The sequence below is a fragment of the Sphingobium sp. LSP13-1-1.1 genome (genome assembly GCF_040676415.1).
In the GTDB taxonomy this organism is placed as follows: domain Bacteria; phylum Pseudomonadota; class Alphaproteobacteria; order Sphingomonadales; family Sphingomonadaceae; genus Sphingobium.
The window spans coordinates 170647-279564 of record NZ_JBEGHU010000034.1 but is presented as its reverse complement, the minus strand read 5'-3'; the positions used below and the strand labels follow the sequence as shown (position 1 = coordinate 279564).

Below are 108918 nucleotides of genomic sequence, written 5' to 3'. Positions count from 1 at the left end.
CCGGCCAGACCGTTGCGGTCATCGGTTGTGGAGGCGTAGGATTGTCGGCAATCAATGGTGCTCTTCTGGCGGGTGCTGGCAGGATCATCGCGGTTGACCGCGCGCCCGCCAAGCTCGAACTGGCGCGGCGCTTCGGCGCTACCGATGTCATTGAGGCAGGCGAAGACTTGGCCCATCAGATATTGGAGATGACCAGAGGCGGCGTCGATCATGCCATAGAAGCGATCGGTCTCAAATCCACCGTCGAAGCGGCTTTCGCCATGCTCCGCCCTGGCGGAATCGCGACAGTCGCCGGCATGATGCCCGTGGGAGTCAAGATCGAACTTGAGGGCTTCGCCCTGCTCGGTGAACGCCGGCTTCAGGGTTCGAACATGGGCTCGAACCATTTTCCGGTCGACATACCGCGCCTGGTAGATTTCTACATGCAAGGTCGCCTGAATCTTGATGACCTCGTGGCCGCGCATATCCGCTTGGATGAGATCGGCTCGGCCTTCGACGCCCTGCGAAAGGGCGAGACAGCAAGGTCTGTCATCATGTTCTGATCATAAGAAGGCGGTCTGCGTCGTTCGCTACGTGATTCCTGCTGATCTTAAAGCGGTTCCGAGATGCTGCAGGAGCTGAAAATACATGATCGAGCGGATCGCACGCAGATGGCGCGAACAGCCCGATGTCAGCTATTCCGACTCATACGCAATCGGGTTGCAAGTGCGCAAACTGCCGGAAAATAGGCTTACCGTACTGTTGATGACGTGCAACAGTTCGACGACGACCGAGAACGCCAGCGTCTTCCAGCTTTGACAGCATATCGTCCAGCCGAAGGCCGCGCCGGATTTGGCCGGGGTCTCCAAGTCCGCCATCAGGCCGCCGGCCCCCGGCGCTCGTCGGGCTCAACGCGAGCGCGAGAACGAATCTCCATGTCGCCAGTTACACTCATGACGGCATGGAGGTTGCAATGGATCTGAGCCACGAGATGCGTATGGGATGGGGTCGGTTCGCGGCGATGATCGCGGTATCCACCATCATCATGTTTTTTCTGATGTACCAACTGGTTTACAGTTGGGACCACGTCCTGTTCAGCCTGACGCGACTTGTCTCATCGTTCGTCATGGGCTGTGTAATGATAGCGGTAATGCTCGCCTTCATGTGGAAGATGTATCAGCCGCAAGCCGCAAAACTCCTGGTGCTCGCGGCGTCGGTCTTATGCGCCATCGCGCTTTTGGCGATCAACCGAAATCAGACGTTGGTTGGCGATACCGGCTTCATGAAAGCAATGATCCCGCATCATTCCATTGCAATCAACAACGCCCGGAAGGCGGACATTCGCGATCCACGCGTGCGCTACCTTGCGGATCGGATCACGCGCGATCAGGTCAAGGAGATCGCAGAGATGAAAATGCTGATACAGGATATCGAGCGACATGGCAGGCGGGCCGATCATAGGCTGCCCGCTGGTCCGACCAGGTTGGAACCCGATGGTCTGGCCGAGGCCCGCGACTTGCTGAGCGGCAAATTGCTGTCGGACAAGCCGCTTTAAGCTTGCATGTGCCCAAGTGGTAGAAGGGAGATGGTAGACCTGACCGCCACGGCGCACCGGTCGCGGGTGCATGGGGTAGGATGATTGTAGGTGCCGGTCGGGGCCTTAAGCCTTTTCCAGCGTGCACTGGAGCGGGTGCTGGTTCTGGCGGGCGAAGTCCATGACCTGGTTCACCTTGGTCTCCGCCACTTCATAGCTGAAGATGCCGCAGATGCCGACGCCGCGCTGGTGGACGTGCAGCATCACCCGCGTCGCCTCCTCCATGTCCATGCGGAAGAATTGCTGGAGGACGTGCACGACGAATTCCATCGGCGTGTAATCGTCATTCAGCATCAGCACCTTGTAGAGGGAGGGCTTTTTCGTCCGGGCGCGGGTGCGCGTCGCGATGCCGACATTGGGACCGCCCGAGCCATCGCCCTGGTCGTCCTGATCTCTGTCCGTCATCATCACGGAATATGCCATGGTCGAGAAGCTGTTCATGATGGGCAAGGATATGGCGATTTGCGCTTGCATGGCAAGGGGGACGAGAGCGCGTAAACCATCCTTCCCGTTCGGAAGGGCCCTGGGGGAACGTGTGATGGGCGGTTTGCCGTCGGCGTGCGCCGTGGCCTGAAGGGACGGGCGCGCTCATCCTCCCATGGGTCGATTGTCGATCGGCGCCCTGGCGGAAAAGGAAAACGGCCCCGATGTCGGGGCCGTTCCTTGTTCCAGAACCCGAAGGCAAGATCAGGCGGCGAGCGCCTTCACCTTGTCGGTCACCACGGTCACGCGGGCGGTGAGCGGCGAGGTCACCTCGCTGGCCAGCTTGATCAGCGCTTCACTGCTCTTGGCCGCTTCCTTGGTGAATTCATCGAAGCTGCTGGAGAGCAGCTGGCTCTGCAGCTGGAAGAATTCGGTCGGCGTCTTCACGGTCGAGAAGCTCTTGAACGACGCGGTCGCCTTTTCGAAGCTCTTGCGGCTGTAATCCACGGCTTCCTGGCCGATGGTCTCAAAGCCCTTGGCCGCGATCTTGCCGGATTCGACCAGCGCTTCGACATTGCCCTTGGCGATGTCGCTGAACTCCTCAATCGCCTTGGTCGACTTCTCGACGCTCACCTTGGCCTTCTCGTTGAGGTCGGCGTAAACCGTCTCCAGCTTGGCCTTGGTTTCTTCAGCGAATTTCTTTCCGGTTTCGATCACATCGTTCATCATCTTCGTTCCTTCTGTGGCGGGCAGCAACATGGGCTCTAGCGGCCCGGCCTTGGACGACAGGCTCTTCGATAGGTCCGGTTGAGCCGGCTTGGGCTCCACGACCGGCTTTGACTGCGGCTTTTCCACCTCTGGCGCCGCAGCGATGGGGGCCGGTTGTGCCGCCGCTTCCTTCACCAGTTCCGGTTCGGGCGCGGCATCGACTGCCGTGGTCGCCGCGATCACCGCCACCGGATCAGCCTTCGCCACGGGCGCCGGCTTGGCGGCCGGTGCGGCAGGCTTGGGCGGTGCCGGCTTGCTGGCCGCAGGCTTTGCCGCCACCTTGGCCGGGACCTTGAGTGCCGCTTCGGCAGCCTTGAGCGCCTCGCTGGCGGACAGGGTCGACGACGCTTTTTTGGCGACGGGCTTTTTACGAACTGGCTTTGGGGTAACGGCCATGGACCAACCTCCATTTGTTGCACTGCACAATATAGGTATCGTATCGCCATTGCAAGCGTTTTTGTGCAGTGCAACAAATTTGCCATATACGGCCCGTCGCCCCGGCAAGGCGGGCTGCCGCAAAAACCGTTCAGCAGGAAGGAACTAGCGGCTTTTCACATAGCGGCCGGGCGCGTCCTCGATCGCCTTGAGTCGGCCCTTGCCGGGGCGGCGGGCACCCTTCACCGGCACCGTGGCGGGGGTCTGTCCGCGAATCCATTCGATCCAGTCGGGCCACCAACTGCCCCTGGTCTCCTTCGCCTGCGCGAGAAACGCCTCCAGGGTCGGCTGCGATTCGTCGCAGCTCCAATATTGATATTTGCCGGCCGCGGGCGGGTTCACCACGCCCGCAATATGCCCCGAACCCGCGAGGAGGAAGCGGATCGGTCCGGAGAAATGCTCGGTCAGCTTCCACACGCTTTCCAGCGGGGCGATATGGTCTTCACGTCCGGCCTGGACATAAGCGGGCGTCCTGACCTGGCGCAGGTCGATGGGCGTGCCCGCGACGCTGATCGCGCCGGGCTGCACCAGCAGATTGTCGCGGTAGAGCTGCGTCAGATAATCCTTGTGCCAGCGCGCGGGCAGGTTGGTGGTGTCGCCATTCCAGTAGAGCAGGTCGAAGGGCGGATAATCCTGCCCCAGCAGGTAGTTGTTGACCACATAGTTCCAGATGAGGTCGCGCCCACGCAGCAGGTTGAAGGTCGCGGCCATGTAGCGTCCGTCAAGGAAGCCGCCGGAGGAAAGCTGCTCCACCATCTTCATCTGTTCGTCATCGACGAACAGGGCGAGGTCGCCGGCCTTGCTGAAATCGACCTGGGCGGTGAAGAAGGTGGCGCTCGCGACCTTGTCCGCCTCCCCCCGCGCCGCCAGCAGCGCCAGCGTGGCGGCGAGCGTGGTGCCCGCGACGCAATAGCCGATGGTGTGGACGCTCGGCACGTCCAGCAGGTCACGCACCGTGTCGATCGCATCGAGCTGGCCGTTCAGGATATAATCGTCCCAGACCAGGTCCTTCATCGAGCCGTCAGCCGATTTCCACGACACCAGGAAGACGCTGAGCCCCTGATCCACGGCCCATTTGACGAAACTCTTTTCCGGCGACAGGTCGAGAATGTAGAAGCGGTTGATCCAGGGCGGGAAGATCAGCAGCGGCGTTTCCATCACCGTTCCCGTCGTCGGCGCATAATGGATAAGCTGGTAGAGCGGGGTTTCCTTGATCACCTTGCCCGGCGTGGAGGCGATGTTGCGTCCCACCTCGAACGCCGTGCCGTCGGTATGGCTGAGCTGGCCCTTTTCCAGATCGGCCAGCATGTGCTTGAGGCCCTTGACCAGATTTTCGCCGCCGCTCTGGATCGTCCTCTGCACGACCATGGGATTGGTCAGCGGGAAATTGCTGGGCGCGATCGCGTCCAGCAGGCCGGTGGTCGCGAAGCGCAGCTTGGCCTTTTGCCGGGGATCGACGCCGTCCACCGCATCGGCCATGCGCATCAGATAGTCGGAAAGCAGCAGATAGCTCTGCCGGATGAGGTCGTAAAAGGGATGCTCCGTCCAGGCCGGGTCGGCAAAACGGCGGTCGCGGGCCGCCGCGGGACTGCCCGAAGGCGGCGGCTCCGGCTGGTCACGCAGCAGCCCGCCCGACGTCAGGAAACGCTGCCACAGGGCAAGCCCCTCATCGGCGAAGCTGGTCTGGATGCGCGCCACCGCTTCCGGATCGAAGGGCAGCGTACGCCCGGCCGCGCCGGCCGCCTGCTCCAGCAGCAATTGCTGAGCGCGGCCCAGCACCTGGGTCCATTGCTGCATGTCCTGAAGCGTGGGGAGATGGGGTTCCATGACATCCTGTTCCTTCATGGCCACCTTCCTCCTCCTGGCATGGTCCGGTCTGCCGCTTTCTCTGGCGTGTCACGGGCTGGCGGGTTATAGCCGGATGGTGACGCGACGAATGCGCGTCATGCACTATTCCTCACAGCGAGCTTTCAGGAAAGCCCCAAATGTCCGAAGAATTCTACCGCATGAAGCGCCTGCCGCCCTATGTCATCGCTGAAGTGAACGCGATGCGGGCTGCCGCGCGCGCCGCGGGGGAGGACATTATCGACCTGGGCATGGGCAATCCCGACCTGCCGCCGCCCGACCATGTCATCGCCAAGCTGTGCGAGGTCGCGCAGAAACCGAGCGCGCACGGCTATTCCCAGTCGATGGGGATTCCGGGGCTGCGGAAAGCGCAGGCCAATTATTACGGCCGCCGCTTCGGCGTCGATCTGGACCCGGAGACGGAAGTCGTCGTGACCATGGGGTCGAAGGAGGGGCTGGCCAGCCTGGCCACAGCGATCACCGCGCCGGGGGACGTCGTGCTGGCGCCCAATCCCAGCTACCCGATCCACATGTTCGGCTTCATCATCGCGGGGGCGACGATCCGGTCCGTGCCGACGACGCCGGACGAGCATTATTGGCAGTCGCTGGAGCGGGCCATGGCCTTCACCGTGCCGCGCCCGTCCATCCTGGTCGTCGGCTATCCCAGCAACCCGACGGCAGAGACGGTCGATCTTGCCTTTTACGAGCGGCTGGTCGCCTGGGCGAAGGAGAACAAGGTCTGGGTGCTGTCCGACCTTGCCTATTCCGAACTTTATTATGACGGCAATCCGACGCCCTCCATCCTGCAGGTGCCGGGCGCGAAGGACGTCGCGGTCGAGTTCACCTCGCTCAGCAAGACCTATTCCATGGCGGGCTGGCGCATCGGCTTTGCCGTGGGCAACCGGCAATTGATCGCGGCGCTGAAGCGGGTGAAATCCTATCTGGATTATGGCGCGTTCACGCCGATCCAGGCGGCCGCCTGCGCGGCATTGAACGGGCCGCAGGACATCGTGCAGAAGAATCGCGAGCTCTATCACAAGCGCCGCGACGTGATGGTGGAGGCCTTTGGCCGGGCAGGATGGGACATTCCCGCGCCCCGCGCTTCGATGTTCGCCTGGGCGCCACTGCCGCCTGCATTGAAGGATATGGGCAGTCTGGAATTTTCCAAGCAGCTGCTGACCCATGCCAAGGTCGCGGTCGCGCCGGGCGTCGGCTATGGCGAGGATGGCGAGGGTTATGTGCGCATCGCCATGGTCGAGAATGAACAGCGGTTGCGCCAGGCGGCGCGCAATATCCGGCAATATCTGAAGTCGATGGGGGTCAACACCCCCGCCAAGGGCGCGGCCTGAGGGAGTATGGATGAGGCCGCACTCCTGCGAGGGCAGGAGTCCGGCTCCCTCCGTCCGGCTGCGCCTCCTGCGTTCGAACTGGATTCCTGCCGTCGCAGGCGCATGATTTCCTCATGTCTTGATGGCGTGCGCCCCATGCCATCATTTCGCCTCTTGCCATTTTCCTTGCTCTGCGCTGCTTTGACACGATGATCGCACTCCCCCAGGTTTCCCAGGTCGCCCAGACCATCCAGCTTGCGCTGGCCCCGGTCTTCCTGCTGACCGGCATTGGCGCGTTCCTGAACGTCTGCGTCGGGCGGCTTGCGCGCATCATCGACCGGGCGCGGGTGGTGGAGGAAAAGATCCTCGGCTCCCGCGGCAAGGAACATGACCGGATGGTCAGCGAAATCCGCGTGCTGGACCGGCGGATGAGCGTGGTGAACGGCGCGATCTTCCTGTCGGTGGCGTCGGCCTGCGCCGTCTGTCTGGTCGTCATCCTGCTGTTCGCCGCCAATCTGCTGGGTTCGCATCTGGGCACGCCGATCGCGATCCTGTTCAGCCTGGCGATGGTGTTGCAGGCGGCAGCGTTCGGCACTTTCATCCAGGAAATCCGGCTTGCCTCGCGGACCATCCACATCCGCAACGAAGTCCTCTATCACCAGGTCGAGGAAGAGGGCATGGAATGACGAAGTTCACCGTCAACGACCGGCCCGTCCAATATCGCATGGACCCGGCCACGCCGCTGCTCTGGGCGCTGCGCGACGCGTCCAACCTGACCGGCACGAAATATGGTTGCGGCACCGGCGATTGCGGCGCCTGCACGGTCGACATAGATGGCGAGGCGGTCCGGTCCTGCCAGGTGACGATCGCCGCGACCGAGGGGAAGTTCGTCACCACCATAGAGGGACTGTCACCTGATCGCGGCCATCCACTCCAACAGGTGTTCGCGGCGGACAATGTCTCGCAATGCGGATACTGCATTCCCGGGGTCATCATGGCAGCTTCGGTGCTGCTGCGGCGGTCGGGCGATCCGAGCGATGAGGAAATCGACGCCGCGATCACCAATATCTGCCGGTGCGGCATCTATCCCCGGTTGCGCGGCGCGATCCAGCGTGCCGGCAGGGTGATGCGCGGCGAGGAAGTGGTGGACGCCGTGCCGCCATCGGGCATCACGCCGGAGGAGGAGGCGAAAGCGGTTCCGGCGCTACAGAATCAGCCGAAGCGGTAGCCTGAAACGGCCCAGCCCAGCACGGTGCTGGCATGGTCGCGCACGGCCGCATCCCTGCCCCCCGCGCCCAGGGCGACCATCAGCGGCAGGAGATGTTCCTCACGCGGATGGGCGAAGTGGGCATGGGGCAGGTCGGTCCAGGCGGCGATGCGTCGCGCCCGGCTGGCGGGATCGGGGTTCAGGACGGCGTCGGTCAGGGCGTCGTCCCAAAGCTTCGCCGCCCCGGTCGCCTGCGCGCCGCGCACCCGCAGATTGTGGAAGCTGAGGCCCGAACCGACGATCAGGACGCCCTCGTCGCGCAGGGGTTCCAGCGCCCGGCCGGCGGCGATATGCGCTTCGGGGTCAAGGCCGTGGTGAAGCGAAAGCTGGGCGACGGGAATGTCGGCCTGCGGCAACGCCACCTTCATCGGGATGAAGACGCCATGGTCCCAGCCGCGCGCTTCCTCCGTGCCGGTCTGGAAACCCGCCTGTTCCAGCAGATCGGCTGCGCGGCGGGCCAATGCGGGCGCGCCCGGCGCATCCCAGTGGAGCGTATAGGTGTGCGGCGGGAAGCCGTAATAGTCGAACAGCAGGCCGGGCCTTTCCCCGTCATGGACCGTGAAGCGGCTTTCCTCCCAATGGCCGGAGACCAGCAGGATCGCGCGAGGACGTTCCGGCAGGTTGGCGATGATGCCCGCCAGATAATCCTGCATCGGCTGCCACATCGGGTCGCAATGCGGCGTTTCAGGGTCGGCGGGGTCCATGAAGAAGCAGGGGCCGCCGCCATGGGGAATGAACAATGTTGGTTGTCTCATCCCCGATAGATCGGATGGACGCAGCCGCGACGCAAGCGGAACCGGGGAAACGCATTGTTTCGGGCGGATGCCAGGGCAGCCTCTGTACGAAACGGTTAAAGGACGGGGGCGATGGCCTGGGCCAGGGTCGCGCCGGAATAGGGCTTTTTGAGCAGCGTCACGTCGTCGAAGCGATCGGGCAGCTCCAGCCCATCGCCATAGCCGGTGGCGAAGAGGAAGGAGATGCCCTTTTCCGCCAGCAGTTCCGCCACGGGAAGGCTGGTTTCATTGCCCAGGTTGAAGTCCAGCACGGCCAGGTCGACCTCATGGTTCGCGATCGCCTCCCGCGCGCGGCTCACGCTGGCGGCGGTGATCACCTCGGCCCCCAGGTCGCGCAACGCATCCTCGCCGTCCATGGCGATGATCATATTGTCTTCGACGAGCAGCACATTGCGGCCCTTGAGCAGGGTCGGCGCGGGCGCGTGAACAATGCCGGCGCGTTCGGCGCCGATGACGTCGGGCAGAACCGAGGCGACATGGGCGGAGGGGATGCAGAAGTGCGCCTCCAGCCCGGAAAGGCGGTAATGCACCTCCACCCGGCCATCGAGATCATAGGGGATGGACCGTTCGATCACGGTCGATCCGAAACCCCGGCGCGTGGGCGCGAGCACGGCGGGCCCGCCGCTTTCCCGCCAATCGAGCAGCAGGCTGCCATCGGCATCGACGGTCCAGTCGATGGTGACGCTGCCATTGTCGGACAGCGCGCCATATTTGGCGGCGTTGGTCAGCAATTCGTGAATCACCAGCGCCAGCACCGTGAAGGCGGCAGGCGTCAGCAGGACGTTAGGGCCGGTCAGCGTCACCCGGTCGCGCCGCGCACCCAGATAGGCTGCCGATTCCACCTCGATAAGATCGTAGAGCCGGGCGGGCGCCCAGCGGTCCGCAGTGATCTGGTCGTGCGCCCGGGCCAGGGCATGGACGCGACTTTCCAGCGTGTCGATGAACTGGTCGATCGACTGGGCGCTGTCGCGGGTCTGGGACAAGAGGCCCCGAATCAGCGAGAGGATGTTGCGCACGCGGTGGTTGAGTTCCGCGATCAGCAATTCCTGCTTTTCATGCGCCTTCCGCCGATCCTCATGCGCGGAATCGGACAGGCGCAATATGACCTCCAGCAGCGCGGTACGCAGAGCCTCCGCGACGCGCAGTTCGGCGGCGGTGAAGGGCGTCGCCGTGCCGCGCACCAGTTCCGACCACTCCTCGAAGCTCTTGCGCGGCGTCAGGCGCGGGCCGTTGGGGCCATATTCGACATGCTTTTCAGGACTGCCCGCCCAGCGTACCGAGCGAAGCTGTTCCGCCCGGAAAAGCACCACATAGTCGCGCGGGCGGCGCGAAAGCGGGATGGCGAGCAGGCCGGCCGCACGATCGGCATGGGCAGCCGCTTCAGGCAACAGGCGCGACAGATTTTCGGTGGCGAAGACCTGGCCAGCCGCCGCCCGGTTCAGCATGGCGACGATGGCGGCGAAGCTCCGCTGGTCGGGGGCAAGGCCGGAAAAGGCCATCTGGCCGTCGATATATACGCCCACGCCGTCCGCCGGGATGGTGTCGAAGATCACGTCGCCCAGCCAGCGGGCGTTGGAGAGCAGGTCATGGTCCTGCGCCACCGCCGACATCAGCCTGTCAGCGACCTGCCGCGCCTTGCCCTCATAGGCGGCGGTTTCGCTCCGTTCCCGATTTTCGAGCATCATCGAGAAAATCTGGCCGAACAGTTCGGCCGCGCTGCGCTGCGCGAAACTGGGCAGGCGGGGACCATAATGGTGGCAGGCGAAAAGGCCCCAGAGCCGCCCTTCGACGACGATCGAGATGGAGAGCGAGGCCCCCACCCCCATATTGCCGAGATATTCGATATGAATCGGCGAAACCGCCCGCGTCAGGCAGAGCGACATGTCCAGCGCCGCGCCCGACGGATCGAGCTGCGGCACGATGGGAACCGGCTTTGCCCGAACATCCGCGATTACCCGGAAGATGTTGCGCAGGTAGAGCGCCCGCGCCTGCGCTGGTATGTCGGACGCGGGATAATGCAGGCCGAAAAAGCTCTCGACGCCCGGACGCAGCGCTTCGGCGACCACTTCCCCATCGCCACCGTCCGCGAAGCGATAGACCATGACCCGGTCGAAGCCGGTCAGCGCCCGCACCTGGCGCGCGCCGTCCCGCAGGAAGGCCGCCATGCCCTGCGTCTGGCCAAGCCGCGACACCATGGAGCGGACCGTGCTGCTCGCCTCCATCTCGTCGCGGGACGCCGGTTCCGCCTCGATCACGACCAGCGAGCCGGAGAAATGGACGGCCACGTCGAAGGGCGCGATGCCGTCTATCAGCGTGAGCGAGAAGATGCGCTCGACCGCGTCGGGACCGCGCAACAGGGTGATTCGGTTGCGCAGGGAGTGGACCGCCTCCCCGCTGAAGATCGCGCTGATCGGCTGGCCCAGCATCTGCTCTGGCGAAAGGCCGATATGGTCGGCGCTGTTGGCGGATACGCGCGACACCAGCCAGTCGGCGGTCAGCGCGATCAGGAAACCGAAGGGCTGGACCGTACCGAGCACATGGATCGGTTCCCGGTCGCAATTGTCGAGGTCGACGGCGAAATCCTGAGCCAGAATATCGCCATCAGCCATGAAGCGGCACCATTTCGAGGGCGGCCGCCGCGAACAGATCGAATGCCGCACTGGCACCGCGAATCGCCTCGTCGATCCATGTCCTGCCGCCCTTGGCAGCGGCGGCGTCCAGCCGGCGCTGGAAGGCCGCCCAGCCGCCCTTTTCATGCGCCGCGCTCAGATAGGCGCGGGGCAGGCCGGAACCGACGCGGCGGGCGAGCATGGCCCCGCCTAGCCGTGATCCTTCCAGCGTATAGCGGACGCCCCAGCGATAGGCATCGGTAGGGGGTGTCGGCGCAGCAAGCGGCGCGGGCAGCGTTTCGTCCAGAGTCGCAAGATCCTGCGCCAGTTGCGGCAGGCGCGGCGCGTCCGGCCGGATCATGGCCTCCAGCGGGGCCAGCGCGCGGGCATGCGCCCTCAAAAAAGCGGCATAGCCGGGCCGGTCGTCCAGCGAAAAGCGCGAGAACAGATCATCGACTCGCTGATGGCTTTCCATCGTCGCTTGACGCAGGGCCTGTCGAGCGCTGCCGGCAGTGGGCGTTATCGTCACCCCGCATCCCTAAGGGGGTTTATCGAGCACCGCACTGATCTGGATCAGCTTTCCTTATAACATTGGTTATATTTCCCGGCAGTTCGGCGCAGAGTGCGTCCCGCCGCAGGCTGCGGATTCTTTCAGATCGCTGACAGTCAAGTTCAGCATCACGACATCGCCCCCCGTTTAAAAGCGGATTATGAGGGGCGAATGGCCCCGCAAGATGAAGGCGAACGGCATGTTGAGGAAAATGATGCTGGCGGGCTTGATGACCGCGACGGTTCTGGGCGGGATCGCCCCGGCCTATGCCCAACGGGGCGATGATGGCGGCTGGCGCGGCCGCGGCGGCGAACGGGCGGGACGCCCGGAAGGCGGCCGTGGCGGATCCGGCAATGGACAGGCGCAGCGCCAGTGGCAAGGTGGCGGCGAGATGCGGCAGCAGCGCTGGCAGCAACAGCAGGCGCCGGCCGCCCCGCCGCCGGCACCGGCCGCGCAGCCGCAATGGCGTGGCAACAATGCGCGGCCGAACGCGCAAGGGCCGGCCACGGTCACCCGCTGGAACCGCGACCAGCAGCGGTTCGAGACATCCCCGCGCGGCGACGACAGGAACGGCCGCGACTGGAACGACCGCGATCGGCGCAACGGGCAGGACGGTCGGCGGGATTGGGACCGGAATGATCGGGACCGGAATGATCGGGACCGGCGCGACGACCGGCGCTGGAACAATGGCGACCGGCGTTGGAACGGCGGCAACCCGGGCTGGAACAGCGGGGCGCGCTTTGACGACCGTACACGGTGGCAGGGGCAGAGGCGCTGGGACAATGGCTGGCGCAACAACCGCCGCTATGACTGGTACAGCTATCGCTCCCGCTATGGCGACCGTTACCGGATCGGCCGCTATTATGCGCCAAGCGGCTGGGGCTATGGCTATTCGCGCTTTTCGATCGGGATCTACCTGAACAGCCTGCTCTATTCGAACAGCTACTGGATCGACGATCCCTATTATTACCGCCTGCCGCCTGCCTACGGCTCGCTGCGCTGGGTCCGCTATTATGACGATGCGCTGCTGGTCGACATACGCGACGGCTATGTGATCGACGTGATCCACGATTTCTTCTGGTAACGCCGGAAGACAGGCGCTCCTGAACTGGCCTTCAGGAAACACTGGGTCCAGAGCCGGAAGGTTCCGGGCCCTTTTCATTTGCGCCGAACGCCCGCACGGTGGCAGGAGAGCGGCATGAGCGAGATTGTTGACGATGGCGGGGTCGCCTCCGCAGCACGGGCGCGGATCGGAGAGATGGTGCGGGCGCGGCTGGACCGTAATCCGATGGTCAGCCGGATCGATACGCCAAGACTCGAAATCTATGGACGGCAGGAATTTCTGAGCGCGGAGGAATGCGACGGCCTGCGGGAACTGATCGATGCGGGCGCGCAGCCCTCCACCCTGTTTTCAGGCAGCGCCAATGCCGATTACCGCACCAGCGCAAGCTGCCATCTCAGCCCCTGGAGCCCGCTGGTCAGCGGGATCAGCGACCGGATCTGCGCGCTGATGGGCCTGGCCGGAGAGCATGGCGAAACCCTGCAGGGGCAACGCTATCAGCCCGGGCAGGAATATAAGGCGCATTGCGACTATTTCCCGGTGACCGCCAGTTACTGGCCGGCCATGATGAAATCCGGCGGGCAGCGGAGCTGGACGGCGATGATCTACCTGTCGCCGGTGGAGGCGGGCGGGGAAACGCATTTCCCCCATTGCGAATTCATGGTCCCGCCTGTCGAGGGCATGCTGCTGATGTGGAACAATATGGAGCGGGATGGATCGCCCAACCTCCTCAGCCTGCACGCCGCGCGTCCGGTGGAGCGAGGCGTCAAATATGTCGCCACCAAATGGTTTCGCGAGCGTCCCTGGAAGCCCTGAGTGCCACGGATGCTGATACAAAGTGCGACATAAATGACTGATTCCTGACCGTTTCATTCCCGACATGTTCAGGTGACCGGGTGCATATCTGTCTTCGTGGTCGGCGGAACCGGCGGGGCGCGGGAAAGTTACCCTCTCCCCACCGGACTTCAGCCACCAGGCAATGGGAGAAGACCTATGCGTAAATTCATTATCTTGGGCCTGATGGCCGCAACAGTGATGCCGGGCGCCGCCATGGCCCAGTCTCGCGCCGAGGTGCGCGACAGCGCCCGTGATCTGCGCCACGAACAGCGCGACCTGCGCGATGCCGAGCGCTATGGCAGCCGGCACGACGTGCGGGAAGAGCGGCGCGACGTGCGCGAGGCGCGGCAGGAATTGCGGGAGGATTGGCGCGATTACCGCCGTTCGCACCGTGACGTCTATCGCGGCGGCAACTGGCGCGCTCCGTTCCGCTACAACCGCTGGGAGGTCGGCGCGCGGCTTCGGCCGACCTATTACAGCTCGCGGTACTATATCGCCGATCCCTATCGCTATCGCCTGCCGCGCCCCGGCGTGAACCTGCGGTGGGTGAGGCATTATAACGACGTGCTGCTGGTCAATGTGCGGACCGGCAGGGTGATGGAAGTGCATCGCGGCTTCTTCTGGTAAGCAGCAGAGCGGTTTCCAGGCACGCGAACTGATCGCTGATCAGGAACCGCGGAAAGCAGGGAAGCTGGAGCGGCGATCTGGATCGATCAGATCGCCGCTCCAAAGCTCAATCCGAGCCTGCCCAATCCAAGCCTGAATGACGAAACGGCCCCCGACGAATGTCGAGAGGCCGTTTCCTTTGGCGCCAAGGCGCCGATGGTCCAGCCTGCACCCCTTGGCCGCGCCGCTCGTTTCCGGGCGGGCGCGGCCGATGGCACGCGCCAGGCGCGCCATCAGTCCGAAAGGGGGTGGACCATATGCCGAAACGCCCGGCGCCCCGTTATGTTCCGCCGTCCCCCGTTCAGGCGGCCAGCGCCTCCCCGATCAGCCGGCGGCTGTTTTCCACGCCGTATAGCGCGATGAAGCTGCCCATGCGCGGCCCCTGGTCGGCACCCAGCAGTGTCTGGTATAGCGCCTTGAACCAGTCGCGCAGCTCGGCAAAGCCATAGGCTTCGTCCTTGCCGATAGCATAGACGATATTCTGGATATCCTCCGCCGTGGCGCCTTCGGGCAGGGCGGCGAGTTCCGCGTCCAGCTTGCGCAGGGCGGCGGCTTCGCTCTGGGTGGGCGCGCGGCGCTTGAGCGTCGGGGCGACGAAATCCCGGTGATAGGCCAGCGCGTGGCCGATCAGCGCGTCCAGCTCCGGATAGCTTTCGGCATTGGCATCCGCGACATAATTCTGGAGATAGCCCCAGACCTGTTCGCGGCTGGCGTCGCCCATCACGCCGACCAGGTTCAGCAGCAGGCCGAAGGTCACCGGCAGGCGTCCCTGCGGCAGCTTGCCATCATGGATATGGTGGACCGGATTGCCGAGCTGCTGCTCCACCGGCTGGCCCGGATAATTGCCGCGGAACTGCCAATATTCGTCGACCGCGCGGGGAATGACGCCCATGTGGAGCTGCTTCGCCTTCTTCGGCTCGCGATAGGCGTAGAAGGCCAGGCTCTCCTGCGGGCCATAGGTCAGCCATTGCTCGAGGCTGAGGCCGTTGCCCTTGGACTTGGAGATTTTCTCGCCCTTTTCGTCGAGGAACATCTCGTAATTGAAGCCTTCGGGCGGGCGGGCACCCAGGGCGCGGCAGATCTTCGAGCTTTGCGTGACGGAATCGATCAGATCCTTGCCCGCCATCTCATAATCGACGCCCAGTGCGACCCAACGCATCGCCCAGTCGACCTTCCATTGCAGCTTGGCGGCGCCGGACAGGATCGACTGCTCGATCACCTCGCCCCCCGGAACAGAGTTGTCCTCGAAGCGGACCAAGCCCTTGTCGGCATCGATCACCTCGACCGGCACCTGAAGCACGATGCCGCTGCTGGGCGAGATCGGCAGGACCGGCGAATAGGTCGCCTGCCGTTCCTTGCGCAGCGTCGGCAGCATGATGTCCATGATATCCTGATAATGGCGCAGGACATTCTTCAGTGCGTCGTCAAAAACCCCGGACCTGTAGCGCTCCGTCGCGGAGACGAATTCATAGTCGAAGCCGAAGCGGTCGAGAAATTCCCGCAACATCGCATTGTTGTGATGCGCGAAGCTTTCATATTTCCCGAACGGATCGGGCACCTGCGTCAGCGGCTTGCCCAGATGCTGCGCCAGCATCGCCTGGTTGGGCACATTGTCCGGAACCTTGCGCAGGCCGTCCATATCGTCGCTGAACGCAATCAGGCGGGTCGGCACGTCCGACAGCGCATGAAAGGCGTTGCGCACCATGGTGGTGCGCAGCACTTCGTTGAACGTGCCGATATGCGGCAGGCCCGAGGGGCCATACCCCGTTTCGAACAGCACATGGCCTTTTTCAGGCGCGCCGTTCTGATAGCGCTTCAGGAGCTTGCGGGCTTCCTCATAGGGCCAGGCCTTGGACGCCTGCGCGGCGGTGCGGATGTTTTCGGACACGGTCATGATGCGTCCCCCTAAGCATTTTCGCGGCCGTTGGAAACATCTGACGAATCGGAAAACAACATGATGGAAAGCAGGTCGGCAAAGCCGGCGTTAACGTCGATCAATGTCCAGACCGGATGCAAGGCAGCGGTTCCAGGTGCCGAAATGGAGATGAACGGCGCTTTTCGAGACCCGATGTTTAACTTTGATTAACCCTGATGACCTATATTTATCGGGAGCTTAGAGCTGGTGTGACCATGACGCGGTTGCGGAACGGCAAGGCTTGCCGGGTACTGGCCAGGTCGCGACAGACCGCCCGACCGATCCGCCTCATGGTCAGGCCAGCCCTTCACACAGCTCAGGAGGGACCATGCAGCCGCGCAGCCGTCAAAGAATAGCCGTCGATATACCCGTCGTCGTGACGACCGTGCTCGACAGCCTTGAAGGAACCATCGTCGACCTGAGCGAAGGCGGCGCCCAGATTGCAGGCTGCGGCTTGCCGGTGCGCAGCCAGTGCCAGATCGACTATGACGGCCATATCGTTTTCGCCACGGTGCAATGGTCCGAAGAGGATCGTATGGGCATCCGCTTTCCCTATGAGCTGACGGACGGACCGCTGTTCGACCGGCTGGAGATTGCACGGGCGGCGCGGCTTGCCCCGACGGCCTTTGCGCCGCGTTCGCCGGCACCGCGACCGGCGGGCGGTTTTGGCCGTCGCTTCAGCTGAATTCCGCGCTTTTCAGGTTTCCCTTTTGTTCCCGTTGTCCTAAGCGGGACGGGTGATCGATCCCGCCGCCCTGCCCGCCCTGCATGCCAGCCATGGCGGCATCTGGATCAGGGAGGGGGATCGGACCGCGGCCGTTCCCAAGGGCACGGCCATTGCGCGGACGGCCGAGACGCCGACGCTGCTGCTGAACGCGCCGCTGACCGGACAACGGCTGGGTTATCCCGATCTCAATGGCCTGGACCTGCTGGAACTATGGGCCTTCATCCATCCCGCGCGCTTTCTGGTGCCGACGCCCAAGGGGCTGGCGGAAGCGTTGAACCTGCCTCGTCCGGCCAGTGAATCGGATATTCCCGCATTGTTGCAGGCGGCGACCGGCGCGCTGCTGGCGATGCTGGAATCCCCTGCATGGATCGAGCGCGAGGGCGGCTGGACGGCGGCGCAATCGCTGCACCGGCTGCGCTGGCCCTGGGCGCCGCTGGTGGCGCCGCGCATTGCCCGGCCGAAGGAAGCGGAGCGCTGGCTCTTTTCCAAGTTGCCCGAATGGGAGGAAAGCCCGCCCCGCCCCGCCCCGCGCGCCATATCGCTGCAATCCGATGCAGTGGTGGCGCGGTTGCAGCAATTGACCGGCACTGGCGCCGAGGCGCGGCCGGGGCAACAGGCCTATGCCGCCGCAGCGGTGGAGGTGTTCCACCCCAGGGCGCATCGCGACCAGCCCAACATGCTGCTGGCGGAAGCCGGAACGGGGATCGGCAAGACGCTGGGCTATCTCGCCCCTGCATCGCTCTGGGCCGGGGAAGCACAGGGCACGGTATGGATTTCGACCTATACCAAGGCTTTGCAGCGGCAACTGGACCGGGAAAGCCTGCGCCTGTTCCCCGATCCCGCCGTGGCGGCGAAGCGGGTGGTGGTGCGCAAGGGGCGGGAAAATTATCTTTGCCTGCTGAACCTGGAGGATGCGCTGCAGGGCGGCTTTGCGGGGCGAGCGGCGATATTGGCGCATCTGGTCGCGCGCTGGGCGGCGTTCACCAAGGATGGCGACATGATCGGCGGCGACCTGCCGGGATGGTTGCCGACGCTGTTCCGGCGCAACGGATCGACGGCGCTGACCGACCGGCGCGGCGAGTGCATCTATGCGGGCTGCCCCCATTATCGGAAATGCTTCATCGAGCGATCGGCGCGGGCATCGGCGGATGCCGACATCGTGATCGCCAATCATGCGCTGGTGATGATCAATGCGGCGCGAGGGCGCGAGACCGGACAGGCGCCGCAGCGCATCGTGTTCGACGAGGGCCATCATCTGTTCGATGCGGCTGATTCGACCTTCTCCGTCGCGCTTTCCGGGCAGGAGGCGATCGAACTGCGCCGCTGGGTCATGGGGCCGGAGGGTAATTCGCGCGGGCGGCGGCGCGGACTGGCGGCGCGCCTGTCCGACCTTGCCAGCTATGACGAACAGGGCGGCGAGGCGATCAGGGCGGCGGCGGACGCGGCACGGGCGCTCCCGGCCGATGAATGGCTGAAACGGGTCGTCGCCGGGGAACCCTTCGGGCCGGTCGAGGCGCTGCTCGCTGCGGTGCGCGGCACTGTCTATGCGCGGGCGGCAGACGGCGGTGAGGCGGATGCCGGCTATGGGCTGGAGACGGAACTGGCCGAACCGGACGGGACGCTGGTCGAGGCAGCACAGGAGGCGGCTCGGGCGCTCGACAGTCTGCTGCGCCCCCTGACCCATCTGGGCAAGCGGATGGAGGCGGTGATCGAGGAAGCGCCCGACTGGCTGGACGGCGCGGCGCGGGCGCGGGTCGAGGGGGCGATCGCCTCGCTTGGCTGGCGGCGCGATCTGGTGACGGCCTGGCTGGCGCTGCTGGCGCGGATCGGTGGACCGGCGGACGCGGATTATGTCGACTGGCTGGCCGTGGAGCGGATCGAGGGGCGAGAATATGACATCGGCATCCATCGCCACTGGCTGGACCCGACCCGCCCGCTGGCGCAGGCGGTGCTGAAGCCGGCGCAGGGCGTGCTGATCACCTCGGCCACGCTGAAGGGCGGCGGCGACTGGGACAATGCGATGAGCCGGAGCGGCGCCAACCACCTGCCGCGAGGGGCCGGGCGGTTCGAGGCGAACAGCCCCTTCGATTATCCGGGCCGGTCGGAAGTGCTGATCGTCACCGATATCAAGCGCGGCGACATTGCGGCGCTGTCCGGCGCCTATGCCCGGCTGATCGAGGCGGCGGGCGGCGGAACGCTTGGCCTGTTCACCGCGATCCGGCGGCTGCGCGCCGTGCATGCGCGGATCGCGGACCGGCTGGCGCGGGCGGGGTTGCCGCTTTACGCGCAGCATGTGGACCCGATGGATACGGGCACGCTGATCGACATTTTCCGCGACGATCCCCGCGCCTCCCTGCTTGGTACCGACGCGCTGCGCGACGGCGTGGATGTGCCCGGCCATTCGCTGCGGCTGGTGGTGATGGAGGGGGTGCCCTGGTCCAAGCCGACCGTCCTGCATGCCGCGCGCAAGCTGGCGGCCAGCAATCAGGGCGGCGGCGGCAGCGCCTATGACGATCGGCTGATCCGGGCGCGAATGGCGCAGGCCTTCGGCCGGCTGATCCGGCGGGCGGAGGACCGGGGAAGCTTCGTCATCCTGTCCGCGGCCATGCCCAGCCGATTGTTGAGCGCCTTCCCCCCCGGCACGCCGATCCGCCGCCTGACGCTGGACGAGGCCATCATATCCGTCAGCGGCCAATCCCGCGCTGGTCTTAACGGGAATGCAACGCTAGGGCTTCAGGGACTCGACGCCGGCACCCACGACCTGGAGCAAAAATGAAGCGGTTGATCCTGTTCCGTCACGCCAAGTCCGATTGGGACGATCCGGTTGCGCGGGATTTCGACCGGCCGCTGAACAGCCGGGGGGAAAAGGCGGCCCTGGTGATGGGCCAATTCGCCAGGGCGCAGAATATCCGTTTCGACATGGTGGTCGCTTCCCCGGCGGTGCGGGTGGTGGAAACGCTCAATGTCTTCTTCACCGGCTATGGCGAGGTGATCGATCCGCATTGGGACCGGCGCATCTATCTTGCCTCCACCCCCACCCTGTTCGACGTGATCCGCGACCTGCCGGACGATGTCGACAGCGTGCTGATGTCGGGGCATAATCCGGGGCTGGAGGAACTGGTCCTCGACCTTGTCCCCGATGATGGCGCCAGCCCGCTGCGCGAGGATGTGGAGGTGAAGTTCCCGACCGCCTCCATCGCCGTCATGGACCTGCCCATCGCGCATTGGAGCGAGGCAAAGCCCAACATCGCCACCCTGGCCCGCTTCACGCGGCCGCGCGACCTGGACCCGGCACTGGGGCCGGGGTCGCGCTGAGCAGCGCCGATGACGCCGATCCACTGGCGATGGGCGGAGCCGCGCGATGCCGCGGCGCTGTCGCTGCTGGGCGGCGCAACCTTCCTCGCCAGCTTTGCCTATGATCATCCGGGCGACGCCCTGATTGCCCATGTCCGGACCGCCCATGGGGAGGATTTCTATGCCGCGGCGCTGGCCGATGCGGATCAGGCGGTGCTGATTGGGGAAACCCCGCTGGGCGCGCCGGTGGGCTATGCGCTGCTGGCGCCGCCCAGGCTGCCGATCGAAACGCGGCAGGACGATCTCGAACTCAAGCGCATCTATCTCCTCTCCGGCTGGCAGGGCGGCGGCAATGGCGATGCTCTTCTGGCACGGGTGATGGAGGAAGCGCGGCAACGCGGCGCAAGGCGCATGTTGCTCGCGGTCTATACCGACAATGCGCGGGCGCAGCGCTTCTATGCCCGGCATGGATTCGTGGAGATAGGCGAGACCGTCTTCATGGTCGGCAACGTGCCGTTTCGCGACCTGATCTACGCAGCGCCGGTGGTTTGATCACCACCGGCATAGAGCTATTCGCCTATCGCCCTGGCCAGCGTTGCGCGGATGGCCTCCAACCGGGGAAGCAGATCGGCGCCCCGGGTCGATTCGGCATGGCCTGCCCGGGGCGGCGCGGATGATGTCCGCACCGAATCGCCGCCGCCTTCGCCCAGCGCCTTTTGCGCACCCTTCACGGTGAAGCCCTCGACATTCAGCAGATGGTTGATGCGCCGCACCAAGGCCACGTCGGCGGGCCGGTAATAGCGGCGATTGCCCGATCGCTGGAGCGGGCGCAACTGGGTGAAGCGGGTTTCCCAATAGCGCAATATATGCTGCGGCAGATCAAGTTCGCTTGCCAGCTCGCTGATCGTCAGAAATGCGCCCTCTGCCTTTTCCATGGTCATGATGTTGCACCCTTAGCGGCGCAAAGGTCAACCTTCGGGAAAATAGCCGTTTTGGCGGGCCGTTTTCAGGCCGAGGCGACGCGGTCCCGCATCGTCTGGCTGGCGCGGAAGGTCAGCACCCGGCGCGGTTCGATCGGCACTTCGACACCCGTCTTCGGGTTGCGGCCCATGCGTTGCGTCTTGTCGCGCAGGACAAAGGTGCCGAAGCTGGAAATCTTCACATTTTCCCCGCGTTCCAGCGCGGCGGACATATGCTCCAAAATGGATTCGATCAGGGTTGCCGCTTCTGCCCGCGAAAGGCCAATATGACGGTTCACGCTCTCCGCGAGATCCGCGCGCGTCAGAGTTCCGTTACCGCTCATCCTATGTCCCCACCATGACACCCGTCGAGCCTAAACGCGGGTGATCACTCGATAATGTGCGCGATTCCTAATGATTCGGCAAGATGATCGATCGCCGAAATCCTTAAAAAACCGTGAAAAATCGACATGGTAACGGTCCCAAAAGGGAGCTTGGCGGAATGGGGGACGCAGATGCGGTCCATCGGGGGCGGAATCAGGCACGTGGCGGTCGTTGCGGCAGTGATCGGCAGGTGGATCGGGACAAAGGAACGAAGCTTTTCCATCCCCTTATCCGCGACATGGCAACGCGGTGCCAGGCGGCCCTTTACACCCGCAGGACGCAGGCGCCCCAGGTGAAGCCGCCGCCCATCGCCTCCAGCACCAGCAGCTGGCCGGGCTGGATGCGGCCATCGCGCATGGCAAGGTCCAGCGCCAGGGGTACCGACGCGGCGGAGGTGTTCGCATGGCGATCGACCGTCATCACCACCCTTTCCGGCGAGAGCTTCAGCTTGCGCGCGGTCGCGTCAAGGATGCGGGCATTGGCCTGATGCGGCACCAGCCAGTCGATCTCCGACGTTGCAAGGCCGGCAGCCTCCATCACTTCGGTCAGGACCGAGGCAAGATTGGTGACGGCGTGGCGGAACACCTCCTGCCCCTTCATCCGCAGCTTGCCGACGGTCTGCGTCGTCGAGGGGCCGCCATCGACATAGAGAAGCTGGTTGTGCCGGCCATCGGCATGGAGTTTCGAGGCTAGGATGCCGCGCTTGCCGTCGGCGCTTTCCTCCGCGCCCAGCACCACCGCCCCCGCTCCGTCGCCGAAGAGCACGCAGGTGGTGCGATCTTCCCAGTCCAGGATGCGACTGAAGGTTTCCGAGCCGATGACGATCGCGTTCCGGGCCGTGCCCGACCGGATCATGCTGTCCGCGACGGTGATGGCATAGAGGAAGCCGGAGCAGACCGCCGCCACGTCGAACGCGACGCAGTCATCGATGCCGAGCGCCGCCTGCACGATGGTGGCCGTGGCCGGGAAGGTCTGATCGGGCGTGGCCGTCGCCAGGACGATGAGGTCGATGTCCTGCGCCGACAGGCGGGCAGCCTCCAGCGCCGCCTTCGCCGCGTCGGTGGCAAGGCTGGCGGTGGTTTCGCCCTCTCCCGCGATGTAGCGCATGCGGATGCCGGTGCGCTCCACGATCCATTCGTCGCTCGTGTCCACGGTCCTGGCCAGTTCGGCATTGCTGACGGAGCGGACCGGCAGGGCGGAACCCGTGCCCAGGAGAACGGATCGGCGAATCACTTTGCGGGCAGCTCCATCCTGGATGCGGGGGCAGTCAACCCCTCGATCCCGTGCATGTCGGCGGCGATGCGCCGGGTGATGTCTTCCTCCAGCAGCCGGGCGGCGACATGGACGGCATTGGCGACGCCCTTGTCATTGGCGCTGCCATGGCTTTTCACGACCACGCCATTGAGGCCGAGGAAAACCGCGCCATTATGGTTGTTCGGGTCGAGATGATGGCGCAGCAGGTGCATTGCGGGCTTGGATATCAGGAAGCCGAGCTTCGAGCGAATCGAACTGGTGAAGGCCGTGCGCAGCAGGTCGGTGACGAAGCGGGCGGTGCCCTCCGCCGTCTTGAGCGCCACATTGCCGGAAAAGCCGTCCGACACGATGACGTCGACATCGCCCCGGCCGATCTTGTCGCCTTCGGTGAAGCCCTCGAATGACAGCGGCAGGCTGGTCGCGGCGCGCAGGATCGCGGCGGCGTCGCGGATCTCCTCCGTGCCCTTCATCTCTTCCGTGCCGATGTTCATCAGGCGAACGCGAGGACGCTCAAGGTCGAGGGCGATGCGGGCGTAGGCGGCGCCCATCACCGCGAACTGGACGAGATTGCGGGCGTCGCATTCGGTGTTGGCGCCCAGGTCCAGCATGACCACGTCATTGTCGCCCAGCGTCGGCAGCATGGCGGCCAGCGCAGGCCGGTCCACGCCCTTCATGGTACGGAGCGCCAGCTTCGCCATCGCCATCAGCGCGCCGGTATTGCCCGAAGAGACGGCCGCGCCGCAGGTTCCCGCCTTCACCGCCGCGATCGCCATGCTCATGGAGCTGGTCTTCTTTCGGATGGCGACGCTGGGCTTGTCCCCTGCATCCACGACATCGGGCGCGTGGACGATTTCCGACGCGGCGCGCAGATTGGGATGACTGTCGAGCGCGGACTTGATCCGCACCTCGTCTCCGAAAAGGGTGAAGCGCAGCCCTTCGTGACGGCGACGGGCGAGCGCCACGCCCGCCATCATCACGCGTACGCCTTCATCCCCGCCCATCGCGTCTATTGCGATTCGCGGTTGGCTGGACAAGTTAACGCACCCTTTTCAGGAGAAATGCTTGAGCGTCAGGCCCCGACCGCGACAACTTCACGGCCGTTATAATGGCCGCAGGCGTCGCAGAGATTGTGCGGGCGCTTGAGTTCGCCGCAGTTCGAGCATTCCTGATAGGCCTCGACGCGCAGCGAGTCATGGCTGCGGCGCATGCCGCGGCGGGACGGGGACGTTTTCCTCTTGGGGACAGCCATGTCGGCACCTTATTCCATAAATTGATCTGTTAGTGCGACTGGCCGTATCCGATGGATGTCGACGCCAACGGCGCCGCAGACCCATGCGGCCCGGATGATCGCGAAGCCCTGCGCCTATAGCGTTTTTTGGCCCATGCGCAAGTCCTTCTTGCCCCGGCGGGCCGCCGCCCTATTCTTGCGGGCGTCTCGACAAAAGGGGGGTAAATCCGATGTTGCTGCCGATAACGCTGACGCTGGCCGCGGCCTGCGCGCTGCTCAACATGTGGCTGGGCGTGCGCTGCGCGCGAATCCGGATTTCCGACCGGGTGATGCATGGCGATGGCGGCAGTGCGCTGCTGGCCAAGCGGATGCGGGCGCATGCCAATTTCATCGAATATGTGCCGGTGACGCTGATCCTCTTCGGACTGGTGGAACTGGCGGTCGGGGCGTCGATCTGGCTTTGGATCGCGGCGCTGGTGCTGGTGCTGGCGCGAATCGCCCATGGATTTGGGATGGATGCGGACAAGCCCACCGTCTGGCGTGCGGGCGGGGCGCTGCTGACCTGGGCGGTGATGGTCGGCATGGCGGTGACGGCACTCTATGTCGCCTATGGCGCGACCCGCGCAATGCCGGCGCCGCCCGCCATGGCGATGATCCGGTAGGGATCAGGCCAGCACGGCATCCCCGACAAAGGGGTTGGTGCGCCGTTCATGGGCGAAGTTGCTCATCGGCCCATGTCCGGGGACGAAAGCCGTGTCGTTGCCCAGCGGCCATAGCTTGCCCGTGATCGCGTCGATCAGATCCTGATGATTGCCCATCGGAAAGTCCGTGCGGCCGATAGAACCCTGGAACAGCACGTCGCCGACGATGGCGAGCTTGCTGGGGGCGTGGTGGAAGACGACGTGCCCCGGCGTATGGCCGGGACAGTGATAGACGTCGAGCGTGAGATTGCCGACCGTGACGCGGTCGCCATCCTTCAGCCAGCGATCAGGTTCGAAACTCTCGCCATTGATGCCATATTTGCGACCGTCCTCATCGAGCCGGTCGATCCAGAAACGGTCGGCCTCATGCGGACCTTCGATCGGCACGCCCAGGTCGCGAGCCAGCATGCCCGCCTGACCGCAATGGTCGATATGGCCATGGGTGACGAGGATCTTCTCTATGGTGACGCCTTGCTGCTCGGCCGCCCTCTTGAGCACCGGCAGGTCGCCGCCAGGATCGACGAAGGCGCCGCGATTGGTCGCCGTGCACCAAAACAGCGTGCAATTCTGCTGGAGCGGAGTGACCGGGATCAGGGTGGCTTTGAGAGGTGGAGTCGTCATGGCGTTGATGTGGCGAAGCTGCGCGTCCGGCGCAAGGCTTTGGGCAGGAGCCGGGCATTCGCATCCGGCGGGAGGAACGGAAATGGCTCGGATCGAGCCTCTTACCCCATTTCCTCCGTCGCGAAGGGTTCGGCCAGGCTGATGCTGTCCAGCACCTTGGCAGTCTCGTCGCGTACACGAAGCATCACGCGGTGCAGGCGGCATTCCGATTCGGGCAGGCAGTTGGTGCAGGTTTCATGCGCGAAGCGGCTGGCGCAGGGCGTGAGCGCGAGCGACCCGCGCGTCAGCCGGACGATGTCGCCATAGCTGATGTCGACCGGGGCCAGCGCCAGCCAGTAGCCGCCATCGCGCCCCCGCTGCGTGGCGACCAACCCTTCGCGCGACAGTTCCGACAGGATCACGGTCAGGAATTTGGAGGGGATATTCTGGCGCGTGGCAATCTCACCCAAGGGCACCGGACCCTGGCGATAGCGGTCTGCGAGATGTTGGAGAGCGCGGATAGCGTAACGGGTCTTCTGCGAAAGCATAAGGCTGTTATTCGCTTCCGCCGCAGGTTTGACAAGTCATCAGCGAGAATGAACCATCAGGGCGCGGGCTTCAGCGCCTCGCGCGCCTGCCTGGGAAAATCGCTGAACATGCCGTCGACGCCCGTGCCGGCGACTGCCCTTGCATAGCCGGCAAAATCGCCCCGGCCCTGCGGATCGTCGGGACGCTGGAAGGCCGTGGGCAGGAAGCTGTTTTCCATGCGCAGCGTCCACACATGGACCTGCAGCCCGGCCTGATGGGCGCGATCGACAAGGCCGGTCGGCCCCTCCGGCGCCAGCACCATGGCTGTCGGCGGGCCGATGCCGTCGGCATAGTCGGCGATCTGCTCCAGCCCCCTGGTCGTCATCATGTCGGCATAGGTCGTGCCCGGCGCATCGGCCGGACCGCCCTCCCCATCCACGAGCTGGATCAGGCGCAGGCGGGTCACTGCGCGCAGGGCCTTGAGGTTCCCGACCTCAAAGGACTGGATGAAGACCGGATCGGCCTCCGTCTGATAGCCATATTGGCTGAGCAGAGCGAGCAAGGGCGCCTGATGGGGCAGGCCGATGCCGGCGAAATAGCTCGGATGCTTGGTTTCGGGATAGACGCCGATGCGGCGGCCGGTCTCCGCCTCCTTGGCTCGCACCAGCTTCAATATCTCCTCGAAGGTCGGTATCGGATAGAGGTCATTGAAGCGGCTGTTGGCGGGACGGAGCGCGGCCAGGCGCTCGCGGGCGCGCAGCGTACGCAATTCCGCCAGCGTGAAATCCTCGGTGAACCAGCCGGTCACCTGTTGCCCGTCGATCGTCCTGGTGGCCTTGCGGGCGGCGAATTCCGGATGGTCCGCGACGTCGGTCGTGCCGCCTATCTCATTTTCATGCCGGGCGACGAGGACGCCATCCCGCGTCAGCACCAGGTCCGGCTCGATATAGTCGGCGCCCTGATCGATCGCGCGCTCATAGGCGGCGAGCGTATGTTCGGGCCGCTCGCCGCTGGCGCCGCGATGGGCGATGATGAGGGGTTCTGCCCCGGTCTCTGCCATCACAGGCGCCGCCATCAACAGGGTGAGGAGGAGGATGGCGGCCCGATGGACGACCGGCCGCAGCATCCTCCCCAGGATCATGCCTTCACGCCCTCCAGTGCATCCTCATAGGTGGTCGCCTTGAAGCCGACGATGGTGCGGTCGCCCAGGTCCAGGATCGGTCGCTTGATCATCGAGGGGTTGCTCATCATCAGCAGCACCGCCTTTTCCGCGTCGATATGCGCCTTGTCGCCCGCATCCAGCGCCTTGAAGGTGGTGCCGGAACGGTTGAGGATGGTTTCCCATCCATGCTCCATCACCCATTCCTCCAGCTTTGCCTTGTCGACGCCCGACACCTTGTAGTCGTGGAAACCGTAGGCCTTGCCGCTATTGTCGAGGAAATTGCGCGCCTTCTTGATCGTGTCGCAATTCTTGATGCCGTACATGGTCAGCATGGCCATTATCCCCCAAATTACCCGCGATATGCGGTGACTTCGATCTCGATTTTCATCTCCGGCTTGATGAGGCCGGTGACGATGCAGCTCGCGGCGGGGCGGAGGTCGCCGAAGACCGGCGCGGTCGCCTCCCCCAGCACGTCCCAATAGGCCGGGTCCGTGATGTAATAGGTGACGCGTACCACGTCCGCGAAGGAAAAGCCCGCCTCCTCCAGCGCCCGGCCGATGACCTTCAGCGCGTTCCGGCCCTGGTCGACGACGGATTCGGGCATGGCCCTGGTTTCGGGATCGGTGCCGGTAGTGCCGGCGACGAAGCACCAGTCGCCCTGTACGACGGCGCGCGAATAGCCGACCTGCGCCTCGAAAGGCGAGCCGGAGGAAATGAGCTGGCGGGGCATGGAAGTTCCTTGTGCAGAACGAGGCGAAAAGGATCGTGGCGGCTCTTGCCCCGTTCGCAGGATGCTGTCCAGCGCCTTTTGCCGGGCGGGAACGGGGCGGGCCGCCGGCCGTTGGAGCGGGGAAGGAGACAGAGCATGAACCGACCCGACAACAGCCCCTTCCCCGATACGGGCGAGGAGAATGGCGAACAGGACGAAGCGGGTTCGCAGGCGCAGGACGTGGCCGATGAGGCGCGGGCGCGATCGACGGATCTGGCCGAGGACAGCGAGCGCGGCGGCCGGCCCAATCCGGCCCAGATCCTGCCCGACGACACGCCCGATCTGGTCGAGAGGATGGAGGAGATGAACCGATCCGGCCGGATCGACAATGACGCCTTCGCCGGCGAACCGCAGATGGACGATGAGGAGGATATATTGGGGCCAACCGAAGACGAGGATTAGGGTTCGGTTCGGGATGCGGCATAGGCGGGGTCAGCAAGGGTCCTGCTGATCAGGCCAACGGTTTGCGCGAATGATCTTTGATCCCGGTCGGATCGGACGATTTTCGCACGAGACGGGAAGCGCGCTCCCCGTTATGGGCGCGTCATGGGTAAAAGGTCGGGGAAGGCGCGCGGGGAGCGAATCTGGCTGGCGGAGGCTGGCCGCGCTGGTCGAGGGCGCCTGCGACCCAGGAAGCGGGGATATCCGTCCATTGCCGTCCTGGTCGTCGGCGGGGTGCTGGTCGGCGCGGCGCTGGGCTGGTTCGGGCCGGATCTGCTGCAACGCGTCCAGCAGCATTGGCATGAACCCGCCTCGCCTGCCTCAAGGGACAGCCTGTCGGCGCAATTCGGTTTCTGCCATGTCGGCGGCGGCGTCAATTGCGTTGTCGATGGGGACACCTTCTGGTTCCATGGCGAAAAGGTGCGGGTCATGGACATCGATGCGCCGGAAACGCACGGGCCGCGCTGTGCCGAGGAAGCCGCGCTAGGTGTGCGGGCAACGCAGAGACTGCAACAGTTGATGAATGCCGGCCCTTTTTCTCTGGAGAGTGGAGACCGGGAGACCGACCGCTATGGGCGCGCATTGCGGGTAGTGACGCGGGGCGGTCAATCGATCGGCGAGGTGCTGGTGGCCGAAGGGCTGGCGCGCGAATGGGACGGTGCGCGGCATCCATGGTGTTGAGGGCCTGATGTTGACGGCCTGATTTCGGGCGGTTCGTTGAGGGAGGGCCTTCGCCCTCCCCCGCGGTTTAGCGGCAGTTCAGATTGCCGCGATCGACTTCCCGACCCAGTAGCGCGCCAGCGCCTGCACCGATCAGGATGCCTGCCGTGTTCGAACGGCCGCGGTCGAGCTGACCACCAAGCAGGCCGCCCAGCGCCGCGCCGACGATCAGGCCGGTGGTGCCGTCCGAACGGCGGCAATAATAGCGGTCGTCATAGCCGCGATAGATGCGGGTGGAACGGGTCACGCGGATCGGCTCATAGCCGTCGCGATAATAGCGATCGGGCCGATAATAGCGGCCATAGCGCGGGTCCGGCCGGTTCCAGTCATAGCTGTAGATCACGCCGCCAGGACGGCGCCAGCCTTCGTGCCGGCCATTGTCGTGACGCCCTCCATGCTTCCAGTCGTCGCGGCCATGACCGCGCTCCCCACCGCGACCATGCCCCGCCCATGGCGGCGGATCAGCGGCTGCCGGAGCAGCGCTCAAGGTTACCGCGCCAAGCGACAGGGCGGCGAAAGCGGCTTTCAGGTTGAATCTCATCTCTGGTTCCCACGGTCCAATTATCGATGGGAGCACAACAAACCAAGGCGGATAAATGTTTCATGAACGGAACAAAACGCAGCGTTCATATAGGGGTCAGTTTGCCGGCCGGCGGCTGTCAGGAAAGCATTCCCTTGGTCGAAGGGCGACACCGCTGTCGCGGCGCCGCCTTTCCCGTTTCGCGATTACTCCGCCGCGATTCCCGCCGCCTTGAACATGTCCGGATCGCCCGCCTCGTCGGCATTGGCGGCAGTGCCGCCCTTGAGCTTCGTGCGGCGGTCGAAGGCATCCCATACGTCGTTCCACTGGCCGCGGGTCGCCGCCTTCGAATATTCCGTCGCGCGGGTTTCGAAGAAATTGGCATGCTCCACGCCGTTGAGCAGCGGGGTCAACCAGGGGAGCGGGTGCTCGTCGATCATGTAGATGGGCTTGAGGCCCAGCTGCCCCAGCCGCCAATCCGCGATGTAGCGGACATATTTCTTGATGTCCTTGGGCGTCATGCCGGGGACCGGGCCCATTTCGAAGACCAGGTCGACGAAGGCGTCCTCGATGCGGACGGTCTTCTGGCACATGTCCATGATGTCGTCCTTGACCGACGCGGTCAGGCAGTCGCGTTCCTTCACGAAGGCATGGAAGAGGCGGACAATGCCCTCGCAATGCAGCGTCTCGTCCCGGACGGACCAGCTTACGATCTGGCCCATGCCCTTCATCTTGTTGAAGCGCGGGAAGTTCATCAGCATCGCGAAGGAGGCGAAGAGCTGGAGCCCCTCTGTAAAGCCGCCGAACATGGCCAGCGTCTTGGCGATATCCTCGTCCGTGTCGACGCCGAACTGCTGGAGATAGTCGTGTTTGTCCTTCATCTCCTTATATTGCATGAAGGCGCTATATTCGCTTTCGGGCATGCCGATGGTGTCGAGCAGGTGCGAATAGGCGGCGATGTGGACCGTTTCCATGTTGCTGAAGGCGGTCAGCATCATCTTGACTTCGGTCGGCTTGAACACGCGGCCATATTTTTCGTGGTAGCAGTCCTGCACCTCCACGTCGGCCTGGGTGAAGAAGCGGAAGATCTGCGTCAGCAGATTGCGCTCATGGTCGGAAAGCTTCTGCGCCCAATCACGGCAATCCTCGCCCAGCGGCACTTCCTCCGGCAGCCAGTGAAGCTGCTGCTGGCGCTTCCAGAACTCATAGGCCCAGGGATATTCGAAGGGCTTGTAGACCTTGCTGGCTTGAAGAAGAGGCATGGTGGTTACTCCGGGCGATCAGGTGAGCGCAGCGGCAAGGCCAATCAGCGCAATAATAAATCCAATTACGGTCAGAAGCCACGCATGAACGCGGTTCATGATCCGATCAAACGCGGTCAATGGAAGCGGCTCGGTTCCGGCCGCTTTGAGGATCGCAGATTCAGCCAATGAAATGCTTTCATCAGGCTTCCGTCGCAAACTGGAAATGCCCAGGAGAAGCATTCCCATCCCTATGGCAGCCATGACGACCAACTGCGTCACCACGATCCTCCTGCTCGGTCAAAGTACCACTTTGACCGAAAATCATCACTGGCAGGCGAGGCACTCGTCATAGTCGGTGGTCTCGCCAATTTCGAATTTCGGGGCGTCGATGGTGTTGTCGGCCTCCACGCCGCCTGCGAAGCCAGCGCGTTGGACCGACTTGGAGCGCAGATAATAAAGCGACTTGATGCCCAGTTCCCACGCCCGGTAGTGGAGCATGAGGAGGTCCCATTTTTCCACGTCCGCCGGGATGAACAGGTTCAGCGACTGGGCCTGGTCGATATAGGGCGTGCGGTCGGCGGCCAGTTCGAGCAGCCAGCGCTGGTCGATCTCGAAGCTGGTCTTGAACGTGTCCTTTTCTTCCTGGCTAAGGAAGTCGAGATGCTGGACGCTGCCGCCCTTTTCCAGGATCGAATTCCAGACGGCGGTCGAATCCTTCGCCTTTTCGACCAGCAGCTTTTCCAGATAGGGATTCTTGACCGAGAAGCTGCCGGACAGCGTCTTGTGCGTGTAGATGTTCGCCGGAATAGGCTCGATACAGGCGGACACGCCGCCGCAGATGATGCTGATCGACGCCGTGGGCGCGATCGCCATCTTGCAGCTGAACCGCTCCATCACGCCCATGTCGGCGGCGTCCGGGCACGGGCCGCGCTCGACCGCGAGCTGCATCGAGGCCTCGTTCACCTTCTCGTTGATATGCTTGAAGATGCGCAGGTTCCAGCTTTTCGCCATGGCGCCTTCAAAGGGAAGCCCCCGGGCCTGGAGGAAGGAGTGGAACCCCATCACCCCCAGGCCCACTGACCGTTCACGGCTCGCACTATATTTCGCCCGCGCCATTTCCGGCGGCGCGCGGTCAATATAGTCCTGCAGCACATTGTCGAGGAAGCGCATGACATCCTCGACAAAGCGCCCGTCGTCCTTCCACTCATCCCATGTTTCGAGATTGAGCGAGGAGAGACAGCAGACAGCCGTGCGGTCATTGCCGATATGGTCGCGACCCGTCGGCAAAGTGATTTCGGAACACAGGTTCGATGTCGACACCTTGAGGCCCAGATCGCGATGATGCTTGGGCATCGTGCGGTTCACGGTGTCGTTGAAGACGATATAGGGTTCGCCGGTGGCGAGGCGGACCTCCACCAGTTTCTGGAACAGCGCGCGGGCGTTGACGCTGCCACGCACCGACTGGTCCTTCGGGCTGCGCAGGGCGAAATCCTTGCCGTCGCGCACCGCTTCCATGAACTCGTCGGTCAGGAGGACGCCGTGGTGCAGGTTCAGCGCCTTGCGGTTGAAGTCGCCACTGGTCTTGCGGATTTCCAGGAACTCCTCGATCTCCGGATGGGAGATGTCGAGGTAGCAGGCGGCCGAACCGCGACGCAGGCTGCCCTGGCTGATCGCAAGGGTGAGCGAGTCCATCACGCGGACGAAGGGAATGATGCCGCTGGTCTTGCCGTTGAGGCCCACCGGTTCGCCAATGCCGCGCACATTGCCCCAATAGGTGCCGATCCCGCCCCCACGCGAGGCAAGCCAGACATTTTCGTTCCAGGTGTTGACGATGCCTTCCAGACTGTCGTCGACAGAGTTCAGATAGCAGCTGATGGGCAGGCCGCGGCCGGTGCCGCCGTTCGACAGGACCGGCGTCGCGGGCATGAACCAGAGGCGCGAGATATAGTCATAGACGCGCTGCGCATGGTCGGCATCGTCGGCATAGGCGGCCGCGACGCGGGCGAACAGATCCTGATAGGACTCGCCGGGCAGCAGATAGCGGTCCTGCAGCGTATCCTTGCCAAATTCGGTCAGCAGCGCGTCGCGGCCAGCATCGGTCACGACATGGAAACGCCGCTCCAGCACGGTGGACGAGCCGGGCGTGGGATCGGCCTTGGGCGCCGGCGCCTGATCCACCGGTGCCTGTTCCGAAGGAACTGGGGCCTTCTTCTTGTCCGCCACGGTTTCGACCACTTCGTCAATCACGGTTGCCACGTCGCCTGCACTCACCTGTTCGCTGTCTCGAAAATCCATGACCAACTCCCCCGAATGTTCCTGTTTCGTTCGATTCGGTCAAGCCGGTGCCGGCCGGGCCGAACGAATGTAGCATTATCGACCCGGTCAGGCACGGAGATGGGGCCAGCAGAGCGGATCGCAAGGCAAAAACAGCCTCCCTCCGGGAAGGAGCCCGGCCGGTGCAATCACAATCTGTTGGGTAACCCCCGTTAACCCGATACAAGGGATAGTGCCACAGCTTCATTTCCTTTCAAGGGGGTAAATGACAGTTCGGGGACTCAGCTCATCGACGCCGGGAGTCATCTCGTCGACGGTTCGGCACGTCGCAGCGCAGCGACGCGCCGACTTTCCTCGGCTTTGCAAAAGACAAGAGGGACAATTGGGGGACGAAAATAAATTTGGCTTGCCACGCAATTGCGCGGGCCGGCCGATTCTGCCCATGGCGCTTCATGACGGACGCATGACAGGTTATGGCGGAGGGGGCGGCAAAAGTATTGCGACATGAGAGGAGCCGACATGATTCTCTACTATCACCCCCTCTCCTCCTGCAGCTGGAAGGTGCTGATAGCGCTTTACGAAAACGGCACGGCCTTCGAACCGCGCGCACTCGACGATGCGGCGGCGGCGCAGTCCTGGCTGGCGCTGTGGCCGCTTGGCAAGTTCCCCGTGCTGCGCGACGAGGCGCGGGACAGGACGATCGCCGAAACCAGCATCATCGTCGAATATCTGGGGCAGCATCATCCAGGGCCGTTCCGCCCGATCCCGCAGGAAGGCGATGCGGCGCTGGAGGTGCGGCTGATGGACCGGCTGTTCGACATCTATGTCATGACGCCGATGCAGGCGATCGTCGCGGACAAGATCCGGCCGGAGGGCGTCGCCCATGACACCCACGGCGTCGGGGAAGCGCGGCGGATGCTGGGCAAGGCCTATGCCCTGCTGGAGGACAGGATGGCGGGGCGGCGATGGGCGGCGGGGGACGACTTCACCCTCGCCGACTGCGCGGCGGCGCCTGCGCTCTTCTATGCGGACAGGATCGAGCCCATGCGGGGCGGCTTTCCCCGACTGCGCGCCTATCTGGAACGGCTGGAGGCGCGGGAGAGCTTTGCGCGGGTGCTGCGCGAAAAGGAACCATGGTGGCACATGTTCCCCTTTGCCGATTAGGGATTGCCAGGCGACCGGAAACGATCGCTGGTCAGGAAGTCACGGAAAGCAGGGAATCCAACGCATCGGCGCCGTGAGTCTTCGCCTGCCCAGGCCTTGAGCGGCCGCTCATAGCGCCTGGCGGCCGGCAGTCAGCGCCGGATCGGTCACGACCTCCGCTGCGCCGCAGGCGAAGAGACCGGCATCGGCGCCCCACGCCTTCAGGGCGGCCGCCCGTTCCCTGCCGCTACTGGACTCGGGCGCGATTCCCTACTAGCCGCTCCCCTGCATGGACCCGCCGTGCAGGGCGGGCCTTAGACTAGGGACCAGGGTAGATGACCGTCATCAAGACCGCCGATCTGATCGAGAGCGTTGCCGACGCGCTTCAGTTCATCAGTTACTATCATCCGATGGATTATATCCGCGCGCTGGGCAAAGCCTATGAGGCGGAGGCCAATCCGGCGGCCAAGGACGCCATCGCCCAGATCCTGACCAACAGCCGCATGTGCGCCGAAGGCCATCGCCCGATCTGCCAGGACACCGGCATCGTCAATGTGTTTATCAAATGGGGCATGGACTGCCGCCTGGACGACAATAGCCGATCCATGCAGGACGTGGTCGATGAAGGCGTGCGCCGCGCCTATCTCAATCCTGAAAACCGCCTGCGCGCCTCGATCCTGAAGGATCCCGCCTTCAGCCGCGTCAACACGAAGGACAATACGCCCTGCGTGCTGAACGTCGAGATGGTGCCCGGCGACAAGGTGATCGTCGACGTCGCGGCCAAGGGCGGCGGGTCGGAGAACAAGACCAAGTTCAAGATGATGAACCCCAGCGATTCGATCGTCGACTGGGTACTGGAAATGGTGCCGCAGATGGGCGCGGGCTGGTGCCCGCCCGGCATGCTGGGCATCGGCATCGGCGGCACCGCGGAAAAGGCGGTGGCGTTGGCCAAGGAATCGCTGATGGACCCCATCGACATGGGCGAATTGAAGGCGCGCGGACCACAGAACGAGATCGAGAAGCTGCGCATCGAGATTTTCGACAAGGTCAATGCGCTGGGCATCGGCGCGCAGGGCCTGGGCGGCTTGGCGACCGTGCTGGACGTCAAGATCTACGACTATCCCTGCCATGCGGCGGGCAAGCCGGTGGCGATGATCCCGAACTGCGCGGCCACCCGGCATGCGCATTTCACGCTGGACGGTTCAGGCCCGGCCTATCTGGAAGCGCCGAAGATCAGCGAATGGCCGCAGGTCGACTGGAAACCGAGCAAAGAAGCGATCCGCGTCGATCTGGATAGGCTGACGCCGGAAGTGGTGCAGAGCTGGAAGCATGGCGACCGCCTGCTGCTCAACGGCAAGATGCTGACCGGACGCGACGCGGCGCACAAGCGCATCCAGGACATGTTGAGCCGTGGCGAGGAGCTGCCGGTCGATTTCAAGGGCCGCGTCATCTATTATGTCGGTCCGGTCGATCCGGTGCGCGACGAGGTGGTCGGCCCCGCCGGTCCCACGACCGCGACCCGCATGGACAAGTTCATGGACATGATGCTGGAACAGGGCCTCGCCGCCTGCGTCGGCAAGGCCGAGCGTGGTCCCGCCGCGACGGACTCGATCGCCAGGCACAAGAGCGCCTATCTGATGGCGGTCGGCGGCGCCGCCTATCTGGTCGCCCGCGCGATCAAGGCGGCCAAGGTGGTCGGCTTTGAGGATCTGGGCATGGAGGCGATCTACGAGTTCGAGGTGCAGGACATGCCCGTCACGGTCGCCGTCGACAGCGAAGGCCAGAATGTCCACCGCCTCGCTCCGCTGGTGTGGCAGGAGAAGATCAGGAAGGAAGGCCTTCTCGAAGGGGCATGAGCTTCGCCTTGTCCTCCCCGTCGCAGGACGGGAACGGGGGGAAGGATAGATGATCTGGCTTCCGGCGACATTGCTGGCGGGCGCGATCCAGGCGTGGCGGACCGCAGTGCAGCGTCGCGTGAGCAGGGAGATGTCCGTCAACGCGGCGGGACTGGTGCGCTATCTCTATGGCCTGCCGTTCACGATGCTGCTGCTGGCGGGTCATCGGCTGATCTTTTCCGGTCCCCTCCCCTCGCCCGACCCGTCCTTCCTGCTGTTCTGCCTGGGCGGCGGGCTGGCGCAGATCATCGCGACCAATCTGCTGATCATGGCCTTTGCCCATCGCAATTTCGTCGTCGGCACCGCTTATTCCAAAACGGAGGCGGTGCAGGGGGCCATCCTGTCCTTCCTGCTGATGGGGGAGCGCCTGCCTCCCCTGGCCTGGGTGGGGATAGGCTGCGGCGTGGCGGGCATCATGCTGTTGTCGATCGGAGGTGAAAGACCCGGCTTCATCAGCGCCCTGGGACAGCCGGCGGCCCTGTGCGGGATCGCATCCGGCTTCTTCTTCGCCCTGACCGCGATCGCCATCCGGCGGGCGACGCAGGAGGTGGGGGGCGGCGCGGACGCGGACCCGATCCTGGCCGCGCTGATCGTGCTGGTCGTCACCGTGGCGATGCAGACGATGATGCAGGGCGGCTTCCTGCTGCTGCGCGAACCTGGCGAAATGCGCAAGGTGCTGCGCGGCTGGCGCATTTCCGGACAGGTGGGGCTGTTGTCCGCGCTGGGTTCGGCCTGCTGGTTCACCGGCTTCGCCACGGCGCCGGTCGCGCTGGTGCGGATCGTCGGGCAGGTGGAGGTCGCCTTCACGCTGGGCTTCGGCCATTTCTATCTGGGCGAGCGGATGAAGCGCAGCGAGGCGATGGGACTGATCCTGGTGGCCACCGGCGTCGTGCTGGCGCTGGCGGGCGCGCTGTAACGGCCCGCCGCATCGCTAACGGATATTTTACCAACGTCCGATAGCTCGACCGGCGTGGAAAACCAGGCAAGAAACCGGAATATCGAGCAGGCGGTGATGAAGGTGGCCAGGCTGTCGGGCGACCTGGGCATCCGTACGCTCGACCTGCAGGCAGACATCAGCGAACTGGCGGAGCGCGTCACCAACCAGGCGCGCACCATAGAGGCGATCAGCGGCGCGGCGGCGCAGCTTTCCCGCGACGGCGAAAGCGTGTCGTTGGCAGGGCAGGATGCGCGCGAAAAGGCCGTGGCCGCGCGCAGCATCATCCAGGATTCCGGACGCCAATTGTCGGACGCCAACGGCAATTTCGTCGACCTGATCGAGCGGGTGAGCAGCGTTCATGCCCAGCTGGACGGTTTTCGCGAGGCGCTGAAGACCGTCGCCCATGTCACCAGCGTGATCAGCGGCATTGCCAGCCAGACCAATTTGCTGGCGCTGAACGCCACCATAGAAGCGGCGCGCGCGGGCGACGCCGGGCGCGGCTTTGCCGTGGTGGCGGCGGAGGTCAAGAAACTGGCGCAGGAAACCGCGACCGCCACCCAGACGATCGATCGGTCGATCGGCGCGTTGACCGGCGAGGCGGGCAAGATGCTGGAAGGCATCGTTCACAGCGCGGAAACGGCGCGTACCGCTCTCAACGACACCAAGAATATCGAACTGCTGGTCGAACGGCTCGGCGCGTTGATGCAGGATCTTTCCAGCAACAGCGAGACCGTGGCCGAACGCATCACCTCCATCGTCGCGTCGGCAGGCGAGATTCGCGGCGGGCTGGCGGCGCTGGCAAGCACATCGACCGACAATGCAGGCGGCCTGCAGAGGCTGTCCTCCCGTATCTCGATCGCCAGCGAGGACACCAACCAACTGCTGCAACTAATGGCGGAAAGCGGGGTCGAGATTGCCGACACGCCCTATATCGACTTCTGCCTGGGCGCGGCGCAGGCGGTAAGCGACGCGCTGGAACTGGCCATTGTGGAAGGCCACCTGACGGAAGGCGAACTGTTCAGCGAAACCTATATGCCGATCCCCGAAACGCAGCCGGTGCAATATAACCATCCGGTGCAGCCGGTGCTGATCCCTGCGGCGCGGGCGCAGCAGGAACGGGCGCGCGCCTTTCCGGGGCTGTTCGGCATGACCTTCACCGACCGCAACAGCTTCGGCGCGGTCGCCATGCCGGAACGATCGCATCCGCAGCGGTCGGGCGACGACAATTGGAATTTCGAATATTCGCGCCAGGGGCTGATCTTCGACTTTCCCGACACGCGCGAACAGTGCCGGATCACACAACCCTTCTGCATCAAGGCCTATCGGCGGCTGAACGCGGCGGGCGAGGTCATCTTGCTGAAGCAGGTCATCGCTTCCATCCACGTGCGCGGACGGCATTGGGGGATTTTGCAGATGGCCTACCAGGACCAGGACAGGTGAGATTCCCCGGCTGCGGCATGGGCATGCCCGACTGGAAAACGCTTCAGGACATCAGCCGCTGTTCCTCAGCGCCGTCGCAATCGCGTTGATCGACAATTCTATGCCCTCCTTGATGCGCGGGTCGTCCTCACCGCTGCGGTGGCGCTTCATCAGTTCGACCTGCAGCAGGTTCAGCGGCTCGATATAGGGCAGGCGCAGGCGGATCGACGTGTCCAGCTTGGCATTCTTCTCCAGCAGGCGGGTCTGGCCAGTGGCGGCGAGCAGGCCGTCATGCGCCTTGTCCCAGCCGTCGCGGATGCGGCCGAAAATCTCCACGCCTCGCACCTGATCCTCCACCAGCGGCAGATAATGGGCGGCGATGCCGAGATCGGACTTAGCAAGCACCATTTCCAGATTGGCGAGCGCCGATTGCAGGAACGACCAGTGCTGCGCCATGTCCGCCAGCAGCGCCTTGTCCTCGAAGGCGGCAAGCGCGTGGCCGACGCCGTACCAGCCCGGCAACATCACCCGTGCCTGCGCCCAGCTGAACACCCAGGGAATGGCCCTCAGATCCTCGATCCGCGTACTTTTGGTACGACTGGCGGGGCGGGAGCCGATCTTGAGGCCGGAGATTTCCTGGATAGGGGTCAACTGCCGAAAGAATTCCTTGAAGCCGTCGGTGCCGTAGACAAGGTCGCGATAGGCGGCGAAGGCGGTCTTCGACAGTTCGTCCATGGCCGCGGCAAAGCGGGCCGCGTCACGATCCGACAGGATTTCGGGTTCCAGGCTGGCGAGCAGGGTCGCGCTGGTCATCGCCTCCAAATTGGTCATGGCGACGTCGCGGGTGCCGAATTTGGCGGCGATCACCTCACCCTGTTCGGTGATGCGGATGCGGCCCTGGACCGTGCCCTTGGGCTGCGCCTGGATCGCCGCGAAGGAGGAACCGCCGCCGCGGCCGACCGCGCCGCCGCGGCCGTGGAAAAGCTGCATCGCCGTGCCCGCCTCGGCAAAGACGGGGGCCAATGCCTTGCTAGCCTGGAACAACCCCCAGGTGGAGGTGATGTAGCCGCCATCCTTGTTGCTGTCGGAATAGCCGATCATCACTTCCTGATGACCCCGCGCCCGGACCACGCCGCCTATTTCGGGCAGGCCGAAATAGGCGCCCATGATCTTGGGCGCGGCCTCCAGGTCAGCGATGGTTTCGAACAGGGGAACGGCCATGATCGCCGCCTGCGGCGGGGCACCATCGGTCCCCGCGCGCCAGAGGCCCGCTTCCTTGAGGATGATGTTGACTTCGAGCAGGTCGGAAACGCTCTCCGCCTTGGAGATGATATAGTGGGTGATGCATTGCGGGCCGTAGATGCGGTGCGCCTCCGCCGCGGCCTGCACGATGGCGAGTTCGGACGCGGTCCTTTCCGAATATTCGAAAAAAGGCGTGCCGAGCGGCCGGTTGTTCGCCAGTTCCCGCCGGAGCAGCGCGATGCGGGCATATTCGTCGAGGCTGGCATAATCCGCCTCGACGCCCGCGACCTTCAGCAGTTCGGCCACCACGCCTTCATGAACATCGCTGTTCTGCCGCATGTCGAGCGTGGCAAGGTGGAAGCCGAAGGTTTCCAGTGCCCGGATCAGGCGACCGAGCGCGCCGCCGGTCGCCAGCGCGCCATTGCCCTCGCTCGCCAGGCCCTGCGCCACCGTCACCAGATCGCGGCGCAGGTCCGAAGGGCTGGCATAGGGTTCGCCCTTGAGTGCCGAGGGGCGCGCTGGCGCCTTGCCCACCAGCGACCGGTGCGTTGCGGCCAGGCGGGCATAGATGCCGGAAAGCGCCCGGCGATAGGGTTCGTCCTGACGGCTGGGGGACATGTCGCCGCTGGCGTCGGCCAGGTCGAGCACCGCCTGAGACACATGGGCCAGTTCGGTGGACAGCGACAGTTCCGCGCCCAGCGCGTGGAGCGCGTCCATATAGAAGCCCAGCGCAGCCTCACAGCCCTTGACCAGCGCCAGTCGGAGCTGGGGCGCCTGGACGAACGGATTGCCGTCGCGATCACCGCCGATCCAGTTGCCCACGCGCAGGAAACTCTGGGGACGCGCGCCCAGCACCCGTTCCCACCGGGCATAGAGCGCGGGCAAGACAGGGAGGAACACGTCGCGGAAATAAGCGAGGACATTTTCGATCTCGTCCGCGACGAACAGCTTTTCGCGGCGCAGCGGCCGCGTCTGCCACAATAGCGCGATCTGGCGGAAGATCGCCTCGTCCAGATTCTCGCCCTCATCGGTTTCCGTCCGCCCCGCATCCTTGAGCGCCATCAGGTCGGCGATGCGGTTCTTGTGGTCGATCATGCTCTTGCGCCGCACCTCGGTCGGGTGGGCAGTCAGCACCGGCACGATCAGGGCGTGGGACAGAAGGTCGAGCACGGCTTCGCGTTCTATGCCGTGCGACTCCAGCTTCGCGACCACCGACGCGACGTCGGCCCCCGGTTCGGCGGCAACGCCCTGGCGATCTTCGGCGAGGTTGGCGAGCATCGAGAACAGCATGAAGCCACGCACGAAGCTGAGCGTATCGTCGAGGCTCAGCGCGTCGAGGCCGGTATCGACCACGTCGGCGCCATGCAGGCCGCGCGCCCGGTCGACCGAGGCAGAGCGGATATATTCGGTCTGTTTGTAGATCTTCTCCCCGCCATAGGCGCGGATCACATCGCCCAGCAGACGGCCGAGATAGCGGATGTCGGGATTCTGCGTGATCGCAGGAGCGGAGGAGGATGCAGGAGTCGCCATGGAGGAACGATGCTGCATCGCAACAATGCAATGGTCAAGCGCTTCCCCCGATCCGCAGTGCCCGATCGCGCAACCAGAGCATGCCGGAGGTCGTCGTGCGGGGTTGCGCAAGGGCCACCGGCTGGGCCAAAGGACATGCGTGACCGCCAGCATCAGCATAGGAACCGACAGCAACGGCAACGCCGTTCTGGTCGATGTCGAGGAATTGCTTGCCACCCGGCTGCTCGTCCAGGGCAATTCGGGATCGGGCAAGTCGCATCTGCTGCGCCGGTTGCTGGAGGAAAGCGCCGCGTTGGTTCAGCAGGTGGTGATCGATCCGGAAGGCGATTTCGTCACGCTGGCGGATGAATATGGCCATGTGGTGATCGACGCGGGCGACTATAATGAGCGCGAGATCGTCAAGATGGCGATGCGCATCCGCGAACACCGCGCATCCGTGGTGCTGAGCCTCGAATCGCTGGAACTGGAGGCGCAGATGAAATGCGCCGCATCCTTCCTGTCGACGCTGTTCGATGCGCCCCGCGACCATTGGTATCCGGCGCTGGTCGTGGTGGACGAGGCGCAGATGTTCGCGCCCGTCGCGGCAGGGGACGTGTCGGATGAGGCGCGCCGCCTCAGCCTGGCGGCGATGACGAACCTGATGTGCCGGGGACGCAAGCGCGGCCTTGCCGGGGTGATCGCGACGCAGCGGCTGGCGAAGCTCGCAAAGAATGTCGCGGCCGAGGCGTCGAATTTCCTGATGGGGCGCACATTCCTGGACATCGATATGGCGCGGGCGGCGGACCTGTTGGGCATGGAGCGGCGGCAGGCGGAGCAGATCCGCGATCTGGAGCGCGGGCGCTTCCTGGCTTTGGGGCCGGCCATCTGCCGGCGGCCGGTGGCGGTGAAGATCGGATCGGTCAAGACCAGCACCCGTGGCGGCACGCACAAGCTGATGCCGCCGCCGGTCGCGGCGACGGAGGATTTGCAGGAATTGCTGTTCGCGGGCGCGGGCGAGGAAGAGGTCATGCCCCCGCCGCCGCCGCGTGCCGAACCACCGCCCCTGCCCGCCGAGGAACTGATGCGCGCCCTCGCCGCCGCGCCGTCGGCCAAGCCGGCCGCGCCCGAGCTGGATTTCGGACAGAATGAGCCGATCGTGATCGCCGTGCTGGAGGAGATCGTCGCCGATCTGGGGGAAGCGCAGCCGAGCGTATCGACGCTCTACCAGGATTTCGGCGTCCGGTGCCGGATGAAGGGATTGCGCCAGCCGCCGCTCGACCTGCCGGCCTTTCGCAAACGCTTCGCCATGGCGCAGGCCGGGATGTTCGACGCCGGTGATCCGCGCTGGACCGATGCGATGAAGGCGGCGGAAGCCTTGCCGGAGGACATGCTCGCGCCCTTCCTCCTCATCGCGCGCGCGGCGATGCAGGGACTGCCCTGCCCCGACGATGTGGCGTTGGCGCGCGCCTATGGCACCAGTTCGCCGGGGCGCGTGCGGCGGCTGATCGACTATATGGAGAAGCTGGGCGTGATCGTGGCGCGCACCGATTTCGGCGGACGGCGGTCGATCGGCGTGCCACATCTCGGGCTCAGCACGGCAGCGGCGGAAGGATGAGCGCTTCGGTCCTGTTCGTGTGCCTGGGGAATATCTGCCGCTCGCCGCTGGCGGAGGCGGCGCTTCGGGCGGAGGCGCAGCGGGCCGGCCTTCCGCTGACGGTGGATTCGGCCGGGACCGGCGACTGGCATGTCGGATCGCCGCCCGACCGGCGGGCGCAGGCCGTGGCGCTGCAACATGGGATCGACATTTCCGGCTATCGCGGGCGGCAGGTGACGGCGGCGGATTTCCGGCGGTTCGATCATGTCTTCGCGCTGGACGCGGAGAACCTTCGCAACCTCAGGCGGATTCGGCCGTCAGACGGGACGGCGGAACTGCGGCTGCTGATGGACATGGTGCCAGGACGCGAGGGGAGCGGCGTGACCGATCCCTATTTCGGCGACGATGCGGGCTTCGACGTGACCTGGGATGATGTCACGCGGGCCGCGCGGGCGATTGTGGAGCGGTTGCGACCCTGAACTGTTGCACCTCAGCTTGCGAAGCGGAACCCGATCCACAGGGTCCGCGGCGTGCCGAGGTCGATGGATCCCGCAGCATTGCGGGTGACCACCTCCTCATCGAAGAGATTCTCGCCGCGCGCGACCAGGGTCACGCCATGGCCCAGCGGGAGGCGCGCCACCGCGTCGACGGTCAGCGCATGGGGCAACACGTCCTTCTGGAGGTCATCCTCATATTGCTTGCTGACATAACGGAGCGTGGCGGAGAGCGCAGGTCCCTCCTTCGGCTCCCACGCCAGCGTGGCGCTCGCCGCATGGCGGGGGCTTTGCGCCGGTGTCAGGCCGTCAAAGCCCATGCCCGGCGCATGCACCATGCTGTGGCTGTAGGCGTAGGATGCCGAAAGCAGGAAATCGCTCACGCGGCCGATGGCGGTCAGTTCGACGCCCTTGGCGGTGATATGGTCGACATTCTGCCGCTCCCGCGTGTTGGCGACATTGATGAGGGTGACATTGGCGATGGCGTCGTCCAGCCGGTTGATGAATCCGGTGACGGAAAGGGTGAGGCCCTGAACGGGGGTGACGTCGACACCCGCCTCTGCGCCCTTCAGCTTTTCAGGCGTCAGCGCGGCATTGGCACGGGTCGTGATCGGGAAGACCACGAACGGCCGGTAGAGTTCGTTGAGTGTCGGCAGGCGGAAACCGCTATAGGCCGCGCCACGCAGGGCGACCGCATCGCTGATCCGGTAGAGCGCGCCAGCCCTTCCGGAAAACTGCCAATCGGAGCGGTCGGCAAAGCTGTTGTTCGCCGCGCCGGCGCCAGTGGCGCGATAGAAACCGTTGCTGATCGTCCAGCGATCCGCCCGCGCGCCCCCGGTCAGGACCAGGCGGCCCAGCGTCCAGTCATCCTCGGCGAAGACGCCGGTGGTCATCTGCTCGCCGCCCGCGTGACGGCGGGAGGTCACGGGGTTGGCCGCGATATTGGCGTTATAGGCGTCCTCGAACATATCGCCGGTGGCGAAGCGGGTATCCGCGCCGACGCGCAGCACATGGTCGGGGCCGACTGGCGGGCGCAGCTCGATCTTGCCGCCGATGCCGGTCGAAGGCGTGTTCCGCTGGTCCAGCGACTTGCGGAAGGTGGACGCCGAAATCACGATGTTGGAGAAGTTGCGCGCCTGGATATAGGCGAGCGCATCAACCTGCCACGCGCCGCGGGAGATGAAGCGGATGCTGGCGTCCTGCCCTTCGCTCATGCTGTCGGCGCCCTTGAAGCGCAACGTCCGTTCGTCGTGGAAGATGGTGCCGCGAAACTGGATTTCCGACGTCGCGGAAAGCGGCGCGACAGCGCGCAAATTGGTCGACCATCCGTCATAGGCGGCGGGCGCGGTGGCGGCGACGCGCTGGTCCTTCGGCGTGGTCTGGAAGCCGTCGCCCCGGTCCCAGCGACCCGACAGCGAGACATAGCCGCCGCCCAGGTCGGGCGTCAGGCTGGCGGTCAGTTCGGTCGCGTCCTTGCTGCCGTAGAAGGCGCTCGCGGCCAAGGTCGGAAGCTGGTCACGGGTGGCGCTGGCGAGTTCGATGGTCCCGGCGACCGCGCCCGCGCCGAAGGCCCCTATGCCACCGCCGCGCGTGACCCGCACCACCGACAGGCGGTCCGGCACCAGCGCGCTGAACGGAATATAGCCGAAAAAGGGATCCGCCATCGGCACGCCATCGAGCAGCACCAATGTCCGGCTGGAGGCATTGCCGCCCAGGGCGCGCAGCGTCGCCCCCTGCGCCGAGGGATTGGCCGAGCGGCTGTCGGAGCGGCGGAACTGCTGGAACCCCGCCACGTCGCCCAGCACGCTTTCGATCCGCCCGGAGGCGCTGTTGGTCAGGCGGTCCCGGTCGATGATCACCGATCCATAGGCGGGCGTGCCCGGCGGCAGGGACAGCCCCTCTCCCGTCACGACGATACGGTCGGGATCAGGAGCCTCCCCCGCCGTCGCGATCGTCGGAATTACGGCCAGAACCAGCGACAGCGTAAGATATTTCATGGGCGCCCCTTTCCTCTCTTTGGGACAGGGACTAGGGGCGCCGCGTGGGAAGTTCAAGCGACCCTATTTCCGGTTGACGCCGCGAGAATCCTGTCAATCGTCAGTGGATAGTCGCGCAGGCGAACCCCCGTGGCATTGTAGATCGCATTGGCGACCGCGGCCCCTGCCCCGCAAATGCCCAGCTCTCCGACACCCTTGGCCTTCATCGGGGAACTCTTGTCGTCCAGTTCCTCGACGAACAGCACATCCTGATGCGGGATGTCTGCATGCACGGGCACCAGATATTCGCCCATGTCATGGTTGACGAAAAAGCCGAACCGCGTGTCGACGCTGAGCTCCTCCATGAGGGCGGCGCCCACGCCCATGGTCATCGCGCCGATCACCTGGCTGCGCGCCGATTTGGGGTTGAGGATACGCCCGGCGGCAAAGGCCCCGCCCATGCGGCGGATGCGCACCTCGGCCGTGTCGATGTCGACGCCCACTTCGCAGAAATGCGCTCCGAACGTCGCCTGCGCATAGCGCTTTGTAAGGTCGCCATAATCCATGCTGTCCTCGGCCCAGAGGCCCTGGCCTCCCGCCAGCGTTCCAAGCGGCTGGGACTGGTTGCCCAGCCGCACCAGACCATCCTCGAACAGCGCCTTTTCCGCGGGAAAGCCCGCCTTTTCCGCCAGCATGGCGCGCAGAGCCATGGCGGCGGCATAGACGCCCGCCGTGGCGCTGTTGGCGCCCCATTGCCCGCCCGACCCGGCCGAGGCGGGAAAGCGGCTGTCGCCCAGCCGCACCGTCACGGACTCCAGCGGCACGCCCATCATTTCCGCCGCCGTCTGGCCGATGATGGTGTAGCTGCCGGTGCCGATGTCGGTCATGTCGGTTTCGACCGTCACATGCCCCTTAGCATCGACGCCGATGCGCGCGCCCGACTTGACCACCAGATTGTTGCGGAAAGCGGAGGCGACACCCATGCCGACCAGCCAGCGGCCGTCGCGCACCTGCGCCGGCTTGGGTTTGCGGCGGTTCCAGCCGAAACGGGCAGCCCCCTCACGCAGGCATTCGACCAGTTTCCGGCTGGAAAAGGGACGCTGCGGCCCAGCTTCGGGATCATATTGCACATCGTTTCGGATGCGCAGTTCCACCGGATCGACACCGCAGGCTTCCGCCAGTTCGTCCATCGCGACCTCCAGCGCCAGAAGGCCGACGGCCTCGCCCGGCGCCCGCATGGCATTGCCCTCCGGCAGGTCGAGCGTGGCCAGGTGATGCGCCGTCATCCGGTTGGCGCCGCGATAGAGCAGGCGCGTCTGCTGCGCAGCCATTTCCGGCTCGCCGCCCGGCAGGTCGCCCGACCACACCTCATGGGCGATGGCGTCGATCACCCCCTGCCGGTCGGCGCCGATGCGGATGCGCTGGATGGTGGCGGGCCGATGGGTGGTGTTGTTGGGGATTTGCGGCCGCGCGATCGCCACCTTGACCGGCCGCCCGACCAGGCGCGCGCCCAGCGACGCCAGCAATGCATCGGCGCGCAGAAACAGCTTCGCACCGAAGCCGCCACCGATATAGGGCGAGACAAGGCGGATATTCTCCTTGGGAATCTTCAGCGTCTTTGCCAGATCTCCCACGCTCCACGCGATCATCTGGTTCGATGTCCAGAGCGTCAGCCGGTCGCCGTTCCAGGCGGCGATCGTCGCATGCGGCTCCATCATCGCGTGACTCTGGTCGGGCGTGGTGTAGTGCTGGTCGATCTTCACCGCCGCCTTGGCAAAGCCGGCCTCGAAATCGCCCGTCCTGGTATCGGAAGTTCCGTCGCCGTCCTGCGGGGCTGAGCCCTTGTCCCGTTCCACCGCCAGATCGAAACGCCCCTGTTCCGGCGCATAGTCGATGCGGACGAGCCGCGCGGCGTCGCGCGCATTTTCCAGCGTGTCGGCGATCACCAGCGCCACCGCCTGTTCATAATGTTCGATCTGCGGACCGCCGAGCAGATGGGCCGTGTTATGATTGCCCTTGCCAAGCGGTCCGGCATTCTGGTGCGTGACGATGCCCAGCACCCCGGGCGCGGCTTCGGCAGCGCGCAGGTCCATGGCGCTGATCCGCCCCTTGGCGATGGCCGATCCGACCATCCAGCCATAGGCGGCATTGGGCGCGGCATCATGCCGCTCATAGGCATAGGGTGCGGTTCCGGTGACCTTGGCGGCGCCATCAATGCGGTCATGGGGAATGCCGATGACGCGGCCCCGGTCGATCGGGTTGGTGGTGGCGGGCGTGTCGAACTTCATGGCTCAGGCCCCCTTCTGACGGTAGATCGAAGCAAGCGTGCGGGCGGTCAGTTGCTGCTTGAACGCATTATGCGCCGTGGGACGCGCGCCGGTGAGCGCGGCCTCCGCCACGGCCGCCGCGCCGGATGGAGCCGCCGCATCGGCGGCATCGGTGCGCCAGGGCCTGGCCCCTATGCCGCCGAAGGCGAAGCGCGCCTGCCCGTCCTTCGCGAACACCGCCGCGACGGAGACCAGCGCGAAGGCATAGGAGGCCCGGTCGCGCACCTTCCGATAGACATGGGTGCCGCCCAGGGGCGTGGGCAGCGTGACGGACGTGATGAGTTCGCCGGGTTTCAACGCATTTTCGATATGCGGCGTTTCGCCGGGCAGCAGGTGGAAATCGGCGATCGGGATGGACCGGCGGCTGCCGTCGGCCCCCACGGCGTCGACCTGCGCGTCAAGCAGGCGAAGCGCCACCGCCATGTCGGAAGGGTGCTGGGCGATGCAGGCATCGCTGGTCCCCAATATGGCGAGGCTGCGGCTCATCCCCTTGAGCGCGCCGCAGCCGCTGCCCGGAACACGCTTGTTGCAGGGCATGCGCGTGTCATAGAAATAGGGGCAGCGAGTGCGCTGGAGCAGATTTCCGCCCGTCGTCGCCTTGTTGCGCAGCTGCCCCGAAGCGCCCGCCAGCAGGGCCCGGCTCAATACCGCATAATCGCGCCGGACGACCTTGTCTGCGGCCAGATCGGTATTGCGGACCATCGCCCCGATCCTGAGGCCGCCTTCCGCCGTCGGCTCGATACGATCAAGGCCGAGATGGTTGACGTCGATCAGATGGGTGGGCGTCTCGATCTGAAGCTTCATCAGGTCGAGCAGATTGGTGCCGCCCGCGATGAAGCGCGCGCCCTGGGTGGCGGCAGCGGTGCTTGCCGCCTCCTCGACGCTGGCGGCGCGGCTGTAGGTGAAGGGCCTCATGCCTTGTCCTTCCCCGTTCCTTGGCCGGCGACTTCGCTGATCGCCGCGACGATATTGGGATAGGCGGCGCAGCGGCAGATATTGCCGCTCATCCGCTCGCGCACTTCGCTCTCGGAAAAGGCCACCCGGTCCAACTCCTCGGTAACATGGCTGGGTATGCCAGCCTCGATCTCCGCCAGCACAGCCACCGCGGAACAGATCTGGCCGGGCGTGCAATAGCCGCATTGATAGCCGTCATGGGTGATGAAGGCGCGCTGCATGGGGTGAAGCTTCTCCGGCGTGCCGAGACCCTCGATAGTGGTCACATGGTCGCCCTCATGCATCACGGCCAAGGTGAGGCAGCTGTTGATCCGCCGCCCCTCCACGATCACGGTGCAGGCGCCGCACTGTCCGTGGTCGCAGCCCTTTTTCGTGCCGGTCAGGTGCAGATGTTCGCGCAGCGCGTCGAGCAGGGTCGTGCGGGGATCGAGTTGCAGATGCACCTCGCGGCCGTTCACGGTCAGTCCTACTGCGCTCATGCGGGCTTGCTCCTTCTGGCTTTGCGGGCGGCCGGACGCTGCGGCCTGCGCCTCGCCCAGCACGGGGATGGCAGCGGCCGCCGCCGCGCTGCCCTGAAGCAGGCCACGGCGGGTCAATGGTTCTGGCATGCGTGCTCCTCCTCCGGCGCTCCGCCTCCAGGGCGAAGAGCGATCATATCCGTCGTTGCTCAATGATTTAACGGGCAAAATGGTAGCATAGGTTGGATCACCGCCAGGCCGCAAGCCGGATAAAGTCGTGAGGGCGTGGGGGCAAATCGGGCCTGAGCGGAAAAAAATGACTTTATGCAGATTCTCCCTTGCCGAGGTGGGAAGCCGCTGCTAGTTGCCCCCCACCCGCCGAGAGGGACACTTCCTCCGGCCGCCAGAGCGGGCGTAGCTCAGGGGTAGAGCACAACCTTGCCAAGGTTGGGGTCGAGGGTTCGAATCCCTTCGCCCGCTCCAGATTTCCTGCCTTTTTGAGGGCAGCGCAGCCCGAATTTAGCCGAAAATCGAAAAACGCGCGCCAGTCGATCACCTTTGATTGGCCGGGTGCGCTGTCAACACCTTGGCTGTGCTGGCGGGCTCGGCCGGGACAAGTCCGGCTTTACGCGCCCTGTTGCGGCACGGCCTCTGCCGGAGCGCCAGTCAGGAGAGGACCGCCCCCGACCAGCGTCCCGGTCAATCACGCCTGGCCAGAGGCAGCCGCGCGCTCAGTCATGCTCGCGGCCGCCGGCACCCATATAGAGTTCGCCGCCGGTTTCGCGGAAGACCTGGCTCATTTCCTTCATGCCCTTTTCCGCATCCTCGGCCGCGATGAAGCTGTCTGCCGGCTGGTTCTGCTTCGCCGCGAAATCCCGGACTTCCTGCGTGATCTTCATCGAGCAGAATTTGGGGCCGCACATGGAGCAGAAATGGGCGGTCTTGGCGCCTTCCGCCGGGAGCGTCTGGTCGTGATATTTCTCGGCCGTGTCGGGATCGAGCGACAGGTTGAACTGGTCGCGCCAGCGGAACTCGAAGCGGGCGCGGCTCAAGGCATCGTCGCGGACCTTGGCGGCGGGGTGGCCCTTGGCCAGATCGGCGGCGTGGGCGGCGAGCTTGTAGGTGACGACACCGACCTTCACGTCGTCGCGGTCGGGCAGGCCCAGATGCTCCTTGGGCGTGACGTAGCAGAGCATCGCCGTGCCGTACCAGCCGATCATCGCCGCGCCGATGCCCGATGTGATATGGTCATAGCCCGGTGCGATGTCGGTGGTGAGCGGCCCCAATGTGTAGAAGGGCGCCTCGCCGCAGGCCTCAAGCTGCTTGTCCATATTCTGCTTGATCTTGTGCATGGGCACATGGCCCGGCCCTTCGATCATCACCTGCACATCCTGTTCCCAGGCGCGCTTGGTCAGTTCGCCCAGCGTGTAGAGTTCGGCGAACTGCGCTTCGTCATTGGCGTCCGCGATCGATCCGGGGCGCAGGCCGTCGCCAAGGCTGTAGGCGATGTCATAGGCCTTCATGATCTCGGTGATCTCGTCGAAATGCTCGTAGAGGAAGCTTTCCTTGTGATGGGCGAGGCACCATTTCGCCATGATCGACCCACCGCGCGAGACGATGCCGGTGACGCGCTTCGCCGTCATCGGGATATAGGGCAGGCGCACGCCCGCATGGATGGTGAAATAGTCGACGCCCTGCTCGGCCTGCTCGATCAGCGTGTCGCGGAAGATTTCCCAGGTCAGTTCCTCGGCAATACCACCGACCTTTTCCAGTGCCTGGTAGATCGGCACGGTGCCGATCGGCACGGGCGAGTTGCGCATGATCCATTCGCGCGTGTCATGGATGTTGCGGCCGGTGGAGAGGTCCATGACCGTGTCGGCGCCCCAGCGGATCGACCAGACCAGCTTGTCGACTTCGCTCGCCACGTCGGAGGCGACGGCGCTGTTGCCGATATTGGCGTTGATCTTCACCAGGAAGTTGCGGCCGATCGCCATCGGCTCCGATTCCGGGTGGTTGATGTTGCTGGGGATGATGGCGCGGCCGCGGGCGACTTCATCGCGGACGAACTCCGGCGTCACATAGTCGGGGATCGACGCCCCCCAATCCTGTCCGTCGCGGACATATTCGGCGAGGCGGGCGCGGCCCAGATTCTCGCGCTCGGCGACATATTCCATCTCCGGCGTGATGATGCCGCGGCGGGCATAGTGCATCTGGGAAACGTTCATGCCGGGCTTGGCGCGCAGCGGACGCTTGACCGTGTTGGGGAAGGGCTGAACGCCACCGCTGCGGTCCGGACCCTTCAGACCATTATCCTCAGGCAGGATGGCGCGAGCGTCATATTCCTCGACATCACCCCGGCCGATGATCCAGTCGCGGCGCAGTTGCGGCAGGCCCGCCATGATGTCGATCCGGGCATCGGGATCGGTATAGGGGCCGGAGGTGTCGTAGACGCGGACGGGCGGCTCCCCGCTGCCGGGTTCCAGGTCGATCTCCCGCATGGCGACCTTCAGGGGGCCGACATGAATCTTGCGCGATCCGCGAATGGGTCCGGTGGTAACGCGCATTTCGGTGCGAGCTGGGACGTCGGCCATATGCTTTCCTTTCAGGCGATGACGGTGGCGCGGCCGGTAAGGCCGGCGAGGAAGAGGAGAATGCCCAGGACGATGCTGGCGATCGCCCAGGCTCGTGTGGAATTGAGCGACCAGCGGCCGATCTTCAGCAGCGGGTCGGGAATGGCGAGCAGCAGCGCCCCTTCGATCAGCGCGACATAGCCAATGGCCGAAACGACGATCGAGAGCGGATCGCGCCAGATGCTGTGGATAAGGACGAGCGCCGCGCCGACCGCGAAAACCGGAAAGGCGAGCGCCATCACCAGTCCCGGCGAGCGTTCCAGATCGTCCATCATCTGCCGCCAGCGTTGCGGCGCGACGAGGCCGCCTATGCCGATGACGATCATGTAGAGGCCGATGGCTTCGGCCAGACGCAGGGTCAGGACGGAAATGCTGTCCATGGCTTGCCGTCCTCTTCTTCGCATCGGGGCGGAGGGCGGGCGCGGGTTGCTGCAAGCGAACAAGCCGTTCCCTCCCTACGCCGGTCTTATCCGGATCAGGTTCAGCGGGTCGCGGCCACGTCAGCCGCCTCTCAACCGCCTGTGGACGGTCCCCCGGGGATAGCCCGCATGTAGCCCAAGCGGAGAGCGAACGAAAGCCCCGTTCTGACGCTGGACAGCAGGTCGCCTTTTCCGCTTTAGTGGTCCGCGATGAAGCATCCCGATCTGTCGACCAAGGAAGGGCGCAAGGCGCACCGGCACGAGATGCGCATGATCGCGGTCAGGCCGCGCCGCTGGGGATTATGGTTGCTGACGGCTGGTTTCCTGCTGGTACTGGCGCCATCCGCGTTGAACATGCACAGCCTGTTCGGGCTTTGGCCGCCGATGCTGGGCGCGATCTGCATCATCCTGGGCGTGCCGCTGCTGGTGGCAAGCGTGCTGTTGAAGCGGCGCTATCTGCGGCAGCGCGTGGCCGGGCAGGCGATGGTGGGGCGGATAAAAGGCTGAGATTTCCGCGGTTTTCCGTCGAAGTTCACACCATATGCGCGCGCGTGCCTGGGCGCGCGTAGGCCGGGTGACAATGTGTCGGACGTTTCAAAGAGGGCTGCGGCTTAGGCCGGGCCGGGCGGAATAGGACAGGCTGAATCTGCCGCCGGTTCGAGGAAATAGGATGGTTTTTCAGGAGCCTGTTACCTTTGGGACACAGGGGATGCCGATGATGGCGGGATATCTCCGTCCTGGTGGATTTTGAGGCTGTCCGGTTTGTCGGTGGGCCGAGATAGCTGCGGTCTGCATTTGCGTATTGGCATGCTTCGACTTCATGAAAGCCGCCGGTCTGCGGGCGACCAGAAATTGCCGTTCAATGGCGCAAGAGCCATGCCCGAAAGCGGTCCATAAGCGTCGGCTTTTGCAGCAAGCGAACAGCATCAGGTTCGGGGATGCCAAGCAGATAGGCAATCTCAGCAAATGAGATGTCGGGCTTTTCTCGACGTAAGTCTTCGGCTGTCCATACCAATCCCGGCGAACGACGGTCGAGAAATGTCCACGGTGTGCTCATGGTTCGGCCGATCCTTAAAACCTGCTCGTAGGTCATGAACTCGTCGGGCCACTGCCCATTTTCCACGGCGGCTTGCCGCACGGACGGCGTGATGCGGCGCAGATAGTGATTGTCGTAAATGCGCTCGTCGGATGCGATCATCCAATCCTGCGAACACTGGTGGCAGTTTGAGATATAGAGCCACCATTGATCGCCTCCATGCTCGACCAGCCGCTCAAAGGACGCAAACACGCGTTCATCCAAACCATCGGAACCCATCGGGACCACGGCAAGATCAGTCAGCGATCCACAATAGCAATCAGTGTCAGTTGAGGCTTCATCGGTCATGCTAGCGACATACTGTCGTTGCGGAACGGCAGCTATAGCGTTTTCAACTTCCAGAGCCGACAGTCCACTCACCACCCTTTCCGCAAACGCTGTCGTGCTCCTGCGCAGGCAGGAGCCCAGTTCTGACAGGTGGACTGGGTTCCTGCCTGCGCAGGAACACGTTGCATCCCTTCAACGGGTCCCCTTTCCACCCATCCGTCACACCCCAACAGCGTCGAACATCAGCTTCATGCCCGTCCTTGGCCGGATCGTCGGGCGGCTGATCGGTTCGGCTCCGCCTGCTCGCGATACATCTGGTGGTAAAAGCGCGCACCGCGCGGATCGAAACCGGCGAGGTGGAAGACTTTACGCTTGAACTTTTCCCTGGCCCCTGTCCACATCGGGCCATGACGACAGCCGAACGCGATTACTGCTATTTCCTGGACCATCGCAGATACAGCCGAAACGCCGGCTGGTTCTGCTGGAATTATCATCCCGGCAAGGGGCTGTGGCGCGGCCGGCTCTTGCGTCGTTTCGTCAAAGCGCCGAAGTGAGCGCCATGATGACAGCCAAGCATGTTTCGATCGGGCCGGTTTCCGTCGGCAACGACCTGCCCTTCGTCCTGATTTCCGGTCCCTGCCAGATCGAGAGCCGCGATCACGCGATGATGATGGCGGAACGGCTGTCGGGCATCGCCGCGCAGAAGGGCGTGCCGTTCATCTTCAAATCCTCCTTCGACAAGGCGAACCGGACATCCGTGTCGGGGCAGCGTGGCGTCGGGATCGATGCGGGGCTGGCGATCCTGGCGGAGGTGAAGGCGGCTTTCGGCTGCCCCGTGCTGACCGATGTGCATGAGGCCGGACAGGTGGAGGCGGCGGCGCAGGCTGTGGACATACTCCAGATCCCCGCCTTTCTGTGCCGCCAGACCGATCTGCTGCTGGCGGCCGGGCGGACCGGCGCCGTCGTCAATGTGAAGAAGGGGCAGTTCCTTGCGCCCTGGGACATGGCGGCCGTGGCGCAGAAGGTCGCCTCGACCGGGAACGAACGGATCCTGCTGACCGAGCGGGGAGCGAGCTTTGGCTATAACACGCTGGTCAGCGACATGCGCGCGTTGCCGGTCATGGCGCAGACGGGCTATCCGGTGGTGTTCGACGCGACCCATTCGGTGCAGCAGCCGGGCGGGCTGGGTTCGGCATCGGGCGGGCAGCGGGAATTTGCGCCGGTGCTGGCGCGCAGCGCCGTGGCGGCGGGGGTCGCCGCGATCTTTGCCGAGGCGCATGATGACCCGGACCATGCCCCTTCGGACGGGCCGGTGATGCTGCCGATCGAGTGGGTCGGGTCGATGCTGGAGACGCTGAAGGCGATCGACGGCGCAGTGAAGGGCTGAGCCTGGCGCGATGTGCTTCTGCGGAGGCAGGAGATCAATTCAGGCCGTCCGATAATCCACGGAGGGCGGGACTGGGCTCCTGCCTTCGCAGGAGCACGACACTTATTACGGCCGGGTCTGGCCGGTTCCGCGCACCAGCCATTTATAGGTGGTGAGACCTTCCAGCGCGACCGGACCCCTTGCATGGAGCCGTCCGGTCGAAATGCCGATTTCCGCGCCCAAGCCGAATTCGCCGCCGTCCGCGAACTGGGTGGAGGCGTTCCACATCACGATCGCGCTGTCGACCGCGTTCAGGAAGCGCTCGGCCCTTTCGGCATCCTGCGTGATGATGGCGTCGGTATGGTGGCTGGCATGGGCGGCGATATGGGCGAGCGCCTCATCGAGCCCGTCCACCACCCGCACCGAGACGATGGCGTCGAGATATTCGGTGTCCCAATCCTCGTCCGCGGCCGCCGCAACCCGGCTGTCCATCGCCTGCACGGCTTCGTCGCCGCGTACTTCACATTTGGCGTCGAGCAGCGCCTTCACGATGGCGGGCGCCTGGGCATAGGCCCTGTCGATCAGCACCGTCTCGGTCGCGCCGCAAATGCCGGTGCGGCGCATCTTGGCGTTCACCACCAGCTTCTGCGCCATGTCCGGATCGGCCGCGCCGTCGACATAGCTGTGGTTGATGCCGTCGAGATGGGCGAGCACGGGCACGCGCGCCTCCTCCTGCACGCGGGCGACCAGGCTCTTGCCGCCACGGGGGACGATCAGGTCGATGAACTCCGCGGCTTTCAGCAGCGCGCCCACGGCGGCGCGATCCGTGGTGGGGACCAGTTGCACGGCATCGGCGGACAGGCCGGCAGCGGCGATCCCCTCGACCATCGCGGCGTGGATGGCGCGGTTGCTTTCCTTCGCCTCGCTGCCGCCGCGCAGGATCACGGCATTGCCCGCACGCAGGCAGAGCGCGGCGGCATCGGCGGTCACATTGGGGCGGCTTTCATAGATGATGCCGATCACGCCCAGCGGCACGCGGACGCGCGAAAGTTCCATGCCATTGGGGCGAACCTGCCTGTCGATCACGCTGCCGAGCGGATTGTCCAGCGTCGCCACCTGTTCCACGCCGGCCGCGGTCGCAAGGACGCGATCCTCGTCCAGTTTCAGCCGGTCGAGCATGGCGGGCGACAGGCCGTTGGCGGCGGCATTTTCCATGTCGCGGGCATTGGCGGCGATGATCTGCGGCGCCTGGTCCCGCAGGGCCTGCGCAGCGCGGCGCAGCGCGTCGATCTTCTGCGCGTCGCTGGCGGTGGAAAGCTGAGCCGCCGCCACGCGGGCGCGGGCGCCCATCATCGCGATCAGCATTTCGGGGGTCTGGGTCAGGTCGTTCATGAACTATCTCGCCGTGTTATGCGCCGGGCCTTATCATGAAAGCCGGTCGAAGCGAAACCATCGTTGCACGCAAAGCGGAGAGCGCTTCATCACGTGGAGGGGCGAACCCTGTGCTGTGACGATGCGACAACAATCGGGCGCGCATAGCCGGCAACCGGGCCACGGGTCGCAATATGACCCGGCCGCCGGAGGCAGAAGGTCTGCCTGTGCCGGCGCTTAGTGATCAACTCCGCGAGGCGCATACCCCAAATAGGGGATCAAACCTGCCGGACGATAAAAATCCCGATGCAGATTCAACAGGATGACAGGGAAGTCAGGCCACCTGCGCCAGGATTTCGCGCTTCACTGCCGTGAACATCCGGCAAGGCGGAATGTTGCGCCACTCCACCCGGTCGACGGTCTCATCGAACAGCGGCGACAGCAGCCGCCGCATATAGCCGGAATATTGATAGACCAGAAAAGCCCCGCCGGTTTTCAGCACCGATCGGGTTTCGGCGCAGATCGCCTCCCCCACGCCTTCGGGCAGGGTAGAGAAGGGAATGCCGGACAGGACATAGTCCGCCTGGGCATAGCCCGCCTCCTTGATGAAGCGACGGACGTCAGCGGCCGAGCCATGGACGATGCGCAGCCGGGGATCGTCGATCTCCGCCTCCAGATAGGCGACGAAGTCGAGGTTGAGGTCGATCGCCAACAGGGTCGCGTCCGGATGCAACCGGTCGAGAATGGGACGCGTGAACGTCCCGACGCCCGGACCATATTCCACGAACAGCCGTGTCCGTTGCCAGTCCACGCCCTCCAGCATGCTGTCGACCAACATCCGCGAAGACGGGATGACCGATCCGATCATGCCGGGATGCTTGATGAACTGCCGGAGGAACATGCTCCATTGACCCAGGAAGGTGGAGGATGGTTTTCCGGAAACGGCCCGGTTCTTTTTCTTCAAAGGGATGGAGGCCATTCATTCTCGCCTGTCTGCCTTGCCTGTCCGACTCGCAAAAATCGCACGGCCATGCAAGCGACTTCGCCGGGGAAAGACAAATAGGCCAGAGGGTAAGGCAGGCGGCCGGGCCAAAAACATGACCTGACCTGGCGCGACAATATGTTCCCGGACCGGCCGTCGCGGGAACATATTGCACCTCTCAATCCCTGGTTCGCGTCCGCAACATGCCGGGCGATACGAAGCCGATGGGATCGATCTGCATCACGCTCTGCTTCAGCGTCGCCTGGATCTGCTCATATTCGCGTTCCATTTCGGGCGTGACGGAGGCGCGGGTGTCCTCCAGCGCGGCCTCGAAATGCGCCTGGGTGACCCGGTCGACCGACAGGGACTGGCGCAAGGCGACCAGGCCGGCGCGGCGGACCAGATCTTCCAGATCGGCCCCGGTGAAGCGCTCCGTGCGCTCCGCCAGCACATCCAGGTCGACATCGTCGGCAAGCGGCATCTTGCCCGTGTGGATGGACAGGATGCGCTTGCGGCCTGCCTGGTCGGGCACGGGAACATAGATCAGCTCGTCGAACCGGCCCGGCCGCAGCAGCGCTGGATCGATCAGCGTCGGCCGATTGGTCGCGCCGATGACGACGACGGACTGCAATTCCTCCAGCCCGTCCATCTCGGCCAGGATGGTGTTCACCACCCGCTCCGTCACCTGCGGTTCGCCCAGGCCGCCGCCGCGGGCGGGAACCAGGCTGTCCAGTTCGTCGATGAAGATGACCGTCGGCGCCACCTGCCGCGCGCGGGCGAAGAGGCGGGCGATCTGCTGTTCGCTCTCCCCATACCATTTGCTGAGCAGGTCGGAGGATTTGGTGGCGATGAAATTGGCCTGCGCTTCCCGCGCCACCGCCTTCGCCAACAGGGTCTTGCCGGTGCCGGGCGGGCCGTAGAGCAGGAAGCCCTTGGCCGGGCGGATGCCGATGCGGCGGAAGGCGTCGGGATCCTTGAGCGGCAGCTCCACCCCTTCCTTGAGGCGCATCTGCGCATCGTCCAGGCCACCAATGTCGGCCCAGCCGATATTGGGCGCCTGCACCATCACCTCGCGCATGGCGGAAGGCTGAACCCGCTTGATCGCGGCCATGAAGTCGTCGCGCGCGACGGACAGTTCCTCCAGCACGTCGGGGGGGATCGTGCCTTCCTCCAGATTGAGCCGGGGCATGAAGCGGCGCACGGTCTCGATCGCCGCCTCGCGGGTCAGCGCCGCTAGGTCCGCGCCGACAAAGCCATAGGTCATGCGCGCCAGTTCGCCCAGGTCGACGCCGTCGGCAAGCGGCATGCCGCGGGTGTGGATGCCCAGAATCTCCCGCCGTCCGCGCTCGTCCGGCACGCCGACGATGATCTCCCGGTCGAAACGGCCGGGCCGGCGCAGCGCCTCATCTATCGCTTCGGGCCGGTTGGTGGCGGCGATGACGACCAGATTGGTGCGCGGTTCCAGCCCGTCCATCAAGGTCAGCAACTGGGCGACGAGGCGCTTTTCCGTTTCCCCGGTCACACTGCCGCGCTTGGGCGCGATGGAATCGATCTCATCGATGAACAGGATCGACGGCACCGACTTGGCGGCCGCCTCGAAAATCTCGCGAAGCTGCTTTTCGGACTCGCCATAGGCCGAACCCATGATCTCCGGCCCGTTGATCAGGAAGAATTCAGCCTCCGATTCATTGGCGACGGCGCGGGCAAGACGCGTTTTGCCAGTGCCCGGCGGACCATGGAGCAGCACGCCCTTGGGCGGATCGACGCCCAGTCGCTCGAACAGTTCGGGATAGCGCAGCGGCAGCTCCACCATCTCGCGCAGCTGGTCGATCGCCTCGGCCATGCCGCCGACATCGTCATAGGTGACGTCGGCGCGCCGCGATTCGCGCGGTTCCTCATATTCGGCGCGCAGCTCCACCTCCGTATCGGCGTCGATATGGACGATGCCCTTGGGGACGGTCGACACCACGACCAGGCGGATTTCCTGCAAGGCATAGGCCGGCGCGGCCAGCATCTGGCGCAACTGGGGCGGCATGTCGCCGGGCGGCACCTGCTGCTGCCCCGACGTCGCGACGATATCGCCGGAGGTCAGCGGGCGCTGGAAGAAGACGCGCTTCAAAGCCTCCGGATTGCCCTGCAGTCGCAGATTATTTTGTGCAGGCGCGAACACGACGCGCTGGGCAGGCCGGGGATCGATCTTGCCGATGACGACGAAATCACCCGATCCGACGCCGGCATTGGCGCGCTGAAGCCCGTCGAGGCGCAGGACGTCCAGCCCCTCATCCTCCTTATAGGGCCGCACCACCCGCGCAGGGGTGGAACGCTTGCCGGCGATCTCGATCACATCGCCTTCCGCAAGGTGGAGTTCCGTCATCACCGCCAGCGGAAGGCGCGCAAGGCCCCTTCCCGCGTCCTCGGGCCGGGCGTTGGCCACCTGTATCCTACGTCCTGCGGTTTCTTCGTCGGCCACTTCGACTTCCCCGTTCTGTTCGCTGGCAAACGAGATAGGGAACGTCAGGGCGGAGGGAAAGGGGCCATCGAGAACCCCGGAACGAATAAAAAAAGGGCCAGCCCGAAGGCCAGCCCGGAAAGTTTTTAGGAGAGGATGCCTGAAAGGCCTTTCCTATGTGCAGTGCGGCAGGTATTTTTGCAAGTGCGAAAAGAATCGAGGAGTTGCAATTTTTGCATCTTGTCAAAAGTCCTTTTTTACTGCTCATTGAAATGAGGATGCTTGGAGCCGGTTTGCGCGCCGCTAAAGAATAAGCAATGACGCGTCGCAGCGGACAGGCCGGATGAACATGACGATTTATGCGTAGATTGCCGCCCCTTACGGCCCTGGAGGCCTTTGTTCAGGTTGCCCGCCTTGGATCGGTCAAGGCAGCGGCGGAGGAGCTTGCGCTTTCTACCCCCGCGCTCAGCCGCCGTGTCCAGGCGCTGGAACGCTTCATCGGTCGGCCGCTGTTCGACCGCAAGCATCAGGCGCTGGAAATCAATGCCGATGGTCAGCGCCTGCTGGACGACATCGCCCCGGCGCTTGATTCGCTGAGCCAGGCGCTGGAGAATATCCAGAGCGGCGGCAACCAGCTGCGACTGCGACTGGCCGTCATGCCGCTGTTCGCGACACAGCGGCTGTTCCCGCATCTGGGCGCCCTGCGGCAGCGGCATCCGCAGCTTCACATCGACATCGAGACCACGCCCTATGCCGTCGCCCGTCTGGGCGAGGGGCTGGACGCGGCGATCGTGCTGGCGAAGGACATTGATCCGGCGCTTTACGCCCATGAGCTCGACCATGACGAAGTCTATCTGATCGGCCGCAAGGCGTTGCTGGAAACGCCCAACGCGCTGACCGCCCCGCAGGAGCTGGCCAATCACACGGTCCTGCTGCATCGCGACATGGCGCTGGCGTTCGATGCGTGGAAGGAGGCGGTGCACCTGCCCGACCTGCAGCCGCTGGCGATCGACAATTATGATTCCGGCCAGTTGATGCTGGAGGCTGCGGCACAGGGGCTGGGCATCGCCGTCATGCATGCCAGCCATTATAATGAAGCGCAGGATTCCCGGCTGGTCCGGCTGTTTCCGGAACATCGGGTGGAAAGCCCCTATCGCTATTTCTTCGTCTGCCGGCCGCGCGCGCTGCAAACCCGCGCGGTGCGGATTTTCCGCGACTGGTTGATCGGCGCGGACATATAATCGAGGTCAGTCAGCGCCTTGCGCTTTTTCGCTTGGCGCGTCCTTAACCTTGTTTGCGCCCTGCCGTTCTGGTGAGCATGACTGGGGCATCATCTTCCGCAAACGCGCAACATGGCCTGACGGATCGCCTGGCCCGCTGGGCTCGCGGCCTGTCCGGCAAGACCGACGACGAAGCCATGGACGTGCCGGAGGAGCCGCAGCGCGCCCGGCATGGCAGCGCTTCCAGCCGGGAAGCCATCCGGCGGCGCAAGCTGTACGAGGACATAGGCGATTTCCTGTTCGCCCATGATCTGGACCTGACGCCGCTGAATTTCGGCGTGGCGCATGACTATTTGACCGGATCCCATATCGGCGTGGAGAAGGCCGTGAAGGCCGTGCTGGCCGAACAGGGCAAGATCTCCAATGGCTGGGTCGAAAATGTCGCCGCCGAACAGCGCACGGACGAGGTCACGGCGGAAGCGCTTGCCTCCATGCTCGACAGGGTCGAGGAGAATCTGTCGCAATTCACCGGCCTGATGACCGAATCGCGCAATTCGGCCAAGGATTATGGCGCCGCGCTGCAGGAAGAGGTCAAGGGGCTCTCGGCCGGTTCGGAGAGCCAGCCGGTGCTGGCCCGTCTGGTGGCGCTCACCCGGTCGATGGTCGAAAAGACCCGGCAGGTCGAAAGCCAGCTTCGCGACAACCAGAAGCAGACGCAGCTTCTGAAATCCAATCTGGAAAGCGCGCGCCGTGCCGCCGAACATGACCATCTGACCGGCCTGCCCAATCGCCGCGCCTTTGAAGGGACGCTGCGCGAGGAACTGGCGCAGGCGCAGAAGGAAAGGCAGCCGTTGGCCGTCGCCTTTTGCGACATCGATCATTTCAAGCTGATCAACGACAGCCATGGCCATGACACCGGCGACCGGGTGCTGAAGTTCGTGGCCGGATTGCTGTCGAAGGTGAGCAACGAACAATGCCATGTCGCGCGTCACGGCGGCGAGGAATTCGTCATGCTCTTCCGCGGCAAGACGGCGGCCGAGGCGTGCGAGGCGGTGGACAATGTGCGGCAGGACCTGTCCACCCGCAGCCTGGTCAACCGCGCCAATGGCGAACGGATGGAGCGCGTCAGCTTTTCCGCCGGGGTCGCCAATGTGCTGGCCTATGACGATCCTCGCGCTGCGCTGAAAGCCGCGGACCGGGCGCTCTATCTGGCCAAGGAACATGGCCGCAACCGGGTATATCTGGCCGCTGAAATGGATTGACCATCATCCCCTCCCCTGACGGGAGGGGCGTTGCGGGTTCAGAAATCCGGCTTTTCATAATGGGGCGGCGGGGTGATCACCTCCATCCGTTCGGACAGCAGGGGCCGGAAGGACGGGCGCGACTTGAAGCCGGCATACCAGCGCTTCACCGTCTCATGCCCGGCCCAGTCGATGCCGCCCAGATAATCGGCCACCGAAAGATGCGCGGCGGCGGCGATGTCGGCCAGACTCAGCGTGCCGCCCGCCATCCAGGCGCGGTGGTCGAGCAGATAGTCCATATAATCCATGTGGACATTGGCCCGCTTCATCGCCTCCCGCAGGACGCGGGCATCGGGCGGCGCGCGTTCGATCAGCCGCTTCTTCATCCGTTCATGCAGCAGCGGGCCGACCACGTCGCCGTAGAAATTCTGGTCGAAAAAGGCGGTCAGCCGCCGCACCTCCGCCCGGCCGGCGGCCGTGCCGGAGATCAGCGGGAATTTTTCCACCGTCTCCTCGAAAAATTCGCAGATCGCCTGGCTGTCGATCAGGGTGACGCCCTTTTCCTGATCCACCATCACCGGCGTCGTGCCGGCCGGATTGAGGTCCAGAAACTCGTCGCGCGCCTCCCAGGGGGATTCGCGCGCCAGATCGTAGCCCACCCCCTTTTCACCGAGCAGCAGGCGGACCTTGCGGGAAAAGGGGCAGAGCGGAAATTGGAAAAGTTGCCACATATGCCCTTCCTGTTAGGCCCGGCGGGCGCGCGCGAAAAGCGGCAAAATAGCATCATCCTGCTTAAATCCCGACCGACAAAGGTGGAAACTGTGGCGAGCGCAGAACGATCCCATCTTCCTGTCGTCGCGCCTTGGCTCTAGAGCGGGTTTCGATCCGATTGAATCGGATCGCCGCTCTGGATTCCTGGTTTTCCGCGATTTCTTGACCAGCGATCGGCTCCGGTCGCTTGGCAATCGCTCCAGGACCTCCAAAGCGAGAATTTCGCAGAGGAAGGATGCCCGCATGTCTGACGATTATTTCCCGGTTCCTGCAGAGTGGGCGGCGTCCGCGCTGTTCGACCGGGAGGGCCGCGCGGCCGATTATGCGCGGTCGGTCGAGGATGCCGATGCCTATTGGCTGGAACAGGCCGGGCGGCTGGATTGGGTGAACTTTCCCACCAAAGCCGATGAGAGCAGCTTCGATGAGGCCGATTTCGGGGTGAAATGGTTTGCCGACGGCGTGCTGAACGTCAGCGTCAACTGCATCGACCGGCATCTGGCCGAACGCGGCGATCAGACCGCGATCATCTGGGAACCGGATTCGCCGGACGCGCTGCCGCGCCGCTTCACCTATGCCGAGGTGCATGAGGCGGTGTGCCGCTTCGCCAATGCGCTGAAGACGGCCGGCGCGAAGAAGGGCGACCGGATCACCGTCTATATGCCGATGATCCCGGAGGCCGCCTTCGCCCTGCTCGCCTGCGCCCGCATCGGCGCGGTCCACAGCGTCGTGTTCGGCGGCTTTTCGCCAGAGGCGCTGGCGGGACGGATCACCGATTGCGACTCGACGCTGGTGATCACTGCAGACGAGGGCTGCCGCGCCGGCAGGAAGGTGCCGCTCAAGGCCAATGTCGACGCCGCGCTGACGCTGTGCACCAGCGTCCGCAAGGTGATCGTGGTCCAGGCGACCGGCGGCGCCATCGAAATGAAGGAAGGCCGCGACCTGTGGTTGCATGAGGAAACGGCCAGGGTGTCGGCCGACTGCCCGCCCGAACCCATGAACGCGGAGGATCCGCTGTTCATCCTCTACACCTCCGGATCGACGGGCAAGCCCAAGGGCGTGCTGCACACGACCGGCGGCTATCTGCTTTGGGCCAGCCTGACGCATGAGCTGTGCTTCGACTACCGGCCCGGCGACATCTACTGGTGCGCGGCCGACATCGGCTGGGTCACGGGGCACAGCTATATCGTCTATGGCCCGCTGGCGAACGGGGCGACGACGCTGATCTATGAGGGCGTGCCGAACTGGCCGACGCCCAGCCGCATCTGGGAAGTCATCGACCGGCATCAGGTGCAGACCGTCTTCACTGCTCCCACGGCGCTGCGGTCGTTGATGAAGGAAGGCGACGATTTCGTGACCCGCACCAGCCGCAAGTCGCTGCGCCTGCTGGGGACGGTCGGCGAGCCGATCAATCCCGAGGCGTGGCGCTGGTACCATCATGTCGTGGGCGAGGACCGCTGCCCGATCATCGACACATGGTGGCAGACCGAGACCGGCGGGGCGATGATCGCGCCGATGCCGGGCGCAACGGACCTGAAGCCCGGCTCCGCAACCCTGCCCATGCCGGGCGTGGTGCCGCAGATCGTCGACGCGGAGGGGCATGTGCTGGACGGCGCGACGGAGGGCAATCTCGTCATCGCGCAGAGCTGGCCGGGGCAGATGCGCACCGTCTGGGGCGATCATGAGCGCTTCTTCCAGACCTATTTCACGACCTTCCCCGGCAAATATACGACCGGCGACGGGGCGCGGCGCGACGCGGACGGCTATTATTGGATCACGGGCCGGGTGGACGACGTCATCAACGTGTCCGGGCACCGCATGGGCACGGCGGAGGTCGAGAGCGCGCTGGTGCTGCACGAAGCGGTGGCCGAGGCGGCGGTCGTGGGCTTTCCGCACGACATCAAGGGCCAGGGCATCTACGCCTATGTGACGCTCAACAGCGGCGAGGAAGCGAGCGACGCGCTGCGCCAGACGCTGGTCAAATGGGTGCGCAGCGAGATCGGGCCGATCGCGACGCCCGACGTCATCCAGTTCGCCCCCGGCCTGCCCAAGACCCGGTCGGGCAAGATCATGCGCCGCATCCTGCGCAAGATCGCGGAGGGCGAAGTCTCCCCCCAGGCGCTGGGAGACATTAGTACACTTGCCGATCCTTCGGTGGTGGATAATCTGGTCGCCAATCGTCAGGGGTAAAGGTCAGGCAGGAGTATTGGATGGATCGCTACAGTCCCGTCGCCCGCGCATTGCACTGGATCATGGCGATCCTCATCCTCTTCAACCTCTTCCTGGGTTTCGCGCATGATGCGCTGCCCAGGGAATGGAAAGTGATGCCCGTCCATAAATCGATCGGGCTGACGGTTCTCGCATTGACCGTCGCGCGCATATTGTGGCGCCTCACCCGCAGGTCGCCGCCGCTGCCCGCCGAAATGCCGGCGTGGGAGAAGGGAACCGCGCGCGTCACGCATTTCGCCTTTTACGCGTTCATGCTGATCGTGCCGTTGAGCGGATGGATCATGACCTCCGCCGGCGACCGGCCGCTGAACTGGTTCTTCCTGTTCGACGTGCCGAAATTCGCGGTGGCGAAGGGCGACGCGATCGTCGGGATTTCAGGCGAGGCCCATGAGCTTCTGGCCTTTGCCTGGGCGGCACTGCTGATCCTGCATGTGCTGGCGGCCGTGCGCCATCATGTCATCCTGAAGGATGGCGTGCTGCGGCGAATGATCTGACCCCCTGATACCGCATTTTCCGAGCCGTTGGCCGTAAACGGTCAACTTGAAAAGCTCTAGCGTCCGAACTTCTTCTGCACCTTTCCATAGCGCAATTTGCGCGTTCCCGGCTTGCCCTCCGTGGCGCGTCCCCGAGGCGCGGCCACCTGCTGATCGGCGGGGAGGCCGAGCTCCTCCGCCTCCAGCTTGCGGATCTCGTCGCGGATGCGCCCGGCCTCCTCGAATTCCAGGTCGGCTGCCGCGGCGCGCATCTTCTTTTCCAGATCCTCGATATAGGCGCGCAGATTGTGGCCGACGAGATGGGGGCGGTCCTCCAGCCCGGTATCCACCGTCACCTGATCCTTCGACGCGACATGGGCGATGATGTCGCCGATGTTGCGCTTGATCGTGGTCGGCGTGATGCCATGTTCCCGATTATAGGCCATCTGCTTCTCGCGACGGCGCGAGGTTTCGTTGAGCGCCCGCTCCATCGATCCTGTGACCCTGTCCGCATAAAGGATCACCCGCCCATCGACATTGCGCGCCGCACGCCCGATCGTCTGGATCAGCGAGGTTTCCGACCGCAGAAAGCCCTCCTTGTCGGCATCGAGGATCGCCACCAGGCCGCATTCGGGAATGTCCAGCCCCTCGCGCAGCAGGTTGATCCCCACCAGCACGTCATAGACGCCCAGTCGCAGGTCGCGGATCAGTTCGATGCGCTCCAGCGTCTCGACGTCGCTGTGCATGTAGCGGACCTTTATCCCCGCCTCGTGCATGAACTCGGTCAGGTCTTCGGCCATCCGCTTGGTGAGCGTCGTCACCAGCGTGCGATAGCCCTTCGTCGCCGTCTCCTTCGCCTCATGGATCAGGTCGTCCACCTGATCCTCCACCGGCTTGATCTCGACCGGCGGGTCGATGAGGCCGGTCGGGCGGATCACCTGTTCGGCGAAGGTGCCGCCGGTCTGCTCCATCTCCCACGAGCCTGGCGTTGCGGAGACGCTGACCGTCTGCGGCCGCATCGCGTCCCATTCGTTGAAGCGGAGCGGCCGGTTGTCGATGCAGCTCGGCAGGCGAAAGCCATATTCGGCCAGCGTGATCTTCCGCCGATGGTCGCCCCGTGCCATCGCCCCGATCTGGGGCACGGTCTGGTGGCTTTCGTCGACGAACAGCAGCGCATTCTCCGGCAGATATTCGAACAGGGTCGGCGGCGGCTCGCCCGGCAGGCGGCCGGTCAGGAAGCGGGAATAATTCTCGATCCCCGCGCAGGAGCCGGTGGCGGCGATCATCTCCAGATCGAAATGGGTCCGCTGCTCCAGCCGCTGCGCCTCCAGCAGCTTGCCCTCGGCCTGCAGTTCCTTCAGCCGCTCGGCAAGTTCGAAACGGATCGCCTCCATCGCCTGCTTGAGCGTCGGGCCCGGCGTGACGTGGTGCGAATTGGGGAAGACCTTCACATAATCGAGGCTGGCGACCTTCTTCCCCGTCAGCGGGTCGAATTCGACGATGTCCTCTATTTCATTGCCGAAGAAGCTGACGCGCCAGGCGGTATCCTCATAGTGCGACGGGAAAATTTCCAGATTGTCGCCCTTCACGCGAAAATTGCCGCGCGCGAAGGCCGCATCGTTGCGCTTGTACTGGAGCGCCACCAGCTTGCGGATGATCTCCCGCTGGTCCTCGATCTGGCCCTTCTTCATCGAAAAGGTCATGGCGGAATAGGTTTCGACCGAGCCGATGCCATAGAGGCAGGAGACCGACGCGACGATCAGCACATCGTCCCGCTCCAGCAGCGCGCGGGTCGCCGAATGGCGCATCCGGTCGATCGCCTCGTTCACGCTCGACTCCTTTTCGATATAGGTGTCGGAGCGCGGCACATAGGCTTCGGGCTGGTAATAGTCATAATAGCTGACGAAATATTCGACGGCATTGTCCGGGAAGAAGCTCTTGAACTCGCCATAAAGCTGCGCGGCCAGGATCTTGTTCGGCGCCAGCACCAGGGCGGGCCGCTGCAATGCCTCGATCACCTTCGCCATGGTGAAGGTCTTGCCCGATCCGGTCACGCCCAGCAGCACCTGGTCCTTCTCGCCCTGCAGCGCCGTTTCAACCAGTTCGGCTATGGCGGTCGGCTGGTCGCCCGACGGTTCATAATCGGAAACCAGCCTGAACGGCCGTCCGCCCTCGCTCTTTTCCGGACGCGCGGGGCGGTGGGGGACGAAGCCTTCGCCAGTCTGGGGCTCGTCCAGCGTGGTGCGGATTTGAATTGTCATCGCCGCTTGATATGGTCCCGCCATCAGCGGGGTGCAACAGGGAGGATTTTCAATGCGTAAAACTGTGTGGTTCCTGATGGGAGCGGCCGCTCTGCTGTCGGCTTGCGGCGAGAAGAAGGCGAGCGAGCCGCAGACTCGCGAGGAGGTCCGCCAGGAGGTGCAGAAGGTTCAGCTCAAGCCCGGCCAGTGGGAGGGCAGCTATGAGCTGGAGGACATCGACATGCCGAACATGCCCGGCGGCGCCGACCAGATGAAAGAACAGATGAAGAAGATGATGAGCCGCACCTCGATCAAATATTGCGTCTCGCCGGAGGAAGCCGCCAATCCCAGCGGCAAGATGTTCTCAGGGCAGGAGAACAAGGACTGCACCTATAAGGGGTTCGACGCCAGCGGCGGGTCCGTGAAGGGGGAGATAAGCTGCAAGTCGCAGGGCGGCACGATGAACGCCGTCATGTCCGGCAACTATGCGCCCGAAAGCTATGAAATGAACATGGACATGAAGATGACCGGCGCACCCAACGGCATGAACATGAGCATGAAGGCCAAGACCAGCGGCAAATGGATCGGCGCGACCTGCTCAGCCAAATAAGAGCGAGACATGGGCGAGGCGCCTGCCTGCTGGTTGTGTGAGCGACCGCTGGGCAGGCGCGTCGAATGGCATCATCCCGTGCCCAGGAGCAAGGGCGGGCGGGACATGGTGCCCGTCCATCCGATCTGCCACCGCGCCATCCATGCGAATTTCGCCAATGCGGAACTGGCCCGCGCCTATTCCGACGCCGACGCGCTGCGCGCTCATCCCGCGATGACGCGCTTTCTGGCCTGGGTGGCGAACAAGCCACCCGATTTCCATGCCCCGACCCGCGCCAGACGATAGCAGATTCCTCTTGCGCTTTGCGCGGCTTGGCGCGAGCCTGCCCCGGTTCCAACAGAGAACAGGGGAGAGGATATGCAGAAATTCGCGCTGGCGGCCCTGCCGCTTGGGCTTGGGCTTGCTCTTGGCTTGGCCGCCTGTGGCAGCAAGCCGGAACCCGCGCCCGAAACGACCGAAGCGCCGATCGTCATGAAAGCGGGCGAATGGGCGCTGACGCGAAAGACGACCGGCTACAACACGCCCACGGTGACCCCCGCCGAATATCAGACCGCATTGAAAGAGGTCAGCGAGGACAGGATATGCATCGCCGTCGATGCCGCCGGCGTGCCGGATGCCAATGCGCTCGCTGGAAATGAGGGCAAGGACTGCACCTACAAGGACAAGCTGCTCCGCAAGGGCCGCCTGATCGCGACGTTGAGCTGCACGTCCGGCAAGGGCACGTCCGAAGTGGCGCTGGAGGGCAATTTCACCGCCGACACGCTGACGCTGGGCAGCACCATGACGAAGACCGAAGGCGGCCAGCCGGTGCTGCGCACCACGCATGACGTCACGGGCAAGCGCGTCGGGGAATGCACCAAGGCGTGAGATGACAAAAAAAGCCGGAGCGCGCGACCTGCGTCAGCTTTGACGCGGCGCGCTCCATTGAAACCGGGCGCATTCCGGGCCTTGTCCGGCATGGCAAGCTGTCCGTGCGCCCTCTATTTCGACTGCGCGACAATGGCTGCCGGCAATCGACCATCGCTCACCCCGGCGGCGCGGTAAGTTTCTTTCAATCTCTTGCCGTTACGCGGCATATATGACTTCCATGCGGGCAAATCTGGCAGAATTGCATTCGCGGCGGCCCAATCTTGTCGCGGCGCTCGGCCTGGTGGAAAGCGATGTCTCCATCAATGCTTCCTGGATATCCGGCGCGTTCGTTCATATCGCGCGGATGTGGCCCCTCATCCTGCTGGGAAAGCTCTGCGTTACCGCCCTGCTGCACGTTCCCTTCTACCGGCAGGGCGATGCCGGCCACGCCGCCGCCATGGCGGCCATGCTGCTGATCGACGGTGTCGCCATTGTCGTGCCGCGCGGGGCGCAGTTCCAGCAGCTGCGGCCGCATCACCAGAAATGGCTGATGCTTCCCATGGTGCTGCTGTCGGGCCTGAGTTTCAGCCTGCTGCTGGGGCCCTCGCTGATCGTGGGAGAGCCTTCGCGCAATTTGACGGCGGAAATGGCGGTCGCACTGATGGCGGTGTCGATCTTCGGCGACCGGCGCCTGCTTGGCGCCAGCTATTTCTGCGGCTTGCTGATCGCCGCCATGCTGCACCGGAGCGAATTCATGCAGATCGGCTTGCTGATCAGCTGTATCGCGGTGATATTGGTAGCCGCGCTGCGCCAGGCGCAGGCCGACATGAACCGGGCCATCGCCGTCCACCAGCGCGACCTCCGGGCGCAGCGTTCCGACCGGCTGCTGCATGAATATGAACAATCGGGCCGCGGCTGGTTCTGGGAAACCGACCGCCATGGCTGCATCGCCTATATTTCCGACACATTGGCCCGGACGATCGGCCTGGGCAGCGATGCGCTGATCGGCCGCCCGATCACGGAGATCATTCGCCCCGGCGACCGGCAGGATGGCGATGGCGAGCGCACCCTGGGCTTCCACCTGTCGGCGCGGACGGGCTTTGCCGAAATCCCGGTGCGCGCCGCCATGGCGAAGGACGAGCGCTGGTGGTCGATTTCGGGCCAGCCCGTGTTCAACGAATTCGGTCAGTTCCACGGCTTCCGGGGCAGCGGCACCGACCTTACCGAAATGCGCCGCAGCCAGGCGGAGGTGACGCGGCTTGCGCAATATGACTCGCTGACCGGGCTCGCCAACCGGGTGCAGATGATGCGCTCTCTGGAGCAGGCGGTCGCGGGCAAGAGGGGGCAGCCGCGCGACTGCACGCTGATGATGCTGGACCTGGACAGGTTCAAGATCGTCAACGACACGCTGGGTCATCCGGCTGGCGACGCGCTGCTGCGCCAGGTCAGCGAACGCATCCAGCGCGTGGTCGGCAACAAGGGGCTGGTCGGCCGGCAGGGCGGCGACGAGTTCAAGATCCTGCTGCCCGGCCGGTCCGACAAGATATCGCTGGACGATCTGGCGCGGGCGATCATCACCGACGTGTCCCAGCCTTACAAGGTGGAGGGAACGGCCGTCGTCATCGGCGTTTCGATCGGCATCTCCTTCTGCCCGCAGGATGGCGTGACGGCGGAAGAACTCATCCGCAATGCCGACCTCGCTCTCTATGCCGCCAAGGGCGACGGGCGCGGCATCCATCGCTTCTACTCCTCGGAAATGCACGCCGATGCGGAGGATCGCCGCCAGTTGGAGGAGGACCTGCGCAAGGCTCTGGTCGAAGATGCCCTGCACCTTGTCTACCAGCCTGTGGTCTCTTCCCGTACCGAGCAGATCACCGGCTATGAAGCGCTGCTGCGCTGGCACCATCCGGTGCGCGGCGCGATTTCCCCGGCCCTGTTCATCCCCATTGCGGAAGAAAGCGGCCTGATCGGCCCGATCGGCGAATGGGTGTTGCGCACCGCCTGCCGCGATGCGGCGCAATGGGCGGAGGACGTGCGGGTCGCGGTGAACGTCTCGCCCATCCAGTTCACCAATCAGGGCCTACCCTCCATCGTCATGAATGCGCTGGCCGCTTCGGGCTTGGCGCCGGACCGGCTGGAGCTGGAGATCACCGAAAGCGTCTTCCTGAACGACGACGACGGCACCGACTCGATGTTTTCGCGGCTCAAGAGCATAGGCGTGCGACTGGCGCTCGACGATTTCGGCACGGGTTATTCCTCGCTCGGCTATCTCAAGAAAGCGCCGTTCGACAAGATCAAGATCGACCAGAGCTTCGTGCGCGGCGCGGCGATCAAGGGCAGCCCCAACAGCGCGATCATCAAGGCGATCGTCAGCCTGGCCGAAGCGCTGGGCATGGACACGACGGCCGAAGGCGCCGAAACGCAGGATGAGCTCGCGCTGATCCGCAATCTGGGGTGCAGCCATATCCAGGGCTATGTCTATGGTCGCCCCCTGCCGGCGGCGGACGTGCTGGTACAGCAACACCGTCCTTGCGGCGTCGTATCGCCGCAGGGATTCCAATTGAGCCGGCCGGAGCGCAGGACCATGCTCCGCACGGTCGCCGTGCAGCATGAGGGCCATGTCTACGCTGGACGCATCCGCAACATTTCCGCCACGGGCGCGCAGTTGGAAGGCTTGTGGAACGTGCCGGAAGGCACGCGGTTCACGATCGATCTGGGCGACAATCAGACGGTCGACGCCGTCGCGCGCTGGTCCCGCGAGGATCGGCTGGGCGTGGAATTTGTCCAGGCGATCAACCTGTCCCCACCGCGCGCCGCGCCGCGTTCCGCAGCGTCCTGAACGGCGAACGGCCAGCTTGTCCTGCAAGGGCAGCTTTTCCCTCTGGTCCTGATCCCCTTTGCCGATCAGGATGGCGGGAAAGGAGAGTCCGGGATGAGTGGAAAGATAAGGGTCGGGATCGGCGGCTGGATCTTTGAACCATGGCGCGGCACCTTCTATCCAGAAGGGCTGCGACAGAAGGACGAACTGGCCTATGTCGGCCAGCATCTGACCGCGACGGAAATCAACGCCACTTATTATAGCACGCAGAAACCGGCGACCTTTGCCGGTTGGGCAAAGGCCGTTCCCGATGGCTTCCAGTTCGCGGTCAAGGCCTCCCGTTTCTGCACCAATCGGCGCGTGCTGGCGGAAGCGGGCGAGTCCATCGCCAAATTCACGCAGCAGGGACTGGTCGAACTGGGCGATCGGCTGGGACCCATCCTCTGGCAGTTCATGCCGACCAAGACATTCGATGCCGAGGATTTCGCCGCTTTCCTCAAGCTGCTGCCGGACAGCGTGGATGGCGTGCCGCTCCGCCACGCGCTGGAGGTACGGCATGAGAGTTTTGACGATCCGGCCTTTTTCGATCTGGCCAAAAGGGCGGGTGCAGCCGTGGTCCATGCCGACCATCCGGAATATCCTGCCCTGCAGGGCCATGATGTCGGCTTTTCCTATGCCCGGCTGATGCGCACGCGGGAGGAGGAGCCGACCGGCTATTCTGCGTCCGAAATCCGGCGATGGGCAGGCGAGGCGCGCGAACAGGCCGCAAGGGGCGATGTCTATGCCTTCTTCATCAGCGGGGCGAAGGTTCGGGCGCCCGCCGCGGCGCAGGCCATGATTGTGGCTTTGCAGTAACAACGACTGTTGCATTTGCTGCAACCGCGAAGTCGTCCTTTGCGATTGTTACATTGTCCTGCGGGGCGCATAGGCCTGTTCGCCCTTGAGGCGATAAAGAATAATGATTTGCAGGACGAATGATATGCGACACACTGTTCAGGGCGTTGCCCTTATGGTTGCGGTCGGTGCACAGATGCTGACCTTCTATTCGGTGTTGTTTGCCTGAGCGCAACACGACCCGATCCAAGCAGTCCGTCATGGACGTAGAAAGAGCCGCCCTGGATATTACCATGGGCGGCTCTTTCATTATCGCTGGACTTGATCAGCCCTGCGCCAGCCAGCCGGCCAGCAGATAGGCGACGACGCCGACCGGACCCAGCGCGCACAGCGTCAGCAGCACGAGCGCGATCCGGATCAACGTAACATCCATGCCGGTGCGGTTGGAAAGCCCGGCGCACACGCCCATGATCTTTCCATTGCGGCGGTCGAGGGTGAAGCTGTTGTTCATGAATCTGGCCTTTTTTAGAGCGATTTCCAAGCGATCGGCACCGATCGCTGATTAAGAAATTGCGGAAAACAAAGAATTGAGAGCGGCGATCTGATTCGATCAGATCGAAACCCGCTCAAGAGATGCGGCGGGATCAGGCGATCGGTGTGACCGGGACGGCGGCGCCGATGAACAGCGCGGAAACCAGCAGCGCGCCGGTAAGGGCGAAAGCGACATTTTGCAGCTTGGCGAACATGATATACTCCCTGACATGCGATGGGCCGAACCATCCGGCCTCGATGCCGGGAAGATTGCAGGAGCCGTGCCAATTTCCATTTCGGCCGCAATTTCCGGGATTTTCGCCAGCCCACGCCTGATTTTTTGCGGGAAAATTTCCGTTATTTGGGTAAATTTCCTGCAAGTCAGGAATATTTCCGGGGTTGGGACCTGAACGAGACGCTCCTCTTTGTCTATGGCACGCTTCGACCGGGCTGCGACGATCCGACGGCGCGTTGGTTGCGCAACGCGGCCCGACATGTCGGGCCCGCGATCGCGCAGGGCCTGCTCTATCGCGTGGGGACCTATCCGGGCTTTGTGCCCGATGGATCCGGCGTGGTGACGGGCGACCTGTTCGCGCTTTCCGATCCGGAGCCGGTACTCGCCGCACTCGACGACTATGAGGAATGCGCCGCCCATTTTCCGCCGCCCCATGAATATCGGCGCGAACGACTGACCGTCCGCTGCGAACATGGGCAGGTCGAGGCATGGACCTATATCTACATGCCCGACAGCAGCGGGTTGAAGCGGATCAAGAGCGGTGATTTCCTCGCCCGGGAATAGGTGCGCCGGGCGCGGTCAGGGAAGGGCCGAACGAACCGGACGCCGGTAAGAAAACCAGCGTACCCGCCATCGCTGAAGCGTGGGGCGGAAAGGTCGGAACCGGCTTTCCGCTTGCAATGTGTGGTGCGCGCGGCCTGGGCCTGATCGGACCCGGCGCGCTCCAGGGCGGCGGCCTGGGCCGATCAGATCGGAACCAGGATTAGAGCGATTTCCAAGCGATCGGAACCGATCGCTGGTCAAGAAATCGCGGCAAACAAGGAATCCAGAGCGGCGATCTGATTCAATCAGATCGAAACCTGCTCTAGTGGGCGGGCATGCCCTGCGGCATGCCGCCCTGCTGCATCATCTGCTGCATGCGCATGATGTCCGCCTTGGACTTGAAGTCATGCAACTGGACATCGAAGACAAGCACCGAATTGGCCGGGATCGGGCCCGCCGCCTGCTCGCCATAGCCAAGCTGCGGCGGAATCCACAGGCGGTACTTGCCGCCCTTCTTCATCTTCTGCAGGCCTTCGGAAAAACCGGGGACCACGCCGTCCACCGGCATGGCGGTCTGCGGATTTTCGTCGAACACCGTGCCGTCGAGCAGCGTGCCCTTATAGCCCACCAGCGCCACGTCGGCCGGCGTGGGGCTGGGACCGCTGCCTTCTTCCAGCACCTTGTACTGCAGGCCCGATTCGGTCGTGACCACGCCATCCGCGCCACGATTATGCGCCAGGAAGCTGGCTGGCGAAGCCTCCACGCCCCGCTGCCCCGCCCAAGCCAGGCCGCCGGCGGCAAGCGCCACCGCAGCGACACCGATCCAGAGCCGCGTCAGCGATCCCTTGGCGATAGGACGAAGGGGAACGGCTGTGGTCGACATGCGCTATGCCTCGCAAATTGGTGCGGGTGATCTGTCAGCAGAGGGAAGGGACGATCAGGCGACCGCCCCGATGACGACGGTCCTTACCGGACGCCGTCACGCTCGGCGCGCTTGCGCTCCAGCTTGCGGGCGCGGCGAACGGCGGCAGCCTTTTCGCGGGCGCGCTTTTCCGAGGGCTTCTCATAGTGACGGCGCAACTTCATCTCGCGATACACGCCCTCACGCTGCAGCTTCTTCTTGAGCGCGCGCAGGGCCTGGTCGACATTGTTGTCGCGAACGATGATTTGCATAAGCCAGTCAAACTCCAGTCGAAAAACAGACGGGCCGCCAGGAAACATAACCCTTCCCGACGGGCCACCCGAATGAAATAGCAGTGAGTCGCCGCAGGTCACCCTGCGCCGTGTGGGGCGCGCCCTACCAGCAGAGTCGCGCAAATTCAACCCAAAAGCCGTTTTTCTCGACAGCGCCGGAGGACTGGCGGATAGTCCCCCGATAAACAAGAAGGAGGATCGCCATGGCAACCATCGCCAGGAGCATGGGCAAACATCCCGACATGCCGGCCGCAGAATGGACCGCGCGCCAGCAACTCGCCGCCTGTTACCGCATTTTCGACCATCTGGGCTGGTCGGAATTGATCTACAACCACATCACCCTGCGCGTGCCGGGGGAAGAAAATGCCTTCCTCATCAATCCCTTCGGCCTGCTGTACAGCGAAGTGACCGCATCCAGCCTCGTCAAGATCGACATTGACGGCCATGTGCTGGACGGCAACCCCTATCCGGTCAACCGCGCCGGCTTTACCCAGCACAGCGTCTTCCACCGCCACCTGCCCGATGCGCATTGCATCGTCCACACCCACACCACCGCGGGCATGGCCGTCAGCGCGACGCGGGAGGGACTGACACCGACCAATTTCTATGCGGCGGCGTTCATCGGCCGAATCGCCTATCACGACTTCGAAGGCATCACGATCCGGCCGGAGGAAGGCGAGAGGCTGATCGCCCATCTGGGCGAGAGGCGCATCATGATGCTGCGCAACCATGGTACGCTGGTCATGGCCAAGTCCTTGCCGGAAGCCTTCCTGACCCAGTGGATGCTGCAACGCGCCTGCGAGGTCCAGGTCGCGACCGGCGCGGCCGGCACGCCGATGGACATCCCGGCGGAGGTCATCGCGATGCATCAGCGCGACCTTAGCGGCGTGCAACTGCCGGCCGGCCCCGGCGTGCCGGATTTCGAGGCCATGGTGCGCAAGATCGACCGGATCGATCCAGGCTGGCGGGAGTAGAGCGGGAAGAGCCGGGGATCGGCGCGCTCGCGGCGCTTTCCAGAGGTGCTAAAGCGTCGATTTCCCTGCCATAATCCTTTTGGCTGGATATCCTTTCCCGGCTTGCCCCCCTCGCCTTTTTTCCGCATCTTCCGCCGCCATGCCCGCAATCCGCCCTGAACGATCGATCTTCCTGCTGCTGCTTGCCCTCCTTGTCGGTGCGCTTGCGGTAGGCAGCACCTATTGGATCTACGCGGTGCAGCAGCGGGTCAATATCTGGGTCCAGCACACATTGCGGATCGAGAACCAGCTCTCGACCCTGCTGCTTCACGCGCAGGAAGCGGAAAGCGCGCAGCGCGGTTTCATGCTGACGCGCAAGAAGTCCTTCCTTGGTCCCTATGAGAGTTTTCGCAGCGAATGGCGGCAGGAACTGGCCACGCTGCGCGTGGAGATGCGCGACAATAGACTGCAGGCCCGATCGCTGGAGGAACTGGAGGAACTGCTCGACGACCGCCTGTTCCTGATGCGGGCGGGCATAGAGCGGCGACAGCGTGGAGAGGTGTTCGAGGCGGACGATTACGATGCGGGGATGATAACGATGACCCGCATCCGCGCATTGGTCGCGACGATGCGGGCGCGTGAGGCGCAATTGCTGAAGAACCGGACCGCCAACGACAATCGGCTGAGCACGATGGTTTCAGTCGGGCTCACGCTATCCGCCGTGCTGATCACCCTGTTGGGAGCGCTGGCGCTGCGCACCGCCTATCGCCGCGTGGCCGAAGCGACCGAAAGCCAGCAGGCGCTCGCTCACATCAACCAGCGCCTGATCGAAGAGGCGCAGGATCGCGAGGCGGCCGAAGGGCAGTTGCGCCAGATCCAGAAGATGGAATCGATCGGGCAACTGACCGGTGGCATCGCCCATGACTTCAACAATATGCTCGCCATCGTCATCGGCTCTCTCGACATCGCAAGGCGGCGGCTGACGCCGGATTCGGACCCCCGGATCATCAAAGGCATCGACAATGCGGCAGAGGGCGCCCAGCGCGCCGCCCAGCTCACCGCGCGCCTGCTCGCCTTCTCCCGCCAGCAGCCGCTGGATCCGCAGCCGATCGACGTGAACAAGCTGGTCGGCGGCATGTCGGAGCTGCTGCGCAGGACCATCGGCGAAGCCATTCGGGTGGAAACCGTGCTGGCCGGCGGGCTGTGGCGCGCCAGCATCGACGCCAGCCAGCTCGAAGCAGCCATCATCAACCTTTGCGTCAATTCGCGCGATGCCATGCCCATGGGTGGCAGGCTGACGATAGAGACGGCCAACGCGCATCTCGACGATGCCTATGCCGCGACCCACAGCGACGTCACCGCCGGCCAATATGTGATGGTATCCGTCAGCGACAGCGGCACCGGCATGCCGCCCGAGGTGGTGGAACGCGCCTTCGAACCCTTCTTCACGACCAAGGGGGTCGGCAAGGGCACCGGGCTCGGCCTCAGCCAGGTGTTCGGCTTCATCAAGCAGTCGCGCGGCCATGTGAAGATCTATTCCGAACCCGGCGAGGGCACGATCATCAAGATCTACCTGCCGCGATATTATGGGCCGGAGTCGGTCGGCGGGACCGTGACGGTGACGCCCGCCGAACTGCCCCGTGCCAAAGGGGAAGAGATCATCCTGGTCGTGGAGGATGAGGAGCGCGTCCGCCACATGTCGGTCGATTCGCTGCGCGAGCTGGGCTACACTATCGTCCAGGCTTCCGATGGGGAGCAGGCGCTGGAAATGCTGACGATCCAGCCGCGCATCGACATGCTGTTCACCGATGTCGTCATGCCCGGCATCAACGGGCGCATCCTGGCCGATCGCGCGCGGGAGAGCCATCCCGGCCTCAAGATCCTCTACACGACCGGCTATACCCGCAACGCCATCGTCCACAACGGCATGCTCGACCCCGGCGTCTCCTTTCTCGCCAAGCCCTTCACGCTAGACCAGCTGGCGGTGAAGGTCCGCCAGGTGCTGGATGCGGACTCCCCACCGGCCTGACTGATCGAGATTATGGACAGTGGGGGATAGGGAACATATGATGAACAATCATGACCGCCCTCTCCATCCGGCAAAAGCTGGAAATCCTTGCCGACGCCGCCAAATATGATGCGTCCTGCGCGTCGTCCGGGACGGCGAAACGGGACAGCGCATCGGGACGCAAGGGCGGCATCGGTTCGACCGAGGGCATGGGCATCTGCCATGCCTATGCGCCCGACGGCCGCTGCATTTCGCTGCTCAAGATCCTGCTGACCAACAGTTGCATCTTCGACTGTCACTATTGCATCAACCGCCGATCGAGCGATGTGCGGCGCGCCCGCTTCACCGTGAGGGAGGTGGTCGACCTGACGCTGAGCTTCTACCGCCGCAACTATATAGAGGGCCTGTTCCTCTCCTCCGGCATCATCCGTTCGTCCGATTATACGATGGAGCAGTTGGTGGCGGTCGCGCGCAGCCTGCGCGAAGAACATGATTTCCGCGGCTATATCCACCTCAAGACCATCCCCGACGCCGACCCCGAACTGGCCCGTCAGGCGGGCCTCCATGCCGACCGGCTGTCGATCAATGTCGAACTGCCCACCGAACAGGGCCTGCGCAGGCTGGCGCCGGAGAAGGACAAGGGGCAGATCGAAAGCGCCATGGCGGGGATGCGCGACGCCATTGAGGAAGGCGCCGACGCCAGCCGCCGCTACACCCATGCGCCGCGCTTCGCCCCGGCGGGCCAGTCGACCCAGATGATCGTCGGCGCGGACCAGGCGGACGACAGGGCCATCATCCAGCGGGCAAGTTCGCTCTACAGCCGGCACAAGCTGCGCCGCGTCTATTACAGTGCCTTCTCGCCCATCCCCTCGCCCAGCAGCGTGCTGCCGTTGAAGCGTCCGCCGCTGATGCGCGAACATCGGCTCTACCAATCCGACTGGATGATGCGCTTCTACGGCTATTCGGCGCAGGATCTGGAAAGCGCGACCGATCCCGCCACCGGCTGCCTGCCGCTCGACATCGATCCCAAGCTCGCCTGGGCGCTGCGCCATCGGGAGGTCTTTCCGGTCGACGTCAACCATGCCCCGCGCGACGCGTTGCTGCGGGTCCCGGGGCTGGGCGCGAAGGCGGTGGACCGGATCGTCGCGAGCCGACGCCACCGCCGGTTGCGGCTGGACGATGTCGCCCGCCTGACGCGGAGCATCGCCAAATTACGGCCCTTCCTGATCGCGGCCGACTGGCGGCCGGTCCAACTGGCCGATCGGCTCACCCTGCACGTGGCGCCGCCGCCGTCACAATATGAGCTTTTTGAATGAGTCGCGCTCATTTTGCCGTTGATCGGAAAGGCGGTTCATGTTTTTCTTGCCCGACGCAAGGAAAGGGCCGGATTTTTGGCGACGAAGTGGAACGATGGTATAACGCGCCGCACGGGCCATGCCCAGCGGATGAGTTCCCATCTCGCCGCTGCGCTTGTCATTTTCTGCCTGCTCCAGATTTTCATTGTCGCCAAAATGGGCGGATCGCTGCTGCTGCATCTGGGCATCATCGTGGCGATCGGCGGCTTTGCCGTTGCCGCGCGGGGGCTGGAGCGGCGCTGGGAGCTGCTGGATCGCAGTGGCCTGCCCGCGCACGGCCTGGATCTTCGCTTCCGCCGCGATCTGGTGCAGCTCTGGGCGGCCAGCATTGGCGGCGGCCTGCTCTGGATTCCTGTCGCGATCATCTTTCGCGCGCTGTTCGGCTGAACCCAAAGGCCGGCTCCATCGTTGTTCCTTCCGCAAGAGAAGGAGCATCCCCCATGGCCAACCGCAGCATTTTCGACCGATTGAAGCAGGATCATGACGCCCACCGGCAGCTGTTCGACAAGATGGCTGACGCGAAGGACGAGCCCGATCGGCTGGAAAAGCTGTTCGAACAGTTCAAGGTGGAAGTGACCGCCCATGCGGCGGCGGAGGAGGAAACGCTCTACGCCACCATGCTGGCGCGCCCCGACCTGCGCGAGGACGCGCAGCACAGCGTGTCGGAGCACAAGGAGATCGACGACTATCTGGAGGAGCTGGAAGAGCTGTCCTTCAACGGCGAGGAATGGAACCACGTCTTCGCCCAGCTCAAGAAGCGCTACCTCCACCATATCGAAGAGGAAGAGGAGGAGATGTTCCCCGACGCCGCCAAGGAACTGACCGCCGAGGAGGAGGCGAAGCTGGCGGCCCGGTTCGCCCAGCGCAAGCCGGCGGAATTGCAGCGCGCAGAGGCGAATGACTAAGGGGCGATGCATCGGGCGCGGCTGAACGGAGCGGATGATTTCGATGGTTGGCGCCAGGCCGCGCGCGCCTTTGCCCTTGCCGGCACGGAGCCGGCCGACATTGTCTGGCAAACGGGCGATGAAGGAGATCTGTTCGCGGCGGACGAACCCCCTCCAGCGACTGACGGCGCCATATTTTCCGTCCCTCGCGCCTTTGTCGAGCTGGCTGAAACGGCAATCCTGCACAGCGATCCGGAACGTTTTGCCCTGCTCTACGCCCTGCTCGTGCAATTGCGCGGGCGCCCCGCCAGTCTGGACGATCGCGCCGACCCGCTGGTCCGCCGGGTGGAGGCGCTGGCCAAGGCGGTCCGGCGCGACATGCACAAGATGCGCGCCTTCGTCCGCTTCCGCGAACTGGCCGATGCGGACGGCGCGCGCTTCATCGCCTGGTTCGAGCCGGAACATCATATCGTCCGCGCCAATGCGGGTTTTTTCGTGCGCCGCTTCGCCTCCATGCGCTGGTCGATCCTGACGCCGGAGATCAGCATCCATTGGGATGGCGAGACGTTGACCGAAGGGCCGGGCGCCACGCGCAACGATGCGCCCGCGCAAGATCCCGTCGAGGATATCTGGAAGGGCTATTATGCGTCGATCTTCAATCCGGCACGGCTCAAGGTCGGGGCGATGCTGTCCGAAATGCCCCGAAAATATTGGCGCAACCTGCCGGAAGCCGCGCTCATTCCCGAACTGGTGGCAGGTGCCCAGTCACGGGAGGCAGCCATGATCGCAACGCCGCCCAAACCCTCCACCCGGCAGGGAAATGCCGACGCGGCCTGGAGCGCGCTGCGCGAGGAGGCGATGGGTTGCACCCGCTGCCCGCTCTACCGCGACACGACCCAGACAGTGTTCGGGGAGGGACCAGTCGATGCCCCGCTGATGTTCATCGGAGAACAGCCGGGCGATCAGGAGGATCTGGCCGGACATCCCTTTGTCGGGCCGGCCGGGCAATTGTTCGACCACGCGCTGGAGGAGGCGGGGATCGACCGCAGGCGCGCCTACGTCACCAATGCCGTCAAGCATTTCAAGCATGAGCGACGGGGCAAGAGGCGCATCCACCAGACGCCGGAAACGCCCGAAATCCAGGCTTGCCGCTGGTGGCTGACGCAGGAGCTGGAGCTGGTCCGGCCACGGATCATCGTCGCCCTGGGCGCCACGGCGGGGCGCGCTCTGCTGGGGAAGGCCGTGACCATCAGCCGGGTCCGGGGCGCGCCCCTGGCTTTGGAGGGCGGCGCGCAGGGATGGATAACGGTTCATCCAAGCTATTTGCTGCGGGTACCGGACGCGGCACGCAAAGCCGAGGAGAGAAAGCGCTTCATTGCGGAATTGCGGGAGGTCGGCGCGCAGGTGAAGGCGCTTGCCTGAAAAAGACCCCGCCCCCGCGAAGGCAGGACGGGATGATGTGAGACCTTAGAGCAACCCGAGCCGCGACAACTCCCCCAGCAACCGCGTCGGCATCGCATCCAGATCATTCGCCTCGCCTGCGCCCAGATCGGCCGGGGCGTCCTTCTCCTCCAGATAGCGCCAGCCTTGATGCGCCCGCTTGGGCACGGCGCGCACCGGGATCAGCCGTGGCTCCAGCCTGATCCAGTAACGGCCCTGTCCGGTTTCCTGAAAGCCCAGCAGCGGACTGCGCCCGACAAGCTGATGCCCATGAATCCAGAAGAGCGAACCGCCCTCCAGCTCCTCGACCCGCTTGGGCAGATAACGCGTCGTCAGCCTTGCCTCCTCCGCATGGCTTTCCAGCCAGGCGCGGAGCGTTGCAGGGCTTTCGCTCTGAAAGGCGATCTTGGTCAGGTGAAGCGGCATGGCAGGAAGATGGGCGCTGACCGGCCGATTACAAACCCCATATCGTGGCAAGGCCGAGGAAGGAGAAAAAGCCCATCACGTCCGTCATCGTCGTCACGAACACGGCGGAGGAAACGGCGGGATCGACATTCACCCTGTCCAGCGCGACCGGGATCAATATGCCCGATAGCCCCGCCACCAGATTGTTGATCAGCATCGCCAGCCCGATAACGATCCCCAGATCATGATTGCCGTAGATCAATCCCACCGACAGGCCGATCAATATGCCGAGCGCGGTGCCATTGGCGCTGGCGATGCGGAATTCGCGGACGATCTGGCGCATGGTGTTGGAACTGGTGAGCTGGTTGGTGGCGAGCGCGCGCACGGCGACCGCCATGGTCTGCGTCCCCGCATTGCCGCCCATGCCCGACACGATCGGCATCAGCACGGCCAGCACGACATATTTGGAGATGGTCGCCTGGAACAACCCGACCACGGAGGCCGCCAATATGGCCGTGCCCAGATTGACCACGAGCCATTGCAGGCGTGTGCGCACGGTTTGCAGGATGGGCTGGTTGATGTCGCCCTCACCCGCGCCCGACAGGCGAAGAATGTCTTCTCCCGCTTCCTCGGAGATGATGTGGACGATATCGTCGACCGTTATCATGCCGACCAGCCGACCGCTGCCGTCCACCACGGCCGCGGAAATCAGCGCATATTTCTGGAAGCGCAGCGCCACCTCTTCCTGGTCCATGTCGACCGGGATCAGCGTCTGTTCGCGCTTCATGAGGTCCGCCATGGCGACGCTGCGCGGGCAGGTCAGCACCCAGCTGAGCTGGCAGGTACCGATCGGCCTGTGCGCTTCGTCGACCACGAAGATTTCCCAGAAGTCGGTCGTCAGGTCGCGGTTGTCGCGCAGATAGTCGATCACCTGCCCGACCGTCATATGTTCCGGCACCGCGACCAGATCGCGCTGCATCAGGCGGCCGGCGGACTCCTCCGGATAGGACAGCGCGCTTTCGATGGCGGCACGATCTTCGGGATCAAGCGCGTCGAGGACAGCCTGCTGGTCGGCCTCCTCCATATCCTCGATGATGGCGACGGCGTCGTCGGTGTCCAGTTCGGCAGCGAACTCCGCCACCTGTTCGGGGAGCAGCGCGTCGAGCAGGTCGTCGCGGACATAGTCGTTGAGTTCGGACAGAACCTCCGCGCCGACCAGATCGCCCAGCGCCGCGGCCACCTCGCCCCTCCGTTCGGACGGGGTGAGTTCGAGAAGGTCGGCAATATCGGCCGGATGCAGCGGCGACACCAGTTCGCGGGCACGCTCCCGGTCATCCGCCTCTACCGCATCCAGAACGGCATCGACGAATTCGCCCTTCAGCCGATCATCCTCGTCATGGCGGGATTCGACCTGCCCGGCGGCAATGTCCTCAAAATCGTCCGGCCGGGGTTCGGCCAAATCGGCTCGCTCGCTCATCGCGTCCCCTACTGTCCGGTTCCTGTAGCATTTCGCTGCTTTTGCCCATGCCCGTCATAATTGCAATGGCTTCCATCCCCGTCTCAGGATCTAAACTCAATTACGGCGAGGATCGAGACAGGCTTGTCCGGGATGCTGTGGGAGAAGAAGCGCGAGAAGCGGGCGCTTTGCCCGGTCGAGCGCTTCGACGCTCCACAGCGCCCGGACAAACCTGCTCCGAAGGAGTGGGACCATCTCGACCTCACCGTAATTGAGTTTAGACCCTAACGCTCTATATGGTCCATCTCCCCAATTTTCCCCGGAAGAGGATTTTTCATGGCCGACGACACCCTGACCCTTACCCTCGACAGCGGCGGCGACGTCGTCATCAAGCTGCGCCCTGACCTGGCGCCCGGCCATGTCGAGCGCATCACCCAGCTTACCCAGGACGGCTTCTACGACGGCGTCGTCTTCCACCGCGTCATCCCCGGCTTCATGGCGCAGGGCGGCGACCCGACGGGCACCGGCATGGGCGGATCGAAGCTGCCCGACCTCAAGGCCGAATTCAGCCGCGAGCCGCATGTCCGGGGCGTCTGCTCCATGGCCCGCGCGATGAACCCGAACAGCGCCAACAGCCAGTTCTTCATCTGCTTCGACGACGCCACCTTCCTCGACGGCCAGTACACCGTCTGGGGCGAAGTCACGTCGGGCATGGAACATGTCGACGCCCTGCCCAAGGGTGAGCCGCCCAAGACCCCGGGCAAGATCGTGAAGGCGACCATTTCCTAAAGCATTTCCTGCGGCATCATTTTGGCCCGTCAGTGGCGGAGGCGGCGTTGCCCGCCGTCTCCGTCGCTTCTCCGGCCGGTGGCTGATAGGGGCCGACGCTCTCCATATGCCAGCGGCGATCCGCCTCGCTGGTGCCGGGGACGTCATTGGCCCGCCGCAAGGTGACCTGCCGCAGCCGGTACCAGGGCTTGCCGTTCGCGGCCAGACGCCCATAGACCTGCACCGGCACCGTCACGAACAACGATCCCGCCGCACCTTCGATCACGCCCGGCGCGCCCACCTGGGCATGGATTTCGCTGAACCCGCGAAAGCGGGCAGCAAAGCGCGCATCGTCCTCCGCTCCCATGGCGCTGCTGTCGTTCCACAGGTCCTGCGCGTCATTATAGCGTTTTTCCTCCAGCAGGCCGTAATAGCCCTGCACCACCTGGGCGGCGCCCTGCGCGCCCTTGGGATCGATGGAATCTTCCTCCACCACCGGCTGCGGGTTGACCGGCAGGCCGCCGGGCATGCCGGGCGCAGGAGGATTCAGCGGCTCCAGCACCGCCTGCGCCTCCGCCCGGACGCCGTTTTCGACCTGCGTCGCATTGGCGCCATTGGCCAGATTGTCGATAGCGCTCTCCTCCCGGCCATCACAGGCGGCGAGCAGCAGCAGGCCGAGAACCACAGTGGACCCAAGCCGCATCAGTTGCGCCGGCCCCGCCAGCCGTCGCGTCCGGACCGGCCGCCGCCGCCGGATCGCGCGCCGCCGTCCCCGCGTGCGCGCGGCGCGCCCCAATTGCGGTCAGCCCGTGATGTCGTCATATCGCCTGATCCCCTTCCTGTCGCCTGCGCGCCCGCAGCGGGATTGCCCTGCGGGGCATTCCTCCAGCCGCCATTCCATCGATTGCCGTCGCCGCCGGAACGCTCCCGCCAGCTCTGTCGCGGCACGCCACTGTTCCAGTCGCCGCGCGAACCCCCGTCGCGGCGCGCATCCCTGCGTCCTTCCCAATAGCGGCGCTGACCGTCATTCCAACGCTGGCGATGGCCGCTGCGATTGTACACATAATAGCCGCTTCCGGGATAGTAGTAGCCGTCATACCAGCCGCCATAATATCCTGGACGATAATAGCCGGGGCCCCAATAATCATCATAATAGCCGCCGCCATAATAGCCGCTGCCCACGCTCACGCCGCCATAATAGCCGTCGTCATAAGCGCAACCGCCAAGGGCCAGCGAGCCGGCAAGGCCGATCGCGGCAAGCAACCTTCGTCCGGTCCAGGCCATTGCCTTTCTCCTTCGTCCTGCATCCATGCCATGCATAACGCGGGCTGCTTGAATTGGTTGTGAATGGCGAGCATGGGGAGGCCGGTCCAGCGCGTGAAATCGGCTTCGGCCGCGCAGCCGCGTCGCTCAGGCCTGGCTCGGCGTGCCTTCGGCGGGCACAGCCCTTTGCCGATGCCCCCGCCACCAGCCTATGATCGCTTCCCCGGCGGGCCGCTCCACCAACCGGTTGATCAGCGTCCCCAGGGTCAGGGCCACGGCAAAGGCCGTCGCAAAAGCTGTCCAGGGACCATATCCCGCCTGCGCCATCTTCAGCATCACGACGAAGCCGACATGCTGGTGGATGAGGTAGAAGGAATAGCTGATCCCCCCCAGCCAGACGAGCGGACGAAGCCGGAGGAAACGCAGTCCCCCCGCGATCAGCGTGGCGAACGCCGCCAGCAACAGGACGCCCGCCAACAGGATGTCCGGACTGTCGACCGTCGCGATCGAGAGCAGCGCAAGCGCCGCATAGGGTGCCTGCTGGCGCCAGCTCCGCTGCCCTGCCCATACGCGATAGGACAGCATGCCGATGATGAAGAAGGGCACGTAACGCAGCACCAGCAGCATCACGATCCGTTCCGGCATGCCTGGCCAGAGCGCATAGAGCCAGCGCAGGACCAGCCAGCCGATCAGCACGGGCTCCAGCCGCTTGAGGCCCTTGCATTTCCAGATCGACACCATGCAGGCGTAAAAGGCGATCTCGACCGTCAGCGTCCAATAGGCGCCGTCCACCTCCGGCAGGAAGGCGAAGCCCTGCAACATGGTGAAATTGGCGAGGACGGCACCCGGTCCGACCAGCAGTTGCGAAACCCGCGCCAGGGATTCGATGCCCAGGGTCAGCAGCATCGCGACGAGATAGGCGGGATAGAGCCGGGCGAAACGGTTGACCAGGAAATCGGCGACCGTGTGGATGCGATCAAGCGTGAAGAATATCGCGAAGCCGGAAATGGCGAAGAACAGCAGCACCCGGTAATTGCCGCCCAGGAAGCTGAAGGGCACATGGGCCGCCTGCGGGAACAGTTCGTGAAATCGCGTCGAATAATGGAAGATGAGCACGCACAACGCACCCAGCCCCCGCAAGGCGTCCAGTTCCGTCAGGCGGCGATTGGAAGGACGCGACCCCGTCATGCGGCGGACATAGCAACATTACGGCAATCATTCCGTTAATATCGTGGTTAACATAGGGGCCGATGGCATTGCCGGAACTCAGCACCTGTACCGTTTTGGGAGGAGCGCAGCCGGGACCATCAATGGGGAAGCATCTTCAGGGTTGTCCTGATTCGGCGGCGCGTTTCAGCCCCTGCAACTGCTCGGCCAGTACCCGGTCGACGACAGGCGCCATGCCCGCCGCGCCCGTGCGGAGATAGCCGCCAACGGCATAGCTCATCCTGACCTGGACGCCCTTGCCGTTCGGTACGATGTCAAAGGTCAGCGTCCCGGTCACCGCCTCGGCCTGCAATGGCCCCAGCGCCCCGGAGAGGCGCAGCAGGCGGTCCGGCGCTGCATGGATCACGCGCGCATGTTCGACGCTGCCGGGCTGGCCGGGCTTCCCCGGCACTTTTTCGCAAAAGCAACCGCCGGCCACGGGATCAAGGGAGAGATTGGCGGCGTCGCCGCTATAGCTGTGCTGCCCGTTCCACCAACGGGCAGGTTGAGCCAGGAGCTGGTAGACTGTGGCCGCATCAGCCGAAACATCGACGCTGTTTTCGACGGCGAAGCCCTGTTCGTTGCTGCCCGTGACAGCAGAATGGGCGGGCACGGCCATCGCCATACCCGCCCATATTCCGATCCGATGCTTTCCCATCGCGGTCCCCCTCCCTGATCAGGAGGACGAGCCTAGAGCGATTTCCAAGTGATGGGAACCGATCGCTGGCTAAGAAATCGCTACAAACAAGGAATCCAGAGCGGCGATCTGATTCAATCAGATCGAAACCCGCTCCAGTTCCGATTGCCGCATTTGCCGAGGGGGCAGATGTGATGATCGAGCGTGAAAAATGAAGTTCAGGCGCCCTTGCCGTCCAATATGGCGGCAATCGCGACCGTCACCTCGTCCATGTCGGCCATGCCGTCGACACGGGAAACAATACCCCGCGCTTCGTAGATCGGCAGGATCGGCGCGGTCTTGGCCCGATATTCGGCCATGCGCGTGCGGACGGTTTCCTCATTATCGTCCGGGCGGCGCTTGAACTCATGCCCGTGGCATTTGTCGCACTCACCCTCGACCTTCGGCTGCTTGAAGCTGTCATGATAGCCCTCTCCGCAGGTCGCGCAGGTGAAACGGCCGGTGATGCGCTCCACCAGGGCGTCCTCATCCACTTCCAGCTCGATCACATGATCAAGCGTCCGGTTGCGGTCGGCCAATATGCCGTCCAGCGAATGCGCCTGCGCCTCGGTCCGCGGATAACCGTCGAAGATCACGCCGGTTTCAGACGCCAGGGCATCCAGCGCCTCCCCGATGATGCCCGACACGATCTCGTCCGACACGAGTTCGCCGGCCTCCATCACCGCCTTGGCCTTGAGCCCGATGGGCGTTCCCGCCTTCACCGCCGCGCGCAGCATGTCGCCCGTCGACAGTTGCACCATGCCCCGGCTGTCCACCAGACGCGTCGCCTGCGTTCCCTTGCCGGCGCCCGGCGGGCCGAGCAGAATGATATTCATGTCGCGCATTCTCCCCTGTTCTTCGCGCTTTTTTCCGTTCCGCGCCGCCTAGCGCAGACGTCCCTTCAACTTCGCCTTCTTGATCAGATCCCCATATTGATGGGCGAGCAGGTGGCTCTGGATCTGGGTCACGGTATCGACCGTAACATTGACAACGATCAACAGGCTAGTCCCACCAAGGTAGAAGGGAATGCCCGCCCGCGCGATCACGAATTCCGGGACCAGGCAGATGAAGGCCAGATAGGCCGCGCCGATCACCGTGATGCGGGTGAGCACATAGTCGAGATAATTTTCGGTGTTCTTGCCCGGACGGATGCCGGGAATGAAGCCGCCGTTGCGCTTCAGATTGTCTGCAGTTTCCTCCGGGTTGAACACCACGGCGGTGTAGAAGAAGCAGAAGAAGACGATGCCGAGGCCGTAAAGCCCCATATAGACCGGGCTGCCGTGCGACAGATATTGGTTCAGCGTCAGCACGAAATCGCCAAGCTTGCTCTCGCCTGCCACGGTCTGTCCGGCGAACTGCGAGACGGTGAGCGGCATCAGCAGCAGCGAACTGGCGAAGATCGGCGGGATCACGCCTGCGGTATTGACCTTCAGCGGCAGATGGCTGCGGTCGGCCTGCATCAGGCCCTGCCGCGTCTGGCGCTTGGGATATTGGATCAGCACCCGGCGCTGCGCCCGTTCCATGAAGCAGATGAAGGCGATGAGGCCAAAGCCCAGCACGATCACCAGGAAGATGACAAGGCCCGAGATCGCACCCGTGCTACTCGACTTGAACAGATTGCTGAGCGTCACCGGCAATTGTGCGACGATGCCCGCCATGATGATGAGCGACACGCCATTGCCGATCCCGCGGGAGGTGATCTGCTCGCCCAGCCACATCAGGAACATGGTGCCGCCGATCAGCGAGATCACAGCCGCGACGCGGAACAGATAGCCCGGATCGACCACGGCCTGCACACCCGACTGGGCGCCGAAGCTTTCCAGGCCGACGGCGATGAAATAGCCCTGCACGGCAGTCAGGCCGACCGTGCCGTAACGGGTATATTGGTTCAGCTTCTTGCGGCCGCTCTCACCTTCCTTCTTGATCGCTGCAAGCTGCGGCGAGAGGGAGGCGGCAAGCTGCACCACGATCGAAGCGGTGATGTACGGCATCACGCCGAGCGCGATCAGGCTCATGCGCGAGAGCGAACCGCCCGAGAAGGTGTTGAAGATGTCGAGAATGCCGCCATTGGTCTGCTTGTAAAGCTGCGACAAGGCGGTCGGATCGACGCCCGGCAACGGCACGAAGCTCAGGAAGCGGAAGACGATCAGCGCGCCCAGCGTGAACCACAGGCGCTTCTTGAGGTCGGTCGCCTGGCTGAACTTCGCCAGGCTGAGATTGGATGCGAGCTGGTCGGCTCTCGATGCCATCTTGGCTGCCCTTCAAAACATCTTGCCGGATTGGAAAACCCGGAGCGGAATCGCTAACCCCTTAGCGGGGTGATGAGGCACTGTCGAACCGGGAATTGCACTCCGTCCATTCCAAATGGCCTTTGCGCCCGTCGCCAGGCCCAGCCTCAACTCGATATGGACGGCGCGGGTTCTGGAGTCCTCAAAACACATGGCCCCGCTCACCCATATCGGGCAGCGGGGCCATGCTTGCAAGCCTTACGGCCTAATTCACGCCTTCTTCGCAGCCTTGGCGCTGCCCTTCTTGGCAGCGGCCTTTTCAGCGGCCGGAACGACGGCGATCACTTCGACCTTGCCGCCAGCCTTCTCGACGGCTTCGACAGCGCCCTTCGACGCGCCGGCGACGAGCAGATTGACCTTGGCGGTGAGTTCGCCCTTGCCCAGCAGGCGCACGCCATCCTTGCCGCCGCGGGCAAGGGCCGCAGCCTTCAGCGCCGCGTGATCGATGGTGGCGTTGGCGTCCAGCTTGCCGGCGTCGATCGCCTTCTGCACCGCGCCCAGGTTCACGATCGCGTAATCCTTGGCGAAGATGTTGTTGAAGCCGCGCTTCGGCAGCCGCATGTGGAGCGGCATCTGGCCGCCCTCGAAGCCGTTGATGCTGACACCCGAACGCGCCTTCGCACCCTTCTGGCCGCGACCGGCGGTCTTGCCCTTGCCCGAGCCGATACCACGGCCGACGCGCATCCGGCCCTTGCGGGCACCGGCATTGTCATTGAGTTCGTTGAGCTTCGTCATTTCGTGCACTCGCTTTCGCTTTTGTCGCGCTGCTCCCAGTCGGGAGCCACCAAAGAGGACGCGCCATTAGCGCCCTTTCTCAAAAAACGAAAGAGGGGTTTCCCCCTCTCCCGCTTCATTCGTCATGATCGAAAGGACTCAGCCTTCGACCACCGCCACCATATGGGGCAGCTTCGCGATGGCACCGCGGACTTCCGCCGTGTCTTCCAGCTCCACCACACGGTGCATCTTGCCAAGGCCCAGGCCGACCAGAATCTTCTTCTGGGCTTCCGGGCGGCGGATCGGCGAACCGATCTGCTTGATCTTGATTTTCGCCATGCTGTCTTACTCCGCAATCGCTTCGGCGTCGGCCTGGGCGACTTCGGCCGAGGCGCCGCCGCGACGAAGCAGGTCGGCGACCTTCTTGCCGCGACGCTGCGCCACCGCCTTGGGGCTGACCTGCTCACCCAGCGCCGCGAACGTCGCCCGGATCATGTTGTAGGGGTTCGACGTGCCGTTCGACTTGGTCACGACGTCAGCGACGCCGAGGCTTTCGAACACGGCGCGCATCGGACCGCCGGCGATGATGCCCGTACCGGCCGGAGCCGAGCGAACCGTCACCTTGCCCGCGCCGAAGTGGCCGAGGCCATCATGGTGCAGGGTGCGGCCTTCCTTCAGCGGAACGCGAACCATCGCCTTCTTGGCCGAAGCGGTCGCCTTGCTGATGGCCTCCGGCACTTCGCGCGCCTTGCCATGGCCGAAGCCCGCACGGCCCTTGCCATCGCCGACAACGACGAGAGCTGCGAAGCCGAAGCGCTTGCCGCCCTTGACGGTCTTCGAGACGCGGTTGATGTGAACCAGCTTCTCGATCAGCTCTTCACCCTGTTCCTCGTCACGGTTGCCGCGACGGTCGTCGCGACGGCCGCGGCCGCCACGCTCGCCGCGGTTGCGGTCGCCGCCACGACCCCGGCCGCGACGGCCTTCGGTCTGCTCGCCGCCCTCGACAGCAGCGGGAGCGCCCGCCTGTGCCTGGATATCGTTTTCGTCAGCCATGATCAGAACTCCAGCCCGGCTTCACGGGCCGCATCGGCCAGCGCCTTGACGCGGCCATGGAACAGGAAACCACCGCGGTCGAACACGACCTGGGTGACGCCGGCAGCGGTTGCCGCAGCGGCAACGCGCTTGCCGACATCCGCAGCGGCATCGGCAGTGGCGCCGGTCTTGCTGCGCACGTCCTTGTCCAGGGTCGACGCGGCGGCCAGGGTCTTGCCCTGCGCATCGTCAATGACCTGGGCGTAGATGTGACGGCCCGAACGGTGGACGCTGAGGCGCGGACGGGTGCCCGAAACAGCCTTGAGCGCGGTGCGAACGCGACGACGACGCCGCGCGAAGAGGGAAAGCTTTGCCATCTTACTTCTTCTTCCCTTCCTTGCGGAAGATGAACTCGCCGGCGTATTTGATACCCTTGCCCTTATAGGGTTCGGGCTTGCGCCAGCGGCGGATCTCGGCGGCAACCTGACCCACCTTCTGCTTGTCGATGCCGCTGATCTCGACCGTGGTGTTATCCGGGGTCTTGATCTCGATCCCTTCGGGGATCTCGAAATCGACGTCATGCGAATAGCCGAGCTGCAGCTTCAGGGTCTTGCCCTGCGAGTTGGCGCGGTAGCCGACGCCGGTGATCAGCAGCTTCTTGGTGTAACCCTCGGTCACGCCAGTGATCAGGTTGGCGACCAGCGTGCGCTGCATGCCCCAGAAAGCGCGGGCGCGCTTGCTGTCATTGGCAGGCTTCACGGCGATCGTGCCGTCTTCGATGCTGTAGGTCACTTCGTCGGCCAGCGGCATGGCGAGGGTACCCTTGGGGCCCTTCACCGACAGCTGACCGTCGGCGATGGCGGCGGTCACGCCCGCGGGGACAGCGACCGGCTTCTTACCAGTACGGCTCATCAGAACACCTCCGCCAGCACTTCGCCGCCGACATTCTGTTCGCGCGCCTCGGCGTCGGACAGAACGCCCTTGGGCGTCGAGACAATGGTGATGCCAAGGCCGTTGCGCACGACGGGCAGTTCCTTGGAACCCGAATAGACGCGGCGGCCAGGCTTCGAGACGCGGGCGACATGCTTGATCGCCGGCTGGCCCTCGAAATATTTGAGCTCAATGCGAAGGCCGGCATGCTTGCCGAGCAGTTCCTCGGAATAGCCGCGGATATAGCCTTCGCGCTGCAGCACGTCGAGCACGCGGGCGCGAAGCTTCGAAGCGGGGGACACGACGCTGTCCTTCTTCGCCTGCTGCCCGTTGCGGATGCGGGTGAGCATATCACCCAGGGGATCGGTCAATGCCATCTCAAATGATCCTTACCAGCTCGACTTGGTGACGCCGGGGATCAGGCCCTTGTTGGCCAGATCACGCAGCTGCACGCGGCAGAGGCGGAATTTGCGGTAATAAGCGCGGGGACGCCCCGTCAGTTCGCAGCGGTTCCGAACGCGGGTCGGGTTGCCGTTGCGGGGGATCTCCGCCATCTTCAGACGCGCGATCAGGCGATCGCTGTCATCGGCCGCGGTATCATTCGCGATCGCCTTGAGCTTCGCATAGCGGCCGGCATATTTCTTCACCAGCTTCTTGCGGCGCTCATTCTTGTTGATCGAACTCAGTTTCGCCATGACTTAAGTTCTCTTTCCTTGGGTGTCTTTGGAAAGAGAAGCGGGGCCCTGTCAGGCCGCCTGCTTCTCTTCGATCGGGAAGGGAAAGCCGAAGAGACGCAGCAGTTCGCGCGCTTCATCGTCCGTCTTCGCCGTGGTGGTCACGATGATGTCCATGCCGCGCACCTTGTCGATGCGGTCATAGTTGATCTCGGGGAAGATGATCTGCTCCTTGATGCCGAAGGCATAGTTGCCACGGCCGTCGAAGCTCTTCGGGTTGAGACCACGGAAGTCGCGCACGCGGGGCAGAGCAACGTTGATCAGGCGATCAAGGAACTCGTACATGCGCTCGCGGCGCAGCGTGACCTTGGCGCCGATCGGCATGCCTTCACGCAGCTTGAACTGCGCGATCGACTTGCGGGCCTTGGTGATGACCGGCTTCTGGCCGGCGATCAGTTCCATTTCCTCGGCCGCCGAAGTCACCTTCTTCTTGTCCTGGGTGGCTTCGCCAACGCCCATGTTGAGCGTGATCTTCTCGATCTTCGGCACTTCCATGACGTTCTTGTAACCGAACTTCTCGGTCATCGCCTTGGCGATCTCGGCGTCATAGAGCGCCTTCGAACGGGGGATGTACTTGTCGCTCATTACAGCACCTCACCGGACTTGACGGCGACGCGGACCTTCTTGCCGTCGCGATCCTCGAAACGGACGCGGGTCGGCTTGCCATCCTTGTCGGCGACAGCGACGTTCGAAATATGGAGCGGCGCGGGCTTGCGCTCGATGCCGCCCTGCGGGTTCGCCTGGTCGGGCTTGCGGTGACGCGCATGCACGTTGATGCCCTCGACGAGGACGCGGTCCTCCTTCGGCATCACCTGCAGCACCGCGCCGGTGCGGCCCTTGTCCTTGCCGGCCAGGATGACGACCTTGTCGCCCTTCTTGATCTTGGCAGCGCTCATTACAGCACCTCGGGGGCGAGCGAGATGATCTTCATGTGCTTCTTGGCGCGCAGTTCGCGAACGACCGGGCCAAAGATACGGGTGCCGATCGGCTCCTCGTTCTTGTTGATGAGCACAGCGGCATTGCCGTCGAAGCGAATCACGCTGCCGTCAGCGCGACGCACGTCCTTGGCGGTGCGCACGATGACGGCGCGATGCACGTCACCCTTCTTCACCTTGCCACGAGGCGCAGCTTCCTTGATCGAGACGACGATGATGTCGCCCACGCTCGCGAAGCGACGCTTCGATCCGCCCAGCACCTTGATGCACTGGACGCGCTTGGCGCCGCTGTTGTCAGCGACGTCAAGATTGGATTGCATCTGGATCATGGATCCGGTTCCTTCTTATTTGGCCTACCGGGACAATTCCCGGCGGTTCCGAATTTCACTGCCTAGAGCCTTTGGGCGACTCATCTGACTCGCCCTGGAGGAGCCATCTGACTCTACGCGAAGCGCGGGCCTGTACCCTTTCCAGGCGGAAAAGGCCAGCCCCGCGCGACACTTTTATTCAAAGGCCCAGCGAGCCTCCCTCAGGCCGCCGTCTCCGGCGACTTGTGGGTGTCCACGCGCTCGATGACCTTCCAGGTCTTGAGCTTGGAAATCGGAGCGGTCTCCTCGATGCGGACCGTTTCGCCTTCCTTGTAGACATTGCCCTCGTCATGGGCATGATATTTCTTCGAGCGGCGAATGATCTTGCCGTAGAGCGCATGCTTAACCTTGCGCTCTACGCGAACCACCACCGTCTTGTCGGTCTTGTCGGAAACCACCGTTCCCGTCAGCACGCGCTTGGGCATCGTGTGTTTCCTTTACTTCGCGGCCGAGCGCGAACGCTCGGTCTGCAGGGTCTTGATCTGCGCGATCGACCGGCGGACTTCACGCACCCGGCTGGGCTTTTCCAGCTGGTTGGTGGCCGCCTGGAAACGCAGGTTGAACTGCTCGCGCTTCAGGTTGTTGAGTTCGGTCGACAGCTCGTCGTCCGTCTTGGTCTTGAGGTCGGCAACGTTCGCCACGGCTTAGCCCTCCAGGTGCGAGGTGTCGCCGAGGCGGGCAACGACCTTGGTCTTGATGGGCAGCTTCATCGCGGCGCGCGAGAAGGCCTCTGCTGCGAGCGGGCCGGGAACGCCGTCCAGTTCGAACAGGATGCGGCCGGGCTTGACGCGGGCCGCCCAATATTCGACCGAACCCTTGCCCTTGCCCTGACGGACTTCGGCAGGCTTCTTCGACACCGGAACGTCGGGGAACACGCGGATCCACAGACGGCCCTGACGGCGAAGGTGACGCTGGATCGCGCGGCGGGCCGCCTCGATCTGGCGGGCCGTGACGCGCTCGGGTTCCAGGGCCTTCAGACCATAGGCGCCGAAGTTCAGAGCCGATCCGCCCTTGGCGTCGCCCTTGATCCGGCCCTTGAAGGTCTTGCGGAACTTCATTTTTTTCGGTTGCAGCATGACGCTATTACCTTCTTATCTTCAGCGCGCCGGGCGCACGCCGGAGGTCTGAGCCTCCAGCATCAGCCGGTCGGTAGCCATCGGATCGTGACCAAGGATTTCGCCCTTGAAGATCCAGACCTTGATGCCGCAGACGCCATAAGCGGTGTGCGCTTCGGCTTCGGCATAGTCGACGTTCGCGCGCAGCGTGTGCAGCGGAACGCGGCCTTCGCGATACCATTCGACGCGGGCGATCTCCGCGCCGCCCAGACGGCCGCCGCAGGTGATCTTGATGCCTTCAGCGCCCAGACGCAGGGCCGACTGCACCGCACGCTTCATCGCACGGCGGAACGCCACGCGACGCTCCAGCTGGTCGGCAATGCCCTGCGCAACAAGCTTGGAGTCGATTTCCGGCTTGCGGATCTCGACGATGTTCAGGCTGACGTCCGAAGAGGTCAGGCTGCCCAGCTTCTTGCGCAGCTTTTCGATGTCCGCGCCCTTCTTGCCGATGATGACACCGGGACGGGCAGCGTAGATCGATACGCGGCACAGCTTGGCGGGACGCTCGATCACGACCTTGGAGATCGCGGCCTGCGGCAGGTTCTTCATGATGTACTGGCGGATCTTCAGATCCTCCAGCAGCAGGCGGCCATAGTCGGCGCCTTCGGCGAACCAGCGGCTGTCCCAGGTACGGTTGATCTGCAGGCGCAGACCGATCGGATTGCTCTTGTGACCCATGTCTCTTACGCCTCCGCTTCTTCAGCTGCTTCGCGAACGACGATGCGCACGCGGCTGAAGGGCTTCAGGATCCGGGTCGACTTGCCGCGGCCGCGAGCGTGGAAGCGCTTCATGGTGAAGCTCTTGCCCACCGATGCTTCCGCGACGACCAAGCTGTCGACGTCCAGATTGTGGTTGTTTTCCGCATTGGCGATGGCCGAAGCCAGCACCTTGCGCACGTCGACCGCCATCGCCTTCTTCGAGAAGGCGAGGATGTTCAACGCATCCTCGACCTTCCGGCCGCGGATGAGCGTGGCGACCAGGTTCAGCTTCTGGGCAGAACCGCGGATCTGCGTGCCAACGGCCAGCGCCTCATTCTCGGCGACGCGACGGGGAGCCTTTTCCTTGCTCATTAGCGCTTGCCCTTCTTGTCGGCAGCGTGGCCGGGGAAGTAGCGGGTCGGGGCGAATTCGCCCAGCTTGTGACCCACCATGTCCTCGTTCACCGAAACCGGCACATGCTTGCGGCCGTTATAGACGTTGAACGTCAGGCCGACGAACTGCGGCAGGATGGTGGAGCGGCGCGACCAGGTCTTGATCGGACCCGAACGGCCACCGGCGTCCTGCGCCACTTCCGCCTTCTTCAGAAGGCTGAGGTCCACGAACGGACCTTTCCAGACGGAACGAGCCATCTCGCTTACCTCTTCTTCTTCGCGTGGCGGCTACGGATGATGAATTTGTCCGTCGCCTTGTTGTGGCGGGTGCGCGCACCCTTGGTCGGCTTGCCCCAGGGCGTGACCGGATGACGGCCGCCCGAGGTCCGGCCTTCACCACCGCCATGCGGGTGATCGACCGGGTTCTTCGCCACACCGCGCGTCAGCGGGCGCTTGCCCAGCCAGCGGTTGCGGCCGGCCTTGGCGAGGTTGGTGTTGGCATTGTCCGGGTTCGACACGGCACCGACGGTGCCCATGCAATCCGAACGGATGTAGCGCTGCTCGCCCGAGGACAGGCGAACCATCACCATGCCACGATCGCGGCCGACCAGCTGGGCGTAGGTGCCCGCCGAACGGCAGAGCTGACCGCCCTTGCCGGGCTTCATCTCGATATTGTGGATGATGGTGCCGACTGGCATCTGGCCCAGTTCCATCGCATTGCCCGGCTTCACGTCGGTCTTCTTGCCGGCGATGACCTTGTCACCGGGCGCCAGACGCTGCGGCGCCAGGATATAGGCCTGGGTACCGTCGGGATAGTTGACCAGTGCGATGAAGGCGGTGCGGTTGGGGTCATATTCCAGACGCTCGACCGTGCCTTCCACGTCCCAGAGGCGACGCTTGAAGTCGATGATGCGGTAACGCTGCTTGTGGCCGCCGGCGATGCCGCGCGAGGTCACATGACCCTTGTTGTTGCGGCCGCCGGTCTTGCGCTTGCCTTCGGTCAGCGCCTTGACGGGCTTACCCTTGTGCAGGCCGCTGCGGTCGACGAGGATCAGGCCGCGCTGGGCCGGGCTCGTCGGGTTGTAGCTCTTAAGCGCCATGGTCAGCGCACTCCTTCGGTGATGTCGATCGACTGGCCGTCAGCCAGACGAACGATCGCCTTCTTCACATCCGAACGGGTGTAGGGCTTGCCCTTCCACTTCTTCGTCTTGCCCTTGGCGACCAGCGTGTTGACGCTCTTGACGGTCACGCCCCAGAGCGCTTCGACGGCGGCCTTGATCTCCGGCTTGGTCGCGTCATTGGCGACCTTGAAGACCACGGCGTTGTTTTCGGAGAGAAGGGTCGACTTCTCGGTGATGACCGGGGCGACGACGACGTCATAATGACGGTTGTCAACCTTTGTGGCTTCTTTCTTAGCCATTGAAACGCGCCTCCAGCTTTTCGACCGCGGCGCGCGTCAGCACCAGCGAATCCGCCCTAAGGATGTCGTAGACATTGGCGCCGACGGCCGGCAGCAGGTCCACGCCGACGATGTTCGCCGAAGCCTTCGCGAAGCTGACGTTCACCGCGTCGCCGTCGATGAACAGCGCCTTGTTGAGGTTCAGCTTGGCGAGGTGCGCGACCAGAGCCTTGGTCTTGCCTTCCGCCACGTCGAGATTGTCGAGAACGATCAGCGAGCCGTTCTTCGCCTTCGTCGACAGGGCCATTTTCAGGCCGAGCGCACGAACCTTCTTGTTGAGGTCGTGGCCGAAGGTGCGGGCACGGGCACCGTGCGCCTTACCACCGCCGATGAACACGGGCGCCTTGCGATCGCCGTGACGGGCCGTGCCGCCACCCTTCTGGCGACCGAACTTCTTGCCGGTGCGGGCGACATCCGAACGCTCGCGAGTGGCGCGAGCTGGCGCACGACGCTTTTCGAGCTGCCAGAGGACTACGCGGTGCAGAATGTCGGTGCGGGGCTCGACGCCGAACACGGCATCGTTGAGCTCCAGATCACCGGCAGCCTGCGCGTCGAGGGTCTGTACATTGACCTTCATGATTAGCCCTCCTGGCCTTCGGTCGCTTCGGGAGCGGCCGCTGCTTCAGCGGGCGTCTCAGCCGGAGCGTTGTTGCTGTTGGCGGCAGCCTTGAGGCTCGCCGGATAAGGCGCGTCGGCGGGGCGCTTCACCTTGACGGCGTCGCTGACGGTCAGCCAGGTGCCCTTGGCGCCCGGAACCGAACCCTTGACGAACAGCAGGCCGCGCTCGACGTCGGTGCGGACGATTTCGAGGTTCTGCTGCGTGCGCTCGCGGTCACCCATGTGGCCCGCCATCTTCTTGTTCTTGAAGACGCGACCCGGATCCTGACGGTTACCGGTCGAACCATGGGCACGGTGGCTGATCGACACGCCGTGGGTAGCGCGCATACCGCCGAAGCCCCAGCGCTTCATGGCGCCGGCGAAACCCTTACCCTGGGTGTGACCGGCGACGTCGACCAGTTGGCCGGCAATGAAATGATCGGCCGCGATCTCGGCGCCGACATCGAGGAGCGCGTCCTCGGCGACACGGAATTCGACCAGGCGCGCCTTGGGCTCCACTTCCGCCTTGGCGAAGTGGCCGCGCTGCGGCTTGGCGACATTCTTGACCTTCGCGACACCCGCGCCGAGCTGAACCGCGACATAACCGTCGCGATCGACTTCCTTGCGGGCCACGACCTGGTTGCCCTCAAGGGCCAGAACCGTAACCGGAATATGACGTCCGTCCTCCTGGAACAGACGGGTCATCCCGACCTTCTTAGCGATCACGCCTGTGCGCATCACTGATTACTCCCATAGAGGCCCGCCTTAGCAGCGGGCGTATCCAACGAAAAAACCGCTCAGGATCTCTCCCTCGCGGCCCAACCCAATAGCATGATCACCCCGTCCGGGTTGGATGCCGACCCCTGCTCGGGGAAGGCGACGGGGGACCAGGACCACGAGCCATTCCGGTTCACCGGAGGGGCCGTGCGGTATCCCTTGTGTCCTTTGAGCTTCCGGCAAGCCAGAATGCCCGATACCCTGCCCTCATAATCGAGAGCAGGGACTTGCCAGCTTACGCCAGCTTGATTTCGACGTTCACGCCGGCGGCCAGATCCAGCTTCATCAGCGCGTCGACCGTCTGGGGCGTCGGCTGCACAATGTCAAGCATGCGCTTGTAGGTGCGGACTTCGAACTGCTCGCGCGACTTCTTGTCGATGTGCGGGCCACGGTTGACCGTGAACTTTTCGATGCGCGTCGGAAGGGGAATCGGACCGCGAATGAGGGCGCCGGTGCGGCGGGCGGTGTCGGCGATGTCGCCGGTCGCCTGATCGAGCACGCGATGATCGAACGCCTTGAGGCGAATGCGGATGTTGCTGTCCATTGTTCCTGTACCGATGCGAAAGAGCCAAAAACCCGGAGCATTTTCAAAAATCAGCCGGAGCAGCCGATGATTTATGAAAATGCGCCAACCAAAAAATATCCGCCCCGTTTCTTGCCCTTCTAGCTCTATCGAGCCGGAGAAAGGCGATCCGGGGCGGTAAAAAACTCAGCGGCGCGAATCAGGCGATTCGCGCCGCTGCGGTCCTATATTACTTCGAGATCGTGCCGACAACCCCTGCGCCGACGGTCCGGCCGCCTTCGCGGATCGCGAAGCGCAGACCCTGGTCCATGGCGATCGGAGCGATCAGCTTGACGCCGAGCTTCACATTGTCGCCAGGCATGACCATCTCGGTACCCTCGGGGAGGATCACTTCGCCGGTCACGTCGGTGGTGCGGAAGTAGAACTGCGGACGATAGTTCGCGAAGAACGGCGTGTGACGACCGCCTTCTTCCTTCGACAGGACGTAGACTTCTGCGTCGAACTCGGTGTGCGGGGTGATCGTGCCGGGCTTGGCCAGAACCTGGCCGCGCTCGACTTCTTCACGGCCCACGCCACGGATCAGCGCGCCGATGTTGTCGCCCGCACGACCTTCGTCGAGCAGCTTGCGGAACATTTCGACGCCGGTGACGGTGGTCTTGCGGGTGTCCTTGATGCCGACGATCTCGACTTCTTCACCAACCTTGACGATACCGGTTTCGACACGGCCGGTCACGACGGTGCCGCGGCCCGAGATCGAGAACACGTCTTCGATCGGCATCAGGAAGGGCTTGTCGATCGGACGCTCCGGCTGCGGGATGAAGGTGTCGACCGCTTCCATCAGCTTCAGAACGGCGTTCTTGCCGATTTCGTCGTTCGAACCGTCCAGAGCCTTGACGGCCGAGCCGGGGATGACGGGGATGTTATCGCCGTCGAAGTCGTAGGACGACAGCAGCTCGCGGATTTCCAGCTCGACCAGCTCGAGGATTTCGGCGTCGTCGACGAGGTCAACCTTGTTCATGAACACGACGAGCTGCGGCACGCCGACCTGGCGGGCGAGCAGGATGTGCTCGCGGGTCTGCGGCATCGGGCCGTCGGTGGCCGAAACGACGAGGATCGCGCCGTCCATCTGGGCCGCACCGGTGATCATGTTCTTGACGTAGTCGGCGTGACCCGGGCAGTCGACGTGCGCGTAGTGACGGGCTTCGGTCTCATATTCGACGTGGGCGGTCGAGATGGTGATGCCGCGCTCGCGCTCTTCGGGAGCCTTGTCGATGTTGGCATAGTCAACGAAGGTCGCGCCGCCGGTTTCGGCAAGCACCTTGGTGATCGCCGCGGTCAGCGAGGTCTTGCCATGGTCGACGTGACCGATGGTGCCGATGTTGCAGTGCGGCTTGTTCCGCTCAAACTTAGCCTTAGCCATTTTATCCTACCTTCTAATCAAATCAGCTTTGGTCTGACCGCTCGGCCGCGCCTCGCGAAGGCGCGTCCATAGCAGCAAATTTACAGAATGCCAGCCCAAAACCGAGCCACTTGCGCGGCCCGGCCAGGGAAACTCATCAGGCCATCTTCGCCTTGACCTCGTCCGCCACATTCTGCGGCACTTCATCATAGTGCGAGAAGATCATCGAGTAGTTCGCGCGCCCCTGGGTGAAGGAACGCAACGAATTCACATAGCCAAACATGTTGGCCAGCGGCACCATGGCCTCGACCACCTGCGCGTTGCCGCGCGTGTCGGTGCCCTGGATCTGACCGCGACGGCTGTTCATGTCGCCAATGACGTCGCCCAGATATTCTTCCGGGGTGACGACCTCGACCTTCATGACCGGCTCAAGCAGGGTGATGCCCGACTTCTGCGCAGCTTCGCGCATCGCGGCGCGACCGGTGATTTCGAACGCCAGCGCCGACGAGTCGACGTCGTGATAGGCGCCGTCGTAGAGCAGGATTTCGAAGTCGATGATCGGGAAGCCGATGAGCGAACCGGTGGCCGCCGTCTCGCGCATGCCCTTTTCGATCGCGGGGATATATTCCTTGGGAATGTTACCGCCCTTGATCTCATCCTTGAAGATGATGCCCGCGCCACGTTCGCCCGGGGTCAGCTTGACCTTGATGCGACCGAACTGGCCGGTGCCGCCCGACTGCTTCTTGTGGGTGTAGTCGATATCGACCGGCTTCTTGAGATATTCGCGGTAAGCCACCTGCGGCGCACCGACATTCGCCTCGACCTTGAACTCGCGCTTCATGCGGTCGACCAGGATTTCGAGGTGAAGTTCGCCCATGCCCTTGATGATGGTCTGGCCCGATTCGTGATCGGTCGTGACACGGAAGGACGGATCCTCGGCGGCCAGACGATTGAGCGCGACGCCCATCTTTTCCTGGTCGGCCTTGGTCTTGGGCTCGACCGACAGCTCGATCACCGGCTCGGGGAATTCCATCCGCTCCAGGATGATCGGCTGGCGCTCGGCGCACAGCGTATCGCCGGTGGTGGTTTCCTTCATGCCGGCCAGAGCGACGATGTCGCCGGCATAAGCCGCTTCGACGTCTTCACGGCTGTTGGCATGCATCAGCAGCATGCGGCCGATCTTTTCCTTCTTGTCCTTGACCGAGTTCAGATAGGTGCCCTTGGTCAGGGTGCCCGAATAAACGCGCAGGAAGGTCAGCGAACCGACGAACGGATCGTTCATGATCTTGAACGCCAGGCCCGCGAAGGGCGCGTCGTCCGCCGTCTTGCGGCTGTCGGGCTCCTCGGTGTCGGGGTTGATGCCCTGCACGTCGGGGATGTCGAGCGGCGAGGGCAGATAGTCGACGACCGCGTCGAGCAGCGGCTGCACGCCCTTGTTCTTGAATGCCGAGCCGCACAGGACCGGCGTGAACGCCTGGCCCAGCGTGCCCTTGCGGATCAGCTTCTTGAGCGTGGCGGTGTCAGGCAGGTTGCCTTCCAGATAGGCTTCCATCGCGTCGTCGTCCTGCTCGACGGCGAGTTCGATCAGCTTTTCGCGATATTCGGCCGCCTTGTCGGCGAGATCAGCCGGAATTTCCTCATAGGAGAATTCAGCGCCGAGATTCTCGTCCTTCCAGATGATCGCGCGGTTCTCGACCAGGTCGACCAGGCCCTTGAAGTCCGATTCCGTGCCGATGGGCAGATAGAGGACGGCCGGGGTCGCGCCGAGACGGTCGATGATCGTCTGCACGCAATAATAGAAATCGGCGCCGGTGCGGTCGAGCTTGTTGATGAAGCACATCCGCGGCACCTTGTACTTGTCCGCCTGGCGCCACACGGTTTCCGACTGCGGCTCAACGCCCGCGACACCGTCGAACGCGGCGACCGCGCCGTCGAGCACACGCAGCGAACGCTCGACCTCGATGGTGAAGTCGACGTGGCCGGGGGTGTCGATGATGTTCAGGCGGTGGTCGTTCCAGAAACAGGTCGTCGCAGCCGACGTGATGGTGATGCCACGCTCCTGCTCCTGCTCCATCCAGTCCATGGTAGCGGCGCCGTCATGGACTTCGCCGATCTTGTAGGACTTGCCGGTATAGTAAAGGATACGCTCCGTCGTGGTGGTCTTGCCGGCGTCGATATGCGCCATGATACCGAAATTGCGATAGCGTTCGAGCGGATGGCTGCGGGCCATGATGCTTCTCCGTTGCCGGTGCGCCGGCGGTTGGGGATTCGTTAAATCTGCGCGTGGCCCCTAAACCAATCCGTCCGCCATGGGTAGCCACCCGTGGCGAACGGACCGATTTTTTGAAACCATGAGAGGAAGCGAGCGATATGGGTGCCCGCTTCGCCTTTTTCCAGCGCCGGATTACCAGCGATAGTGCGAGAAGGCGCGGTTCGCTTCCGCCATGCGGTGCGTGTCTTCGCGCTTCTTGACGGCATTGCCGCGATTGTTGGCGGCATCCAGCAGCTCGCCCGACAGACGGGCAGCCATGGTGGTTTCGCTGCGGTTGCGCGAAGCCGTGATCAGCCAGCGGATCGCCAGCGCCTGGGCGCGCTCGGGGCGCACTTCGACGGGAACCTGGTAGGTCGCACCGCCGACGCGGCGGCTGCGGACTTCGATGCCGGGCTTCACATTGTTCAGCGCATCGTGGAACATCGCGATCGGATCCTTCTTGGACTTCGTCTCGACAGTGTCGAGAGCGCCGTACACGATGGATTCGGCGACGGCCTTCTTGCCGTCCTGCATGATGCTGTTCATGAACTTCGACAGCACGACATCACCGAACTTGGGATCCGGCAGGATGACGCGCTTTTCGGGGCGACGACGACGTGACATATTACTGGTCTCCCCTTACTTCGGACGCTTGGCGCCGTACTTCGAACGGCTCTGCTTGCGGTCCTTGACGCCCTGGGTATCCAGAACGCCGCGCAGCACGTGATAGCGCACACCTGGAAGGTCGCGCACGCGGCCGCCACGGATCAGCACAACGCTGTGCTCCTGAAGGTTGTGGCCTTCACCCGGAATATAGGTGATGACTTCGCGCTGGTTGACCAGGCGCACCTTCGCCACCTTACGGAGAGCCGAGTTCGGCTTCTTCGGGGTCGTCGTGTAAACACGGGTGCAAACGCCGCGCTTCTGCGGGTTCGCTTCCATGGCAGGGACCTTCGACTTGGTCTTCTGCAGCTCGCGGCCCTTGCGGACCAGCTGGTTGATTGTTGGCATGAAGCCCTTCACCTTTTTCAGTTACTTTACCGCATGCATTTCCCGCGTTCCTTGCGGTCTGGAAAGCAATCGCCCCCAAACAGCAAAGGCCCCGGCGGAAACCCGCCCGGAGCCGCAAGAGCACCGGCAATGTTCAGCTCTGACGCCCCCAGAACCGGGAACTGGCGCGAACGAATCCGTCCAGCCGGGCCTTTGGGCAGGCGCGCCTATATCCATGTGGGGGACGCGGGTCAAGAACCGGCCGAAAGATCGGGCGCTGCCCTCCGGCGCAGGCGGCCCGCCGATCAGTCATCGGTCATCAGGCAATCGCCTGGAAAAAAATCCGGCGGATCGGAACCAATGGCACGGATCCACGTTTCACCCCGTTCATCCTTCGACTCGTCACGAGTCCGTTTTGGCGGATTCGCGCGACTCGGATTGTTTTGTTAGCGCCCCGTTCACTTAAAAAGAAATGCGGGGTCGCAATTGTCGCAACGGAGCAAGGTGAGGGTGCCTGCCCTCTGGGCCAGCATGGCTGCCCACTGTTCGAAGCTGTGCCCGGAACGGGAAATTTTCCTGCACTCGGGCGGCCAGATGAAGTTCATCCGCATTTCGCGCCGGACGCAGCTTGTCACGCTCGGGCTGCTTTCCTGTGCCCTGGTCGGGGGCGCAGGGCTTACTTTGTCCATGATCTCCCGCAGCGCGGAGATCGAGCAGGAACGTGACGCCCTCACCGCAAAGGGCAAGGCCGTCGCGAGCACCGCCAGCCAAGTCGAGCGCTATCGCAAGTCGGTCGACCAACTCGCGCAGGAGCTGAAAGAGCGCCAGGATTTCATGGACGACCTATACCGCACCCATTTCGGCCAGGAGGACGCCGTTTCCGCCAGCGATGTGGTCGGCAAGGCCGACGGCGGGGCCAAGCACGGCACGTCCAAACTGGACACGAAGATCAGCGTCGCGCCCGAAGCCGCCACGCTGTTCCAGATCGATGCGCGGCAGCGCCGTTTTGCCGCCTTGCTGACCAGCGCAGTCCAGCATCGCGCCGACAAGGCCGCCGCCGCTATCCGCAGCTTCGGCCTCAACCCCAATGGCCTCGCCCGCACCGCCGCGCGCGCGCAGGGCGGACCCTTCGTTCCCTGGGAAGGCCAGGACGCCCTGCCGGGCGAGTTCGAAAAGCTCGCCAGTGCGCTGTCGCGGATGGAATTTCTGGAAGCCAGCCTGCTCGCCATCCCCTCCGGCAAGCCCACGGCAACGCCGATGCTGAGCAGCAGCTATGGCTATCGCAGCGATCCGTTCAACGGCCGTGCGGCCTTTCACGCGGGGCTGGATTTCCCCGGCAGCATGGGTCAGCCGATCCTGGCCGCCGCATCGGGCAAAGTCAGCTTCGTGGGCCAGCGCAGCGGCTATGGCAATGTGGTCGAGGTCACCCATGGCAACGGCATCCTGACCCGCTATGCCCATCTTTCCGGCTTCAACACGCGGGTCGGCCAGCCGGTGGCCCGTGGCGACACCATTGCGCGCATGGGCTCGACCGGCCGCTCCACAGGTCCGCATCTCCATTTTGAAGTGCGGGTGAACGGCAACGCCATCAATCCCCGCCGCTTCCTGGAAGCCCGCCAGGACGTCCTCCAGATCCAGCAGATCGCGACGGCGCGCCTGGCCGATGTCGGCGATCGCGGCTAAGGCGGTTTCCACACGATCGGCCGTGATCGCCGGTTAGGAGATCGCGGCTTTTCCGTCCGATCGAACCGGTTCGGCCATTCCGGATCCCGTCAATGCCTCCCCGATTGCGAGGAAGACGGCGGACCCTTGACATGCCCGACCGCGAGGGCCCCATCTGCCCGAAAAGAAAAGGGGCCGGAAAACCGGCCCCTTTGCATTGCTGTCGATCGAACCGATCAGCGCTTCGAGAACTGGAAGCTCCGGCGGGCCTTGGCCTTGCCGTACTTCTTGCGCTCGACGGCGCGGCTGTCGCGGGTCAGGAAGCCTTCGGCCTTGACCGCGCTGCGCAGCGCCGGCTCATATTTGGCGAGTGCCTGGGCGATGCCGTGCTTGACCGCGCCGGCCTGACCCGAGAGGCCGCCGCCCTTGACGGTGGCGATCACGTCATACTGACCTTCGCGCTCGGTGACGCCGAAGGGCTGGTTGATCACCAGACGCAGGGTCGGGCGAGCGAAGTAGATTTCCTGATCGCGGCCATTGACCGTGATCTTGCCGGTGCCGGGCTTTACCCAGACGCGGGCGACGGCGTCCTTGCGGCGGCCGGTCGCATAGGCGCGGCCGAGGCTGTCGATTTCCTGGGCGCGCAGCGGAGCGGCAGGCTGAACCGGCGCGATCGGGGCGTCGGCGGCGGGCGCGGCAGCGGCAGCCGGCGCGTTGGCGGTCAGCGACGCGAGGTCGGACAGGGACTGGCGGTTATCGGTCATTATGCACCCACCTTGTTCTTGCGGTTGCGCGACGCGAAGTCGAGCACTTCGGGGTTCTGCGCGGCGTGCGGATGTTCGGCGCCGGCGAAGATGCGCAGGTTGCGCATCTGCTGACGGCCCAGCGGGCCGCGGGGGATCATGCGCTCAACGGCCTTTTCCAGGACGCGCTCGGGGAAACGACCTTCCAGAACCTTCTGGGGGGTGGTTTCCTTGATGCCGCCGGCATAGCCGGTGTGCTTGTAATAGACCTTGTCGGTCAGCTTGCGGCCGGTGAACTTCACCTTTTCCGCGTTGATGATGATGACATTGTCACCGCAATCAACGTGGGGGGTGAAGCTCGGCTTGTGCTTGCCGCGCAGGATGTTCGCGACGGTCGAGGCGAGGCGGCCGACGACGAGGCCTTCCGCGTCGATCAGAACCCATTTCTTTTCGACCGTGGCCGGGGTTGCCGGCTTGGTGGTCTTCATCAGCGCCTTCATGGTGCCAATACTCCAAGAATGAAACAGTGAATTGAACGCTGTTGCCAGCTTTCAGAAGATGGCGGCTAATGACGGGTAGGGCCGCGCAAGTCAAGCGATTCGGCGGCTTTGCTGACGGGTAAAATAATACCCGTCAAGCCGACACGCGCGCGACCGCGCCTATCCCCGGCGTTCCCCCAGGGCATGGGCGCCCCAGGTAGCCGATGCGACCACCAGCGCGCCGACCGCCTGGTGCAGCACCGCCAGCGGCAGCGCGATGCCGCTGACGACCGTCGCGATGCCCAGCGCGATCTGCGTGCCGACGGCGGCATTGATCGCGATCGAGGGGCCGCGCTGTCCCGCCTGCTTCGCCATCCTGGCGAGCATGATCAGCATGAACGCCGCCACCCAGGCCCACCAGCGGTGGATGAAATGCACCAGATAGGGGTCGCTGGAGACGGTCGCCCAGAACGAGCCGAGCCATTCGATTCCCTGCGGCACGAGATGGTCGTTCATCAGCGGCCAGGTGTTGGAGACATAGCCTGCATCCAGCCCGGCCGTGAACGCGCCGAACAGCAATTGCACCATGAGCGCCAGCAGCGCGGCCACGGCGAAGGGGTGCAGCATGGCCGGCTTCGCGAAGGGCGTCCTGGCACGTGTCAGCAGGTCGAGGGCGGTCCAGATCAGGCCGCCCATGATGAACAGCGCCGTCAGCAGGTGCACCGCCAGCCGGTAATGGCTGACATCGGTACGGACCGACAGGCCCGATTCCACCATCCACCAGCCGATCGCGCCCTGAAGCCCGCCAAGCGCGAGCAACGCGACGAGGCGCGGGCCGTAGCCCTGGGGGATCGTCCGTTTCCACGCGAACCAGAGCAGCGGCAGCGCGAAGGCGACGCCGATCAGCCGCCCCAGCAGCCGATGCACCCATTCCCAGAAGAAGATGAACTGGAAATCGCCCAGCGTCATGTCCTGCCGCAATTGCCGATATTCGGGGATCTTCTGATAATCGCGGAAGGCGTCCATCCACTGGTCGTGGGTCAGCGGCGGAATGGCGCCGCTGATCGGTTTCCACTGGGTGATCGACAGGCCGGATTCGGTCAGGCGGGTGATCCCGCCGACCACGACCATGCAGAAGACGAGGGCGGCGACCATCAGCAGCCAGCGCGCGATCGGCGCGGGGCGTGGGACGGCGTTGGCGGGTCGGCTCAAGGTCATCGCAGTCATGGA

117 protein-coding genes, 1 tRNA gene, 1 pseudogene and 1 riboswitch (1 of these 120 only partly in view) are annotated in these 108918 nt (G+C 64.2%); of the genes and pseudogenes, 43 read left to right on the top strand and 76 right to left on the bottom strand.

The features are described from left to right. The 3 genes from MRBLSP13_RS16645 to MRBLSP13_RS16635 all read left to right on the top strand — a co-directional run. Nucleotides 1-542: the 3' portion of a Zn-dependent alcohol dehydrogenase gene (locus MRBLSP13_RS16645; protein ID WP_363755615.1), read on the top strand. 535 nt of this gene lie to the left of the window's left edge; only the last 542 of its 1077 coding nucleotides appear in the window; its start codon lies beyond the left edge, outside the window; it ends in the stop codon at nt 540-542. Nucleotides 543-627: 85 nt separating this feature from the next. Then, nucleotides 628-798: a hypothetical protein gene (locus tag MRBLSP13_RS16640; protein ID WP_363755613.1), complete on the top strand. Its 171-nt coding sequence runs from the start codon at nt 628-630 to the stop codon at nt 796-798. Nucleotides 799-952: 154 nt separating this feature from the next. Then, nucleotides 953-1534, top strand: a complete 582-nt coding sequence (locus tag MRBLSP13_RS16635; protein WP_363755611.1) for a DUF305 domain-containing protein — start codon at nt 953-955, stop codon at nt 1532-1534. Nucleotides 1535-1639: 105 nt separating this feature from the next. On the opposite strand, the gene clpS is transcribed toward MRBLSP13_RS16635, so the two are convergent. From clpS to MRBLSP13_RS16620, 3 genes are all read right to left on the bottom strand, one after another. After that, entirely contained in the window at nt 1640-2014 is a 375-nt protein-coding gene (gene clpS / locus MRBLSP13_RS16630; RefSeq protein ID WP_363755609.1) for an ATP-dependent Clp protease adapter ClpS, read from the bottom strand. 246 nt (nt 2015-2260) lie between these two features. Then, nucleotides 2261-3160: a phasin family protein gene (locus MRBLSP13_RS16625; protein ID WP_363755607.1), complete on the bottom strand. Its 900-nt coding sequence runs from the start codon at nt 3158-3160 to the stop codon at nt 2261-2263. A 144-nt stretch (nt 3161-3304) separates the two neighbouring features. Further along, nucleotides 3305-5044, bottom strand: a complete 1740-nt coding sequence (locus MRBLSP13_RS16620; RefSeq protein WP_363755605.1) for a PHA/PHB synthase family protein — start codon at nt 5042-5044, stop codon at nt 3305-3307. A 140-nt stretch (nt 5045-5184) separates the two neighbouring features. Between MRBLSP13_RS16620 and MRBLSP13_RS16615 the strand changes: the two genes are divergently transcribed. From MRBLSP13_RS16615 to MRBLSP13_RS16605, 3 genes are all read left to right on the top strand, one after another. Continuing rightward, nucleotides 5185-6393, top strand: coding sequence for an LL-diaminopimelate aminotransferase (locus MRBLSP13_RS16615; RefSeq protein ID WP_133653531.1), 1209 nt, complete (start codon nt 5185-5187; stop codon nt 6391-6393). Nucleotides 6394-6581: 188 nt separating this feature from the next. Then, entirely contained in the window at nt 6582-7058 is a 477-nt protein-coding gene (locus MRBLSP13_RS16610; protein WP_363738743.1) for a DUF2721 domain-containing protein, read from the top strand. Continuing rightward, nucleotides 7055-7600, top strand: a complete 546-nt coding sequence (locus MRBLSP13_RS16605) for a (2Fe-2S)-binding protein (protein WP_363738741.1) — start codon at nt 7055-7057, stop codon at nt 7598-7600. Before MRBLSP13_RS16610 ends, MRBLSP13_RS16605 begins: the two co-directional genes overlap by 4 nt. On the opposite strand, the gene MRBLSP13_RS16600 is transcribed toward MRBLSP13_RS16605, so the two are convergent. From MRBLSP13_RS16600 to MRBLSP13_RS16590, 3 genes are all read right to left on the bottom strand, one after another. Continuing rightward, nucleotides 7585-8394: a DODA-type extradiol aromatic ring-opening family dioxygenase gene (locus MRBLSP13_RS16600; protein ID WP_363738739.1), complete on the bottom strand. Its 810-nt coding sequence runs from the start codon at nt 8392-8394 to the stop codon at nt 7585-7587. The two genes, MRBLSP13_RS16605 and MRBLSP13_RS16600, sit on opposite strands and share 16 nt — an antisense overlap. A gap of 95 nt (nt 8395-8489) precedes the next feature. Next, a complete protein-coding gene (locus MRBLSP13_RS16595; RefSeq protein WP_363738737.1) occupies nt 8490-11042 on the bottom strand; it encodes an HWE histidine kinase domain-containing protein in 2553 nt (850 codons plus the stop codon). Beyond that, on the bottom strand, nt 11035-11571 hold the full coding sequence (locus tag MRBLSP13_RS16590) for a biliverdin-producing heme oxygenase (protein ID WP_414714717.1): 537 nt from the start codon (nt 11569-11571) through the stop codon (nt 11035-11037). Before MRBLSP13_RS16590 ends, MRBLSP13_RS16595 begins: the two co-directional genes overlap by 8 nt. A gap of 220 nt (nt 11572-11791) precedes the next feature. Here MRBLSP13_RS16590 and MRBLSP13_RS16585 point away from each other — a divergent pair, with 220 nt between their 5' ends. From MRBLSP13_RS16585 to MRBLSP13_RS16575, 3 genes are all read left to right on the top strand, one after another. Continuing rightward, a complete protein-coding gene (locus MRBLSP13_RS16585; RefSeq protein WP_363755603.1) occupies nt 11792-12676 on the top strand; it encodes an RcnB family protein in 885 nt (294 codons plus the stop codon). Nucleotides 12677-12790: 114 nt separating this feature from the next. Next, nucleotides 12791-13468: a prolyl hydroxylase family protein gene (locus MRBLSP13_RS16580; protein WP_363755601.1), complete on the top strand. Its 678-nt coding sequence runs from the start codon at nt 12791-12793 to the stop codon at nt 13466-13468. Between the two features lie 177 nt (nt 13469-13645). Next, nucleotides 13646-14116, top strand: coding sequence for an RcnB family protein (locus MRBLSP13_RS16575; RefSeq protein WP_363738731.1), 471 nt, complete (start codon nt 13646-13648; stop codon nt 14114-14116). 340 nt (nt 14117-14456) lie between these two features. On the opposite strand, the gene MRBLSP13_RS16570 is transcribed toward MRBLSP13_RS16575, so the two are convergent. After that, the gene (locus MRBLSP13_RS16570) at nt 14457-16049 is read right to left on the bottom strand and encodes a lysine--tRNA ligase (RefSeq protein ID WP_363738729.1); all 1593 of its coding nucleotides are present in this window, start codon (nt 16047-16049) and stop codon (nt 14457-14459) included. 349 nt (nt 16050-16398) lie between these two features. On the opposite strand from MRBLSP13_RS16570, the gene MRBLSP13_RS16565 reads away from it, so the two are divergent. The 4 genes from MRBLSP13_RS16565 to MRBLSP13_RS16550 are packed head-to-tail and all read left to right on the top strand — an operon-like array spanning nt 16399 to nt 20643. Further along, nucleotides 16399-16755 carry a PilZ domain-containing protein gene (locus tag MRBLSP13_RS16565; protein WP_133653539.1) on the top strand — a complete coding sequence of 119 codons (357 nt, stop codon included), beginning with the start codon at nt 16399-16401 and terminating at the stop codon, nt 16753-16755. Nucleotides 16756-16807: 52 nt separating this feature from the next. Continuing rightward, nucleotides 16808-19573, top strand: coding sequence for an ATP-dependent DNA helicase (locus MRBLSP13_RS16560; protein ID WP_363755599.1), 2766 nt, complete (start codon nt 16808-16810; stop codon nt 19571-19573). Then, nucleotides 19570-20112 carry a SixA phosphatase family protein gene (locus MRBLSP13_RS16555; RefSeq protein ID WP_363738726.1) on the top strand — a complete coding sequence of 181 codons (543 nt, stop codon included), beginning with the start codon at nt 19570-19572 and terminating at the stop codon, nt 20110-20112. The genes MRBLSP13_RS16560 and MRBLSP13_RS16555 overlap by 4 nt, the downstream gene beginning before the upstream one ends. Before the next feature lie 9 nt (nt 20113-20121). Next, the gene (locus MRBLSP13_RS16550) at nt 20122-20643 is read left to right on the top strand and encodes a GNAT family N-acetyltransferase (protein WP_363738724.1); all 522 of its coding nucleotides are present in this window, start codon (nt 20122-20124) and stop codon (nt 20641-20643) included. A gap of 17 nt (nt 20644-20660) precedes the next feature. On the opposite strand, the gene MRBLSP13_RS16545 is transcribed toward MRBLSP13_RS16550, so the two are convergent. The 6 genes from MRBLSP13_RS16545 to rpmF all read right to left on the bottom strand — a co-directional run bounded on the left by MRBLSP13_RS16545 (nt 20661) and on the right by rpmF (nt 23937). After that, nucleotides 20661-21026: a MerR family transcriptional regulator gene (locus MRBLSP13_RS16545; RefSeq protein WP_363738962.1), complete on the bottom strand. Its 366-nt coding sequence runs from the start codon at nt 21024-21026 to the stop codon at nt 20661-20663. A gap of 71 nt (nt 21027-21097) precedes the next feature. Beyond that, complete coding sequence (ihfA, locus tag MRBLSP13_RS16540; protein WP_007687990.1) at nt 21098-21394, bottom strand: integration host factor subunit alpha; 297 nt, start codon at nt 21392-21394, stop codon at nt 21098-21100. A 44-nt stretch (nt 21395-21438) separates the two neighbouring features. Continuing rightward, nucleotides 21439-21657, bottom strand: coding sequence for a hypothetical protein (locus MRBLSP13_RS16535; RefSeq protein ID WP_363738722.1), 219 nt, complete (start codon nt 21655-21657; stop codon nt 21439-21441). A gap of 41 nt (nt 21658-21698) precedes the next feature. Further along, complete coding sequence (locus MRBLSP13_RS16530; RefSeq protein ID WP_363738720.1) at nt 21699-22667, bottom strand: beta-ketoacyl-ACP synthase III; 969 nt, start codon at nt 22665-22667, stop codon at nt 21699-21701. After that, entirely contained in the window at nt 22664-23689 is a 1026-nt protein-coding gene (gene plsX / locus MRBLSP13_RS16525) for a phosphate acyltransferase PlsX (protein WP_363738961.1), read from the bottom strand. The genes MRBLSP13_RS16530 and plsX overlap by 4 nt, the downstream gene beginning before the upstream one ends. Before the next feature lie 68 nt (nt 23690-23757). Next, nucleotides 23758-23937, bottom strand: coding sequence for a 50S ribosomal protein L32 (gene rpmF / locus MRBLSP13_RS16520; protein WP_013848214.1), 180 nt, complete (start codon nt 23935-23937; stop codon nt 23758-23760). A 209-nt stretch (nt 23938-24146) separates the two neighbouring features. Here rpmF and MRBLSP13_RS16515 point away from each other — a divergent pair, with 209 nt between their 5' ends. Further along, a complete protein-coding gene (locus MRBLSP13_RS16515; RefSeq protein ID WP_363755597.1) occupies nt 24147-24578 on the top strand; it encodes an MAPEG family protein in 432 nt (143 codons plus the stop codon). A 3-nt stretch (nt 24579-24581) separates the two neighbouring features. On the opposite strand, the gene MRBLSP13_RS16510 is transcribed toward MRBLSP13_RS16515, so the two are convergent. The 5 genes from MRBLSP13_RS16510 to MRBLSP13_RS16490 form a co-directional block, all read right to left on the bottom strand. Next, on the bottom strand, nt 24582-25238 hold the full coding sequence (locus MRBLSP13_RS16510) for an MBL fold metallo-hydrolase (protein ID WP_363738715.1): 657 nt from the start codon (nt 25236-25238) through the stop codon (nt 24582-24584). Between the two features lie 101 nt (nt 25239-25339). Then, nucleotides 25340-25765, bottom strand: coding sequence for an RrF2 family transcriptional regulator (locus MRBLSP13_RS16505; protein WP_363738713.1), 426 nt, complete (start codon nt 25763-25765; stop codon nt 25340-25342). 56 nt (nt 25766-25821) lie between these two features. Next, nucleotides 25822-26886, bottom strand: coding sequence for a glycerophosphodiester phosphodiesterase (locus MRBLSP13_RS16500; RefSeq protein ID WP_363755595.1), 1065 nt, complete (start codon nt 26884-26886; stop codon nt 25822-25824). Continuing rightward, nucleotides 26883-27239: an ArsC family reductase gene (locus MRBLSP13_RS16495; RefSeq protein WP_133653549.1), complete on the bottom strand. Its 357-nt coding sequence runs from the start codon at nt 27237-27239 to the stop codon at nt 26883-26885. Before MRBLSP13_RS16495 ends, MRBLSP13_RS16500 begins: the two co-directional genes overlap by 4 nt. A 17-nt stretch (nt 27240-27256) precedes the next feature. Beyond that, on the bottom strand, nt 27257-27637 hold the full coding sequence (locus MRBLSP13_RS16490) for a RidA family protein (protein WP_133653550.1): 381 nt from the start codon (nt 27635-27637) through the stop codon (nt 27257-27259). A 135-nt stretch (nt 27638-27772) separates the two neighbouring features. Here MRBLSP13_RS16490 and MRBLSP13_RS16485 point away from each other — a divergent pair, with 135 nt between their 5' ends. After that, on the top strand, nt 27773-28078 hold the full coding sequence (locus tag MRBLSP13_RS16485) for a hypothetical protein (protein WP_363755593.1): 306 nt from the start codon (nt 27773-27775) through the stop codon (nt 28076-28078). A 144-nt stretch (nt 28079-28222) separates the two neighbouring features. Continuing rightward, the gene (locus MRBLSP13_RS16480) at nt 28223-28798 is read left to right on the top strand and encodes a thermonuclease family protein (protein WP_363738706.1); all 576 of its coding nucleotides are present in this window, start codon (nt 28223-28225) and stop codon (nt 28796-28798) included. Between the two features lie 67 nt (nt 28799-28865). Here the strand turns inward: MRBLSP13_RS16480 and MRBLSP13_RS16475 are convergent, their stop codons facing one another. The 4 genes from MRBLSP13_RS16475 to MRBLSP13_RS16460 form a co-directional block, all read right to left on the bottom strand. Further along, nucleotides 28866-29378: a glycine zipper 2TM domain-containing protein gene (locus MRBLSP13_RS16475; protein WP_363738704.1), complete on the bottom strand. Its 513-nt coding sequence runs from the start codon at nt 29376-29378 to the stop codon at nt 28866-28868. Nucleotides 29379-29563: 185 nt separating this feature from the next. Further along, the gene (locus tag MRBLSP13_RS16470; RefSeq protein WP_363738702.1) at nt 29564-30619 is read right to left on the bottom strand and encodes a ribonucleotide-diphosphate reductase subunit beta; all 1056 of its coding nucleotides are present in this window, start codon (nt 30617-30619) and stop codon (nt 29564-29566) included. An 18-nt stretch (nt 30620-30637) separates the two neighbouring features. Beyond that, nucleotides 30638-30880, bottom strand: coding sequence for a hypothetical protein (locus MRBLSP13_RS16465; protein ID WP_363755591.1), 243 nt, complete (start codon nt 30878-30880; stop codon nt 30638-30640). Nucleotides 30881-30925: 45 nt separating this feature from the next. Continuing rightward, a complete protein-coding gene (locus MRBLSP13_RS16460; RefSeq protein WP_363738698.1) occupies nt 30926-32896 on the bottom strand; it encodes a ribonucleoside-diphosphate reductase subunit alpha in 1971 nt (656 codons plus the stop codon). 498 nt (nt 32897-33394) lie between these two features. Here MRBLSP13_RS16460 and MRBLSP13_RS16455 point away from each other — a divergent pair, with 498 nt between their 5' ends. The 4 genes from MRBLSP13_RS16455 (at nt 33395) to MRBLSP13_RS16440 (ending at nt 38290) form a co-directional block, all read left to right on the top strand. After that, the gene (locus tag MRBLSP13_RS16455) at nt 33395-34039 is read left to right on the top strand and encodes a glutathione S-transferase family protein (RefSeq protein ID WP_363755589.1); all 645 of its coding nucleotides are present in this window, start codon (nt 33395-33397) and stop codon (nt 34037-34039) included. 314 nt (nt 34040-34353) lie between these two features. Next, a complete protein-coding gene (locus MRBLSP13_RS16450; protein ID WP_363755587.1) occupies nt 34354-35874 on the top strand; it encodes a fumarate hydratase in 1521 nt (506 codons plus the stop codon). Nucleotides 35875-35923: 49 nt separating this feature from the next. Then, nucleotides 35924-36829: a DMT family transporter gene (locus tag MRBLSP13_RS16445; RefSeq protein ID WP_363755585.1), complete on the top strand. Its 906-nt coding sequence runs from the start codon at nt 35924-35926 to the stop codon at nt 36827-36829. Between the two features lie 96 nt (nt 36830-36925). Continuing rightward, complete coding sequence (locus MRBLSP13_RS16440; RefSeq protein WP_363755721.1) at nt 36926-38290, top strand: methyl-accepting chemotaxis protein; 1365 nt, start codon at nt 36926-36928, stop codon at nt 38288-38290. Nucleotides 38291-38341: 51 nt separating this feature from the next. Here MRBLSP13_RS16440 and ppc read toward each other — a convergent pair whose 3' ends face one another. After that, nucleotides 38342-41041 (bottom strand): phosphoenolpyruvate carboxylase, encoded by a 2700-nt coding sequence (gene ppc, locus MRBLSP13_RS16435; protein ID WP_363738687.1) that lies wholly within the window; start codon nt 41039-41041, stop codon nt 38342-38344. Between the two features lie 139 nt (nt 41042-41180). On the opposite strand from ppc, the gene MRBLSP13_RS16430 reads away from it, so the two are divergent. Next, complete coding sequence (locus MRBLSP13_RS16430) at nt 41181-42635, top strand: ATP-binding protein (protein ID WP_363738685.1); 1455 nt, start codon at nt 41181-41183, stop codon at nt 42633-42635. Further along, the gene (locus MRBLSP13_RS16425) at nt 42632-43093 is read left to right on the top strand and encodes a low molecular weight protein-tyrosine-phosphatase (protein ID WP_363738683.1); all 462 of its coding nucleotides are present in this window, start codon (nt 42632-42634) and stop codon (nt 43091-43093) included. The genes MRBLSP13_RS16430 and MRBLSP13_RS16425 overlap by 4 nt, the downstream gene beginning before the upstream one ends. Nucleotides 43094-43104: 11 nt before the next feature. On the opposite strand, the gene MRBLSP13_RS16420 is transcribed toward MRBLSP13_RS16425, so the two are convergent. From MRBLSP13_RS16420 to paoA, 4 genes are read right to left on the bottom strand one after another with little or no spacing between them, the layout of a single operon-like run. Beyond that, on the bottom strand, nt 43105-45105 hold the full coding sequence (locus tag MRBLSP13_RS16420; RefSeq protein ID WP_363738681.1) for a TonB-dependent receptor plug domain-containing protein: 2001 nt from the start codon (nt 45103-45105) through the stop codon (nt 43105-43107). A 53-nt stretch (nt 45106-45158) separates the two neighbouring features. Continuing rightward, on the bottom strand, nt 45159-47372 hold the full coding sequence (paoC, locus tag MRBLSP13_RS16415) for an aldehyde oxidoreductase molybdenum-binding subunit PaoC (RefSeq protein ID WP_363755583.1): 2214 nt from the start codon (nt 47370-47372) through the stop codon (nt 45159-45161). 3 nt (nt 47373-47375) lie between these two features. Then, a complete protein-coding gene (locus tag MRBLSP13_RS16410; protein ID WP_363738676.1) occupies nt 47376-48326 on the bottom strand; it encodes an FAD binding domain-containing protein in 951 nt (316 codons plus the stop codon). Continuing rightward, nucleotides 48323-48973, bottom strand: a complete 651-nt coding sequence (gene paoA / locus MRBLSP13_RS16405; protein WP_363738674.1) for an aldehyde dehydrogenase iron-sulfur subunit PaoA — start codon at nt 48971-48973, stop codon at nt 48323-48325. Before paoA ends, MRBLSP13_RS16410 begins: the two co-directional genes overlap by 4 nt. Nucleotides 48974-49231: 258 nt before the next feature. Here paoA and MRBLSP13_RS16400 point away from each other — a divergent pair. Next, a tRNA-Gly gene (locus MRBLSP13_RS16400) sits at nt 49232-49306 on the top strand. A gap of 248 nt (nt 49307-49554) precedes the next feature. Here MRBLSP13_RS16400 and thiC read toward each other — a convergent pair. Together thiC and MRBLSP13_RS16390 are read right to left on the bottom strand one after the other, a co-directional pair. Next, the gene (thiC, locus tag MRBLSP13_RS16395; RefSeq protein ID WP_363738672.1) at nt 49555-51414 is read right to left on the bottom strand and encodes a phosphomethylpyrimidine synthase ThiC; all 1860 of its coding nucleotides are present in this window, start codon (nt 51412-51414) and stop codon (nt 49555-49557) included. 11 nt (nt 51415-51425) lie between these two features. Further along, complete coding sequence (locus tag MRBLSP13_RS16390) at nt 51426-51833, bottom strand: DUF2065 family protein (protein WP_363738669.1); 408 nt, start codon at nt 51831-51833, stop codon at nt 51426-51428. A 55-nt stretch (nt 51834-51888) separates the two neighbouring features. Continuing rightward, a riboswitch (TPP riboswitch) is annotated at nt 51889-51999 on the bottom strand. 83 nt (nt 52000-52082) lie between these two features. On the opposite strand from MRBLSP13_RS16390, the gene MRBLSP13_RS16385 reads away from it, so the two are divergent. Next, entirely contained in the window at nt 52083-52379 is a 297-nt protein-coding gene (locus tag MRBLSP13_RS16385) for a hypothetical protein (RefSeq protein ID WP_363755581.1), read from the top strand. Between the two features lie 352 nt (nt 52380-52731). Here MRBLSP13_RS16385 and MRBLSP13_RS16380 read toward each other — a convergent pair whose 3' ends face one another. Both MRBLSP13_RS16380 and MRBLSP13_RS16375 read right to left on the bottom strand, forming a co-directional pair. Then, nucleotides 52732-53256: a hypothetical protein gene (locus tag MRBLSP13_RS16380; RefSeq protein WP_363737248.1), complete on the bottom strand. Its 525-nt coding sequence runs from the start codon at nt 53254-53256 to the stop codon at nt 52732-52734. A 242-nt stretch (nt 53257-53498) separates the two neighbouring features. Next, nucleotides 53499-53729, bottom strand: a pseudogene (locus tag MRBLSP13_RS16375) (hypothetical protein); the annotation flags it as partial. 65 nt (nt 53730-53794) lie between these two features. Between MRBLSP13_RS16375 and kdsA the strand changes: the two are divergent. Beyond that, nucleotides 53795-54622 carry a 3-deoxy-8-phosphooctulonate synthase gene (gene kdsA / locus MRBLSP13_RS16370; protein ID WP_363755579.1) on the top strand — a complete coding sequence of 276 codons (828 nt, stop codon included), beginning with the start codon at nt 53795-53797 and terminating at the stop codon, nt 54620-54622. 105 nt (nt 54623-54727) lie between these two features. On the opposite strand, the gene MRBLSP13_RS16365 is transcribed toward kdsA, so the two are convergent. The 3 genes from MRBLSP13_RS16365 to MRBLSP13_RS16355 form a co-directional block, all read right to left on the bottom strand. After that, nucleotides 54728-55993: a glutamate-5-semialdehyde dehydrogenase gene (locus tag MRBLSP13_RS16365; protein WP_363738662.1), complete on the bottom strand. Its 1266-nt coding sequence runs from the start codon at nt 55991-55993 to the stop codon at nt 54728-54730. Between the two features lie 313 nt (nt 55994-56306). Continuing rightward, nucleotides 56307-56951, bottom strand: coding sequence for a class I SAM-dependent methyltransferase (locus MRBLSP13_RS16360; RefSeq protein ID WP_363738660.1), 645 nt, complete (start codon nt 56949-56951; stop codon nt 56307-56309). Nucleotides 56952-57132: 181 nt separating this feature from the next. Continuing rightward, complete coding sequence (locus tag MRBLSP13_RS16355; protein ID WP_363755577.1) at nt 57133-59424, bottom strand: CDC48 family AAA ATPase; 2292 nt, start codon at nt 59422-59424, stop codon at nt 57133-57135. A gap of 338 nt (nt 59425-59762) precedes the next feature. On the opposite strand from MRBLSP13_RS16355, the gene MRBLSP13_RS16350 reads away from it, so the two are divergent. Both MRBLSP13_RS16350 and MRBLSP13_RS16345 read left to right on the top strand, forming a co-directional pair. Next, nucleotides 59763-60644, top strand: coding sequence for a LysR substrate-binding domain-containing protein (locus MRBLSP13_RS16350; RefSeq protein ID WP_363738657.1), 882 nt, complete (start codon nt 59763-59765; stop codon nt 60642-60644). 77 nt (nt 60645-60721) lie between these two features. Next, nucleotides 60722-61885 carry a GGDEF domain-containing protein gene (locus MRBLSP13_RS16345; RefSeq protein WP_363738957.1) on the top strand — a complete coding sequence of 388 codons (1164 nt, stop codon included), beginning with the start codon at nt 60722-60724 and terminating at the stop codon, nt 61883-61885. A gap of 38 nt (nt 61886-61923) precedes the next feature. Here MRBLSP13_RS16345 and MRBLSP13_RS16340 read toward each other — a convergent pair whose 3' ends face one another. Next, a complete protein-coding gene (locus MRBLSP13_RS16340) occupies nt 61924-62595 on the bottom strand; it encodes a glutathione S-transferase family protein (RefSeq protein ID WP_133652694.1) in 672 nt (223 codons plus the stop codon). Between the two features lie 283 nt (nt 62596-62878). Here MRBLSP13_RS16340 and acs point away from each other — a divergent pair, with 283 nt between their 5' ends. Together acs and MRBLSP13_RS16330 are read left to right on the top strand one after the other, a co-directional pair. Further along, nucleotides 62879-64822 (top strand): acetate--CoA ligase, encoded by a 1944-nt coding sequence (gene acs / locus MRBLSP13_RS16335; protein ID WP_363755575.1) that lies wholly within the window; start codon nt 62879-62881, stop codon nt 64820-64822. Nucleotides 64823-64842: 20 nt separating this feature from the next. Beyond that, nucleotides 64843-65355 carry a cytochrome b gene (locus MRBLSP13_RS16330; protein ID WP_363738653.1) on the top strand — a complete coding sequence of 171 codons (513 nt, stop codon included), beginning with the start codon at nt 64843-64845 and terminating at the stop codon, nt 65353-65355. 56 nt (nt 65356-65411) lie between these two features. On the opposite strand, the gene uvrB is transcribed toward MRBLSP13_RS16330, so the two are convergent. Next, nucleotides 65412-67595, bottom strand: a complete 2184-nt coding sequence (gene uvrB, locus MRBLSP13_RS16325; RefSeq protein WP_363755573.1) for an excinuclease ABC subunit UvrB — start codon at nt 67593-67595, stop codon at nt 65412-65414. A gap of 52 nt (nt 67596-67647) precedes the next feature. Here uvrB and MRBLSP13_RS16320 point away from each other — a divergent pair, with 52 nt between their 5' ends. From MRBLSP13_RS16320 to MRBLSP13_RS16300, 5 genes are all read left to right on the top strand, one after another. After that, nucleotides 67648-68184, top strand: a complete 537-nt coding sequence (locus MRBLSP13_RS16320) for a DUF3617 domain-containing protein (protein ID WP_363738649.1) — start codon at nt 67648-67650, stop codon at nt 68182-68184. 9 nt (nt 68185-68193) lie between these two features. Then, nucleotides 68194-68469, top strand: coding sequence for an HNH endonuclease (locus tag MRBLSP13_RS16315; protein WP_133652689.1), 276 nt, complete (start codon nt 68194-68196; stop codon nt 68467-68469). Between the two features lie 72 nt (nt 68470-68541). Then, nucleotides 68542-69051, top strand: a complete 510-nt coding sequence (locus MRBLSP13_RS16310; protein ID WP_363755571.1) for a DUF3617 domain-containing protein — start codon at nt 68542-68544, stop codon at nt 69049-69051. 211 nt (nt 69052-69262) lie between these two features. Then, complete coding sequence (locus MRBLSP13_RS16305) at nt 69263-71872, top strand: EAL domain-containing protein (protein WP_363755569.1); 2610 nt, start codon at nt 69263-69265, stop codon at nt 71870-71872. Nucleotides 71873-71965: 93 nt separating this feature from the next. Beyond that, the gene (locus MRBLSP13_RS16300; protein WP_363755567.1) at nt 71966-72706 is read left to right on the top strand and encodes a DUF72 domain-containing protein; all 741 of its coding nucleotides are present in this window, start codon (nt 71966-71968) and stop codon (nt 72704-72706) included. A gap of 304 nt (nt 72707-73010) precedes the next feature. On the opposite strand, the gene MRBLSP13_RS16295 is transcribed toward MRBLSP13_RS16300, so the two are convergent. Then, entirely contained in the window at nt 73011-73196 is a 186-nt protein-coding gene (locus tag MRBLSP13_RS16295) for a PspC domain-containing protein (protein WP_133652685.1), read from the bottom strand. Nucleotides 73197-73622: 426 nt separating this feature from the next. Here MRBLSP13_RS16295 and MRBLSP13_RS16290 point away from each other — a divergent pair, with 426 nt between their 5' ends. Continuing rightward, nucleotides 73623-74015, top strand: coding sequence for a gamma-glutamylcyclotransferase family protein (locus MRBLSP13_RS16290; RefSeq protein WP_363755719.1), 393 nt, complete (start codon nt 73623-73625; stop codon nt 74013-74015). A gap of 301 nt (nt 74016-74316) precedes the next feature. On the opposite strand, the gene MRBLSP13_RS16285 is transcribed toward MRBLSP13_RS16290, so the two are convergent. Together MRBLSP13_RS16285 and rpsU are read right to left on the bottom strand one after the other, a co-directional pair. Continuing rightward, nucleotides 74317-74877 carry an FKBP-type peptidyl-prolyl cis-trans isomerase gene (locus MRBLSP13_RS16285; RefSeq protein ID WP_133652683.1) on the bottom strand — a complete coding sequence of 187 codons (561 nt, stop codon included), beginning with the start codon at nt 74875-74877 and terminating at the stop codon, nt 74317-74319. A gap of 83 nt (nt 74878-74960) precedes the next feature. Continuing rightward, complete coding sequence (gene rpsU, locus MRBLSP13_RS16280; protein ID WP_004208618.1) at nt 74961-75167, bottom strand: 30S ribosomal protein S21; 207 nt, start codon at nt 75165-75167, stop codon at nt 74961-74963. A 224-nt stretch (nt 75168-75391) separates the two neighbouring features. On the opposite strand from rpsU, the gene MRBLSP13_RS16275 reads away from it, so the two are divergent. From MRBLSP13_RS16275 to MRBLSP13_RS16265, 3 genes are all read left to right on the top strand, one after another. Then, nucleotides 75392-76162, top strand: a complete 771-nt coding sequence (locus MRBLSP13_RS16275; protein WP_363755566.1) for a class II aldolase/adducin family protein — start codon at nt 75392-75394, stop codon at nt 76160-76162. Between the two features lie 139 nt (nt 76163-76301). Further along, complete coding sequence (locus tag MRBLSP13_RS16270) at nt 76302-78170, top strand: CHASE3 domain-containing protein (RefSeq protein ID WP_363738637.1); 1869 nt, start codon at nt 76302-76304, stop codon at nt 78168-78170. Between the two features lie 50 nt (nt 78171-78220). Then, nucleotides 78221-79465: a putative DNA modification/repair radical SAM protein gene (locus tag MRBLSP13_RS16265; RefSeq protein WP_363738635.1), complete on the top strand. Its 1245-nt coding sequence runs from the start codon at nt 78221-78223 to the stop codon at nt 79463-79465. On the opposite strand, the gene MRBLSP13_RS16260 is transcribed toward MRBLSP13_RS16265, so the two are convergent. Further along, the gene (locus tag MRBLSP13_RS16260) at nt 79442-79684 is read right to left on the bottom strand and encodes a hypothetical protein (RefSeq protein ID WP_363755732.1); all 243 of its coding nucleotides are present in this window, start codon (nt 79682-79684) and stop codon (nt 79442-79444) included. The genes MRBLSP13_RS16265 and MRBLSP13_RS16260 overlap by 24 nt on opposite strands. On the opposite strand from MRBLSP13_RS16260, the gene MRBLSP13_RS16255 reads away from it, so the two are divergent. Genes MRBLSP13_RS16255 through MRBLSP13_RS16245 form a run of 3 tightly spaced genes read left to right on the top strand, consistent with a single transcriptional unit; the run spans nt 79595 to nt 81810 of the window. Continuing rightward, on the top strand, nt 79595-79891 hold the full coding sequence (locus tag MRBLSP13_RS16255) for a hypothetical protein (protein WP_363738955.1): 297 nt from the start codon (nt 79595-79597) through the stop codon (nt 79889-79891). The two genes, MRBLSP13_RS16260 and MRBLSP13_RS16255, sit on opposite strands and share 90 nt — an antisense overlap. A 53-nt stretch (nt 79892-79944) precedes the next feature. Continuing rightward, nucleotides 79945-80409, top strand: a complete 465-nt coding sequence (locus MRBLSP13_RS16250) for a hemerythrin domain-containing protein (RefSeq protein WP_363738633.1) — start codon at nt 79945-79947, stop codon at nt 80407-80409. 6 nt (nt 80410-80415) lie between these two features. Further along, a complete protein-coding gene (locus MRBLSP13_RS16245; RefSeq protein ID WP_363738631.1) occupies nt 80416-81810 on the top strand; it encodes a UdgX family uracil-DNA binding protein in 1395 nt (464 codons plus the stop codon). A gap of 45 nt (nt 81811-81855) precedes the next feature. Here MRBLSP13_RS16245 and MRBLSP13_RS16240 read toward each other — a convergent pair whose 3' ends face one another. Then, nucleotides 81856-82254, bottom strand: coding sequence for a DUF1489 family protein (locus MRBLSP13_RS16240; RefSeq protein ID WP_363738629.1), 399 nt, complete (start codon nt 82252-82254; stop codon nt 81856-81858). A 28-nt stretch (nt 82255-82282) separates the two neighbouring features. Further along, nucleotides 82283-83710 (bottom strand): magnesium transporter, encoded by a 1428-nt coding sequence (mgtE, locus tag MRBLSP13_RS16235; RefSeq protein ID WP_363738627.1) that lies wholly within the window; start codon nt 83708-83710, stop codon nt 82283-82285. Nucleotides 83711-84025: 315 nt separating this feature from the next. On the opposite strand from mgtE, the gene MRBLSP13_RS16230 reads away from it, so the two are divergent. Next, nucleotides 84026-84478, top strand: coding sequence for a peptidylprolyl isomerase (locus tag MRBLSP13_RS16230; protein ID WP_363738625.1), 453 nt, complete (start codon nt 84026-84028; stop codon nt 84476-84478). A gap of 16 nt (nt 84479-84494) precedes the next feature. Here MRBLSP13_RS16230 and MRBLSP13_RS16225 read toward each other — a convergent pair whose 3' ends face one another. From MRBLSP13_RS16225 to rpsL, 31 genes are all read right to left on the bottom strand, one after another. Then, nucleotides 84495-85160 (bottom strand): hypothetical protein, encoded by a 666-nt coding sequence (locus MRBLSP13_RS16225; RefSeq protein ID WP_363755564.1) that lies wholly within the window; start codon nt 85158-85160, stop codon nt 84495-84497. Then, nucleotides 85160-85741, bottom strand: a complete 582-nt coding sequence (locus MRBLSP13_RS16220) for a hypothetical protein (RefSeq protein ID WP_363755562.1) — start codon at nt 85739-85741, stop codon at nt 85160-85162. The genes MRBLSP13_RS16225 and MRBLSP13_RS16220 overlap by 1 nt, the downstream gene beginning before the upstream one ends. A gap of 126 nt (nt 85742-85867) precedes the next feature. Beyond that, nucleotides 85868-86908, bottom strand: a complete 1041-nt coding sequence (locus MRBLSP13_RS16215) for an acyltransferase family protein (RefSeq protein WP_363755560.1) — start codon at nt 86906-86908, stop codon at nt 85868-85870. 136 nt (nt 86909-87044) lie between these two features. Further along, complete coding sequence (locus MRBLSP13_RS16210) at nt 87045-87584, bottom strand: SRPBCC family protein (protein ID WP_363755558.1); 540 nt, start codon at nt 87582-87584, stop codon at nt 87045-87047. 197 nt (nt 87585-87781) lie between these two features. Next, nucleotides 87782-88438: an adenylate kinase gene (locus MRBLSP13_RS16205; RefSeq protein WP_363755556.1), complete on the bottom strand. Its 657-nt coding sequence runs from the start codon at nt 88436-88438 to the stop codon at nt 87782-87784. 48 nt (nt 88439-88486) lie between these two features. Beyond that, entirely contained in the window at nt 88487-89851 is a 1365-nt protein-coding gene (gene secY, locus MRBLSP13_RS16200; RefSeq protein WP_363738614.1) for a preprotein translocase subunit SecY, read from the bottom strand. 249 nt (nt 89852-90100) lie between these two features. Then, the gene (gene rplO / locus MRBLSP13_RS16195; RefSeq protein ID WP_025547286.1) at nt 90101-90625 is read right to left on the bottom strand and encodes a 50S ribosomal protein L15; all 525 of its coding nucleotides are present in this window, start codon (nt 90623-90625) and stop codon (nt 90101-90103) included. Between the two features lie 138 nt (nt 90626-90763). Continuing rightward, on the bottom strand, nt 90764-90943 hold the full coding sequence (gene rpmD / locus MRBLSP13_RS16190) for a 50S ribosomal protein L30 (RefSeq protein ID WP_133652666.1): 180 nt from the start codon (nt 90941-90943) through the stop codon (nt 90764-90766). A 6-nt stretch (nt 90944-90949) separates the two neighbouring features. Next, entirely contained in the window at nt 90950-91657 is a 708-nt protein-coding gene (gene rpsE, locus MRBLSP13_RS16185) for a 30S ribosomal protein S5 (RefSeq protein WP_133652665.1), read from the bottom strand. Between the two features lie 2 nt (nt 91658-91659). Next, nucleotides 91660-92013: a 50S ribosomal protein L18 gene (rplR, locus tag MRBLSP13_RS16180; protein ID WP_133652664.1), complete on the bottom strand. Its 354-nt coding sequence runs from the start codon at nt 92011-92013 to the stop codon at nt 91660-91662. A gap of 1 nt (nt 92014) precedes the next feature. Then, entirely contained in the window at nt 92015-92548 is a 534-nt protein-coding gene (gene rplF / locus MRBLSP13_RS16175; protein ID WP_133652663.1) for a 50S ribosomal protein L6, read from the bottom strand. Then, nucleotides 92548-92943: a 30S ribosomal protein S8 gene (gene rpsH / locus MRBLSP13_RS16170; protein WP_025547278.1), complete on the bottom strand. Its 396-nt coding sequence runs from the start codon at nt 92941-92943 to the stop codon at nt 92548-92550. Before rpsH ends, rplF begins: the two co-directional genes overlap by 1 nt. Before the next feature lie 12 nt (nt 92944-92955). Next, nucleotides 92956-93261, bottom strand: a complete 306-nt coding sequence (gene rpsN / locus MRBLSP13_RS16165) for a 30S ribosomal protein S14 (RefSeq protein ID WP_007707881.1) — start codon at nt 93259-93261, stop codon at nt 92956-92958. 51 nt (nt 93262-93312) lie between these two features. Further along, on the bottom strand, nt 93313-93885 hold the full coding sequence (rplE, locus tag MRBLSP13_RS16160; protein WP_133652661.1) for a 50S ribosomal protein L5: 573 nt from the start codon (nt 93883-93885) through the stop codon (nt 93313-93315). Then, on the bottom strand, nt 93885-94196 hold the full coding sequence (gene rplX, locus MRBLSP13_RS16155; protein WP_133652660.1) for a 50S ribosomal protein L24: 312 nt from the start codon (nt 94194-94196) through the stop codon (nt 93885-93887). The genes rplE and rplX overlap by 1 nt, the downstream gene beginning before the upstream one ends. Continuing rightward, complete coding sequence (rplN, locus tag MRBLSP13_RS16150; protein ID WP_007686569.1) at nt 94196-94564, bottom strand: 50S ribosomal protein L14; 369 nt, start codon at nt 94562-94564, stop codon at nt 94196-94198. Before rplN ends, rplX begins: the two co-directional genes overlap by 1 nt. 200 nt (nt 94565-94764) lie before the next feature. Further along, the gene (rpsQ, locus tag MRBLSP13_RS16145; RefSeq protein WP_006960320.1) at nt 94765-95028 is read right to left on the bottom strand and encodes a 30S ribosomal protein S17; all 264 of its coding nucleotides are present in this window, start codon (nt 95026-95028) and stop codon (nt 94765-94767) included. A 12-nt stretch (nt 95029-95040) separates the two neighbouring features. Continuing rightward, complete coding sequence (rpmC, locus tag MRBLSP13_RS16140) at nt 95041-95244, bottom strand: 50S ribosomal protein L29 (RefSeq protein ID WP_066700948.1); 204 nt, start codon at nt 95242-95244, stop codon at nt 95041-95043. A gap of 3 nt (nt 95245-95247) precedes the next feature. Continuing rightward, on the bottom strand, nt 95248-95679 hold the full coding sequence (rplP, locus tag MRBLSP13_RS16135; protein ID WP_007686573.1) for a 50S ribosomal protein L16: 432 nt from the start codon (nt 95677-95679) through the stop codon (nt 95248-95250). A 21-nt stretch (nt 95680-95700) separates the two neighbouring features. After that, nucleotides 95701-96396: a 30S ribosomal protein S3 gene (gene rpsC, locus MRBLSP13_RS16130; protein WP_021239758.1), complete on the bottom strand. Its 696-nt coding sequence runs from the start codon at nt 96394-96396 to the stop codon at nt 95701-95703. A 5-nt stretch (nt 96397-96401) separates the two neighbouring features. After that, nucleotides 96402-96788: a 50S ribosomal protein L22 gene (rplV, locus tag MRBLSP13_RS16125; RefSeq protein ID WP_363738609.1), complete on the bottom strand. Its 387-nt coding sequence runs from the start codon at nt 96786-96788 to the stop codon at nt 96402-96404. Beyond that, on the bottom strand, nt 96788-97066 hold the full coding sequence (rpsS, locus tag MRBLSP13_RS16120) for a 30S ribosomal protein S19 (protein ID WP_007686576.1): 279 nt from the start codon (nt 97064-97066) through the stop codon (nt 96788-96790). The genes rplV and rpsS overlap by 1 nt, the downstream gene beginning before the upstream one ends. A 5-nt stretch (nt 97067-97071) precedes the next feature. Continuing rightward, nucleotides 97072-97908, bottom strand: a complete 837-nt coding sequence (gene rplB, locus MRBLSP13_RS16115) for a 50S ribosomal protein L2 (RefSeq protein WP_022682112.1) — start codon at nt 97906-97908, stop codon at nt 97072-97074. A 2-nt stretch (nt 97909-97910) separates the two neighbouring features. Next, nucleotides 97911-98228, bottom strand: coding sequence for a 50S ribosomal protein L23 (locus MRBLSP13_RS16110; RefSeq protein ID WP_030538851.1), 318 nt, complete (start codon nt 98226-98228; stop codon nt 97911-97913). After that, complete coding sequence (rplD, locus tag MRBLSP13_RS16105) at nt 98221-98844, bottom strand: 50S ribosomal protein L4 (RefSeq protein WP_133652658.1); 624 nt, start codon at nt 98842-98844, stop codon at nt 98221-98223. Before rplD ends, MRBLSP13_RS16110 begins: the two co-directional genes overlap by 8 nt. A gap of 2 nt (nt 98845-98846) precedes the next feature. Then, nucleotides 98847-99602 carry a 50S ribosomal protein L3 gene (gene rplC, locus MRBLSP13_RS16100; RefSeq protein WP_133652657.1) on the bottom strand — a complete coding sequence of 252 codons (756 nt, stop codon included), beginning with the start codon at nt 99600-99602 and terminating at the stop codon, nt 98847-98849. Between the two features lie 274 nt (nt 99603-99876). After that, nucleotides 99877-100185 (bottom strand): 30S ribosomal protein S10, encoded by a 309-nt coding sequence (gene rpsJ / locus MRBLSP13_RS16095; protein WP_007686587.1) that lies wholly within the window; start codon nt 100183-100185, stop codon nt 99877-99879. Between the two features lie 208 nt (nt 100186-100393). Next, nucleotides 100394-101584, bottom strand: coding sequence for an elongation factor Tu (gene tuf, locus MRBLSP13_RS16090; RefSeq protein ID WP_133652656.1), 1191 nt, complete (start codon nt 101582-101584; stop codon nt 100394-100396). Between the two features lie 136 nt (nt 101585-101720). Next, nucleotides 101721-103793 carry an elongation factor G gene (fusA, locus tag MRBLSP13_RS16085; protein ID WP_133652655.1) on the bottom strand — a complete coding sequence of 691 codons (2073 nt, stop codon included), beginning with the start codon at nt 103791-103793 and terminating at the stop codon, nt 101721-101723. A 174-nt stretch (nt 103794-103967) separates the two neighbouring features. Then, the gene (gene rpsG, locus MRBLSP13_RS16080; protein ID WP_363738602.1) at nt 103968-104438 is read right to left on the bottom strand and encodes a 30S ribosomal protein S7; all 471 of its coding nucleotides are present in this window, start codon (nt 104436-104438) and stop codon (nt 103968-103970) included. A 15-nt stretch (nt 104439-104453) separates the two neighbouring features. After that, nucleotides 104454-104825, bottom strand: coding sequence for a 30S ribosomal protein S12 (rpsL, locus tag MRBLSP13_RS16075; protein ID WP_007686591.1), 372 nt, complete (start codon nt 104823-104825; stop codon nt 104454-104456). A gap of 483 nt (nt 104826-105308) precedes the next feature. On the opposite strand from rpsL, the gene MRBLSP13_RS16070 reads away from it, so the two are divergent. Then, nucleotides 105309-106487, top strand: coding sequence for a M23 family metallopeptidase (locus MRBLSP13_RS16070; RefSeq protein ID WP_363755554.1), 1179 nt, complete (start codon nt 105309-105311; stop codon nt 106485-106487). A 215-nt stretch (nt 106488-106702) separates the two neighbouring features. Here MRBLSP13_RS16070 and rpsI read toward each other — a convergent pair whose 3' ends face one another. From rpsI to MRBLSP13_RS16055, 3 genes are all read right to left on the bottom strand, one after another. After that, complete coding sequence (rpsI, locus tag MRBLSP13_RS16065; RefSeq protein ID WP_363738599.1) at nt 106703-107230, bottom strand: 30S ribosomal protein S9; 528 nt, start codon at nt 107228-107230, stop codon at nt 106703-106705. Then, entirely contained in the window at nt 107230-107709 is a 480-nt protein-coding gene (rplM, locus tag MRBLSP13_RS16060) for a 50S ribosomal protein L13 (RefSeq protein WP_007686594.1), read from the bottom strand. Before rplM ends, rpsI begins: the two co-directional genes overlap by 1 nt. Before the next feature lie 159 nt (nt 107710-107868). After that, nucleotides 107869-108915 carry a COX15/CtaA family protein gene (locus MRBLSP13_RS16055; protein ID WP_363738597.1) on the bottom strand — a complete coding sequence of 349 codons (1047 nt, stop codon included), beginning with the start codon at nt 108913-108915 and terminating at the stop codon, nt 107869-107871. Between the last annotated feature and the right edge of the window lie 3 nt (nt 108916-108918).

Coding starts and splice junctions, on each gene's coding strand:
- rplM (WP_007686594.1), bottom strand. CDS start 107,709: ATGAAGGCGCTGATGAAGACCACCAAGCCGGCAACCCCGGCCACGGTC.
- MRBLSP13_RS16285 (WP_133652683.1), bottom strand. CDS start 74,877: ATGTCGACCACAGCCGTTCCCCTTCGTCCTATCGCCAAGGGATCGCTG.
- rplE (WP_133652661.1), bottom strand. CDS start 93,885: ATGAGCGACAAGTACATCCCCCGTTCGAAGGCGCTCTATGACGCCGAG.
- MRBLSP13_RS16245 (WP_363738631.1), top strand. CDS start 80,416: ATGCATCGGGCGCGGCTGAACGGAGCGGATGATTTCGATGGTTGGCGC.
- MRBLSP13_RS16260 (WP_363755732.1), bottom strand. CDS start 79,684: ATGCAGCAGCAGCGATCCGCCCATTTTGGCGACAATGAAAATCTGGAG.
- MRBLSP13_RS16410 (WP_363738676.1), bottom strand. CDS start 48,326: ATGAGGCCCTTCACCTACAGCCGCGCCGCCAGCGTCGAGGAGGCGGCA.
- MRBLSP13_RS16570 (WP_363738729.1), bottom strand. CDS start 16,049: ATGACCGTGTCCGAAAACATCCGCACCGCCGCGCAGGCGTCCAAGGCC.
- MRBLSP13_RS16515 (WP_363755597.1), top strand. CDS start 24,147: ATGTTGCTGCCGATAACGCTGACGCTGGCCGCGGCCTGCGCGCTGCTC.
- rplP (WP_007686573.1), bottom strand. CDS start 95,679: ATGCTGCAACCGAAAAAAATGAAGTTCCGCAAGACCTTCAAGGGCCGG.
- ppc (WP_363738687.1), bottom strand. CDS start 41,041: ATGGCGACTCCTGCATCCTCCTCCGCTCCTGCGATCACGCAGAATCCC.
- rpsS (WP_007686576.1), bottom strand. CDS start 97,066: ATGGCTCGTTCCGTCTGGAAAGGTCCGTTCGTGGACCTCAGCCTTCTG.
- MRBLSP13_RS16420 (WP_363738681.1), bottom strand. CDS start 45,105: ATGAAATATCTTACGCTGTCGCTGGTTCTGGCCGTAATTCCGACGATC.
- rplD (WP_133652658.1), bottom strand. CDS start 98,844: ATGAAGGTCAATGTACAGACCCTCGACGCGCAGGCTGCCGGTGATCTG.
- MRBLSP13_RS16300 (WP_363755567.1), top strand. CDS start 71,966: ATGAGTGGAAAGATAAGGGTCGGGATCGGCGGCTGGATCTTTGAACCA.
- fusA (WP_133652655.1), bottom strand. CDS start 103,793: ATGGCCCGCAGCCATCCGCTCGAACGCTATCGCAATTTCGGTATCATG.
- rplF (WP_133652663.1), bottom strand. CDS start 92,548: ATGAGCCGTACTGGTAAGAAGCCGGTCGCTGTCCCCGCGGGCGTGACC.
- rpmD (WP_133652666.1), bottom strand. CDS start 90,943: ATGGCGAAAATCAAGATCAAGCAGATCGGTTCGCCGATCCGCCGCCCG.
- MRBLSP13_RS16600 (WP_363738739.1), bottom strand. CDS start 8,394: ATGAGACAACCAACATTGTTCATTCCCCATGGCGGCGGCCCCTGCTTC.
- MRBLSP13_RS16555 (WP_363738726.1), top strand. CDS start 19,570: ATGAAGCGGTTGATCCTGTTCCGTCACGCCAAGTCCGATTGGGACGAT.
- MRBLSP13_RS16460 (WP_363738698.1), bottom strand. CDS start 32,896: ATGGATTTTCGAGACAGCGAACAGGTGAGTGCAGGCGACGTGGCAACC.
- rpsC (WP_021239758.1), bottom strand. CDS start 96,396: ATGGGTCACAAGAGCAATCCGATCGGTCTGCGCCTGCAGATCAACCGT.
- rplC (WP_133652657.1), bottom strand. CDS start 99,602: ATGCGCACAGGCGTGATCGCTAAGAAGGTCGGGATGACCCGTCTGTTC.
- MRBLSP13_RS16510 (WP_363738715.1), bottom strand. CDS start 25,238: ATGACGACTCCACCTCTCAAAGCCACCCTGATCCCGGTCACTCCGCTC.
- MRBLSP13_RS16240 (WP_363738629.1), bottom strand. CDS start 82,254: ATGCCGCTTCACCTGACCAAGATCGCCTTTCAGAGCGAAAGCCCTGCA.
- MRBLSP13_RS16425 (WP_363738683.1), top strand. CDS start 42,632: ATGAGCGCTTCGGTCCTGTTCGTGTGCCTGGGGAATATCTGCCGCTCG.
- rpsI (WP_363738599.1), bottom strand. CDS start 107,230: ATGACCGATAACCGCCAGTCCCTGTCCGACCTCGCGTCGCTGACCGCC.
- tuf (WP_133652656.1), bottom strand. CDS start 101,584: ATGGCTAAGGCTAAGTTTGAGCGGAACAAGCCGCACTGCAACATCGGC.
- MRBLSP13_RS16205 (WP_363755556.1), bottom strand. CDS start 88,438: ATGAATATCATTCTGCTCGGCCCGCCGGGCGCCGGCAAGGGAACGCAG.
- rplV (WP_363738609.1), bottom strand. CDS start 96,788: ATGAGCAAGGAAAAGGCTCCCCGTCGCGTCGCCGAGAATGAGGCGCTG.
- MRBLSP13_RS16610 (WP_363738743.1), top strand. CDS start 6,582: ATGATCGCACTCCCCCAGGTTTCCCAGGTCGCCCAGACCATCCAGCTT.
- MRBLSP13_RS16440 (WP_363755721.1), top strand. CDS start 36,926: ATGAAGGTGGCCAGGCTGTCGGGCGACCTGGGCATCCGTACGCTCGAC.
- MRBLSP13_RS16580 (WP_363755601.1), top strand. CDS start 12,791: ATGAGCGAGATTGTTGACGATGGCGGGGTCGCCTCCGCAGCACGGGCG.
- MRBLSP13_RS16210 (WP_363755558.1), bottom strand. CDS start 87,584: ATGGGAAAGCATCGGATCGGAATATGGGCGGGTATGGCGATGGCCGTG.
- MRBLSP13_RS16360 (WP_363738660.1), bottom strand. CDS start 56,951: ATGGCCTCCATCCCTTTGAAGAAAAAGAACCGGGCCGTTTCCGGAAAA.
- rplN (WP_007686569.1), bottom strand. CDS start 94,564: ATGATCCAGATGCAATCCAATCTTGACGTCGCTGACAACAGCGGCGCC.
- rpsU (WP_004208618.1), bottom strand. CDS start 75,167: ATGCAAATCATCGTTCGCGACAACAATGTCGACCAGGCCCTGCGCGCG.
- MRBLSP13_RS16320 (WP_363738649.1), top strand. CDS start 67,648: ATGCGTAAAACTGTGTGGTTCCTGATGGGAGCGGCCGCTCTGCTGTCG.
- paoA (WP_363738674.1), bottom strand. CDS start 48,973: ATGCCAGAACCATTGACCCGCCGTGGCCTGCTTCAGGGCAGCGCGGCG.
- MRBLSP13_RS16505 (WP_363738713.1), bottom strand. CDS start 25,765: ATGCTTTCGCAGAAGACCCGTTACGCTATCCGCGCTCTCCAACATCTC.
- MRBLSP13_RS16625 (WP_363755607.1), bottom strand. CDS start 3,160: ATGGCCGTTACCCCAAAGCCAGTTCGTAAAAAGCCCGTCGCCAAAAAA.
- MRBLSP13_RS16230 (WP_363738625.1), top strand. CDS start 84,026: ATGGCCGACGACACCCTGACCCTTACCCTCGACAGCGGCGGCGACGTC.
- acs (WP_363755575.1), top strand. CDS start 62,879: ATGTCTGACGATTATTTCCCGGTTCCTGCAGAGTGGGCGGCGTCCGCG.
- MRBLSP13_RS16575 (WP_363738731.1), top strand. CDS start 13,646: ATGCGTAAATTCATTATCTTGGGCCTGATGGCCGCAACAGTGATGCCG.
- MRBLSP13_RS16500 (WP_363755595.1), bottom strand. CDS start 26,886: ATGATCCTGGGGAGGATGCTGCGGCCGGTCGTCCATCGGGCCGCCATC.
- MRBLSP13_RS16535 (WP_363738722.1), bottom strand. CDS start 21,657: ATGGAAAAGCTTCGTTCCTTTGTCCCGATCCACCTGCCGATCACTGCC.
- MRBLSP13_RS16345 (WP_363738957.1), top strand. CDS start 60,722: ATGACTGGGGCATCATCTTCCGCAAACGCGCAACATGGCCTGACGGAT.
- MRBLSP13_RS16340 (WP_133652694.1), bottom strand. CDS start 62,595: ATGTGGCAACTTTTCCAATTTCCGCTCTGCCCCTTTTCCCGCAAGGTC.
- MRBLSP13_RS16315 (WP_133652689.1), top strand. CDS start 68,194: ATGGGCGAGGCGCCTGCCTGCTGGTTGTGTGAGCGACCGCTGGGCAGG.
- MRBLSP13_RS16635 (WP_363755611.1), top strand. CDS start 953: ATGGATCTGAGCCACGAGATGCGTATGGGATGGGGTCGGTTCGCGGCG.
- plsX (WP_363738961.1), bottom strand. CDS start 23,689: ATGGGCGGGGATGAAGGCGTACGCGTGATGATGGCGGGCGTGGCGCTC.
- MRBLSP13_RS16255 (WP_363738955.1), top strand. CDS start 79,595: ATGAGTTCCCATCTCGCCGCTGCGCTTGTCATTTTCTGCCTGCTCCAG.
- MRBLSP13_RS16110 (WP_030538851.1), bottom strand. CDS start 98,228: ATGGCTAAGAAAGAAGCCACAAAGGTTGACAACCGTCATTATGACGTC.
- kdsA (WP_363755579.1), top strand. CDS start 53,795: ATGATGACAGCCAAGCATGTTTCGATCGGGCCGGTTTCCGTCGGCAAC.
- secY (WP_363738614.1), bottom strand. CDS start 89,851: ATGGCATCGAGAGCCGACCAGCTCGCATCCAATCTCAGCCTGGCGAAG.
- MRBLSP13_RS16470 (WP_363738702.1), bottom strand. CDS start 30,619: ATGCCTCTTCTTCAAGCCAGCAAGGTCTACAAGCCCTTCGAATATCCC.
- MRBLSP13_RS16615 (WP_133653531.1), top strand. CDS start 5,185: ATGTCCGAAGAATTCTACCGCATGAAGCGCCTGCCGCCCTATGTCATC.
- MRBLSP13_RS16275 (WP_363755566.1), top strand. CDS start 75,392: ATGGCAACCATCGCCAGGAGCATGGGCAAACATCCCGACATGCCGGCC.
- rpsN (WP_007707881.1), bottom strand. CDS start 93,261: ATGGCGAAACTGAGTTCGATCAACAAGAATGAGCGCCGCAAGAAGCTG.
- MRBLSP13_RS16330 (WP_363738653.1), top strand. CDS start 64,843: ATGGATCGCTACAGTCCCGTCGCCCGCGCATTGCACTGGATCATGGCG.
- rpmF (WP_013848214.1), bottom strand. CDS start 23,937: ATGGCTGTCCCCAAGAGGAAAACGTCCCCGTCCCGCCGCGGCATGCGC.
- MRBLSP13_RS16310 (WP_363755571.1), top strand. CDS start 68,542: ATGCAGAAATTCGCGCTGGCGGCCCTGCCGCTTGGGCTTGGGCTTGCT.
- rplB (WP_022682112.1), bottom strand. CDS start 97,908: ATGGCGCTTAAGAGCTACAACCCGACGAGCCCGGCCCAGCGCGGCCTG.
- mgtE (WP_363738627.1), bottom strand. CDS start 83,710: ATGAGCGAGCGAGCCGATTTGGCCGAACCCCGGCCGGACGATTTTGAG.
- rplX (WP_133652660.1), bottom strand. CDS start 94,196: ATGAGCGCTGCCAAGATCAAGAAGGGCGACAAGGTCGTCATCCTGGCC.
- MRBLSP13_RS16055 (WP_363738597.1), bottom strand. CDS start 108,915: ATGACTGCGATGACCTTGAGCCGACCCGCCAACGCCGTCCCACGCCCC.
- MRBLSP13_RS16450 (WP_363755587.1), top strand. CDS start 34,354: ATGACCGTCATCAAGACCGCCGATCTGATCGAGAGCGTTGCCGACGCG.
- rpsG (WP_363738602.1), bottom strand. CDS start 104,438: ATGTCACGTCGTCGTCGCCCCGAAAAGCGCGTCATCCTGCCGGATCCC.
- MRBLSP13_RS16445 (WP_363755585.1), top strand. CDS start 35,924: ATGATCTGGCTTCCGGCGACATTGCTGGCGGGCGCGATCCAGGCGTGG.
- rpsL (WP_007686591.1), bottom strand. CDS start 104,825: ATGCCAACAATCAACCAGCTGGTCCGCAAGGGCCGCGAGCTGCAGAAG.
- MRBLSP13_RS16595 (WP_363738737.1), bottom strand. CDS start 11,042: ATGGCTGATGGCGATATTCTGGCTCAGGATTTCGCCGTCGACCTCGAC.
- MRBLSP13_RS16265 (WP_363738635.1), top strand. CDS start 78,221: ATGACCGCCCTCTCCATCCGGCAAAAGCTGGAAATCCTTGCCGACGCC.
- thiC (WP_363738672.1), bottom strand. CDS start 51,414: ATGGCCGACGTCCCAGCTCGCACCGAAATGCGCGTTACCACCGGACCC.
- ihfA (WP_007687990.1), bottom strand. CDS start 21,394: ATGAGCGGTAACGGAACTCTGACGCGCGCGGATCTCGCGGAGAGCGTG.
- MRBLSP13_RS16485 (WP_363755593.1), top strand. CDS start 27,773: ATGAACCGACCCGACAACAGCCCCTTCCCCGATACGGGCGAGGAGAAT.
- MRBLSP13_RS16495 (WP_133653549.1), bottom strand. CDS start 27,239: ATGCTGACCATGTACGGCATCAAGAATTGCGACACGATCAAGAAGGCG.
- MRBLSP13_RS16295 (WP_133652685.1), bottom strand. CDS start 73,196: ATGAACAACAGCTTCACCCTCGACCGCCGCAATGGAAAGATCATGGGC.
- MRBLSP13_RS16385 (WP_363755581.1), top strand. CDS start 52,083: ATGAAGCATCCCGATCTGTCGACCAAGGAAGGGCGCAAGGCGCACCGG.
- MRBLSP13_RS16545 (WP_363738962.1), bottom strand. CDS start 21,026: ATGGAAAAGGCAGAGGGCGCATTTCTGACGATCAGCGAGCTGGCAAGC.
- clpS (WP_363755609.1), bottom strand. CDS start 2,014: ATGAACAGCTTCTCGACCATGGCATATTCCGTGATGATGACGGACAGA.
- MRBLSP13_RS16390 (WP_363738669.1), bottom strand. CDS start 51,833: ATGGACAGCATTTCCGTCCTGACCCTGCGTCTGGCCGAAGCCATCGGC.
- MRBLSP13_RS16620 (WP_363755605.1), bottom strand. CDS start 5,044: ATGAAGGAACAGGATGTCATGGAACCCCATCTCCCCACGCTTCAGGAC.
- MRBLSP13_RS16565 (WP_133653539.1), top strand. CDS start 16,399: ATGCAGCCGCGCAGCCGTCAAAGAATAGCCGTCGATATACCCGTCGTC.
- MRBLSP13_RS16380 (WP_363737248.1), bottom strand. CDS start 53,256: ATGACCGATGAAGCCTCAACTGACACTGATTGCTATTGTGGATCGCTG.
- MRBLSP13_RS16350 (WP_363738657.1), top strand. CDS start 59,763: ATGCGTAGATTGCCGCCCCTTACGGCCCTGGAGGCCTTTGTTCAGGTT.
- paoC (WP_363755583.1), bottom strand. CDS start 47,372: ATGAAGTTCGACACGCCCGCCACCACCAACCCGATCGACCGGGGCCGC.
- MRBLSP13_RS16225 (WP_363755564.1), bottom strand. CDS start 85,160: ATGCGGCTTGGGTCCACTGTGGTTCTCGGCCTGCTGCTGCTCGCCGCC.
- MRBLSP13_RS16220 (WP_363755562.1), bottom strand. CDS start 85,741: ATGGCCTGGACCGGACGAAGGTTGCTTGCCGCGATCGGCCTTGCCGGC.
- MRBLSP13_RS16455 (WP_363755589.1), top strand. CDS start 33,395: ATGATTCTCTACTATCACCCCCTCTCCTCCTGCAGCTGGAAGGTGCTG.
- MRBLSP13_RS16475 (WP_363738704.1), bottom strand. CDS start 29,378: ATGAGATTCAACCTGAAAGCCGCTTTCGCCGCCCTGTCGCTTGGCGCG.
- rplR (WP_133652664.1), bottom strand. CDS start 92,013: ATGGCAAAGCTTTCCCTCTTCGCGCGGCGTCGTCGTCGCGTTCGCACC.
- rpsQ (WP_006960320.1), bottom strand. CDS start 95,028: ATGCCCAAGCGCGTGCTGACGGGAACGGTGGTTTCCGACAAGACCGAC.
- MRBLSP13_RS16270 (WP_363738637.1), top strand. CDS start 76,302: ATGCCCGCAATCCGCCCTGAACGATCGATCTTCCTGCTGCTGCTTGCC.
- MRBLSP13_RS16490 (WP_133653550.1), bottom strand. CDS start 27,637: ATGCCCCGCCAGCTCATTTCCTCCGGCTCGCCTTTCGAGGCGCAGGTC.
- MRBLSP13_RS16365 (WP_363738662.1), bottom strand. CDS start 55,993: ATGAACGACCTGACCCAGACCCCCGAAATGCTGATCGCGATGATGGGC.
- rpsJ (WP_007686587.1), bottom strand. CDS start 100,185: ATGGACAGCAACATCCGCATTCGCCTCAAGGCGTTCGATCATCGCGTG.
- MRBLSP13_RS16640 (WP_363755613.1), top strand. CDS start 628: ATGATCGAGCGGATCGCACGCAGATGGCGCGAACAGCCCGATGTCAGC.
- MRBLSP13_RS16305 (WP_363755569.1), top strand. CDS start 69,263: ATGACTTCCATGCGGGCAAATCTGGCAGAATTGCATTCGCGGCGGCCC.
- MRBLSP13_RS16550 (WP_363738724.1), top strand. CDS start 20,122: ATGACGCCGATCCACTGGCGATGGGCGGAGCCGCGCGATGCCGCGGCG.
- MRBLSP13_RS16585 (WP_363755603.1), top strand. CDS start 11,792: ATGTTGAGGAAAATGATGCTGGCGGGCTTGATGACCGCGACGGTTCTG.
- MRBLSP13_RS16215 (WP_363755560.1), bottom strand. CDS start 86,908: ATGACGGGGTCGCGTCCTTCCAATCGCCGCCTGACGGAACTGGACGCC.
- MRBLSP13_RS16250 (WP_363738633.1), top strand. CDS start 79,945: ATGGCCAACCGCAGCATTTTCGACCGATTGAAGCAGGATCATGACGCC.
- rpsH (WP_025547278.1), bottom strand. CDS start 92,943: ATGGCATTGACCGATCCCCTGGGTGATATGCTCACCCGCATCCGCAAC.
- rplO (WP_025547286.1), bottom strand. CDS start 90,625: ATGACGAAGCTCAACGAACTCAATGACAATGCCGGTGCCCGCAAGGGC.
- uvrB (WP_363755573.1), bottom strand. CDS start 67,595: ATGACAATTCAAATCCGCACCACGCTGGACGAGCCCCAGACTGGCGAA.
- rpsE (WP_133652665.1), bottom strand. CDS start 91,657: ATGGCTGACGAAAACGATATCCAGGCACAGGCGGGCGCTCCCGCTGCT.
- MRBLSP13_RS16480 (WP_363738706.1), top strand. CDS start 28,223: ATGGGTAAAAGGTCGGGGAAGGCGCGCGGGGAGCGAATCTGGCTGGCG.
- MRBLSP13_RS16605 (WP_363738741.1), top strand. CDS start 7,055: ATGACGAAGTTCACCGTCAACGACCGGCCCGTCCAATATCGCATGGAC.